Below are 112,090 nucleotides of genomic sequence, written 5' to 3' on the forward strand. Positions count from 1 at the left end.
TCCGAACCTCGAGACTGTCCTGTAACTGCTCTGCTCTACAAACGATTTCCATAATATCGACCGCTTCGTTGCCGAGCACCGTCATGCGCGACATGGGCTGGCCAACCCATAAAACAGTAGGCCAGTCCTCACCTTGATATGTCTGAACAGCACGGGTTATCAGCGTCAGCGCCAACACTGCGACATATTCATAAAACTTTGCGTCTGGGAAGTCTTGGTCATCAAGATCGAATTCTTTTAGCGCATCCTCCAACGCTTCAAGCGGCTCGGTATTCTCCTCCGACGGGAAGTCAAGCTCGTCTGGATCGATTCCGCTACGACGCTCCTCAACCAGCTCTCTTAGGCCGTGTTCGGTTCGATCCTCGGAACGCAGATGGCGCAGGACTGCACCGCCGTTTTCTATTTGACGCCGAATCCAAGCCTCTTGCTGTGTGTAAAAATACTCGTTTACAAGCCACTCGATGGTTGATGACGCCACTCTAATTTCGCTCTCGGATCGGCGATCAAGCATGAGCTTCGCGCGCGCCTGCAGGCCACGCAGACGATATATTTCCAGGTAGGGCACTTCATCCGTTATTGCGTCAAACTCTTTGTCAGCGCTCACAATAAACCTTCTTCCAGAAGCTCCCAAATGTAATAGAACGGCTGACCAGGCGGATGGGAAGTCCGCTTTTCACCCCGTTGGGCTAGGCCAGCCAAAACCGTCGCTTGTTCGAGTACTGGCTATTTGAACAGTAATGGCATCCAGTCTATATCTGTCTATGCAGGCAATGGAAGGCCCGCATCAGGCACGCTTGATCGACACGACATTACCCTTGGCTAAGGTGTCTAGATGGTCGGCATACCATTGCATCATTGTGGCGCGCTGGGCCAGGTACTGAGCTTTGTTGTAAACACCCGCTATGCCTTGCTTGATATGCGACAGCTGCGCCTCGATGTGGTTTTCGTCAAACCCGTGCTCGTTCAGAATTGTCGAGGCGATATGACGGAAACCGTGCCCGGTCTGGCGGCCTTCGTAGCCGAGGCGACGTAGAGCCATCAGAAAGACCGTGTTGCTGCGGGGCTTAGTGGTGTCGCTTCGACCAGGGAACAACATCGGGTAGGCACCAGTGAGCACCTGCAGATTTCGCAGAAGCTCGACTGCCTGGATTGGCAGCGGCACCAGGTGTTCGCGTCGGCGTTTCATGCGCTCGGCCGGGATCGACCACAGAGCTTTATTTAGATTGAATTCCGACCATCGAGCTTCGCGCAGTTCAGAAGGTCGACAGGCGAGCATGGAAAGTAGGTGCAAGCCGATCCGCACGTCAGCGGTTCCGTATGCCCTGATTGCGCGTAAGAGAGCCGGAAGCTCTTCAAGGGATACATGGGCATAGTTCTCGGCCGGCTTGGTTAGCAGGAATTTATGCAGCCCCTCCAAAGGGTTGTGAGTGGCTCGGCCTGTTACTCGGGCCAGGTCGTAAATCTCCCGGCACATGCCGCGTACGCGGCTGGTCTGTTCAATGATGCCCTTTTGTTCCATGGAACGTAGGAACTCCATCCACTCCATGGGCAGGATCTCACGATAGATACGCTTACCGAATACCGGGAAGACGTGAAGTTCGAGCGCGCCAATCATTCGCACGGCGGTACCGGCAGTCCAGCTCAAGCGCTTGGAAGCGTACCATTCCCGCGCCAGCGCTTCGAAGGTCTGGCTAGAGGCTTCAGCCTCTGCGGTCTTTCTGGCTCGCTTGGTGGCAAGGGGGTCTCCGCCCTTGGCGGCGTCCTCTCTCAGCACAGCCGCCTTCTGTCGGGCCTGTGAGCCGGATAACTGGTGGTCGCCCGTGCCATAGCCGCCCAAGCCAAGCCATGACCACTTGCCGTCTGGCTTCTTGTAGCGCAATTGCCAAGACTTGTTACCGTCTGGGCGCACTCGCAGATACAGAGCGTTTCCGTCCAGCTCCCGGTATTCCTTGGCTTCAGGCTCCAGGGTGGCTAGCACGGTGTCGGCTAAAGGGCGGCGTTTTATCTCGCTGCGCTTCATGTTTCTTGTACCCCTCAGTTTCAATTATTTTAAAAGGTACATGAAGGGGTACACGAAGGGAAGATATAGGGAGAGGCAAGGAGAGATAGCCAGAAACAAGAAAGCCCGCACTAGGCGGGCTTCTTGAGGTGATTCGTAGACTGTCTGAGACAGGTCTAAACAGCTATATGGTGCACCCGGCGGGATTCGAACCCACGACCCCTGCCTTCGGAGGGCAGTACTCTATCCAGCTGAGCTACGGATGCTTGTGCGGGCGACATCATACCCATGTCGCCCTGATGCGTCCATTCCAGCGTTTTAGCCGGTAACTGTCGGCCGTTTCCCACCCAAAATGGCTAATCGCCACTCTCATTCACAACTCCCCGCGCCGCACGTCCCTTTGTTTGCTTTGCTCTTGTGGCTTTAAGCCGCTTCCAAGCCGCAATTCCCCAGGTGAACGCATGCATTCCAAAGGAACCGTGATGCTCGATCTCCCGTTGAGACAAACCCTGTTGGCCCGCTCCGATTTGTTTCGAGGTATGCCGGAGCACCTCTTGCGCTACGTTGCCACCCATATGGTGGAGCGCCTGCTGGATGATCGTGAACTGCTGTATTTCAAGGACGACAGCCTCGAATTTATTGCTTTGGTGGTTGAGGGGCGGATTTATTCGGTGGTGCATGGGCCGGACGGCCGGGAGCAGATTATCGGCAGTACCGGGGCCGGGCAGGTGGTGGGGGAGACGGCGTTGATCAAGGATCATGGGCGCGAGTCTTCCACCTTTGCCAGTGGCCCCACGCGGCTGTTGCAACTGGGTAGCCGGCATTTTGGTGTGCTGTTTGAGGAGCCGGTGTTTTTGCGGCGCTTGTTGATGCTGATGATGCTGCGCTTGCTGCAGGCCATCGAGTTGCTGGAGTTGGTGTGCCTGCATCGGTTGGAGTCGCGGTTGGCGCGGTTTCTGTTGGCCAACCTGGGCGATATCGACCTGGCGCTGGCCATGCCGAGTGTCTCTTTGCCCGCCAGCCAGGGGGTGTTGGCGTCGATGCTTAACACCAGCCGTCCCAAGCTCAATGTGCAGCTGCAATTGTGGCGCCGCAGTGGGCTGATCAGCGGCAATCTGGAGCGCATGGTGATCAACGATCTCGAGCATTTGCGGCGCAAGGCCTTTGCCTTGAATTAGTCGTTGCAGTGTTCCGCAGGTAACAGCGCACCCCTGTCCCGCGCTTGCAGACTGGCCCTTCATCAAGGATGCACAGGAGTGCTGGCGATGGGGATGACTGTTCAGTTCAAGGATCAATGGGCCGCCGAGGACCGTTTGTTCGAAGCGAGTTGGCGCGCCGTGCAGGGCGAACTCAAGCGGCGCGCGTTGCGGCGGGCCAAGGGCAATCTGGATCAGGGCCAGGAATGGTTGTCGGCCACGGCGATCAAGGCCCTGCTGTTCTTTCGGCGCTCGCCGGAGCGCATTCGCGACCCTCAGGGGTTTCTGTTTCTGGTACTCGACCACGTGTTTCTCGACAGCTTGCGACGCAGCAAGCGCGAGGAGCGGCTGCTCGATGATTCGGTGGACCTTGAGCACGATCACCTGGCCGCGCTCGCCGCGCCCTGCGCTTCGGTGCTGGAGCGGGTGGAGTGTTACGAGCGCCTGGAGCTGATCGAGGCGCAGGTGGCGCGGTTGCCGGTGTTGCAGCAGCGCTTGTTTGAGATGCGCTTTGTGGATGACCTGCCGTATCCGCAGATCGCTGCCGCGTTGCAGGTCACGCTGCCACTTGTGCGCAAGCGTGTGCAACTGCTGCGCAACGCCTTGCGCTGAATTTGATTCACACACGCCGGCGCGGGGCGTTCTAGTTGTATGAGCGCGTCCTGCCGCCACTACCCACGCCCAACCCTGGGTGAATGCCATCAAGGAGAGATGTATGACAGAGGTCAACAGCCAGATCACCGACGCGGTCACCCAAACCAACGTCAAAGTGGTGGCAGAAGCACCGGCCCAGGCCATCGCGTCGCTGTATCAGGTGGCGAGCAGTGCGGCGGGCCTGTCGTTGCAGAACGCGGTCAACAGCCAACAGGCGATGAACCAGATTTCGAATGCGGTGATCTCCAAGGCCGTGGCGCTGATCATGCAGATTGGCGAGAAGGGCTAAGCCCTCGGGAGATCGATTATGTCGTGGTTCAGTAGAAAGAAACCCGCCGCCCCGCAAGCAACGCCCGCCGCCGACCCACCTGCGCCGGCACCCGCCGCACCGGCCTCGCGCTCGATCATGGCGCGCATGAACGAGCACCTGCTCAACCAGGCGAGCACGCCGTCGCCCGACAGCACCGCGGCCCTCAACAGCCAGATCGTGCAGGCGGTGCAGTTCACCAACTCGCAGAACTTTGCCTATGCGCCGGCGCAGATTGCGGTGCCGGCCGACATGATGATCAGCCAGGCGGCCGGCCTGGTGGCGCAGGCGGCGGCGGGGTATTTCGACGGGGTCAGCAAGATCGCCCTGGCAGCCCAGGCCGTGCTGCTCCAGCAAATGACCGAGAACATCGTCAAGGACAACCTGCCGGCCGCTGCCGAAGACGCCTTGGGTGCCTTGGCCACCGACTTGCTGGTGGGCGCCGCTGCCGCCGTGGCCGCCGCCGCGGGTGCCATGGAAGCCGAAGCCGCCAGCGTGGCCATCGACAAGATCGACCAGAGCATCGCCAAGTACGCCGACACCTTGGCCAACCGGGCTGCGCCAGCGGCCTGAACCGAGCACAACGTTCCAGGGTTCTTCTGGAACGGTGCAACAGCAACTTGAAAGCAACTTTTCTTAAGTGAGGAGCGACATCATGCAGCCTGGAGATATTATTTTTTCGGTGAAGCAAGAAGATGACAGCGCGACGCGCGCGTTCATTCGCGCGGGCCAGTTGGTCAAGGCCAAGGTGTTTTCCCAGGACACGACGTTCCTGAATGTGGTTCATCCGGCGATTGCGGTGAGCGACACCCAGGTGATTGAAAGCGTGGGTGAGGGGCTGTCGCTGACTGACCTCAGCCTTGAAAAGCCCCCGCGTTCGGCGATGGTCTTCTCTTGCGTGAGCAGTGAGTTGGGCGAGGCGGCAGTCGTGGCGGCCAAGCAGTTCTACTTCGACAAGATCAGCGGCGATATCCATGGCCGTTACAGCGTGTGGAACGCGATGATTTCTGCATTCCGGCGCTGGGCCTCCAACACCAGCCTGGTCGAGCGCATCAACGAGTCGGTGGCGATTGGCAGCAGCTCGTTCTGTTCCCAGTTCGCGGCCAACTGCTATGAAGTCGGCAACCTCTATAACTCGGCCAACCTGCTGCCGCCGCCGCCGGCGATTTTCGGCAGCCAACCCAGCGCCATTACCCCTGCGGAGTTGGCGACGTTCTGTGATGCCTCGGCGTATTTCTACTTCTCGGGCTTCTGGCAGGACAACGTCGAGGTGCGGCTTTAGCGGCCCTTCAGCCAGCAACGTAGTACCCAAGGAGGCCGTCATGGCTCACCCAGCCACACCCTCAGTGCTGTCCAGCGATGATCGCCTGCGGCTGGAAGCGATGCTGCGCAACCCGCAGATCTTCGCCGGAACGCCCCAGGCCATCGTCGACGAAACCCTCAAGCGCGCCAGCCAGGTGCTTGAGCAGTCCAAGGCCAATGAGCAAGCGCTCAAGGCTGCCGCCGAGCAGCGTGAGGCGGCGCTACGCCAAGTGTTGGACGGCGCGGCCCCGGACAAGGACGCGCAACGCAAGGAAGTGCAGGCCCTGATCCAGGGTTTGATTACGCAGATTGAAGCGGCGCTGGGCCCAACTGCGAAACCTTGAGCTCGCGCGTTTCACAGCGCCTGTTTGGCAACGTTCATTCATGAACACGGAATGCACCGTGTACCCCTATAAGGAAATTGATCATGGCATTTGTTAACGAGCAAATTACCGACGCGGTCACCCAGACCAACGTCAAAGTGGTGGCCGAATCGCCGGCGATGGCGATGAGCACTATCTATCAATCCATGGCGCAGGCCACGGCGATTCTGTTCCAGAACGCTGTGTCGGCCCAGCAGCAGCAAAACACCCTGGCCCAGGCGGCCACCAACCAGGGCGTCATGCAGATCTACAGCGTCGATACCACCGCCGGTGCGGCGGCCACCGAAAAAGTCGCCCAAGGCGGCGTCTCGGATAACCTCACCAGCCTGTTGACTGTGCTCAAGTCCTTCCAGCCTTAAGCACTCAGCGATAACGGATGTTGTTCTTTCTCACACCAGGAGTTTCAACCATGAGCACAGTCAGCCCGCAAATCACCGATGCCGTCACCCAGACCAACGTCAAGGTCGTTGCCGAATCGCCAGCGATGGCCATGAGCACGATCTATCAATCCATGGGCCAGGCCACGGCGATCCTGTTCCAGAACTCGGTCTCGGCCCAACAGCAACAAAACACCCTGGCCCAGGCCGCCACCAACCAAGGCGTGATGCAGATCTACAGCGTCGACACCACCGCTGGCGCTGCGGCCACCGAAAAAGTCGCCCAAGGTGGCGTGGCCGACAACTTGACCAGCCTGTTGGCCGTGCTCAAGTCGTTCCAACCGTAAGTTGCAAGGCCCAACAGCCCCGGCGCCCACAAGGCACCGGGGCTGTTGTCGTTTGTGCGCTTGATCTGAAAGATGCATCAAATGCGCCGTTTTCGTTCTTTTTTTCGAACAGACTATTGCCCTGTACCCCCATTGATCCTAGGATTCGTTTGAGATTTCAAACGCTCTGTCTCCCGTGCGCTATTTCACTTATCTCGCGTGCTGGGGCTGATTTCCCTGACGGCAGCCCACAAGGCGCCTTTCAACAACTCTAATTCGCTCCGCGTGCGCGCGGTGCTGTTAAGGAAAGCCGACATGCAGCTCAAAGATACCCAGTTGTTCCGCCAACAAGCCTTTATCGATGGCGCTTGGGTCGATGCGGACAACGGTCAAACCATCAAGGTCAACAACCCGGCCACGGGCGAAATTCTCGGCACCGTGCCGAAGATGGGCGCGGCTGAAACCCGCCGCGCCATCGAAGCCGCCGACAAGGCCCTGCCGGCCTGGCGTGCACTCACCGCCAAGGACCGCGCCAACAAGCTGCGTCGCTGGTTTGAGCTGATCATCGAGAACCAGGACGACCTGGCGCGCCTGATGACCCTGGAGCAGGGCAAGCCGCTGGCCGAAGCCAAAGGCGAAATCGTCTACGCCGCTTCGTTTATCGAGTGGTTCGCCGAAGAGGCCAAGCGCATCTACGGTGATGTGATTCCTGGCCACCAGCCGGACAAGCGCCTGATCGTGATCAAACAACCGATCGGCGTTACCGCGGCCATCACGCCGTGGAACTTCCCGGCCGCGATGATCACCCGTAAAGCCGGCCCAGCGCTGGCCGCCGGTTGCACCATGGTGCTCAAGCCGGCCTCGCAAACCCCGTACTCGGCGTTCGCCCTGGCTGAACTGGCCCAGCGCGCGGGCATTCCAAAAGGCGTGTTCAGCGTGGTTTCCGGCAGCGCCGGTGATATCGGCAGCGAGCTGACCAGCAACCCGATCGTGCGTAAATTGTCCTTCACCGGCTCCACCGAAATCGGTCGCCAGCTGATGGCCGAATGCGCCAAGGACATCAAGAAAGTCTCGCTGGAGCTGGGCGGCAACGCGCCGTTTATCGTGTTCGACGACGCCGACCTCGATAAGGCCGTCGAAGGCGCGATCATCTCCAAGTACCGCAACAACGGCCAGACCTGCGTGTGTGCCAACCGCCTGTACATCCAGGATTCGGTGTACGACGCGTTCGCCGAAAAACTCAAAGTGGCCGTGGCCAAACTCAAGATCGGTAACGGTCTGGAAGAAGGCACCACCACTGGCCCGCTGATCGACGAAAAAGCCGTGGCCAAGGTTCAGGAGCACATCGCCGATGCCCTGAGCAAAGGTGCCAAGCTGTTGGCCGGTGGCAAGGTGATGGAAGGCAACTTCTTTGAGCCGACCATTCTGGTCAACGTGCCCAAAGACGCTGCTGTTGCCAAGGAAGAAACCTTCGGCCCACTGGCGCCGCTGTTCCGCTTCAAAGACGAAGCCGAAGTGATCGCGATGTCCAATGACACCGAGTTCGGCCTGGCTTCCTACTTCTACGCGCGCGACCTGGGCCGTGTGTTCCGTGTGGCCGAAGCCCTGGAATACGGCATGGTTGGCGTCAACACCGGGTTGATCTCCAACGAAGTGGCGCCGTTCGGCGGCATCAAGGCTTCGGGCCTGGGCCGTGAAGGCTCCAAGTACGGGATCGAGGATTACCTGGAAATCAAATACCTCTGCCTGGGCATCTAAGCTCGGCACGGGATTGCAGTAAACGCAGAGGGCACGAGAGCGCTGACCCTTTGCGTGTTTGAAGACGTTATTCGTAGTGGCCGGGAAAGCTGTGGCAGTCGATCATCGCATGCTGCCGTAGTTGCCTCCCCGCCACGTATTCCTTGGACCACGCCACCCGATGAGTGGCGAATGAGGACTTTATGAGCAAGACCAACGCATCCCTGATGAAACGCCGCGAAGCCGCTGTACCGCGCGGTGTTGGCCAGATTCACCCGATCTTCGCCGAATCCGCGAAGAACGCCACCGTGACCGACGTTGAAGGTCGCGAGTTCATCGACTTCGCTGGCGGTATCGCCGTGCTGAACACCGGCCACGTGCACCCGAAAATCATCGCCGCCGTGACCGAGCAACTGAACAAGCTGACTCACACCTGCTTCCAGGTGCTGGCTTACGAGCCTTACGTGGAGCTGTGCGAAAAGATCAACGCCAAGGTGCCAGGTGATTTCGCCAAGAAAACCCTGCTGGTCACCACCGGTTCCGAAGCGGTCGAAAACGCCGTGAAAATCGCCCGCGCCGCCACTGGCCGTGCTGGCGTAATCGCGTTTACCGGCGCTTACCACGGCCGCACCATGATGACCTTGGGCCTCACTGGTAAAGTCGTGCCGTACTCGGCCGGCATGGGCCTGATGCCAGGCGGGGTGTTCCGCGCACTGTTCCCGAACGAACTGCACGGCGTGAGCGATGATGACGCTATCGCCAGCATCGAACGCATCTTCAAAAACGATGCCGAGCCGCGTGATATCGCTGCCATCATCATCGAGCCGGTGCAGGGCGAAGGCGGTTTCTACGTCGCGCCTAAATCCTTCATGAAGCGCCTGCGCGAACTGTGCGACAAGCACGGCATCCTGCTGATCGCCGACGAAGTGCAAACCGGTGCCGGGCGTACCGGTACGTTCTTCGCCATGGAACAGATGGGCGTGGCTGCCGACCTGACCACCTTCGCCAAATCCATCGCTGGCGGCTTCCCGCTGGCCGGTGTGTGCGGCAAGGCTGAATACATGGACGCCATTGCGCCAGGCGGCCTGGGCGGCACTTATGCCGGTAGCCCGATTGCTTGCGCTGCTGCGCTGGCGGTGATGGAAGTGTTCGAAGAAGAGCACCTGCTGGACCGCTGCAAGGCGGTTGGCGAGCGCTTGGTGACGGGCCTCAAAGCCATTCAAGCCAAGTACCCGGTGATCGGCGAAGTGCGTGCCCTGGGCGCGATGATCGCGGTTGAGCTGTTCGAAGATGGCGACAGCCACAAGCCAAACGCCGCTGCCGTAGCTTCCGTGGTGGCCAAGGCGCGTGACAAGGGCCTGATCCTGCTGTCTTGCGGCACTTACGGCAACGTGTTGCGCGTACTGGTCCCGCTGACCTCGCCGGACGAGCAGTTGGACAAAGGCTTGGCGATCATCGAAGAGTGCTTCTCCGAGCTGTAAGCGGAGGCTGACTTGATCGACAGAAAAAACCCGCCTCGGCGGGTTTTTTTGTGCCCGCTGCAGCACATTCAGGCCATGTTCATTGTACGCAGGCGGCGTGATTGTCTAAGGTGCAAGTATTGCCGATGGAGCGTGCTGGATGACTGCTGTTGATTTACCCGCTGTACCCCGCGTGTTAATTGCCGAGGCGGACCCTTGGTCGCGGGACCTGCTCAAGCAAGTGTTGTTGAATGTGCGCTGCGACGCGCGGCTGGATGTGTGTGCCGATGGCCAGGAAGCGGCCACGCTGTTGCGAGACAAAACCTATGACCTGATCCTGGCGGATTGGGAGCTGCCGGGCGTCGATGGCCTGAGCCTGCTGCGCAGCGTGCGCCAGAAGCGCCGTTCGCTGCCGTTTATTCTGCTGAGCAGTCGCAATGACAGCGCCAGCGTGCGCGAAGCCTTGCCCCTGGCGCCCACGGCGTATCTGACCAAACCCCTGAACATGGAAGGCCTGACCCAGCGCCTGCAAGACCTGCTGCTCGATGAAGGCGAAAGTGTGTATTGCGAGATACCGCCGCTGGCGCCCGGTATGGCCTTGCCAGTGTTCCTGGAACGCCGCCGCGACGTCTGTGATGGTGCGCCGCTGCGGGTCGATGTGAAAGCCGCCGTGCAACACAGCCTGGCGCCGGACGGCCTGGACCTCAAGCAACTGGAAGATCAGGTAAAAACCGACCCGCAAATCACCGCTGTGCTGATCGCCGCCGCCAACAGCGCCGGCCATCACGGCACGCCGGTACAGACCCTGGCCGCTGCACTGCAAAAGCTCGCCGCCGGGCAGAGCATGAACCTGATCCTGGGCCTGGCGCTCAAGCACAACGTGGTGCTGGGTGACCCGGCGTTGGTGGCCTACGCCGAGCGCCACTGGCAGCTGTCCCAGGACACCGCCGACTACGGCCGCCGCCTGGCGCGCATGCTCGAACTGGACCACGAACGTTGCTACTGCGCGGGCATTCTGCATCGGCTGGGTGACTTGGCGTTGTTACGCTGCCTGGAAGACTGGCGCCTGGGTGGCGGGGCGCTGGATGACGAGGCAATCGGTGAGTCCCTCGACACCTTTGGCGCCGCCTATGGCTCGGCGTTGCGCACGCGCTGGCGCTTGCCGCTGGAGTTGCGGCAGTTGATTGCGGCGACCTATTCACTCGAGGGTGGGGTGTATTCGCGCGACGCGCTGGTGGTGAACCTGGCGGCGCAAATGGCGCGTCTGACCGAGCATGAAGGGTTGGAAGCGCTGGCCAAGAGCAAGACGGCCAGGTTACTCAAGGTGGGCTTGTCGGAGCTGACGCGGGTGCGCAAAACCTAGCGGGCAACGAAGTTCAGGTCTGGGAGCGGGCTTGTGTGGGAGCCGGGCTTGCCCGCGATAGCATCAACTCGGTACCCCTGATAGACCGAGGTGCCGGCATCGCAGGCAAGCCAGCTCCCACACAAGCCAGCTCCCAACCAGGCCGGTTCCCATTGGTTGATCGAGTTCTAGCCCTCTATGACGCGGTTTTTGCCTTGGCGCTTGGCCTCGTACATGGCGGCATCGGCCCGTGCGAAAAGGCTGTCCAGGGTTGAGTCGTCTTCACGCAGGTTGGCCAGGCCTTGGCTGACGGTCACGGTAAACTCCCGGCCTTCATAGCTGAAACTCAGGGCCTGGATTTCCTTGCCGAGCCGTTCGGCTACCTGCAACGCCATGTGCGGCGCACAGCCAGGCAGTACCGCAGCGAACTCTTCGCCGCCAATGCGCCCGAACAGGTCGCCACGGCGCAGCACGCCGCGACCGCTCTCGGCGATACGCCGCAGCACCTGGTCGCCTTCCAGGTGGCCGTAGCTGTCGTTGACGTCTTTGAAGTCATCGATGTCCAGCAGCAGGAACGCCAGCGGGGCGCTTTGGGCGCAGGCGCTGTCGAACGCCTGGTTGGCGCATTCGAAAAAGTGCCTGCGGTTGCTGCTTTGGGTCAGCACATCAGTGGTGGCGAGTCGGTGCAGCTCCAACTCCATGTGCTTTTTTTCGGTGATGTCTTCGGCCATGCCCACCACAATCAACGGCTTGCCGGGTTCGACTTGTTGGTTGATATAGCACTTGTCGCTCAGCCAGCGAATCTGCCCGTCGGCGGTGATGATGCGGTACTCGCGGTCCTCCACGGCGCCGTCTTCCAGCACCCGGGCCAGGCTGTGTTCGGCGTAGTCGAGGTCTTCGGGGTGAATGCTGTTGCGCCATTCGCGGTGGTCGGCGAGCAACAAACCAGCGGATCGGCCGAACACCCGCTCGTAGGCCGGGCTCACGTACAACACACGCCGGGTTTCCCAATCGATGGCCCACAGCACGGCATTCACGCTGACCAACAGTGAACTGAGCAGTTGTTCACGCTCACTCAGCCGTTCGACTTCACCTTGGGCATGCATCAGCGCCAGCAGGGTGGCCGCCGCAGCCGGGCGTGGGTGCTCAGCGACGGGCGCATCGGTTGAATAAGGCTTTTCGGGAACCATCGGCACAACTCTCTCTGGGCTCGCCGCAGGATGGAGCAGCGGTCAGTGCAAGGGCCACCATGATGGCGAAGTGTTCCTTGAGAGAGGGGATTTGCGGTGAAGTTCCGTGAACGGGCTGACTAAGAAATGGCGTCAGAAACCAGTATGCCGAGCGCGGGCTTACTGTGGCGAGCGGGCTTGCCCCGCGTTGGGGCGCGCAGCGGCCCCAATAAAAACACCGCGTTCTGCCAGGCAGGGCGCGGTGTTTGGTTTCAGGGCTGCTTCGCAGCCCAACGCAGGGCAAGCCTGCTCGCCACAGCAAGCCCGCTCACCACTAGACCGTGTCAGACCGCTGCAGGGCGCAGCGAGTAGGTCTTCAGTTGGTGGGCAAAATCGCGCAGGGACTGAATGCCGCTGGCCTCCGCCTCATGCACCCATTCCTTGATCGCGGCCAGCATGTCGTGGCCATTGGTGCTGGTCTTCAGCCAGATCTGCTGCAGCGCCAGGCGCTTCTCGTAGATCACTGTCAGCGCGTGGCTGTGTTCGAGCATGCTCTGGATGCGCACGTGGTGGCGGTCATCCAGCAGGCTGGTTTCACGTGACAACAGGCGCTTGGCGCGGTGGAACTGGTGGCGTACCGAATGATCGACCTTTTCCAGCTCCTGCTTGACCAGTGGGCCAATCACCAACTTGCGGTACTGGGCCATGATCTGGAAGCGGTTGTTGAGGATCGCCATGGCGGTGTCCATGTCCAGGTGGCCTTTGCCTTCCACGCGGTGCGCGATCGGCGCGACGCGCTGCACCTTGGCCAGGCGCAGGAAGCTGAACACTTTGATCCACGCCCAACCCAGGTCGAACTCCCACTTCTTCACCGACAGCTTGGCCGAGTTCGGGTAAGTGTGGTGGTTGTTGTGCAGCTCTTCGCCGCCAACAATGATGCCCCACGGCACCAGGTTGGTGGCGGCGTCACGGCACTCAAAGTTGCGATAACCGACCGCATGGCCAAGGCCGTTGATCACACCGGCGGCCCAGAACGGGATCCACATCATCTGGATCGCCCAGATGGTGATGCCAATGGTGCCGAACAGCAGCAGGTCGATGACCCCCATGATCGCCACGCCCAGCAGCGGGTATGGCGTATAGATTTTGCGTTCGATCCAGTCGTCCGGGCAGTTTTTGCCGTAGATGCGCAGGGTCTCGGGGTTCTCGGCCTCGGCGCGGTACAGCTCGGCGCCTTTGCGCAGCACGGTGGACAAACCCTTGATGACCGGGCTGTGCGGGTCGTCGACGGTTTCGCACTTGGCGTGGTGCTTGCGGTGGATGGCGGTCCACTCGCGGGTGTTCTGCGCCGTGGTCAGCCACAGCCAGAAGCGGAAGAAGTGTTTCAGGCCGGCATTGAGCTCCAGGGAGCGATGGGCTGAATAACGGTGCAGATAGACCGTGACCCCAACAATGGTCACGTGGGTCATCAACAGCGTGACTGCCACCAGTTGCCAGGCTGACAGGTCAAGAAAACCGTTGTACCACATAGGCTGTATGGCCCTCAGATAAAGAAAAAAACAGCTCACGCATTATCACTAAGCCTACAGAGAAAACCAGCCGCCCTTTCAGATAGGAGTGACTGGATGTTTCTTATTCTATAATCCGCAGCGTTTGTAGGGCGATTTTGTTTTTTGGGTAAGGATTACTGACCATATGCTGTTTTCGTACCGAGGTGCCCTGCGGGTGGGGCTGGTATACCTGCTGGTTTCCATTGTGTGGCTCCAGCTCAGCAACCACCTATTGATCAACTTTCTCGATGACCCGAGGCAGTTAGGACGTTGGTTGCAGGCGCGCGGTTATGTGTGGGTGGCCCTCAGCGCGTTGGCCATTTACCTGATCTGTGCCCGTTTTGCCCGCACCCATCGATTGCAGCAACCCTTGAAAGAAAACCATGAACGCCTGCAACAGGCCGCCGCCGTGTTCGATTGCACCCGTGAAGGCGTACTGGTCACCGACGCCCAGGGGCTGATCGTGCATGTGAACCGGGCCTTTATGGAGATCACCGGCTACAGCCGAGAGGACGTGATGGGCGAACGGCCGAGCCTGTTCAAGTCCGGACGCCATTCGTCGAATTTTTATCAACAGATGTTCCAGACCCTCGAACGCACCGGCGAGTGGAGCGGCGAAATCTGGAACCGGCGTAAAAGCGGTGAGATTTATCCACAGTGGCAAACCATCCGAGTTATCCACAATGACCAGGGCCAGGTCAGCCATTACGTCGCGGTGTTTTCCGACATCAGCGCCATCAAGGACTCCGAGCACGAACTGGCGCACCTGGCCCACCACGACCCGCTCACCGACTTGCCCAACCGCCTGCTCTTTACTGACCGCGCCGAGCAGGCGCTGGCCTCGGCGCAAGTGCACAAACGCGGCTGCGCGTTGCTGTTGATGGACCTGGACCACTTCAAGATCATCAACGACAGCCTCGGCCATAATGTCGGTGACCAGCTGCTCAAGGCCGTTGGCGAGCGGTTAAAGGGCCTGTTCGGCCCCGGCGTGACCCTGGCGCGCCTCGGTGGCGATGAGTTCGCCGTGCTGGCCGAAAGTTGTCCACAGGTGGTGCAGGCTGCCGCGCTGGCACAGCGCATGCTCGATGCGATGAAAGAGCCGTTTGTGTTCGACGGCAACCAGTTGTTTATCAGCGCCAGCATCGGCATCAGTCTGTTTCCCAGTGATGCCCTGAGCGCCGAACAACTGCTGCGCAATGCCGACTCCGCGCTGTTCAAAGCCAAGAGCGCCGGCCGCGAAGGTTATGCGCTGTACACCGAAGAACTGACGGCCCACGCCCAGCACCGCGTGGAAATCGCCAGCGAACTGCGCCGCGCCCTCGATCAGCAAGAGCTGCGTGTGTATTACCAGCCCGTGCACGACCTGCAAGACAGTCGTCTGGTCGGCGTCGAAGCCCTGGTGCGCTGGCAACACCCTGAGCGCGGCCTGGTGCCGCCGGGTGAATTTATCCCCATTGCCGAGCGCACCGGGCTGATTGCCGATATCGATGCCTGGGTGATGGACCAGGCCTGCCGCCAGATGGGCCAATGGCTGGCCGATGGCGCGCCGTTGAGCTTTATTGCGGTGAATGTTTCCAGCCGTTTGTTTGCCCGGCGTGAACTGTATGAGCAAGTCGCCCAGGTGCTGCACACCACCGGCCTTGACCCGGCTTATCTGGAGCTTGAGGTCACCGAAAGCGCCGTGATGGAAGACCCCGAAGTCGCCCTTGAGCAATTGCACCGCCTGCGCGAGCTGGGCCTGCGCCTGGCGATCGACGACTTTGGCACCGGTTATTCGTCATTGCTGCGCCTCAAGCGCTTGCCGGTGCAGAAGCTCAAGATCGACCAGGGTTTTGTCGCCGGCTTGCCGTGGGATGAAGACGACGCGGCGATTGTGCGCGTGGTGATCGCTTTGGCAAAAAGCATGGGCATGCAGGTGCATGCTGAAGGCATTGAGCAGGTGGAGCAGGCGAGGTTTTTGTTGGAGCAAGAGTGTGATTTGGCGCAAGGGTATTGGTTTGGCCGGCCGGTGCCGGCGCAAGAAATGGATTGGGCCAGGGCACCCTCTATCCGCATGTGAAATGCAGGCCAATGTGGGAGCCGGGCTTGCCCGCGATGAGGCAGTATCAGTCGAAACATCAGTGCCTGACACACCGCCATCGCGGGCAAGCCCGGCTCCCACAGGGTTTAGCGGTGTTTGGGTAGCAGTATTTTCCAGGCCAAAACCTTCGCAACCCCACGTCCTGTCAGAAAATTCTTTCTGGTTATATAAACATTCTTAAATAGTATTTTTAAGAATATCCGCGCTTATCTACTATCGCCCTCACGCCGCAAGCAGTGCCGCCACTGCCAGGCACTATTCATTTCAGGAGCGAGACCATGAGCGCATCTCTACGTAGCGTCGACGGCCAGGACGAAGCAGCCATTTTGCGTGAGATCCAGAGCGCCTTGCGCGACCTGCGGTTTGGCGCGGTGGAAATCACTGTGCACAACGCCCAAGTGGTACAGATCGAACGCAAGGAAAAATTCCGTTTGCAGAACCCCGGTAACAAACCGAGCTAAGCAACAACGGCGATTCGCATGCTAGACCCGCAACTATAAGAAAAAGCCAACACCCAAGAATTATCAGGAGCTTCTATGTCGTCGATTCGCCGTTACGCCCTGGCCGCACTGGCCAGCGCCGTGTTTGCCGGTTCCGCCGTTGCCAAGGACTACGAGTTGCTCAACGTCTCGTATGACCCGACCCGTGAGCTGTACCAGGACTACAACGCTGAGTTCACCAGCTACTGGAAACAGTCCCACCCTGGCGACAACGTGAAGATCCAGCAATCCCACGGTGGCTCGGGCAAGCAAGGCCGTGCGGTGATCGACGGCTTGCGCGCCGACGTAGTGACCCTGGCCCTGGCTGGCGACATCGATGAAATCGCCAAACTGGGCAAGACCCTGCCGGAAAACTGGCAAACCCGCCTGCCGGATGCGAGCACTCCGTACACCTCGACCATCGTGTTCCTGGTGCGCAAGGGCAACCCTAAAGGCATCAAGGACTGGGGCGACCTGATCAAGAAAGACGTTTCCGTTATCACGCCTAACCCGAAAACCTCCGGCGGTGCGCGCTGGAACTTCCTCGCCGCGTGGGCCTACGGCCTTAAATCCGGCGGCAGCGAAGCCAAGGCGCAGGAATACGTAAAAGAGTTGTTCAAGCACGTGCCGATCCTCGACACCGGCGCTCGCGGTTCGACCATCACCTTCGTCAACAACGGTCAGGGTGACGTGTTGCTGGCGTGGGAAAACGAGGCGTTCCTGGCACTCAAAGAAGACGGCGGCGCCGACAAGTTCGATATCGTCGTGCCGTCCCTGTCGATCCTCGCGGAGCCGCCAGTGGCCGTTGTCGACAAAAACGCCGAGAAAAAGGGCAATACCGAGATCGCCACCGAATACCTCAAGCACCTGTACAGCCCGGCTGGCCAGGAGATTGCGGCGAAGAACTTCTACCGCCCACGCGATGCAAAAGTGGCCGCCAAATACGCCCAGCAGTTCCCGAAACTGGACCTGGTGACTATCGACAAAGACTTCGGCGGCTGGAAAACTGCCCAACCGAAATTCTTTAACGACGGTGGCGTGTTCGACCAGATCTACACGGCGCAGTAAGCCAAATTACCTGTAGGAGCCCGCCTTTCGGCGGGGGCCGGCTTGTGTGGGAGCTGGCTTGCCTGCGATAGCATCACCAAGGTGTGACTGACACACCGAGGTGCCTGCATCGCAGGCAAGCCAGCTCCCACAGAAAGGCAGTGGTGTTTACCCTTTAACCAAGGACTCTTATGTCGCGTCGTATTTCCCCCGTCATACCCGGCTTCGGGCTGACGCTGGGCTACACCGTGGTGTACCTCAGCCTGATCGTACTCATCCCCCTGGCGGCGATGTTTGTACACGCCGCTCAACTCACTTGGGATCAGTTCTGGGCCATCATTACCGCACCGCGTGTGCTGGCGGCGTTAAAACTGAGCTTCGGCACCGCGTTCGTCGCGGCGATCATCAACGGCGTGATCGGCACACTGCTGGCGTGGGTGCTGGTGCGTTACACCTTCCCCGGCCGCAAGATCATCGATGCGATGATCGACTTGCCGTTTGCCCTGCCCACCGCCGTGGCCGGTATTGCCCTTACGGCGCTGTACGCACCGGCAGGCCTGGTCGGGCAATTCGCAACCGACCTGGGCTTTAAAATCGCCTACACCCCAGTCGGCATCACCCTGGCTTTGACCTTCGTCACCTTGCCCTTCGTGGTGCGCACGGTGCAGCCGGTGCTGGCCGATATCCCGCGTGAAATCGAAGAAGCCGCCGCCTGCCTGGGCGCCAAGCCCTTGCAGGTGTTCCGCTACATCCTCGTACCCGCATTGCTGCCCGCCTGGCTGACCGGCTTCGCGCTGGCCTTCGCCCGTGGCGTGGGTGAGTACGGTTCGGTGATCTTCATCGCCGGCAACATGCCGATGAAAACCGAGATTCTGCCGTTGCTGATCATGGTCAAACTCGACCAATACGACTACACCGGCGCCACCGCCATCGGCGTGATGATGCTGGTGGTTTCCTTCGTCCTGCTGCTGCTGATCAACTTGCTGCAGCGGCGCATCGAAACCCCATAAGGAGGCGCGGAACATGTCCCAATCGTCTATTTCCGCCGCGTCCTCGGCCAACGCTGCCCGTCGTGGCAGCGCGGTGTCGCGTCGCATCCTGATCACACTTGGCTGGCTGGTGTTCGCGCTGTTTCTGCTGCTGCCGCTGTTTATCGTGGTGTCCCAGGGTTTGAAGAATGGCCTCGGCGCGTTCTTCACGGCGATCCTTGAGCCGGACGCGCTGTCGGCGCTCAAGCTCACGGTGATCGCCGTGGTGATTTCGGTGCCGCTCAACCTGGTGTTCGGCGTCAGCGCCGCGTGGTGTGTGAGCAAGTACTCGTTCCGTGGCAAGAGCATTCTGGTCACGCTGATCGACCTGCCGTTCTCGGTGTCGCCGGTGATCGCGGGCCTGGTCTACGTGCTGATGTTCGGTGCCCAGGGCTTCTTCGGCCCGTGGCTGCAAGACCATGACATCCAGATCGTGTTCGCCTTGCCGGGCATTGTGCTGGCGACCATCTTCGTGACGGTGCCGTTCGTGGCCCGTGAACTGATCCCGCTGATGCAGGAGCAGGGCACCCAGGAAGAAGAAGCCGCACGCCTGTTGGGCGCCAATGGCTGGCAGATGTTCTGGCATGTGACCGTGCCGAACATCAAGTGGGGCCTGATCTACGGCGTGGTGCTGTGTACCGCGCGGGCGATGGGTGAGTTCGGCGCGGTGTCGGTGGTGTCCGGCCACATTCGCGGCGTGACCAACACCTTGCCGCTGCACGTCGAGATCCTCTACAACGAATACAACCATGTCGCCGCGTTTGCCGTCGCGAGCCTGTTGCTGATCCTGGCGCTCTTCATCCTGCTGCTCAAGCAGTGGAGCGAGAACCGTATCAACCGCCTGCGCAACAGCGCCGGTGAGGAATAAGTCATGTCGATCGAAGTCCGTAATGTCAGCAAGAACTTCAACGCCTTCAAGGCCCTGAACAGCATCAATCTGGACATCCAGAGTGGCGAGCTGGTGGCGTTGCTGGGCCCGTCCGGCTGCGGCAAGACCACCTTGCTGCGCATCATTGCAGGCCTGGAAACCCCGGACGCCGGCAGCATCGTGTTCCACGGCGAAGACGTGTCCGGCCACGACGTGCGTGATCGCAACGTCGGCTTTGTGTTCCAGCACTACGCGCTGTTCCGTCACATGACCGTGTTCGACAACGTTGCCTTCGGCCTGCGCATGAAGCCGAAAAACCAGCGCCCGAGCGAAAGCCAGATTGCGGTCAAAGTGCATGAACTGCTGAATATGGTGCAGCTTGATTGGCTGTCGGATCGCTACCCGGAACAACTCTCCGGTGGCCAGCGCCAGCGTATCGCCCTGGCGCGCGCCCTGGCGGTAGAACCCAAGGTGCTGTTGCTGGACGAACCCTTCGGCGCCCTCGATGCCAAGGTGCGTAAAGAGCTGCGCCGCTGGCTGGCGCGCCTGCACGAAGATATCAACCTCACCTCGGTGTTCGTGACCCACGACCAGGAAGAGGCCATGGAAGTCGCCGACCGTATCGTGGTGATGAACAAGGGCGTGATCGAGCAGATCGGCTCACCGGGCGAAGTCTACGAAAACCCGGCCAGCGATTTTGTGTATCACTTCCTCGGTGATTCCAACCGTCTGCACTTGGGCGAAGACAAGCACGTGCTGTTCCGCCCGCATGAAGTGTCGCTGTCGCGCCATGAGCTGGAAGATCACCACGCCGCGCAAGTGCGCGATATTCGCCCGCTCGGCGCCACCACACGGGTGACGCTCAAGGTCGAAGGCCAAAGCGAGCTGATCGAGGCCGAAGTGGTCAAAGACCACGACAGCCTGACCGGATTGGCGCGTGGCGAGACCTTGTTCTTCAAACCCAAGGTCTGGCAAAAAGCCTGACCCTCAGATCGTTCACTCTGCGTGGGAACGATCATGTGGGAGCTGGCTTGCCTGCGATAGCATCACTACGGTGTGACTGATACACCGAGGTGCCTGTATCGCAGGCAAGCCAGCTCCCATATTCAGACCTTGCTTGGCTTCAGATCGCGGCGTTCTACCGGGCCGGACCGCGCCTCAATCTGCTCTTTAAGTTCCTGCCGCAACCCCAGCAAAAACGCCAGCTCCGCCACCACAAACAATGGCCCCACAATCAATCCCGACACATCATCCACAAACGCCGGCTTCCTGCCTTCGTAATAGTGCCCGACCAACTGAATCACCCAGCCCACCACAAACATACCGATGCCGCTGCTCAGCCATACCAGCGTGCTCTGTGCCGCCAGCGCATGCCCGGCCCATACCGACAAACCCATCAACAGCGTCATCAGCAGGCCCAGCGCCAGTTCCAGGCGCAAGTAGAACCATGCCGAAAACAGCGCGAGTAGCACTGCCGGAGATATCCACAGGCTGCCGATTGCCCATTCAGGGCGCGACAGCAGCACCGCCACGGCGACCACAATCAACGGGATGCCGACAAAGTGGCTGGCGATATTGCGCGGGTCGCGGTGGTAGGCGGCGTATTGGCTGAGTTGGTCGACGAGGCTTTTCATTGTTGTTCCTCCTGTAGGATGCTTGATCATGCCCTGTCCGCCTGTGACTGACTGTCAGCTGGGCGACAATCTTCGGAGTGCTCATGGACACAGAGAAATGGCGTACTCGCTTGGCCTCTGGCCACTGGTTCAGCCACCTGCCTGAGCCTTTTCAGCATAGCCTGCTGGCCCACGCCCGGCAGCGGCAGCTGGCGGCGGGGCAGTACCTGTTCAAGCGTGGCGACCCACCCTGTGGCCTGTACGCGGTGCTCGACGGCGCCTTGCGCGTCAGTGCGGTGAATGAACACGGCAAGGAAGCACTGTTGAGCCTGGTGGAATCACCCTTCTGGCTGGGTGAGATTTGCCTGTTCGACGGCCTGCCACGCACCCACGACGCCTGCGCCGTCGGGCCGTGCACGCTGCTGCAGGTGCCACAGCAGGCGCTGCTCAGTATCCTCAATGAAAGCCCGCAGTACTGGCGCGACCTGGCGTTGTTGATGAGCCAGAAGCTGCGCCTGAGTTTTATCAATATCGAGCAACTGAGCCTGATGCCGGCGTCGGTGCGCCTGGCCCATCGTCTGTTGATGATCGTCGAGGGTTACGGCGAGGCCGAGTCTTCAAAAAGCGTGCTGCAACTGCCCCAGGAAGACCTGGCCGCTATGTTGAGCCTGTCACGCCAGACCACCAACGCCTTGCTCAAAGACCTGCAGGCCCAAGGCATCGTGCGCCTGGGCTACGGCGAGATCGAAATCCTCGACGCCCGGCGACTGCGTGAGGCGGCGCACACCTGAGGGTGTTAGCCTGCAAGCCTGATTAATCGAGGTGTGTTATGCGCGTGCTGTTAGTGGAACATGAATCCGAAGAGGCACAGCGGATGGCCCAGGGCTTGAACGAGGCCAGTTACAGCGTCGAAGTCGCGGCCAATGGCATGGCGGCGTTGCGTTTCGTGGAAAGCACCGAGTACGACCTGGTGATCCTGGATGTGATGCTGCCGGGCCTGAATGCCTGGAAGTTGCAGCAGGCGATTCGGTTAAAGGGTGAGACACCCGTGCTGTTCCTGACCACGCCCGGTGGCATTGAAGACCGCTTGCGTGGGTTGGAACTGCATGAGGATGATTATTTGCTCAAGCCGTTTGATGCCAAGGTGCTGGTGGCGCGGGTGAAAAAACTCTTGCGGCGTGGTCGCTGAGCCACCGCTATCGCAGGCAAGCCAGCTCCCACAGTTGGAATGCATTGCCCTGTGGGAGCCGGGCTTGCCCGCGATGAGGCCCTACCTAACGCAACCCATCGCGAAACTGCCCCGGCGTCATCCCCGTCCAGCGCTTGAACGCTCGGCTGAAACTGCTGGTATCGGCAAACCCAAGCAAATAACTGATCTCGGCCAATGAGCAGTGCGGATCGCGCAGGTGCAGCAGCGCCAGGTTCTCGCGGCACTCATTGAGCAACGCATCAAACCGACAGCCTTCATCCGCCAAATGCCGCTGCAAGCTGCGCAAGCTCAGGTGCAACGCCTGGGCGATGCGCTCGGCACTCGGCTCGCCCTCCGGCAATTGTTCCTCGATCGCCCTGCGCACCTTGCGTTCCCAGGTCAGCGGTTGCAGCTGGGCCAGGGTGCGCTTGAGCACGGTTTCATTGTGCTCGGCCAACTCGGGGTTGGCGTCGTCCAGGTGGCTGTCGAAGTCCTGGGCGGAAAATTCAAGTCGGTCTTCCTCGGCATCGAAAAACACCGGTGCGCGAAACACCGTGTGCCAGGGTTTTGGATCCACCGGTTCCGGCCGCCGCAGGTACACCGCCAACGGCGCGTAATCACGGCCCAGGCGATTACGGCAGGTGCGCACATAGATCGCTGCAAACGCATCAATCGCTTCTGGCGCCGGTGCCGGACTGTCCGCAGGTTGCAGCAGACGAAAGCGGTAACGCTCACCCTCTCGGCTAAGCTCCAGCGTCAGGGCATCGCTGACCACTTGGTGATACCGCACGATGCGCTCGAACACCTCACGCAAGCTGCCGCTGGCCACCAGCGCATAACCCAGCGCATGAAAGGTGGTCGGGCTCACAAACCGCGACACGCGCAAGCCGATCGCCGGGTCGCTACTGGCCTGCACTGCCAGCGCCCACAGGCGTGTGGTGGCCGACAGCGGGTAGCGTGCGTTGGGGTCGTCCATCTGCTGCGGGTCGAGCCCGGCCTCGATGCACAGCGCGGCGCTGTCCAGGTTGAGGGCGTCGAGCTGCTTGCGCAGGGCGCGGGTCCAACTGGCGAGAGACGTGGGTTCAGTCATGGTGATTGGCGCTTGCGGTCAACAGGTTGGCGTCCGGGGCTAGCGTCCCGCCCGATCGCTTGGGGCAGGATGGACGTATCACTTAACAAGAGGATGGGAGCATGGACGGTACTTCTGCAAGTCCCCAACAGATGAATGCGCAACAGCGCTCGGCAAAAATCCGCGAAGTGGTGCTCGCCGAGGGCGTGCGGTTGCGCCAACAGCACCCCTGGCTGCTGCATCAGGACGCGTTGGGCGCGGGCATCCTGGCCTTTGCCTTGCTCGGCATGCTCGGTTCGGCGGCGCTCTATATCACCGGTCATATGGCCTGGTGGGCGTGCCTGCTGCTCAATGCCTTCCTTGCTTCGCTGACCCACGAGCTGGAACACGACCTGATCCACAGCATGTACTTTCGCAAGCAACGTGTGCCACACAACCTGATGATGGGCCTGGTGTGGCTGGCGCGGCCGAGCACCATCAACCCGTGGATACGCCGGCATTTGCACCTTAACCACCACAAGGTGTCCGGCACCGAAACCGATATGGAAGAGCGCGCCATTACCAATGGCGAGCCGTGGGGGTTCGCGCGGTTGCTGATGGTGGGCGATAACGTGATGTCGGCGTTTATCCGCATGCTGCGGGCCAAGACCTGGAGTCACAAACTCAAGATCCTCAAACGCTCGCTGCTGGTGTACGCACCGCTGGCGCTGCTGCATTGGGGCGCGTGGTATGTGTTCCTGGGCTTTCATGCCGCCAATGGCATCGCCAGCCTGATGGGCGCGCCAATCCAGTGGTCTGCCGGTACCTTGCAGATGATGCAGGTGATTGATATCGCCGCCGTGGTGATCATCGGTCCTAACGTGCTGCGCACCTTTTGCCTGCACTTTGTCAGCTCCAACATGCACTATTACGGCGATGTGGAACTGGGCAACGTGATCCAGCAAACCCAGGTGCTCAACCCGTGGTGGATGTGGCCGTTGCAGGCGTTTTGCTTCAACTTCGGCAGCACTCACGGCATCCACCATTTTGTGGTGAAGGAGCCGTTCTACATCCGCCAGATGACCGCCAAGGTGGCCCACAAGGTGATGCGCGAGATGGGCGTGCGCTTCAATGATATCGGCACGTTTACCCGCGCCAATCGGCTTGAGCGCCAGGAGGGACGGCTGAGCGAACTCAACCCGATGGAAACGACCACGCGCTGAGCAAGCGTCCCGGTCACCCTGGGGTGACCGGGTACGGTTTACTGAATGGCCTGGTAGAAGTTCACCTGTGCTTCATCGAGGTACGCGAGGATTTTCGCCGGCAGGCGCTCGGTGGGTTTCGCCGGGCCGAAGGCTTTGTAGAGCGTTTCGAAATGCGCGTGCAGGTCCGCGACGCTTTCCCACTGTTCGTTGAGAAAGAACCGGTTGGGGTTCTCTTCATCCTTATGCCATTGATAGACCACGGCCTTGTCGTGCTGATGGGTGAGTTTCTGTGAGACGGCCGCTACATCACGATAGAACTCGGCCTGCTTGCCTTCTTTGATGGTGCCGCTGAAAACCAGGTAGAGCATGTTGGAGTCCTCGGTTTGGGGAGATTGCAGAACATCTGCATCGCCAAACTAGCCTCAGTGAGCAGGCCCTTGTAGCCAGTCCGCCGCGAATTCAGAATTCGTAAAAGGCCTCGTTGCCCAGTCAGGCCAGGGGGGCGAGCCAGGCGCGCAAGGTGTCGGGATGCCTTGCCAGCCAATCGCTCGCGGCGGCATCTGCGGATTGCCCGCCACGGTTGAGCGCATCATCGAGTTCGGCAACGATGAGGTTGGAGAGGCGAATATTGTCCAGCACCTGGATTTCGGCAGCCGTGAGTAACACCAAGCGATCCTCGCGGGCCAGCAGCACTGCTCTGTCGACACTGCCGAGTAATCCCTTGGGGTCTTTCAGGTCGCGAATTCGATAACGGTGGTGCAGGAACTGAGGGTGCCACAGTGGCACGATGCCCCAGCGCCGCTGCTGATACAGCGCCTCGAACGCCTTAATACAATCGTCCTGGCTGCCCGTGCGGAACTGATATCCGGCGTTGTTCAACCCGTATTCGTCCATGATTTTCAGCGAGAAACGAGTAATGCCTGCACCCGGGCCGATCCCCTGGATCAGCGGGTTCATCCGGGCCCGGACGTCGGGCTTGAGCAGGTCCTCGATGGATTCCACGTCCTGCTCGCTGACGTAGTCCGGCACTCCCCACAAGGCATAAGGCTGGTAGTGCAAGCCCAGTTCGCGAGTGGGCGTCACTGCCTCCACCGCTTGCTTGTACAGCCCGTGGCTGAACGGAATCCAGGCGGAGACCAGCATGTCGACCGAGCCTTTGCGCAACTGCTCGAAGTTTTCCTCGTGCAGGGCATAGTGGCGCTCGACGGTCAGGCCCATGCGTTGCAAAACCAGCGCTACCACCGCAGCGGTAACCCGATGGAAAGACAGGTCCGTCACCCCTAGTCGAACGACGCGTGGGCCGCTCGCGAGATTTGTTTTGCCTGCAGCCTGGTGAGTCACCGTCATGATTTATTCCTATGCTAAAAATCGCCCTGGAACTCGGCGATCATGAACTCGACGAACGCCCGAGCCTTGGATGAGATCAACCGCGCGCTGGGATAGATCGCCCAGATATCCCGGGTTTGCTCCAACACACACCCCGGCATGATTTCCACCAACGCGCCGCTTTCCAGTGAGGCCCTGACGTTCCACTGTGAAACAGAGACAATGCCGAGCCCACCCTCGGCGGCAAGCCGCGCGCTTTCGCCGCAATTGACTCTGAGCGAACCACTGATTGCCGTTACTTCGTGTGACTGGGCGCCCACGAAACGCCAATGGTCCTCGTCGCCCAGCAGGATGCAGGAATGGTTGACCAGCTCCGCCGGTGAAGTCGGTTCGCCATGCGCCTGGAGGTAGGCGGGTGCCGCACACAGGATGCGCCGGTCGCAGCCGAGCTTGCGCGCCACCAGAGATGAGTCCTTCAGGGAGGCGATGCGGATTGCCACATCAATCCCGATCTCGGTCAGGTCCTGCATTTGATCCGACAGTATCAGGTCGATCTTCAGCTTCGGGTTGGCGTGCAAGAACCGGGTAATGGCCGGCATCAGGCACATCCGCGCGAAGGATCCGGGGGCGGACACTCTTAACACCCGCTTGGCCACGTCCTTGCCTTTCACCGCGACCAGATAGGCCTCATCCACGGCTGCCAGCACCCTGATTGCATGGGGCAGAAACAGCGCACCGTCTTCGGTCAGGCTGACCTGGCGGGTAGTGCGATGCAGCAGGCGCATGCCCAGGTATTCTTCAAGCTTCGCCAGCTTGTGGCTGGCCACCGAGGGCGCGAGTCCCAGCTCCCTGCCGGCTGCGGTGATATTGCCCAGTTCCGTTGATCGCATGAAAAGGTTCAACGCATCGATATTCATGCTTGTGCGCCGCTAGTGGGTGGGCGCCGGTGCGGCATCGATCTTCACTCGCAGCAGGCTGTAGGGTTTCTGGCGCAAGTCTTTGCCTGCGTGAAAGATGCCTTGGCGGTGCAACTGATTGGCGATGAAGTACAGGTAGCCGTCAGGACCGATTGACAGTGTGTCGGGCCAGAGCACGCGAGGATCATGGACGATGGTCTGCCATTGCCCGTTCGCCAGCCGTTTGCGCACGCTGTTGTTTTCGTAGTCACCGGCATAGACGGCCCCCGAGGCGTCGGCTTCAAGCCCGTCCGAGGCGCCTTTTTCCCCGAGGTCTTTGACCGCCATCTCTAGGCGCGCTTCGCTGACTGTCGTGTCTCGCAGCAGCGCCGTGGGGATGGAATACAGGTGCCGGCTCGACAGCGGGCAGAAGTACAAGGTCTGCCCATCCGCCGACAGGGCGATGCCGTCCGAAGCCACGGCAAACGGTTGGGTGCCGCCTTTGGCATCCCGCACTTTCAGGACCTGGCCTTCGACCGTGGGCACGAAGTTCGGGTCGACCGAGGTCGAGGGTGCACCACTGAGCCGGCGTATGGCCGTGCCACTGGCGATGTCCATGACGATGATCGCGCCCGGGCCGGTAAGGGAGGAGTCGGTGATATAGATCACGCCTTGGTCACCTACGCGAAAATCAAAGCGCATGTCGTTGACGTAGGTGCCGGGCAGCATGACGTTTTTCGGGAATACGAGGGTCTTGACCACTTTGTTGGTGGCGAGATCAACCGCGACGAGCTTGGCACCCCCCGGCTGTGGAGACGAGAAGCCAGGCGCTGCGGTGTCCAGTATCCAGAGGTGCCCGCGCCCGTCGGCCACCACGCTTTGTACGCTGATAAATCCTTTGGCCGGGTCTTTGGGGTTGGCCTGATTTATCGCCTGGTCAGGGTAGGGTACGACGTTGCCATCGCGCAGTTCTGCGACGGTAAACGGCACCTCGTCGCCCCAGCGAGGAAAGTTGACAAAGATGCGTCCGGTCTCGGTAACGCTCACGCCGGTGGGCATGGCATCGTGGAAGGCGTGCACCTGCTCGATGGCGCCAACGCTCTGATCGGCGGGCAGGTTCGCCGGCATGGAAGCCTGGGCGGCAGTGCCGGTGAGGGCCACTGCCAAGGCGAGGGCAGTCCAGCTGAGTGGGTATTTCAAGTACATGGCGGGGCTCCAGGTTTTTCTGTTCTGGAGCCAATGGTGTCGGTTCCCTGCAGACGAAAAAACCCGCTGATTGCCGATAACAGTTTCATTGAAATCAAGAGAATGGGTTGCCGCGCACGCCCGGTTTTTTAGCTGCGGGCGAGCAAGCTTGCTTCAGCAGAGGGGCTGTCCACGGTGACCAGGGTTTCGATCATCACCTTCGCCGCCGGCGACAAGCGAAACCCGGTACGGCTGATGATCCCGCAGCGGTTGTTCAAACTGTCGAGGCTGTGAGGCACATTGCGCCAGTGCAGTACCGTCAGTGCGCCACGGGCAACGTCTTCGGCAAACGCATCCTCGGCGCCCAGGCCAATCGCATTGGACTGGTGCACGATGGCTGCCAGCGCCGCAAACTGCTCCAGCTCGATTGCGGGAGAAAAGTCGATACGCCCGCTCAGGTTGGCCAGCAGCTTGCGTACTCCGGGAGCGATCAGCGGTGTGGCCAGTGGGTAGTCAAACAAATCGTTGGTTGAGAGGCTGTCCTTGGCCAGTAACGGGTGCCCGGCGCGGCAGAAAAACACATTGCGCCTGGGTGTCAGGGCCTGGGTCTGAAAGTTCGGATCGGCCTCGAAGTGGCGCACATCGGCGATGAAGAATTCGATCTCCTCGCGGCTCAAGCTACGCCCGAGTTTTTCCCAGTTATCCACCTGCAAACCGCTGCGTACTCGGGGATGGGCGCCGACAAACCGCGCGATCGCCTCGGGCACCAGGTTCACTGCCGCCACGGCATCGCAGCCGAAGCGCAATTCGCCGGCGTCGAGCTTGGTCATGCGGGTGACTTCGTGGCTCAGCCGCGCCGCCCCCTGAACCAGCGACAAGGCATGTTGCAACACCACCTGGCCCTCGGGGGTGGGGCGCAGGTCTTTGTGGGCGCGGTCCACCAGCACACAGCCGAACTCCTGTTCCAGGCTCTGGATACTGCGGCTGAACGCCGGCTGGGTAATGCCCATGGCGTCGGCGGCGCGCACAAAACTGCGGTACTCGTTCAGAGCGATGAAGTAGCGCAGTTGGCGAAGGTCCATGGAGTTTTCCGGCGTCCTGAAGGAAGCCGGGATTTTAATCGCCTCGCTTATTCCTCCAAAGAAGCTTTATTTTTTTATCTAGACTCAAATTGCATATTCATAGAGCCGGCGCGGTAGGTGGCCGGGCTGAACACGCGGGTCACGATCAGCATCGCCACCACCGTCACCGTCAGCACCATCCAGGCGCTGACGAAACTACCGGTCAGTTCCCGCAGCCAGCCGGTCAGCCACGGCGAAATGGCGTTGATCAAAAAACCTACGCCTTGTACGAAAGCCGCCAGTTGCCCGGCTTGGCGCGGGTCGCGGTGGTGGTCGAGGGTCAGCAGCAGGCTGAGGGCGAAACACGCGCCCAGGCCAAACCCGCACAAGGCGACCCACAGGTGCGGGTACTCCAGCGGTGCGAGGATCAGGCCGAGGTAGCCGACTGTCTGTGCCAACAGGCTGATGCCGAGCAGCGGGCGACGGTCGATACCGCGCTGAGCCAGCACCGGCATCAACAGTGCAGCGATCACCTGGAAGATGGTCATGAACGCCAGCAACGAACCGCTCGGCAACACGCCCCAGCCCAGTTGCTGATAGTAGGCCGGCAGCCACGCCACCATGCTCATGTAGCCGCAATTCACCAGCCCGAAATACAGCGCCAGCAGCCAGGCCCGACGATTGCGCAGCCCCTTGAATGCCGGCGCGATTTGCAGGTTTCTCGCCGCGCCCAACGGCAGCCAGGCCCACAGCAGCAACGCCCCCAGCGCCGGCAACAGCCACACACCCAACCCCGCCTGCCATTGCTGAAAATGCGTGGCCACCAGCGGGCTGAGCAACGCTGCCAGCCCGCCGCCAGCCATCAACGAGGCTGAGTACACACCCATCGCCACCGGCACGCGGTGATGAAATTCGCGCTTGATCATTGCCGGCACCAATGCCTGGATCAGCGCCACACCGGCGCCGCCCAGCAACGCCGTAACGAGCAGCGCCGACGCCTGGCCCATCAACCAACGTGCCAGGCAGGCCAGCAGAATCATCATTAAGCCGAGCGCGATGCCGCGCCGCTCGCCCAGGCGCGCTTCCACGCGCACACCGACCAGCGCCACCAGGCCCATGCACACCACTGGCAGGCTGGTGAGCAGGGCGCTGCTTTGGAAGCTCAGCCCGGTGGCCTGACGAATCTCGCCGAGCAAGGGGCTGATGGAGCTGAGAATGGGGCGCAGGTTCAGGCCCAGTACGACCAAAAGGCCCCAGCCGGCCAATTTTCCTGCGAATGAATGGTTGAGCGTCATGCACGGCCTATCGTCTGCGCAAAAGAGGCGTGAAGTATGGCGAGCCGCCAGAGTATTCTGAAATTAAATATAACCATGCCAACCAGTGGCAAACGCAATGGTGAAAAACATGTTCGATCCCATGTTGCTGCGTAGTTTTATCGCCGTGGTGGATTGCGGCAATTTCACTCGCGCTGCCGAGCGCTTGCACCTGACCCAATCCACCGTGAGCCAGCAGATTCGTCGCCTGGAAGACGCCGTGGCATGCCAGTTGCTCGACCGCGATCAACGCCACGTGGTGCCCACCGCCGAGGGCGAGCGTTTGCTGGCCTACGCGCGGCGCATCCTCGCGCTGCATGAGGAGGCCGCCGATGTGTTGATCAACCAGCAAAGCGACGGCGTGTTGCGCCTCGGCGTGCCGGAGGACTTTGCCGCCGAGCGCCTGATGCCGTTGCTGTCGGCTTTTGTGGTGGCCTATCCGCGAGTGCGGCTGGAAGTCACCAGCGGTCTCGGTCCGGAACTGCAGCGGCAATACCGCGCCGGTGAGTTCGACGTGTTGCTGGTCAAGCAGATGGGCGACAGCGATGACTGCGTGGCCTCGTGGCCGGAACCGCTGTGTTGGGTAGACAGCCGCAGCATGCCGTCGATTGGGCGCGACCCGCTGCCCTTGGTAGCGTTTCCGGTAGGCGGTTTGTACCGCAATGAAATGCTCCACCACCTGGAAGTTGGCGGTTGGCGTTGGCGCATCGGCTATTCCAGCGCCAGCCTGGCCAGTGTGTGCTCGGCGGTGGCGGCGGGGTTGGGTATCAGCCTGTTGCCGCGACGGGTGGTGCAGCCAGGGCATGTGGTACTGGGTGACGACAGTGGTTTACCCATGGTCCAGGGCGTGCGCCTGGCGCTGTATGGCCGCAGTGGGTTGGGCGCGGCCGGGCAGACTTTGCAGCAGCAATTGTTCGCTCTATGCGCCAATAACCCATCTTGAAGCGTTCGACGAGCGTTTTTTTGTGGCGAGCGGGCTTGCCCCGCGTTGGGCTGCGCAGCGGCCCCTCTAAGGCAAGACGCGGCGCGCCAGGCATAGCGTGTTGGCAGGTTTTGGGTCTGCTACGCAGCCCAACGCGGGGCAAGCCCGCTCGCCACAATCCATGCGTTTACTGAATATTTTTTATGCCTTTAAAGCATTCAAAAACAACCCCTTCGCCACAGGCCACGGCCAACGTGGCTTTGGCGTTTCAGGATGTTTCGTTTATTCAATTTAGATCTATGTATAACTTTAAAGATTACTTTAAGAGATAAGCGTCTAGCCCCGATGATTCAGCCCTCGACGGCCGCTTTGGCAGGCCTGTCGGTTTTTTGGTGTGAAAACCGTAGGGAGTGAATCAATGGGCAATGTCCAGACCGCCGCCAGTGTCCCCGAGGCGCAGTGGCGCCAGGCACCGGGTGGTGAGTTGGTCGACCTTGGCCGGCCGCACCGCGCGCCGTTGGGGCAATTGCGTTTGCAGAAAACCCCGAAGCGTTTTTCGAGTCGTCGTGAAGGGATTCTGCTGGGGTTGCTGGTGTTGGCCTTGCACGGTGCGGTGATTTATTGGGTGAGCCAGAAGCCCACGCCGGTGTTGCCGATTGTGCCGCCGGAAATCCCGCCGATGACGATCGAATTTTCCCAACCCGCGCCGCCGGTGGTGGAGCCGCCTGTGCCTGTACCGCCGCCACCGCCTGTGGTCGAGCCACCACCGCCGGTAGTCGATGAGTTGGCCGCCAAACCAGCGCCGCCCAAACCTGTTCCAAAACCCAAGCCGAAGCCGGTGCCAAAACCTGAACCCAAACCTGTGCCAAAAGCGGTCGAGCAACCGCCTGTGCCACCGAAGCCTGCGCCTCCAGCGCCAGCAGCGCCACCGGCACCTTCACCTGCGCCGGTGACACCTGCTTCGGCCAACGCCGCGTACTTGAAGAACCCGGCGCCGGAGTACCCGTCACTGGCCCAGCGCCGTGGCTGGGAAGGCACGGTGTTGTTGCGCGTGCATGTGTTGGCCAGCGGCAAGCCGGGTGAGGTCCAGGTCCAGAAAAGCAGCGGTCGCCAGCAACTCGACGACGCCGCATTGACCGCCGTGAAGCGTTGGAGCTTCGTGCCGGCCAAGCAGGGCGATGTGGCCCAGGACGGCTGGGTCAGCGTTCCGATCGATTTCAAGATTCACTAACTATTCGGCAGCGGTGTGTTGGACACGCCGCCACCTGCACAGAGGGAAAACATCATGGCATTAGCATCTCCACTTGAATCCATCGAAAGCGCGGTAATCTGGCTGCTGGTGGTCTTTTCGGTCGCCACCTGGGGCCTGGCGTTGTTGAAGGGCGTGCAGTTCGGGCGCCTCAAGGCGCAGGATCGCAAGTTTCACAAACAGTTCTGGGCGGCGTCGAGTCTCGATTCCGCCGCTGAGCTGACCGAGACCCAGCCCGGCGCCGCAGCCCGTGTAGCCCAGGCCGGTTATGCAGCGATCCAGGTCGGTGATGCCCCGCACGCAGCAGACTTGAGCCAGGCCATCAATCACCAGGACCGCCTTGAACGTGCCCTGCGCCAGCAGATCGTGCGTGAGCGCCGCTCTTTGGAAACCGGCCTGGCCGTGGTCGCCAGTATTGGCAGCACCTCGCCGTTTATCGGCCTGTTCGGCACCGTGTGGGGCATCATGGAAGCCCTCAAAGGCATCAGCGCTGCCGGCTCGGCCAGCCTGGAAACCGTGGCCGGCCCGATTGGTGCGGCATTGGTCGCCACCGGTGTGGGTATCGCGGTCGCGGTGCCGGCGGTGCTGGTCTACAACTACTTCCTGCGTCGCCTGAAGCTCACGGCGGCGGACCTGGATGACTTCGCTCACGACTTCTACAGCCTGGCGCAGAAGAATTCCTTCCGCGTGCTGCTGCACCCTACGCTGACCAAAAGCGCGGCAGGCACCGCGCAAAAAGTGAAGGAGGCGTCCTGAAATGGCCTTCTCCACGCAAGACAGTGATGAGGTGCTGAGCGAGATCAACGTCACACCGCTGGTGGACGTGATGCTGGTGCTGCTGGTGGTGTTTATCGTCACCGCGCCGTTGTTGACCAACTCGATCCCGATCAACCTGCCCAAGACCCAGGCCGTAGCCCCGGTGGAGCAGAAAGACCCGCTGGTGGTAAGCATCGACGGCGCCGGCAAATTGTTTATCAACAAGGACGAAATCCAGCCCGACCTGCTCGAGTTCAACCTGCAGGCGGCCAAGGCCAAGGACCCGCAAGTGCGGGTGCAACTGCAGGCCGATGATGGTGTGAATTACGGCGAAGTGGCGCGAGCCATGGCGTCTATCGAGCGCGCAGGCATCACCAAGCTGTCGGTGATTACTGCACGTTAAGTTTCAAAAGCCTCGACAATTTTTTGGCCGTCTCCTTGGCAGGGTGCGGCCTTTTTTTTGCCTGGTATTTACCTGATTTCCACTGTGCAACCCGGTCCATGTGGGAGCTGGCTTGCCTGCGATAGCGGTCTCTCAGTTACAGATGTATCGACTGACCCACCGCTATCGCAGGCAAGCCAGCTCCCACATTTTTAAGTATCCGTGTGATTGAGATTTTGGTTATTAATAAATAGCTTCTTATTCCTTAACGAATATAACCCTCGTCCCTATACTGACCAGCAACGTTAAACGCTGCAGGAGGGCACACCCATGCACAGCGAGTCGATTCGTTATCTGATCGTGCCGGGCTGGCAAGGATCGCCAGAAGATCATTGGCAAAGTCATTGGCAGAACAGCCTGCCCAACAGTGCGCGTGTGGAGCAGGCCGATTGGCTTACCCCGCGTCGCGAAGACTGGGTGGCGGCACTGGCGGAGGCCATCGCCGCCGACAGCACGCCGGTGATTCTCATTGCACATAGCCTGGGTTGCATCACGGTCGCCCATTGGGCGGCCACGGCGCCGGTGCATTTTCTACGCCAGGTGCGCGGCGCCTTGCTGGTGGCGCCGGCGGATGTCGAACGCCCCGCCTGTGCCCCCGCCCTGCGTAACTTTGCACCGATTCCCACGCACCTGTTGCCGTTTCCCAGCCAAGTGGTCAGCTCCGACAACGACAGTGCCGTCAGCGCCACCCGCGCCTTGGAGCTGGCCCGCAACTGGGGCGCCGAGGCCGGCATTTTGTCCGGAGCCGGCCATATCAATGTGAAGTCCGGCCACCAACGCTGGGAACAGGGTTTTGCCTACCTCTATCGCCTGCAAAACCGCCTTGAGCATCACGCCCGGCGCAGTGCATAAATTTTTTTCAACGCCCCGTCCCTGAGCGGATTTGGGGCGGGAGCCTGCCATGAGTCATGACACCTTTGGCCAGCCGTTGCTGACCTTTCCCGATGCTGAAAAAAGCCCGCTGAGCATCCGCGCCAAGGCGCTGGTGTTTGTCGACCCGCGTTCCCGCCAGCTGCGTGAAGAGCTGGAAAGCCTCGCACCGCGTGCATTGCCGGTGTTGATTCGCGGTGAGACCGGCAGCGGTAAAGAGCTGCTCGCGCGACATATTCACCGGGGCAGCGACCGCACGGGTTTGTTTGTGTCGGTCAATTGCGGCGCCATCAGCCCTACCTACGCGGATGCCGAATTGTTCGGCTACGCCGCCGGCAGCCATAGCGGAGCAGCCAGCAGCCGCGCCGGCTGGTTTGGCTCGGCCAATGGCGGCACCTTGTACCTGGACGAGATCGGCGACTTGCCGCTGCCGATCCAGGTGAAACTGCTCGCCGCCCTGGAAAACCACGAAGTCACCCGTGTCGGCGCTCATCAGCCAAGCCCGGTGGATGTGCGCCTGGTCGCGGCCACCAGTATCGACCTGGCCCAGGCCGTGGCCGCCGGAAAGTTTCATGAACGCCTGTTCCATTACCTGAGCGAAGGCCAGTTGGACCTGCCGGCTCTGCGTGAGCGGGTGGGCGACATTTTGTCCCTGGCTGAATATTTCCTCGGCATCTACAGCCAGCGCCTCGACCTGCCGGTGCCACTGATCAGTGACGCCGCCCAGCGTGTGCTGGAGCATCACAGCTGGCCGGGCAATACCCGCGAGCTGGAAAACGTTATTCACTTTGCGCTGTTGGTAAGCAGTGGCGATGAGATTTTGCCCGAGCATTTGAACCTGCCCGCCGCCGGTTCGCCGTTGGAACAACTGCAGCGCATCTTCGCGAGTGCCAGCGCCGCCGAACAGCAAAGCTTGCTCAGCTTTCTAAATGAACAGCCGCTACATGAACAAAATGGAATATCAACGTGAATAAAAGATATTGTTCGGGAATAAAAAATCTAGGTATTGTCCATCCCACGCCGCGATAGCACTTCGCTGGCACACCATAAAAAACGGTCGTCAGAGACGCCCCGGAATTTCGATAAGGACACTGCATGAAAAAGGTTCTGTTGTTTACCGCACTGGCGGCTGCCCTGACTGCAAGCTTCGCCCAGGCCAACGAGAAACTGGTGGTAGCGGCTACCCCGATCCCGCACGCGGAGATCCTTGAGCTGGTCAAGCCGACCCTGGCTAAAGAAGGCGTGGACCTGGAAATCAAAGTCTTCACTGACTATGTGCAACCCAATACCCAGGTTGCCGAGAAGCGTCTGGATGCCAACTACTTCCAGACCCTGCCGTACCTGGAAAACTTCAACAAGGGCAAGGGCACCAACCTGGTCACCGTGATTGGTGTGCACGTTGAGCCCATCGGCGGTTACTCGAAAAAGATCAAGAACATTTCTGAACTCAAAGATGGCGCCACCGTGGCCATCCCTAACGAAGGCTCCAACGCTGGCCGCGCCCTGTTGCTGCTGCAAAAGAACGGTCTGATTACGCTAAAAGACCCGACCAATGCACTGGCTACGCCGAAAGACATCGCCAGCAACCCGAAAAACCTGAAATTCAAAGAGCTGGAATCGGCGCTGCTGCCACGCGTGCTGGACCAGGTTGACCTGGATGTGATCAACACCAACTACGCCCTGGAAGCTGGCCTGAACCCAGCCAAAGACGCGCTGATCATCGAAGACGCCAAGTCGCCGTACGTGAACTTCCTGGTGGCGCGCCCGGACAACAAGGACAGCGACGCCATCCAGAAACTGGCCAAGGCCCTGACCAGCCCGCAAGTCAAAGCCTTCATCGAGAAGAAGTACAACGGCGCGGTAGTGCCTGCGTTCTGATGTAAACCAAACCCCCTTCAAGGTTTGAACGCCGACGGCTACTGCAGCGTCGGCGTTTTTTTTATGCCTGAAACACAATCAAACCCTGTGGGAGCTGGCTTGCCTGCGATTGATCGTTCCCACGCTCCGCGTGGGAATGCCTCCTGTGACGCTCCGCGTCACGAGCGGACGCAGAGCGTCCTGTGCTGCATTCCCACGCAGAGCGTGGGAACGATCAGCGTTTCAGATATCGCGGCTATTGATCGCCCGACGCAGCGCCACCAGCCACTTCACCAGTTCCTGCGGATCAATCGGTTTCGCTTCGTTCATTATTCATTCCCTCGAAACACAGACCCATCAACCATAGCCGCAGCCCGCCAAACCCGCGAATCCGCGGGTTATCTTTTTGGGTGATATCAATATGCTATTTGGGTATTTAAATTTTGCTTTTTATGCCTTTAAAGTTCGCGCTACCCGGCGTTACCCATGCCGGAACGGACAGCGCCCGCCGCATTACCCCTGCGGCGTCATGGACTCAAGATGACCTTCGATTTTGCTTTTATCCTCAGCACCTTGCCGGCGTTTCTCAAAGCCGTGGGGGTCACGCTGCAAGTGGGTTTGATCGCCATTGCCACCTCCCTGCTGGTGGCGCTGATCAACGCCGCACTGCTGGTGTTTCGCACGCCCTACCTGTCACGCCTGGTGGCGCTGTATGTGGAGCTGGCGCGTAATACACCGCTGCTGATCCAACTGTTTTTCGTGTACTTCGCACTGCCGGCCCTGGGCTTCAATATCTCCGGGTTCTGGGCGGCGATCATCACCATGACCTTCCTCGGCGGCGCCTACCTCACCGAAGTGCTGCGCGCCGGAGTGGAAGCGGTGCCGCTGGCGCAGATCGAGTCGGGCAAGTCCATCGGCCTGTCGGACTGGCAATTGCTGCGTCATGTGATCCTGCCCCAGGCCGGTATCCTCAGCCTGCCGGCGCTGTTTGCCAATTTCATCTTTTTGCTCAAAGAGACCACCGTGGTGTCCGCCGTGGCGGTGCCGGAGATTCTCTACACCACCAAGAGCTACATCGCGCTCTACTACAAGACCTACGAAATGCTCGCCGTGCTGACGCTGATTTGCGTGTTGCTGTTCTTGCCGCTGTCGCTGCTGCTCAGCCGTCTGGAAAGGAGGCTCCAGCATGGCCAGTTCGGGTCTTGAGTTGTTGTGGGTGTCGTTGCCGCAATTGGGCAAGGGCGCGGCGCAAACCCTGTCGATTTCATTTTTGAGCATCGCCTTCAGCACTGTCGGCGGCGTGTTGTATGGCGTATTGCGCACCTTGAATAACAAGGTGATTAACGTGGTGCTGCGGGTTTACCTCGAGCTGTTTCGCGCGATCCCGGTGCTGGTGTGGTTGTACCTGCTGTTTTTCGGGCTGCCGATTTTCTTTGGCCTGAGCATTCCAAGCTTCTGGTGCGCGGTGCTGGTGCTGTCGCTATGGGGCGCCAGTGAGGTGGGCGAAGTGGTGCGTGGCGCGCTGCATTCGCTGCCACGTGGCCAGCGCGAGGCGGGGTTGTCGATTGGTTTATCCGACCCGCAACTGTACGGCTACGTACTGCTGCCCCAAGCCCTCAAACGCATGACGCCGCCGACCATCAACGTCTATACGCGCATCATCAAGACCAGCTCGCTGGCGGTGCTGATTGGCGTTGTGGATGTGATCAAGGTCGGCCAGCAAATCATCGAGCGCACCTACGAGTCGGTATTGATCTACGGCGTGCTGTTCCTGTTTTTCTTGTTTATCTGCTACCCGTTGTCGGCCGCCTCCAAGGTGCTGGAACGGCGCTGGGGCCAGGCATGAGCGCATTGATCGAGTTCCAGGGTTTCAACAAATTCTTCGGCGAGGCGCAGGTGCTCAAGGGCATCGACCTGAGCGTGCAGAGTGGCGAAGTGGTGGTGATCCTCGGCCCCAGCGGCTGCGGCAAAAGCACGTTGCTGCGCTGCCTTAACGGCTTGGAAGTCGCCCACAGCGGCAGCCTGCGTTTTGCCGGCAAGGAGTTACTGGACAAACACACCGACTGGCGCCAGGTGCGTCAGGACGTGGGCATGGTGTTCCAGAGCTACCACCTGTTCCCGCACATGAGCGTGCTCGACAATATCCTGCTCGGCCCGCTGAAGGTGCAAAAGCGCGACCCGCGTGAAGCCCGTGAGCAAGCAGAGAACCTGCTGGAGCGTGTGGGACTTGCCGACAAGCGCGACGCCTTCCCGCGACAGCTCTCCGGCGGCCAGCAGCAACGCATCGCCATCGTCCGTTCGCTGTGCATGAACCCGCAGGTCATGCTGTTTGATGAAGTCACCGCCGCCCTCGACCCGGAGATGGTCAAGGAAGTGCTGGAAGTGATTCAAGGCCTGGCCCGCGATGGCATGACCCTGTTGATTGTCACCCATGAAATGGCCTTCGCCCGCGCCGTCGCCGACCGCGTGGTGTTCATGGAGGCCGGTCGCATCCTCGAGCACAACACCCCCGAGGCATTCTTTACGAACCCGCAAACCGCACGCGCGCAGCAGTTCCTGGAGAAGTTCTCCTTTGTTTCAACACTGCCCAAAAAGACCAAGGAATTGGAGCTGATATGAAAAAACTACTGCTGCCACTGTTTGCCGTCGCCTTACTGGCCGGCTGCGATAAAAAGGCCGAAGAGCCTGCCAAACCCGTCGCTGCTGCCAGTTACATCGACAAGATCAAAGCACGCGACAAGCTGATCGTCGGCGTGTTTACCGACAAACCACCGTTTGGTTTCGTCAACGAAGCGGGCCGCTATGTGGGGTTTGATACCGACATTGGCCGCCAATTCGCCAAGGACCTGTTGGGCGATGAAAACAAGGTTGAGTTCGTAGCCGTCGAGCCGGCCAGCCGTATTCCGTTCCTGCAAAGCGACAAGGTCGACCTGATCCTCGCCAACATGACCGTGACGCCGGAGCGCAAGGAAGCGGTGGACTTTACCAACCCCAACTTGAAGGTCGCTGTGCAGGCGCTGGTGCCGAATGACAGCGCGGTGAAAAGCCTGGATGACCTGGCGACCCGCACCATCATCGTCACCACCGGCACCACCGCCGATATCTGGCTGACCAAGAACCACCCGGACTGGAAACTGCTCAAGTTCGAGAAAAACTCCGAGTCACTGCAAGCCCTGTCGGCCGGGCGTGGCGATGCCTACGCGCAAGACAACCTGGTGCTGTTCAGCTGGGCCAAGCAGAACCCTGGCTACCGCGTGCTGGAAGAGAAACTCGGCGATGAAGCGCCGATTGCACCGGCGGTGAAGAAGGGCAATATCGAACTGCGCGACTGGGTGAACGCGGAGCTGGCGAAGTTGGGTGAGGAGAAGTTTTTGCTCAAGCTGTATGACCAGTATGTGCGTAAAGAACTGAGCGATGACACCAAGCCTGAGAGTGTGATTGTTGAAGGCGGTAAGTGGCAGGGCTGATTATGTGCTGACTGCTCTACCGCTATCGCAGGCAAGCCAGCTCCCACCTTTGAATGTGTTCGCAAATCAAAATGTGGGAGCGGGCTTGCCCGCGATGAGGCCGGCCCAGTCATCTCTTATTCCGGCCAATGCCAGGCCGGTGCATCCAGAATTCCCTGGCCGACAATCTGGGTCTGCCCCAGCACCTTCTCCAGCACGATCGAATTGCATTCTTCATCTTGCTGCAACGCCGCGATCAAGCGGCTGGCATGCGACACCACCCACACCTGGCACTGCTTCGAGGCCTGGATAATCAAACGTGCCAACGCCGGTAATAAATCCGGGTGCAGGCTGGTTTCCGGTTCGTTCAGTACCATCATGGTCGGCGGCCGTGGTGTCAGCAGTGCCGCGATCAGCAGCAGGTAGCGCAAGGTGCCGTCTGACAATTCCGCTGCCGACAATGGCCGCAGCAAACCTTCCTGATAAAACTCAATTGCAAAACGCCCACCTTGCAACGGCTCGATATTCAGCCGTGCGCCGGGGAAGGCATCACTGACTGCGCGCTGCAACGCCTCGGGGTCGCCGATTTCGCGGATGGTCTGCAATGCCGCAGCCAAGTCGCGCCCATCGTGATGCAGTACCGGTGTGCGCGTGCCCAGTTGCGGCTGGCGCACGGGGGCATCCACATCACTGCGAAAATGATCATAAAAGCGCCAGCCACGAATGCTTTCGCGCAGCAGCAACACTTCCGGCGAGCCGCGCAGGCTGCCGACCTGATCGAACAGGCTGTGGTAGTTGGGTGTGTGCTGGGCCAATACGTCCCAGGCGCGGCCATCGCGTGCGCGCACCATCGGCCCGGACCGCTGCACCAGCAGGCTGGCCGGGCGGTAGATGTGACCGGCCCAGATGCATTCTTTCTTTACCTCCGGGTCCAGTTGGAACGCGGACAGGGTCTTTTCCGGCAACCCAAGGGAGATTGCGTAGCTGAAGTCCTCAGCGGCAAACCCCAGGCGCAGGCGTTTGACGCCCTGGCGCACGGTCGGCTCAACCGCCACCTCGCCATTGCGCATGCGTCGGCTGACGTTCTCAGGCCCGGCCCAGAAGGTCGAATCCAGCCCACCCTCACGCGCCAGTGCATTGATCACTCCGCCCTGGGCCGTCTCCGCCAGCAAGCGCAGGGCACGGTACAGGTTGGACTTGCCGCTGCCATTGGGGCCGGTGACCAGGTTCAACCGGTCCAGCGGCACCACCAATTTATTGATCGAGCGGTAGTTGGCCACCGCGAGGGTTTTGAGCATGTGTATTTAGCCGGCGTGGGAACCCTTGGAGTATGGGATGCTCAATGCAGATAAGGAACCCTGATCTAAGCTCACAGTCGCATACTCACTGTCACATCGCGTCACGCAAAAGGAGCCTGCATGGGCGGTCGTATTTACACCTGTATTTTCGGATTTGGCCTGCTGACGCTGCTGAGCGGTTGCGGCCAGGAAAAGTCCGAACCCAAGGAACATTCGCGGGTGTTTGTGCAGGCCGTGCAACCCGCGGATTTTGCCGCCGCCGTGACCCTGACCGGCGATATCCAGGCCCGCGTGCAAACCGATTTGTCCTTTCGCGTGGGCGGCAAGATTATCCAGCGCATGGTCGACGTGGGCGACCGCGTGACCGCCAAGCAAGTGCTGGCCAAACTTGACCCCAAAGACTTGCAGACCAACGTCGATTCCGCCCAGGCCCAGGTCGTGGCCGAGCAGGCGCGGGTCAAGCAAACCGCCGCCGCCTTCGTACGCCAGGAAAAGCTCCTGCCCAAGGGCTACACCAGCCGCAGCGAATACGACGCTGCCCAAGCCGCGCTGCGTAGCAGCCAAAGCGCTCTGGCTGCCGCCCAAGCCCAATTGGCCAATGCCCGCGAACAACTCGGCTATACCGCGCTGGTCGCCGATGCACCTGGCGTGATCACTGCACGCCAGGCCGAAGTCGGCCAGGTGGTGCAGGCCACCGTGCCGATTTTCAGCCTGGCCACCGATGGCGAGCGCGATGCGGTGTTCAATGTCTATGAATCCTTGCTGGTGGAGCCGCCGCCCGATGCGCCGATCACCGTGAGCCTGCTGGATAACCCGAGCATCAATGCCGTGGGTAAAGTGCGCGAAGTCACGCCCGCCGTGGCGGCCAATACCGGCACCGTGCAAGTGAAAATCGCCCTGCAATCGCTGCCTAAAGGCATGCAACTGGGCTCAGTGGTCAGTGCCACGGCCAATGGCCCGGCCAAGGCCAGTGTGGAGTTGCCGTGGTCGGCGCTGACCAAAGACCTCAACGAACCCGCCGTGTGGCTGATTGACGGCGACGGCAAGGCGCAACTGCACAAAGTCACGGTAGCGCGCTATCTGACCGGCAAAGTGATCATTGGCGACGGCCTTAAAGGCGGCGAAAAAGTCGTGGTGGCCGGTGGGCAATTGCTGCACCCGGGCATGATCGTCGAGATCGCCCAGCAAGGAGTCCAGCCATGAAGCGCCTGACGGCATTGCTTGCCGCCAGCCTGTTGCTGGTCGCTTGTTCCAAAGAGGAAACGCCGCCCGAGCCCGTGCGCCCGGTGCTGTCCATGCAAGTGAAGTCCGAAGATCAGGAAAACCTCGGCCGCTTCGCCGGCACCATCCAGGCCCGCTACGAAAGCAACCTGGGTTTCCGCGTGCCTGGCCGTATCGCCCGCCGCGCCGTGGATGTCGGCGCCGAAGTGGAGAAGGGCGCCTTGCTCGCGGTGCTCGACCCCACCGACCAGCAAAACCAGTTGCGCGCCGCCCAAGGCGACCTGGCCCGCGTGCAGGCGCAGTTCATCAATGCCCAGGCCAACGCCCGGCGCCAGCAGGAACTGTTCAATCGCGGCGTCGGTGCCCAGGCCCAGCTGGATGTGGCGCAGACCGACTTGAAAACCACCCAGGCGACCCTTGATCAAGCCAAAGCCTCGGTCAACCAGGCTAAAGACCAACTCAACTACGCCGAACTGCGCACCGACCACGCCGGGATCGTCACCGCCTGGAATGCCGAGGCCGGACAAGTGGTCAGCGCCGGCCAGCAAGTGGTGACCCTGGCGCGCCCGGACATCAAGGAAGCGGTGATCGACCTGCCCGCCGGGCTTGCCGAGCGCCTGCCACCGGACGTGGTATTCCTGGTCGCCGGGCAGCTCGACCCCAGCGTCAACACCACCGCCATTGTGCGCGAGATCGAACCCCTGGCCCAAAGCGCCACGCGCACCCGCCGCGCGCGCCTGACCCTGGCCGAGACGCCACCTGCGTTCCGCCTCGGCACCGCCATCAGCGTGACCCTGAGCACGGCCATTGCACCGCGTATCGAAGTACCGCTGACCGCCTTGCAGGAAGCCGACGGCAAAACCCGTATCTGGTTGCTCGACACCCAGAGCCAGACCGTGCTGCCGCGTGACGTCACGGTGATCAGCCGTGATGCCAACAGCGCCTTGCTCAACGGCGGCGTCAAACCCGGCGAACGCATCGTCACCGCTGGCGTGAACAGCCTGAAACCCGGGCAAAAAGTCAAAATCGACGAGGACAGCCCGCGATGAAAGGGAGCTTCAACTTATCCGACTGGGCCCTTAAGCATCAGTCCTTCGTCTGGTACTTGATGTTCGTCGCGCTGCTGATGGGCGTGTTCTCCTACATGAACCTGGGCCGCGAGGAAGACCCGTCGTTCACCATCAAGACCATGGTGATCCAGACCCGCTGGCCGGGCGCGACCCAGGAAGAAACCCTCAAGCAGGTCACCGACCGCATCGAGAAAAAACTCGAAGAACTCGACTCCCTTGACTACGTGAAGAGCTACACGCGGCCGGGTGAATCCACGGTATTCGTCTTCCTCAAGGACACCACCAGCGCCAAGGCCATCCCGGAGATCTGGTACCAGGTGCGCAAGAAGATCGACGATATTCGCGGCACCTTCCCCCAGGGTTTGCAGGGGCCGTCGTTCAACGATGAGTTCGGTGATGTGTTCGGCTCGGTCTACGCCTTTACCGGCGACGGCCTGTCGATGCGCCAACTGCGTGACTATGTGGAGCAGGTGCGTGCCGAAATTCGTTCGGTGCCGGGGCTGGGCAAGGTCGAGATGATCGGCCAGCAGGACGAAGTGATTTACCTGAACTTCTCCACGCGCAAACTCGCCGCGTTGGGCATTGATCAACGCCAAGTGGTGCAAAGCCTGCAATCACAGAACGCCGTGACGCCTGCCGGGGTGATCGAGGCCGGGCCGGAACGGATTTCGGTGCGCACGTCCGGGCAATTCGCCTCGGAGAAAGACCTGGCCAACGTCAACCTGCGGCTCAATGACCGTTTCTACCGGTTGGCGGACATTGCCGATATCAGCCGTGGCTACGTCGACCCGGCGCGGCCGATGTTTCGTTTCAACGGCAAACAGGCGATTGGCTTGGCCATCGCCATGCAGAAGGGCGGCAATATCCAATCCTTCGGCAAGGCGCTGCACACGCGCATGGACGAACTGACCGCCGACCTGCCAGTGGGCGTCGGCGTGCATAAGGTTTCCGACCAGGCCGAAGTGGTGGAAGAAGCCGTCGGCGGCTTTACCAGCGCCTTGTTTGAAGCGGTGATCATCGTGTTGGTGGTGAGCTTTATCAGCCTTGGCATGCGTGCCGGCCTGGTGGTGGCGTGCTCGATTCCACTGGTGCTGGCGCTGGTGTTCGTGTTCATGGAATACAGCGGCATCACCATGCAGCGGGTGTCGCTGGGCGCGTTGATCATCGCCCTCGGCCTGTTGGTGGACGACGCGATGATCACCGTCGAGATGATGATCACGCGCCTGGAAAAAGGCGAAACCAAGGAGCAGGCGGCGACCTACGCCTACACCTCGACGGCTTTCCCGATGCTCACCGGTACGCTGGTGACCGTCGCCGGCTTTGTGCCGATTGGCCTCAACGCCAGTTCGGCGGGTGAGTACACCTTCACCCTGTTTGCGGTGATTGCCGTGGCCATGCTGGTGTCATGGGTGGTGGCGGTGCTGTTCGCGCCGGTGATCGGCGTGCATATCCTCAGCGCCAAGGTAAAACCGCATGACGCTGAGCCGGGGCGCATCGGCCGCGCCTTCAATGGCGGCATGCTCTGGGCCATGCGCAACCGCTGGTGGGCCATCGGCATCACCGTGGGCCTGTTTGTAGCCTCGGTGTTTTCGATGCAATTTGTGCAGAACCAGTTCTTCCCGTCCTCGGACCGCCCGGAAATCCTGGTCGACCTCAACCTGCCGCAAAACGCCTCGATCAATGAGACGCGCAAGGCCGTCGACCGCCTTGAAGCAATCATCAAGGACGACCCGGACATTGCGCGCTGGAGCACTTACATTGGCCAGGGTGCGATTCGTTTCTACCTGCCCCTGGACCAGCAACTGGAAAACCCTTACTACGCGCAGCTGGTCATCGTGAGCAAAGGCCTGGAAGAGCGCGGTGCGTTAATTGCACGCCTGCAAAAGCGCCTGCGCGATGATTTTGTCGGCATCGGCAGTTATGTGCAGCCGCTGGAAATGGGCCCGCCGGTGGGGCGGCCGATCCAGTATCGGGTGTCGGGCAAAGACATTGATCAGGTGCGCAAACACGCCATCGAACTGGCGACCTTGCTGGATAAAAACAGCCACCTGGGCGAGATCATCTACGACTGGAACGAGCCCGGCAAAGTGCTGCGCGTGGACATTGCCCAGGACAAGGCGCGCCAACTCGGGCTGTCGTCGGAAGACGTGGCGCAGTTGATGAACAGCGTGGTCAGCGGCGCTTCGGTGACCCAGGTACACGACGATATCTACCTGATCAACGTGGTTGGCCGCGCCGAAGATGCCGAGCGCGGTACGCCGGAAACCTTGCAGAACCTGCAGATCGTCACACCCAACGGCACCTCGATTCCGCTGCTGGCCTTCGCCACCGTGCGTTATGAGCTGGAGCAGCCGCTGGTATGGCGTCGCGACCGCAAGCCGACGATCACCATCAAGGCCTCGGTGCGCGATGAGATGCAGCCCACGGACCTGGTCAAACAGTTGGCGCCGACCATCGAGAAATTCAGCGCCGGGCTGCCGGTGGGTTACAAGGTGGCCACCGGCGGCACCGTCGAAGAAAGCGGCAAGGCCCAAGGCCCGATTGCCAAGGTGGTGCCGCTGATGCTGTTCCTGATGGCGACGTTCCTGATGATCCAGCTGCACAGCGTGCAGAAGATGTTCCTGGTGGCCAGTGTCGCGCCACTGGGCCTTATTGGCGTGGTGCTGGCGCTGATCCCCACCGGCACGCCCATGGGCTTTGTGGCGATCCTCGGCATTCTGGCGCTGATCGGCATCATCATCCGTAACTCGGTGATTCTGGTGACGCAGATCCACGAATATGAAGTGGCCGGCTACACACCATGGGACGCGGTGGTGGAAGCCACCGAGCACCGGCGCCGACCGATCCTGCTCACCGCAGCGGCGGCCAGCCTGGGCATGATCCCGATTGCGCGGGAAGTGTTCTGGGGGCCGATGGCCTACGCGATGATTGGCGGGATCATCATTGCGACCTTGCTGACGCTGCTGTTTTTGCCGGCGTTGTATGTGGCTTGGTACAAGATTCGCGAGCCGAAAAAAGAACAGGCCTGACCATCGGAGCCTTCTTGAATGGATGTGGGAAGGTTCTTTGAAACACTTTTCGAACACTTGCTGAGGCTTATGTGCATTACCCTCCGGGCCTGATCTTGTCTGGAAGGCCCGTGCCATGCGTCATTTTTTGCTGGTTGTCAGCCTGTTGTTATCTCCACTGGCATTAGCCGGTACCGTGTTGGAAAACGCCCTGTGGCGTGTCGAACTCGACCCCGCCACGCTCGCGCTGCGCGTTACGCCCGCAGGCGAGACCTCGGTGCAGGCGTCCAGCGGTGTGGCTGCCCATGCTGTCAGTGATATGCAAGCGGGTGCCGAGCAGGCTGCCTGGCAGTGGGACAACGGCGCTTATCGCCTGACGGCCCGCCTTGAGCAGCGCGACCTGTCCCTGACCCTCAGCGCCCGCGAGCCGGGTGAACTGCCGCTGCTGCGCCAACCCGCTGCGGCCATGGGTAAGGGGTTGATCTGGCCCTTGGCCGAAGGGCATTACGTACCGGCCGGTAACGCCGTGTGGAAAGCGTTTTTGCTGGAGCAGGGCGAACTCAATACTACCCAGGACCTCAGCCTGCCGTTATGGGGCATGGATCACGGCCGCTTCACGTTGAGCTGGTTGCTGACCAACCCCTACAACAACCACTTGCAATGGCAGGCCGACGGCAAGGGCCTGGCACTTTCGGTGGCTCACGAATTTACCCGTCTTGACCCCACGACGCCGATGACCTTGCGCTTGCACCTCGGTGACGCCGACCCATTGGCCGGTGCCAAGCGCTATCGCCAATGGCTGGTAGAGCAGGGCCGCTACGAGCCGCTGGCGGACAAGCTGCAACAAACCCCCGAGGCCAAAAAACTGCTGGGCGCCAGCCATGTCTACCTGTGGGGCAACAGCCTGCTGGCCCCCGCTGATGTGCGTGATTGGCCGCTGCTGGTCAAACGCTTGCGCGGCCATGCACTCAAGGGGTTGATGGACAAAGAGGCGACTCAGGTTCTGGCGCAGGCCAAGGCTTTGAACCGTTATGAGCAAGGCGTTTTGTTGCGGGGCCTGAATGCGGCGATCAATCAGCAAGCGCGGCAGGCTTGGCAAGTCGAAGACCCGGACATGACCCGACTCGCCGCCCGCTATGGTGAACTGCGTAGCGAGCTGGCCAAGGACTTTGCCGGGGCCTTGACCGGCACCCCCGAGACCTGGGGCAGCCAGACGATTCAATCCCTGCGCGACGCCGGGCTGCCGCGCCTGTTGCTGACCCTGGGCGAAGGCTGGGAAGGTGGCCTGTGGCATCCCGAAGCAATTCGCGCCGGTGTCGCAGCCGGTTACCTGGTGGCGCCCTACGACTCCTATGAAACCGCCTTGTCCGCCAGCGAAAACCCGGACTGGACCACCGCGCACCTGGGCGCCAAGGCCTACCGTGACTGCGCGATTGTGCTCAAGGACGGCAAGCTGAAAACCGGCTTCCAGCAATCGGGCCACTACATCGACCCGCGCTGTATACGGCCTTTGCTGGAAGCACGGGTGAAGGCGGTGCAGGCCAAGGCCGGTTTTAACGCCTGGTTCCTGGATGCCTACGCCACCGGCATGGTGTTCGACAGCTACCGTGACAGTGCGCCCATGACTCAGGCGCAGAACGCCGAAGGCAATATCGACGCCTCCCGTTGGATCAACACGGTACTCAAGCTGCCGGCGGGTTCCGAAGATGGCAATGCCAGCACCGCCCAAGGCACTCTGTTCGCCCACGGCATGCAGACGCCGGTGATCGGCTGGGGCGATCGACAGATGACCCAGGACAAGCAATCGCCCTATTACGTCGGCAACTGGTACCCGCCGGAGCAGCCGGCAGTGTTCTTCAAGCCTGTGCCGTTAAAAGAGCCGTTTCGCACGCTGTACTTCGACCCGACCATGCGCCTGCCGCTGTATCAGGCGGTGTTCCACGGCTCGGTGATTACCACCCACCATTGGCTGTTCGACAGCCTGAAGCTGAGCAATGTGCGGGCCGAGAACGAGCTGACCCAGTTGCTCTACAACGTGCCGCCGCTGTATCACCTCACGGATGCGACGCTTAAGCAGCGGCTGCCGATGATTCAGCATCAGGATCGGTTTTTCAGGCCGTTGCATCAGCGTTTGGCGGCTCAGGCGATGACCGATTTTCGTTGGCTGACGGCGGACAAACAGGTGCAGCAGACTACCTTTGCCGATGGCACAAGGTTGGTGGCGAATTTTTCTGTGCAGGAGCAAGAGGGGTATGTGGGGCGCAGTGTGACGGCGTTGGTGGTGGGTGAAAAACCGGTGGTGTATCAGGTGGATCCGTAGCGCCGGTTAAATCGCTATCGCAGGCAAGCCAGCTCCCACATTTTGATGTGTGAATACCTTCGAATGTGGGAGCTGGCTTGCCTGCGATAGCGTCAGATCAAACAACAAATCTCTAGGCCTTGCGCCACACACTCGCCAACCAAGGCTGCTGCTCGCGCGGCAACCCGGCCGGTCGGTAGTAATGCTCCAACTCCACAAACCCTGCCGCCGTCAGCAAACCCCGCCACGCCTCCAGGTCGTGATAAGACCCGTACCGAGGCCCGTTCCAGCCTTCCTGATTCTCACCCCGAGGGTTGGAACTGAACAACACACCACCCGGCTTCAGCGCCCCATGCAGCTGCTTGAGCACCCGAGGCAGTTCCTGTTTGGGAATATGAAACAGCACCGCATTGGCAAATACCCCATCAAAGCGCGCGGCGGGTAAAGCCAGCTTCAGGAAGTCCTGCTGCAACACTTCACAACCACTGTCTTCACGCGCCATCTGCGCGAAGCGCTCAGAGCCATCCAGCCCGACGGCGATATGCCCCATGCGCGTAAACGTCTGCAAATCCCGCCCAGGGCCGCAGCCGAAATCCAGCACGGTGAACGGGGGCGTGCCCTGGATATGCCGCAGCAGGGCGTCGATGTTCTGGCTCACATCGTGATCGCGGGTGCCTTCGCGGAAGTCTTCGGCGACTTTGTTGTAGTGGCCGAGGGTGGTGGTGGTGATCTGGTTGAGGTCGTCGGGCTTTAGGGTCATGACGGGTAATACCGGGCGCTGAGATTGCCCGACTATACCTCACCTCTCCCTCACCTCTTATTAAGCACCCGCGCCAACCGATCCCCACCCAACTGAATCACCGCCACCAACGCCACCAGCAGCACAATTACCGTGAGCATGATCTGCGAATCAAAGCGCTGATAACCATAGCGGTAGGCAATATCTCCGAGGCCACCCGCCCCAATCGCCCCGGCCATGGCCGACGAGTTGATCATCGTCACCAGGGTAATCGTAAACCCGCCGACAATCCCCGGCAGCGCCTCGGGAAGCAGCACATGCCAGATAATGTGCCAGCGCCGGCAGCCCATGGCCTGTGCGGCCTCGATCAAACCATGATCGACCTCGCGTAAGCTCACCTCGGCGATCCGTGCAAAGAACGGCGTGGCGGCGATGGTCAGTGGTACAACGGCGGCCCACACGCCATAGGTGGTGCCGACGATCAGCCGGGTGAACGGGATCAGCGCCACCATCAGGATCAAAAACGGAATGGAGCGGAACAAATTGACGAACGCCCCCAGCACGCGGTTCAGCGCCGGTGCCTGATAGATGCCGCCCTTGTCGCTGGTGACGAGGAACACCGCCAGCGGAATACCTGCCAGCAACGCGATCAGTGATGACACGCCAACCATCAACAAGGTGTCGATGGCGCCCTGCAATAAACGATCAAACCACATAGCCCAGCACCTCTACCTGTTGCGCCCAATTCCCCGCGCGGCTGCGCAACTCTTCGGCGTTGTGGGGCGAGCCATTTACCGCCAACAGCAATTGCCCCAGGGCATGCCCCTGAATCCGTTCCACACCGCCTTGCAATAAGCGCACGCGCCCGCCGAGGGCGCTGAACAGTGCGGCCAGGTCGGGTTCGTCCGCGGCGCTGCCGGTGAACTGCAACCGCAACACCACCGCCGCCGTCGACGCAGGTTCAGCCTGCAAGCGACTTTGCAGGTCTTCCGGCAACCCGTGTTGCAACGGTGCCAGCAGGGTTTGGCTGACCTCGTGCTGCGGGTTGCCGAACACTTGCCACACCGGGCCTTGCTCGACGATGCGCCCGTGTTCCAATACCACCACGCGGTCGCAGATATCGCGAATCACCGCCATCTCGTGGGTGATCAACACGATGGTCAGGCCCAGGCGCTGGTTGATCTCGCGCAACAGGCCGAGGATCGATTGGGTAGTTTCCGGGTCGAGGGCCGAAGTGGCTTCGTCGCACAGCAAAATCTGCGGGTCATGCACCAGCGAGCGGGCGATGCCCACGCGCTGCTTCTGCCCGCCGGAGAGTTGCGCCGGATAGGCTTTGTGCTTGTCTTTGAGGCCGACCAACTCCAGCAACTCGCGCACTTTTTGCTCACGCTGCAGCTTGGGCACACCGGCGACTTTCAGCGGCAGTTCGACGTTCTGCCACACGGTCTTGGCCGACATCAGGTTGAAGTGCTGGAAGATCATGCCGATGCGCCGCCGCAGCGCCACCAGGCGGTCTTCGTCGAACTCACCGATGTCCACCTGATCAATCAATACGCGCCCGCTGCTGGGTTGCTCCAGGCGGTTGATGGTGCGGATCAGCGACGACTTGCCGGCGCCGCTGCGGCCGATGATGCCGAACACTTCACCGTGCTGGATCGCCAGATCAATGCCTTGCAGGGCATGCACGGCGCCGTCATAGGTTTTGCCCAGGTTGATAAAACGCACATGGGCGCGGTTCAGGTCCGGGTGCAGCTCTGTCTGCTCGGCGTCCCGGGGCGGCGTGCCCAGGTCGCGCAGTTGGGCGTTGGCGGCGGTCATTTTTTATCTTCCCAGCCGACCTGGTAGAGCTTGCCGAGGGATTTATCCAGCGCCGCACGTACCACTGGTGAGTGCTGGTAAATGTCGACGAACTTGATCACGCGCGGGTCGGTTTTGCTCTTGGGCTGGATCACAAACTGAATCACGTATTCCGGGTGGTCGAGGCCGTCGAACAGCAGCGCCGACTCGGCATCGAAGGTCTTGGACAGGCGGATATACGCCGGGTAGCCCTGCACCAGATCGGCGTCGTCATAGGCGCGCACCAGTTGCACGGCCTCGACTTGCAGGATCTTGAGCTTTTTCGGGTTGGCGATGATGTCTTCTTCGGTGGCCTTGTAGCCCACGCCCGGCTTGAGGCTGATCAGCCCGGCCTTGGCCAGCAATTGCAGGCCGCGACCGCTGTTGATCGGGTCGTTGGCAATCGCCACGCTGGCGCCTTGGGGCAGGTCGTTGATGGTTGTGTACTTCTTGGAATACAGCCCGACGTTGTTGATGATGCCGGGCGCGTAGGGCACCAGGTCAAAACCGGCGGCAGCCTTGGCGTTTTCCAGGAACGGAATGTGCTGGAAGTAGTTCACGTCGATATCGCCGGCGGCCAGGCTGACGTTGGGCGCGATCCAGTCGGTGAACTCCACCAGCTCGACCTTCAGGCCTTGCTTGTCGGCTTCGGCCACGGCGGCTTCGAGGGGCATCGCGAAGGCGGCGGTGGTACCGATTTTCAGCGGTGCGTCAGCGGCAAATACGGCCGAGCTGAACAAGCCGAAGGCCAGGGCCAGTGCTTTGACTGGGTGGGAGAGCCGTGTTTTTTTCATAATCGATTTCCAGTCATAAGGTAATGGATAAGAACAATGCGGTTCTAAATGTGGGAGCTGGCTTGCCTGCGATGGCGGTGGGTCAGCAAAAAAAATGTGGCTGACAGACCGCTATCGCAGCGGTGCGACGGTTCGACAAGCCAGCTCCCACAGTTTTGGTTCAGTGTCGGTAAGTGGAACCGGTGTGTTGCTCGGGTAGGCGAGCGCCGGCGTGGAAGACCTTTTCGCGCAGTGTTCCCTGCTCATAGGCCGTCTTGTACGACCCACGCTTCTGCAACTCCGGCACCACCAGGTCGATAAAGTCGACATAGCTTTCCGGCGTCACAATCCGCGTCAAATTGAAGCCGTCCAGGCCGGTCTCGCTGATCCAGGATTCCAGCTCATCAGCCACTTGCTCGGGCGAGCCAACCAAAGTGATGTAGCGCCCACCCAAGGCGTGCTGTTCGAGCAATTTGCGCCGGGTCCAGTCGTTGTTCTGCAGGTTCTTGGTGGCCGACTGAATCGCGTTGCTCTTCACGTACTGGATCGGTTCGTCGATCTCGTATTGAGAAAAATCAATCGCCGTGGACGCCGAAAAATGCGCCACGCCGGCTTCCGGGCTGGCGTAGCTCAAGTACTCGGCGTGCTTGGCCCAGGCCAGCGCTTCGGTGGCGCCAACGATCACGTTAAGCCCCATGAATACCTTGATGTCCTCCGGGTTGCGCCCGGCCTCGACGGCACTGGCGCGCACCTTGTCCACCTGGGTTTTGGTCGCGGCCTTGTTCTGGCCGCTGATGAACACGCACTCGGCATGTTGCCCGGCGAACAGCAGGCCACGGTCCGAACTGCCGGCCTGGAACAATACCGGCGTGCGCTGCGGCGACGGTTCGCACAGGTGATAACCCTCGACCTGATAGAACTCGCCGTGATGCTCGACCTTGTGCACCTTGCCCGGCTGCGCGTAGACCCGCTGCTTGGGGTCGTTGAGCACCGCGTCGTCTTCCCAGCTGCCTTCCCAGAGTTTGTACAGCACCTGCAGGTACTCATCGGCTTGGTCATAGCGGCGGTCATGCTCAACCTGCTCGGTCAGGCCCATGGCCTTGGCGGCGCTGTCGAGGTAGCCGGTGACGATGTTCCAGCCGACCCGGCCACGGCTCAGGTGATCGAGCGTGGACATGCGTCGGGCGAACAGGTACGGCGGCTCGTAGGTGAGGTTGGCGGTGAGGCCGAAACCGAGGTTTTTGGTCACGGCGGCCATGGCCGAGACCAACAGCAGCGGGTCATTGACCGGCAGTTGGATCGACTCTTTGAGCGGCACGTCGATAGCGTTCTGGTACACGTCGTACACGCCGACGATATCCGCGATGAACAAACCGTCGAACAGCCCGCGCTCCAGGGTTTGCGCCAGTTCCGTCCAGTATTCGACGGTTTTGTATTGCGTGGAGGTATCCCGTGGGTGGGTCCACAGGCCGTGGTTGATATGCCCGATGCAGTTCATGTTGAAGGCATTGAGCAGGATTTTTTTCTTGGCCATTCAGATGGTCCCCCGCAGTGGTGGGTTTTCATCGTTGAGGTAGTAATTGCCCACCGCGTGGTATTTCCAGCGCACCGGGTCGTGCAGGGTGTGCACGCGGGCGTTGCGCCAGTGGCGGTCGAGGCCATGTTCGGCCAGGGTCGCCTGGCTGCCGGCCAGTTCGAACAAGGTGCTGCCGGCAGCCAGGGAGATTTCCGTACTCAAGGCGCGCGCTTCAGCGACAGCAATAGAGGTTGCTGCGACGGTCTGGGCATTGCTATCGGCCTGGGCGCGGTCGAGGTATTCGCCCGCGCGCTCCAGCAAGGCCTCGGTGGCGTGCAGGCGGATGCTCAAGTGGCCGAAGCTCTTGAGTGTCAGCGGGTCTTCGCTGGCCTTTTCGTTGCCGGCGTCGATCCATGGGCGGGTTTTGGTGCGCACAAAGTGCAGCGCATCCTCAAAGGCGGCACGGGCGATGCCGGTGTCGATGGCGGCGTGAAGGATCTGCGCCAGCGGGCCGACGGTGGTCGGGCGCTCGAAGGCGCTCTGGAACGGGATCACGTCCTGGGCGGCCACCCACACGTTGTCGAACACCACTGAACCGCTGCCAGTGGTGCGCTGGCCGAAACCACTCCAGTCGTCGATCACGCTCAAGCCCTCGCTGTCGCGGGGCACAAACGCCAGTTGCTGCACGCCGTGTTCATCCACCACCGAGGTGGGGATGCGCTGGGCGTAGATCGCACCGGTGGAGTAGAACTTGCGGCCTGTGATGCGAAAACCATCGCCATCGCGGGTGATGGAGGTAACACGGTCGTGGGCGGTCTTGGTGCCGAGTTCCGCCAAGGCATTGCCGAAACGTTTCCCGGCGAGTACTTCGGCGTACAGGCGTTGTTGTTGGGCCGGGCTGCCGTTTACGCGCAGGACTTCCAGCGCATAAAAGTGGTTTTGCGGGATCTGGCCCAGGGAGGCATCGGCCTGGGCAATCAGGGCGATGACCTTGGCCAGGGTGACGTTGGAAACGCCAGCGCCGCCATACTCCTTGGGTACGCTGATGCCCCACAGGCCGGAGCGCGAAAACACGTCCAGTTCAGGCAAGGGCAGGCGGCGTTCGCGGTCGCGCTGGGCGCTGTCACGGCGGAAGTCTTCGGCCAGGTCGCTGGCGACAACAAGGGCGTGTTCGTCGCTGGTGATGACCGCGACGTTAGGGGAAAAAGTCATGGGTTTCTCCAGATGTCTGGTCGGTCAGATCCAGGAATGTCGAGCAGGCAAAGTGCCGTTCAGCCGATACGCGCCGATGGCGTGATACTTCCAGCGCACCGGGTCGTGCAGGGTGTGCACGCGGGCGTTGCGCCAGTGGCGGTCGAGGTTGAATTCGGCGAGGGTGGCGCGGCTGCCGGCCAGTTCGAAGAGCTTTTCGCTGACCAGCAACGACACTTCGGTGGTCAGCACCTTGGCCTCGGCCACGGCAATCGAGGCGCGGGCGGCCGAGTGCGCGGTGATCGGCGCGGCGCTGACCTCGTCCAGCACCTTGCCGGCCTTGCGCAGCAGGGCTTCGGCGGCGTGCAGTTCGATTTTCAGTTTGCCGATATCGGCGATCACGTACAGGTCATCGCTGGCGCGTTCGACCTTGGCGTCGATCCACGGGCGCGAACGTTCGCGCACGAAGGCGATGGTGTCATCCAGCGCCCCACGGGCGATGCCGGCATCGATGGCGGCCTGGATCAGTTGCGAAACGGCGCCCTGGATATTCGGGCTTTCGCCGAGGCGCCAGTTGTCGACGACCAACTCTGCGTCCACCGGCACCTGGTCGAGCAATACCGTGCCGCTGGCGGTGGTGCGTTGGCCAAAGCCCGACCAATCGTCAACGATGCGTAGCCCCGGCGTGCCACGGCGCACAAACGCCATGACTTGCTTGCCGTCATCGTTGAGTGCTTTTACTGCGACCCAATGGGCGAACAAGGCGCCGGTGGAGTAGAACTTCTGGCCGCTGATCACATAGCCGTCATCCTTGGCCGTGAGGCGCGCCTTGAGTTCCAGGGTGTTTTTGGTGCCGCGCTCGGGGCCGCCATTGCCGATGCGCCAACCGTCGAGCACGCTCTGGAACAGCTGCTTTTTCTGGCGCTCGGTGGCGGTGCTGTGCAGCAGGTGCAGAATGCCGAAATGGTTCTGCGGGATTTGCCCGAGGGCCGGGTCCGCTGCGCTGATGATCGCGAACACTTCGGCCAGGGTCACGAATGACACTTGGGGGCCGCCGTATTCACGGGGAATGGAAATACTGCCCAGCCCGCTGCGGGTGAACTGCTCAAGCTGCGCCCAAGGCAGTTTGCGCTGCTGGTCGCGTTTGGCTGCTTGCAGGCGCGCGGCCTGAGCCAGCTCATGGGCCGCGCTCAACGCCTGGGCGTCGTTGCGCAGCACCGTGGCCGGCAACAGCAGTGGGGCTACGTCCAGATCACTCTGGGGGGGTGTTAGAGCCAAGTTAGACATCAGCGCCGCTCCTTGGCTGCACGTAATGCCCTGGCGTTATGCACCGGGGTAATTCTGACCATACCGACCTCGCATTCAATGAAATAAAAACAGAAAAATCAGAGAAGTCCGGTGGTCCGGTGCATATACCCTAAGCGTGTTAAATTTATAAATAAACTAACTTATAGGAATATGCATAGAAGGGCTGTTACCCAGGTTCGCAGGGTGACCCGGGCTGGCGCGGTTGATAGGTCGTCGCGGCCCTGGCGGAGCGGGCTGGCGGCTGTGGCGCGCAGGTGGCGATGTTCAAGGTGCGTACCGGTGCCCAGCGCGAATTATTGCCGACCCGATCGAGAATGCAGTACGTCACGTCCAGGCGGCTGTCGTCGCCCGCTTCGATAATCATTGTGGACGGCACCCACACCTGCACCGGCAGGCCGACGCCTTTGGCCTGGATTCTTGGCAGGTCCAGGCGCACGTCGCCCCAGCGCAAGGTGATTGAATCGCCCGTGGCCATGTTCAGGTAGGGCTGGATGGTCAGCGGAATGCCGCGCCGCACCTGGCTGCCGTTGACACCGTAGCGGCGGATAGTTTCGGGCAGGCACACCGGGGCGAGGTTCTGGTTTTCATCGTCCAGCAGTGCAGAAGGGTGGCCACCGGGATAGCAGGTCTTCACAGGCACCTGAGTGAGGTCTGAACGTGCCGGGCCGTGGCCGACTTGCATGACCTGGTAGTGAACCCGTGCGGTGCCATCCTGAATAAAACTTTCGGGTACACGCAGGCGGGTCAGCGTGCCGACCTTGCACGCGGTAATCCGACGTGAGTCGGCAAAGCAGTTGTTCCAGAACAGTTCGATCAGGTCGCCCTCGTCCATGCCAGGGTAAGGCGCGATATCCACCTGCAATTGGGTGGCGGCGAGGGCATTGATGCCGTGTCGATTCGCCTGGGGCAGGGTCGGGGCGGTGAGCGTGGCCTGGGGTGCGGTGCGCGTCATAAGTAATCTCCTTGATGCAGCCAGCAGCAATCGTTCCGGCGCCCGTGGCGCGATTGCGCGCAGGGTGCCGAAAGGAACGATTCAGTGAGTAGCCGGGATAGGATCCAATCCTCTGAGCGCTAGATAAGAGGGTTGACCAGCGGGCGTCAATGGCGGCAAAAGGCTAAACGGCGAGTTGGAGCAGATTCAGAAAAGGCTGACGCGGCTGGGGATTTTAAGGCGCGGTTGGAGGGGCCTTTTACCCATAGTTGCGAGGGTTTTGCGTAGGACTGTGGCGAGGGAGCTTGCTCCCGCTGGAGTGCGAAGCGCTCCCAGGATTTTGGGGCCGCTGCGCAGCCCAGCGGGAGCAAGCTCCCTCGCCACGCTGCAAGCCAGTCAGTGGGCCAAAAACTTGCTCAAAAACTGCTTGGTCCGTTCTTCCTTGGGGTTGGCGAACAGTGCCTTGGCTTCGCCTTGCTCCACGATCACGCCTTTGTCGAAGAAGATCACCCGGTTGGCAACATCGCGGGCGAAGCTCATTTCGTGGGTGACGATGACCATGGTGCGGTTTTCTTCGGCCAGGCTGCGGATGGTCGCCAGCACTTCGCCGACCAGCTCCGGGTCGAGCGCCGAGGTGGGCTCGTCAAACAGAATCACCTCCGGTTCCATGGCCAAGGCACGGGCAATCGCCACGCGCTGTTGCTGGCCGCCGGACAAACGCCGTGGGTAGGCGTCTTCCTTGCCGGCCAGGCCGACCCTGGCCAAGAGCTTGCGACCGAGCGCGGTCGCCGCCTCGCGCGGCATCTTCTTGACCACGATCGGGCCTTCGATGACGTTTTCCAGCGCGGTGCGGTGCGGGAACAGGTTGAAATTCTGGAACACAAAACCCACATGCTGGCGCAAGCGCCGCACCAGGCCTTGCTGCTGGCTGAGCGGTTTGCTGCTGTCGATCTCGATATCACCGACCTTGATGCGACCGCTGGTGGGTTCTTCGAGGAAGTTCAGGCAGCGCAGCAATGTGGTCTTGCCGGAACCGCTGGGGCCAATGATGGCGACCACTTCGCCTTCCTTGACCTCCAGGTCGATGCCGTTGAGTACCACCTGACCTTTGAATTGTTTGGTCAGTTTTTCAACCACGATCATGCTCAGGACTCCAGGTCATGCCGGTTGACCCGGTCTTCCAGGCGATTTTGAAAGTGCGCCAGGATGCTTGCCAGGATCCAGTAGATCAGGGCGGCGGACAGGTACATGGTGAAGATTTCGAAAGTACGCGCCGACACCAGCTGTGCCTGGCGGAACAACTCCGGCACCTGGATTGTGGCGGCCAGTGCCGTGTCCTTGACCAGCGAAATAAAGCTGTTGCCCAGCGGCGGCAAGGCCGTGCGCATGGCCTGCGGCAGAATGGCCCGGCGCAGGGTCTGCGCGCGTGTCATGCCGATGCTGGCGGCAGCTTCCCATTGGCCGCGCTCGATGGAGCTGATCGCGGCGCGCAGGATTTCACAGGCGTAAGCGGCCATGTTCAGCGAAAAGCCGATCATGGCCGCCGGAATCGGATCCAGCTCGATGCCCACTTGCGGCAAGCCGTAGTAGATCAAGAACAGCTGCACCAGCAAGGGCGTGCCGCGAAAGAACGACACGTAGACTCGGGCGGTCCAGCTTAGAAGCTTGAAGCGCGACAAACGCATCAAGGCCAGGCCGAAGCCCAGCAGCAAGCCGAAAAACATCCCGCCGAGGCTAAGAATCACCGTGTAGTACGCGCCCTTGAGCAGAAAGGGCGCGGAGTCCAGCGCGAGTTGGAAACCTGCTTCCATTATTTAGTGACGTCAGCGTTGAAGTACTTCTCGGACAGCTTCTTCAAGGTGCCATCGGCGCGCAGCTTGTCGAGGGCCTTGTTCACTGCGTCGAGCAGCTCTGGCTCACCTTTGCGCAGGGCAATACCGGCTTCCTGACGGGAGAAGGCATCACCGGCAGCGGCGGTGTCCGGGGCTTTCTTGGCGTATTCCAGGGCGGCCAAGCGGTCGATCAGGATGGCGTCGATACGGCCAATGCGCAGGTCCTGGAACTTGGTTGGGTCATCGTTGTAAGTCTTGATGATGGCTTTGGGTTGGTTGTCCTTGAGCCATTGCTCATAGTTGGTGCCCAGGCCCACACCGACTTTCTTGCCGGCCAGGTCGTCGGCGGTCTTGATGCTGTCGGCGTTTTTCTTCAGCACCAGCGCCTGGATACCGGACACGGTGTAAGGCTTGGAGAAGTCATACTTCTTTTTGCGCTCCTCGGAGATGGTCACTTGGTTGACCACTGCATCCAGGCGCTTGGATTCCAGGGCGGCGAGGATGCCGTCCCATGGCGTGGCCTGCAGCTTGACCTTGACGCCCAGCTCTTTGGCCAGCGCTTCGGACAGCTCGACTTCAAAGCCGCTGAGCTTGCCGCTTTCATCGACAAAGCTGAACGGCGGGTAGGTGCCTTCCAGGCCGATCTTGATCTCGCCCGCTTTCTTGATGGTGCTCAGCTGCTCGCCGGCAATCGCCTGGCCCATCAGACCAGCCCCGAGTGCCAAGCCCAAAGTGCCAACCAGCAACGTGCGACGCAATACAGAAATAGTCATGAACAGCCCCTGTGTTTTTTATGTTGAGCGAAGCAGGTGACGCAGTAGTCGTATCCTGCCTTAAAGCGCGGTGCGCGTCTTCGCCTTCGGCGCGACTATAAAGCGAGTTTTTAAGACTTGAAAATAATATAAAATTAATTTGATATTTCTTTTTGGAATATTAGGTTGATCTAATGTGGGAGCCGGCTTGCCTGCGATAACGGTGTATCAGCCAACACATTTGTAGCTGACGAACCGCTATCGCAGGCAAGCCAGCTCCCACATTTTGATCGGTGTTTATTCAGTTAAGCACCGAGTCATACGCAAACAGCGCCGGCGCCCCACCGGTGTGCAGGAAAATGATCGGGCCGTCCTCAAACCGCTGACGCCCGATGCCATCGAGCAAACCGGCCATGGCCTTGCCGGTGTAGACCGGGTCCAGCAGCAAGCCTTCCTGGCTGGCTAATAGCTTGACCGCCGCCAGGGTGCCGGCGTTCGGTTCGCCGTAGCGCGGGCCGAAATATTCGTCCCACAGGATCACTTTGAAGGCTTCGGGAATGTCCACGCCCAGCAACTCGGCGGTGCGTTCGGCCAGGCCCTGTACTTTCGGGAACTGGGCTTCTTCGGTGCGCGACACGGTAATGCCCACCACCGGCAGGTCCGGCAGCACTTCACTCAACGCCAAGGCGAGGCCGCTATGGGTGCCCGCGCTGCCCGAGGCCAGCACCACGGCGGCGAACTCGATGCCGCTTTCTTCGATCTGCCCGGCCAGCTCCAGCCCGGCGCGCACGTAACCCAAGGCACCCAAGGCATTGGAGCCGCCAATAGGGACGAGGTAGGGCTTCTTGCCGTTGCTGCGCAGGCGGTCGGCGAGGGCGTTGAGTTGGTCGTCGACGTTATCGAGGTTCTCGACCAATTCGACTTTGGCGTCGAACAACTCCAGCAGCAGGCGGTTGCCGTTGCCGAGGTAGTTGGGGTCTTCGGTGCCGGTGGGGTTTTCCAGCAGCGCCACGCAGCCCAGGCCAAGCTTGGCGGCCAGCGCGGCGGTCTGGCGCACATGGTTGGATTGGATGGCGCCGGCGGTCACCAGGGTGTCGGCGCCCTGGGCGATGGCATCGGCGGCCAGGTATTCAAGCTTGCGCAGCTTGTTGCCGCCCATGGCCAGCGGCGTGGTGTCGTCGCGCTTGACGTAAATGTCCCTGCCCAGCCAGGCCGACAGCCGCTCGAGTTTTTCCAGGGCGGTGGCGCCGCCCAGCAGTTCCAGGCGGTTAAAACGGTCGAGCTGTTGTTTGATCATGGCGACATACAGTGGCTAAGTGATGGGGCGACTATAGGCAGGCACTTTTCAACCGGCAACCGCCAATCGCTTATGCCGGATAGTTCTTAGCATCACACCATTGGTTCTTAAGGGTGGCCAGGGTGCATACCGTAAAGTGATGGCCATATCGTCAGGAGTGAATACCGTGAGTGAGCGTTCCAGTCATTGGCAATTACAGACCATCGTCAGCCAGCTGCGCAGCGCCCGGGACCAGTGGCGAACGCGCAATGGCCGCCTGAGTGGCGAACACGGTGGCCGCGAGTTGCCGTCCCGCGAGGCGGTGGCGCAGATTCTTGAAGCGCTGTGCGGCGCGCTGTTCCCGATGCGCCTGGGCCCGGTGGACCTGCGTGAAGAAAGTGAAGATTTTTACGTCGGGCATACCCTCGACGTCGCCCTGAATGCCTTGCTCGCTCAGGCCCGCCTGGAGCTGCGCTACGCCGCGCGCCAGGGTGCAAGGGATGACAGCGAGGTCGATGCCCTGGCCATCCGCCTGATCCAGGATTTCGCCCTGGCCTTGCCCTCACTGCGCAGCCTGTTGGACACCGATGTGCTCGCCGCCTACCACGGCGACCCGGCTGCGCGCAGTGTGGATGAAGTGCTGCTGTGCTATCCGGGGATTCTGGCGGTGATTCACCATCGCCTGGCGCACCATCTGTACCGCGCCGGGCTGCCGTTGCTGGCGCGGATCAGTGCAGAGATTGCTCACTCGGCCACCGGCATCGATATTCACCCCGGCGCGCAGATCGGCCCGAGTTTCTTTATCGACCACGGGACAGGTGTGGTGATCGGCGAGACCGCGATCATCGGCGAGCGCGTGCGCATCTACCAGGCCGTGACGTTGGGCGCCAAGCGTTTCCCGGCGGATGAGGACGGGCAGTTGCAGAAAGGCCACCCGCGCCATCCGATCGTTGAGGACGATGTGGTGATTTATGCCGGGGCGACGATCCTGGGGCGCATCACCATCGGCAAGGGCTCGACCATTGGCGGCAATGTGTGGCTGACCCGCAGCGTGCCGGCGGGGGCGAACATCACGCAGGCGAATTTGCAACATGACGACGGCGCGCAGAAATAGTATTTGAGCCAAACACCGATCAACTGTGGGAGCTGGCTTGCCTGCGATAGCGGAGGACCAGTTGGCACATTTGTAGCTGACAGACCGCTATCGCAGGCAAGCCAGCTCCCACAGTAGTGTCCGCATTTCAATTCCGAGCCACTGAACGATTTGCCATCCCCGCCCGTCATACCAATCCTTGAGCTAGTGTAGGAATTGTCTACCACTCAGCCCTGCGATTAGTCCCAAACCGCCTACCTATGTTTAACTTGAATGCTCGTTCAAGTTAAACCCGGTGGTTCGCTGCCCGCTCACAACAGGAGGCTTACCTTTGCTGAGTCCGTTATTTACAGCCACATCACACACCTTCGGGGTGCATCGTTCATGAGTGCATCGTCCACCCCATCCAGCGGCCTGGTGCGCATGAATGCGCCGGTTTTCTACTTTGCCGCAACCTTCATTTTGCTGTTTGGCATCACTGTCATCGCTATTCCGCAACAGGCCGGTGCCTGGCTGCTGGCAGCGCAAAACTGGGCGGCCAACACGGTCGGCTGGTACTACATGCTCGCGATGACGCTGTATCTGGTCTTCGTGGTGGTCACCGCGCTATCGGGCTACGGCAAGATAAAACTCGGTGCCGACCACGACGAGCCCGAATTCAGTTACCTGTCCTGGGCCGGCATGCTGTTCGCCGCCGGGATCAGCATCACGCTGTTTTTCTTCTGCGTCTCCGAGCCGCTGACACACCTGGTGCAGCCGCCTCAGGGCGCGCCGATGAATGCCGATGCGGCTCGCCAGGCCATGCAGATCCTGTTTCTGCACTGGGGTCTGCATGGCTGGGGCGTGTTTGCCTTTGTCGGCATGGCCCTGGCGTACTTCGCCTACCGGCATAACCTGCCGCTGGCGCTGCGTTCGGCGCTGTACCCATTGATCGGCAAGCGCATCAACGGCCCCATCGGTTATGCGGTGGACGGCTTCGGCATCATCGCCACGGTGTTCGGCCTGGGCGCCGATATGGGTTTTGGCGTGTTGCACCTCAACTCCGGTCTCGACTACCTGTTTGGCATCGCGCATACGCAGTGGATCCAGGTTGGCCTGATCACCTTGATGATGGGCGCCGCGATCCTGGTTGCCGTCGCCGGCGTCGACAAGGGCGTGCGAGTGATGTCCGACATCAACATGCTGCTGGCCTGTGCGCTGCTGCTGTTTGTGTTGTTCGCAGGCCCCACCCAGCACTTGCTCAACACCTTGATCCAGAACATCGGTGACTACCTCGGCGCCTTGCCGACCAAGAGCTTCGATGTGTACGCCTACGACAAACCCAGCGACTGGCTGGGCGGTTGGACGGTGTTCTACTGGGCCTGGTGGATCGCATGGTCGCCGTTCGTGGGCCTGTTCATCGCGCGTATTTCCCGTGGCCGTACCATCCGCGAGTTCGTCTTCGGTGTGTTGCTGATCCCGCTGGGTTTCACCCTGGCCTGGATGTCGATCTTCGGCAACAGCGCCATCGACCAGGTACTCAACCACGGCATGACCGCGTTGGGCCAGTCGGCCATCGATGACCCTTCGATGAGCCTCTACTTGCTGCTGGAAACCTACCCGTGGAGCAAGACGGTGATCGCCGTCACGGTGTTTATCAGCTTCGTGTTCTTCGTCACTTCGGCGGATTCCGGCACTGTAGTGCTGTCGACGCTTTCGTCCAAAGGCGGCAACGCCGATGAAGACGGGCCGAAATGGCTGCGGGTGTTCTGGGGCGCGATGACGGCGCTGGTCACCAGTGCCCTGCTGTTTGCCGGCAGTATTGATTCGCTCAAGTCTGCGGTGGTGCTGACTTCGTTGCCGTTCTCGCTGATTTTGCTGCTGATGATGTGGGGGCTGCACAAGGCCTTCTACCTCGAATCGCAGAAGCAGATTGCCCAGCTGCATTCGCTGGCACCGGTGTCGGCGGCGCGCAAAGGCCGAGGCGGTTGGCGCCAGCGTTTGAGCCAGGCTGTGCACTTCCCGTCACGTGATGAGGTGTACCGTTTCCTCGAATCGACGGTGCGCCCGGCGATCGAAGAAGTGACGGCGGTGTTTGTCGAGAAAGGCCTGAATGTGGTGACTCAGCCGGACCCGTCCAACGACAGCGTCAGCCTGGAAATCGGGCATGGCGAGGAGCATCCATTCGTTTACCAGGTGCAGATGCGCGGCTATTTCACGCCGTCGTTCGCCCGTGGTGGCATGGGTTCCAAAGAGATCAACAACCGCCGCTATTACCGCGCGGAAGTGCACTTGAGTGAGGGCAGCCAGGACTACGATCTGGTCGGCTACACCAAGGAGCAGATCATCAACGACATCCTCGACCAGTACGAGCGCCACCTGCAGTTCCTGCACCTGGTGCGCTGACCCACCGATCGTTCCCACGCTCCGCGTGGGAACGATCAAATGCCCGCAAACCCGTGTAATTAAAGGCTTTCTTAAACTTAATTTCATTCGTGAACTAAGCGTTTTGACTCCGAACTGTCATCTGGCCACTGCGTAATTGTGTGAAGCGTTTGACGCTTTCATTTCAGAACAGTGACGGAGACCGGTAACAATGAAGACGTTAATAAGCCCCATGGTAGGTGCCGCCATGGCGAGCTTTATGCTGTCCGCCCATGCCGATTTTATCGACGACAGCCACGCCGACGTGACCCTGCTCAACCGCTATCTCAACCAGCAAGGTCGTGATGTGGTGGGCAGCAACGCCAAGGCGCATAGCGTGCGGGATTGGGGCCAGGGTTTCGAGTTCAACTTCAAGTCCGGCTACACCGAAGGCCCGGTAGGTTTTGGCCTGGACTTGCAGGCGTTTTACGGCTTGAAACTCGACTCCGGCGGCGACCTCAACGACAAGGATCACCAGGGCCGCTACCCAGGCAGCATGTTCCCGTTGGACAACGGCAAATCCGCCGACCAGTTCGGTGTACTCAGCCCGACCTTCAAGATGCGTTTCGCCAAAGATGAACTGCGGGTTGGCACGCTGTATGGCAACAACCCGGTACTGGCCAACACCGACGGCCGCCTGTACCAGCAGACCAATACCGGCGTGCAACTGGTCTCCAAAGACCTCAGCGACTTCACCTTCACCGGAGGCGATATCTTCAAGACCAAGATCCGCAACGAAACCGGCGACCAAGGCATGATCACCGCCGGCGGCACCCGAGAAAGCGATCGCTTCCTGTTCGGCGGTGCGGATTACACCGGCATCCAGAACACCACCGTGAGCCTGTGGTACTCCAACCTTGAGGATTACTACCAGCAGTTCTTCCTTGGTGCCAAGCGCCATGACGCGTTGTCCGTGGGCGCCATCGACACCGACGTGCGCGTGTTCCGCAGCCTTGGTGTAGGCGCCAACGCCGACGGCGATAAAGACTTTACCGGCGCCGGTCTGTATGGCGACGGCACCAGCAAGGGCCGCATCAACCAAACCACCGCCAGTTTGCTGGAGAGCTACAGCCTGGACGGTCACACCGTCGGCTTGGGCATCCAGAAAAACAGCGGTGACAGCGACTTCCCGTACCTCGATTCCGGCCTCAACAGCGGCGACAACCGCCAAGGGCCGGGCTCAGGCGCAGACACCCCGGCGCTCACCAACATGCAGTTGAATAAATTTCAACACGCCGGTGAGCGCACTTGGCTTGCGCAGTACAAGTATGACTTCGGTAAGCTGGGCCTTACCGGCCTGACGTTCTCGGCGGCCTATGCCCACGGTGATGACATCCGCACCGTGCAAGGCACCACCAGCGAGTGGGAACGCAACATTGCCGTGGCTTACCAAGTACCGACCGGCACCCTCAAGGGCCTGGGCGTGACCTGGAAAAATGCCCACGCCAGCCCGGATATTACCGGTGCCACCGTTCAAGATGAAAATCGCTTTTATGTCAGCTACGTCGTTCCACTCTGGTAGGAAATTGCTGTAGAACGGAACGGCAGGCTTAAGCGATTCAGCTGGTTAAAAGGCCTGGGAATAACCTTATTCCCAGGCCTTATTTGCCTACGTCCAAGAGAGGATTCGATGACTTACATTGCTGCCGAAAACCGCTATGAATCTATCCCGTACCGCCGCGTAGGTCGCAGTGGGTTGGTGCTGCCGGCACTGTCCCTGGGGCTGTGGCACAACTTTGGCGACAGCACCCCGATTGACACCCAGCGCGCCCTGCTGCGCACTGCGTTTGACCTGGGGATCAACCACTTCGACCTGGCCAACAACTACGGCCCACCGTATGGCAGCGCCGAGATCAACTTCGGCCGTTTGCTGCGTGAAGACTTCAAGCACTACCGCGACGAGCTGATCATTTCCAGCAAAGCCGGCTGGGACATGTGGCCCGGCCCTTACGGCCAGGGTGGCGGTTCGCGCAAATACGTACTGGCGAGCCTGGACCAGAGCCTGCAACGCCTGGGCGTCGACTACGTGGATATTTTCTACTCTCACCGTTTTGACGCCGACACCCCGTTGGAAGAAACCGCCAGCGCCCTTGCCACTGCCGTGCAGCAGGGCAAAGCGTTGTACATCGGTATCTCGTCTTATTCGGGGGTGAAAACCCGCGAAATGGCGGCGCTGCTCAAAGAGTGGAAAGTGCCGTTGCTGATCCACCAGCCGGCCTACAACCTGCTCAACCGCTGGATTGAAAAAGACCTGCTGGATACCACCGACGAACTTGGCGCAGGGGTGATTGCTTTCACACCACTGGCCCAGGGTTTGCTCACCGACAAGTACCTCAACGGCGTGCCGGCCGATGCACGGGTCAACCGCCCAGGTGGCGGCTCGTTGCAGGCCAAGCACTTGTCTGAAGCCAACATTGCCCATGTGCGTGGGTTGAATGAAATCGCCAAGCGCCGTGGCCAGAGCCTCGCGCAACTGGCCCTGGCCTGGACCCTGCGTGACCCACGGGTGACCAGTGCCTTGATTGGTGCGAGCCGACCGGAGCAGATCATTGAAAACGTTGGCGCGTTGAAGAACTTGAGCTTCAGCGCGGAAGAACTGGCGGAGATTGATCGGTTTGCGCAGGAAGGCGGGATTAACCTGTGGGAAAAACCGTCCACTGCTGAATAAGCCGGCACAACCCGCTCCCACATTTTGATCTTCAGTATGGCAAATTCACTCGGCAGTACGCGGTCAATGTGGGAGCCGGGCTTGCCCGCGAAGGCGGTGTGTCAGTCGATGAATGCATGGGCTGGTACGCCGCTATCGCAGGCAAGCCAGCTCCCACATTTTGATCTTCAGTGTGGCAAATTCACTCGGCAGTACGCGGTCAATGTGGGAGCCGGGCTTGCCCGCGATGGCGGTGTGTCAGTCGATGAAGTAGTGGCTGGTCCACCGCTATCGCAGGCAAGCCAGCTCCCACATTTTGATCTTCAGTGTGGCAAATTCATTCGGCAGTACGCGGTCAATGTGGGAGCCGGGCTTGCCCGCGATGGCGGTGCATCAGTCGATGAAGTAGTGGCTGGTCCACCGCTATCGCAGGCAAGCCAGCTCCCACATTTTGATCTTCAGTGTGGCAAATTCATTCGGCAGTACGCGGTCAATGTGGGAGCCGGGCTTGCCCGCGAAGGCGGTGTGTCAGTCGATTAAGTTGTGGCTGGTCCACCGCTATCGCAGGCAAGCCAGCTCCCATATTTTGATCTTCAGTGTGGCAAATTCATTCGTCAGTACGCGGTCAATGTGGGAGCCGGGCTTGCCCGCGAAGGCGGTGTGTCAGTCGATTAAGTTGTGGCTGGTCCACCGCTATCGCAGGCAAGCCAGCTCCCACATTTTGATCTTCATTGATTCAGAGGTTGTGCCTGGTTTAGAAGGGGACGTCGCCCAGGATTGTGGCGCGATGCATCACGCGCCGTTGCGGACGGTAGTCATCCACGGCGTAGTGCTGGGTCACGCGGTTGTCCCAGAACGCCACGTCGTTCTCCTGCCAGCGCCAGCGAATGGTGAATTCCGGCCGTGTTGCGTGGGCAAACAGCAGCTTGAGTATGGCCTCGCTTTCCGCCGGCTCCAGCTCGTTGATTTTGGTGGTGAACCCATCACTCACAAACAATGACTTACGCCCGCTGACCGGATGCGTGCGCACCACCGGGTGTGACAGGGGGGGATTCTTCTTGCGGGTCTCTTCCCAGCGCGCCAGGTCTTCGGCGGTGTTGCCAAAGCGCTCCAGCGGGAAGGATTTGGTGAAATCATGAGTCGCCGTGAGGCCGTCGAGCAGGCGCTTGAAGGGTTCCGACAGGGCTTCATACGCCGCAATGCCACTGGCCCACAACGTGTCGCCACCAAAGGCCGGCAGCAGCTTGGCGCTGAGCACCGCGCCGAGCGCCGGCGTCGGCAGGAAGGTCACGTCGGTGTGCCATACGGCGTTGTCGCGCACGTCAGTCACGGCAGTGTCGAGGATCAGCACTTCGGGCTGCTCCGGCACGTTGGGGTAGATCGGGTGAATGTGCAGGTCGCCAAAATTTGCCGCAAACCGCGCCTGTTGCTGCGGGGTGACGGCTTGGCCACGGAAGAACAGCACCGAGTGGCTGAGCAGCGCCTGCTCAATGCCGTCACGTTCTTCAAAGCTCAACGGTTGGGTGATATCGACGCCACTGATCAGGGCGCCCAGGGCGGTGCTTATTGGCGTAACGGTCAGGCTGCTCATGCGGTTCTCACTCAATGTGCCTGGCCATGCCAAGGCACTAATTTGCGCTGCAGGGCACGCAGGCCCATTTCCATGGCGAAGGCAATCAGGGCGATCACCAGAATCCCCAGCACCACCACGTCGGTGACCAGGAACTGCGCCGCCGACTGCACCATAAAGCCCAGGCCGCTGGTGGCGGCGATCAGCTCGGCGGCAACCAGGGTCGACCAACCCACACCCAGGCCGATGCGCACGCCGGTAAGGATGTCGGGCAGCGCGCTCGGCAGGATCACATGGCGAATCAACTGGGCGCGGGTGGCGCCCAACGACTGCGCGGCACGCAGTTTGGCCGGGTCGACCGTGCGCACGCCGGTCGCGGTGGCGATGGCGATAGGCGCAAAGATCGCCAGGTAAATCAGCAATACCTTGGACAGCTCACCGATGCCGCACCAGATCACGATCAGCGGCAGGTAAGCCAGGGGCGGAATCGGCCGGTAGAACTCGATCAGCGGGTCGAGGATGCCACGGGCAATGCGGTTGGCACCGATGGCAATCCCCACCGGCACGGCGGTCAGTACCGCAAAGCCCAGGCCCAGGCCGATGCGCGTGAGGCTCGCGCCCAGGTGCTGCCACAAAGTGGAATCCATATAGCCGGTGGTCGCCAGCAGCCAGCCTTTTTGCAGCACGGCGGATGGTGGCGGCAGGAATAGCGGTTCGATCAGGCCAGTGGCGGTAACCGCCCACCAGATTGCCAGCAAGGCGACCAGGGTGAGTACGCTGATCCAGCGTGTGCTCAGGCGACGACGTACCGGAATAACCTTGTGCGCTACCGGCTTGGCGGCCGTGGCGGGAAGTTCGTAGCTGCTCATGCAGGCACCTGCCGTTGCGAGAACACTTTGCCCAGCACGTGTTCACGGGTTTCGATAAAGCGCGGGTCGGACTTGATCGCCCGCGCCGATTCACCGGCGGCGTAGCGTTGACCGAAGTCCAGGTGCAGGCGCTCGACGATCTGGCCTGGGTTGGGCGCCAGCAGGATCAGGTCGGTGGCGAGAAATACCGCTTCTTCGATGTCATGGGTAATCAGGAACACCGGCTTGGCCGTGCGCCGCCAGACTTGCAGGAGCAACTCCTGCATCTGTTCGCGGGTGAAGGCATCGAGGGCGCCGAAAGGCTCGTCCATCAGCAGCACGCGAGGGTCAGCCGCCAGCGCGCGGGCCAGGCCGACACGCTGTTTCTGGCCACCGGAAAGCTGCCAGATACGGCGGCTGTCGAAACCGGCCAGGTCGACCAGTGCGAGCATTTCCCGGGCGCGCACTTCGCGTTGTGCCTTGGGCACACCGGCCAGTTCCAGGCCGAAGCCGACGTTGGCCAGCACGTCCTGCCAGGGCAGCAGAGCGTCGTCCTGGAACACCACGCCGCGTTCGGCGCTCGGGCCTTTGACCGGCACGCCATCGAGGGTGATGCGCCCGGCAGAGGGTTCGACGAAACCGGCAATCAGGTTCAACAGCGAAGTCTTGCCACTGCCGGACGGGCCGAGGGCCACCAGCAATTGCTGAGGCCCAAGGTCGAGTGAGATATCGGACAGTACCGGTTCTGTGGCGCCTGGGTACTGTGCGCTGATGCGCTCCAGTTGTAGCAAGGCCATCGCGATGAGCTCCTTGAATCAGTTAGTGATGAACTTGGCGCTGACGTAAGGGGCGTAGTCCGGCAGCACGGCGTCGACTTTGCCTTGTTCCTTGAGGAACGCGGCGGTGTCGGTTACAGCCTTGGTAGTCGGTGCGCCCAGCAGGGTTACTTGGTCAGCGGCCAGTGGGTAGACGTTGCCTTGCAGCAGCAGTGGGATATCACTGGCCTTGGCGCCGGAGAGCTTCACCAGCTTGTCGACGTTGCCTTTGTCGGCCAGCCAGGCCTGTGGGTCTTTGCGGTAGGCGGCGTAGGCGTCCAGGGTGACTTTGGCGAAGGCGGTGATGATTTCCGGGTGTTTCTCGGCGAAGTCTTTGCGCACGATCCAGGCATCGAAGGTGGGCGCGCCAAACTTGGCCAGCTCGCCGGAGGTGATCAGCACTTTGCCGTTTTCCTTGGCGACGCCCAGGGCCGGGTCCCACACGTATGTCGCGTCGATATCACCGCGCTTCCACGCCGCAATGATTGCCGGTGGTGCGAGGTTGAGGATGGTCACTTTGGAAGGGTCGATGTTCCAGTGTTTCAGCGCGGCCAACAGGCTGTAGTGGCCGGTAGACACGAAAGGCACGGCAATCTTTTTGCCGACCAGGTCCTGTGGGCTGTTGATTCCCGAACCATTGCGCGCTACCAGCGCTTCGGCGCCGCCGATCTGGGTGGCGACCAGGAAGGTTTCAACGGGTACTTTGCGCGTTACCGCAGCGGTCAGCGGGCTGGAACCGAGGTAGCCAATCTGGACGTCGCCGGAAGCAATGGCGGCGATGATGTCGGCGCCATTGTCGAATTTGCGCCAGTCGATCCTGGCGTTGGTAGCTTTTTCATACGCACCGTCGGCCTGGGCGACTTTCGCCGGGTCTACGGTGGTCTGGTAGGCGATGGTCACATCTGCCGCCTGGGCAAACAGGCTGGCACCGGCCAGGGACAATGCGGCCAAGAGGCGCAATGGGGTAAGCAGTTTCAAGGGGAAGCTCCTCAATCAGGCGGCCGAGGGTCGGCGTGTGAGGAGACTAAATGATCTAAGAACTCGAAAATAAATAACATTTTCGAATTAGCTTATGAGGAGAAGAGTGAGCGCAATCTTCAACCCAATGAAGGCAAATGTGGGAGCTGGCTTGCCTGCGATAGCATCACCTGGGTATCACTGATACACCGAGGTGTTTGCATCGCAGGCAAGCCAGCTCCCACACAAACCAGGTCCCACAGGAGATGGCGTGATGCTTTAGTTACTGATCGCCAGAATGCTTGCCTGGTACGAGCCGACAAACACGTCAAAGTCGCCCACTTCGTTTTGCTCAAGCTCCACCTGCTGAGCCAGCGACTTACGTGCCAACTCTTCAAAGCGTGCCTGCTCCTCGGCCGGTAAAGGCTCCTGGCGGAAGTGCGCGGCGTGCACCTCGCTCTGATGCAGGGAGAATTGCGCAAAGCTCTCTTTGCGCTCGGCCATCGCTGCCAGCACTTGGGCCGACGGCGTCAGGGACGAGTCCTTGACCTTCGCCAACTGAGCGTCCAGCGCCTGGCTGTGCTCGGTGATGCCGTGGCTCTCATCCAGCAAGGCCGCCAGCGGGGCGATCTTCTCCAGCAGCTCGGTGGCCCATTCCTTCATGTCCACCGCCTGGCCTTCACGCTGCAATTGCAGGCCTGGGCGACGGCCTTCCTTGACCACACTGAGGAAGTTGGAGGTGGCATTGCCACACTCGTTGTTGGCGAACAGCGGGCTGTCGTTCAACGCGCAGTACAGCAGGAACGCATCAAGGAAACGCGACTCCGGCAGGTCGATGCCCATCGGCAGGAACGGGTTGATGTCCAGGCAGCGCACTTCGATGTACTGGATGCCACGGGCCATCAGCGCCTGGATCGGCCGCTCGCCGGTGTAGGTCACGCGCTTGGGGCGGATGTTGGAGTAGTACTCGTTTTCGATCTGCAGGATGTTGGTGTTGAGCTGCACCCATTCACCATCCTTATGGGTGCCGATTTCGACGTAAGGCGCGTAGGGCGTTGCCACCGCTTCGCGCAGGCTGTCGGTGTAGCTGTTCAAGTCGTTGTAGCACGGCGTCAGCCCAGCCTGAGCGTTGCTCTGGTAACCCAGGTCGCTCATGCGCAGGCTGGTGGCGTACGGCAAGTACAGCGTGTCGGCGTCCAGCACTTCAAGTTGGTGCGAACGACCGCGCAGGAAACCGGCGTCCAGGGCCGGTGAAGCACCAAACAGGTACATCAGCAGCCAGCTGTAGCGGCGGAAGTTACGGATCAGCGCGATGTAGGCGGTGGACTGGTAGTCGCGGTCGGTGCCGACGAAGCCTTCAGTCTCCTTGAGCAACGGCCACAGCTGTTCCGGCAGGGAAAAGTTGTAGTGGATGCCGGCGATGCACTGCATGGTCTTGCCGTAACGCAGGGCCAGGCCCTTGCGGTACACGTACTTGAGCTGGCCGATATTGGAGGTGCCGTAGTAGGCGATCGGAATATCTTCCTCGGCCGGCAACGGGCACGGCATCGAAGGGCTCCACAGGTACTCGCTGCCGAGCTTGCTGTAGGCAAACCGATGGATCTTGTCCAGGCTGCTCAGGGTGTCGGCCGGGTTGGGCAGGGCGGGAGTGATGAACTCCAGCAGCGATTCCGAGTAGTCGGTGGTGATCAATTCATTGGTCAACGCGGCGCCCAGGGCTTCTGGATGCGGCGTTTGTGCCAGGCGACCCTCACCGGTGACGCGTAGGCATTCACGCTCGATGCCGTGCAAGCATTGCTCTAGCAGGGAGAGGTGTTCGCGCTTGCCGAGCAGGGCCAGGCGGCGGTTGAGAAGTTCGCTCAAGTTGGATTCCTTCACGCGTCAGTCGCCCCAATATGGGGGTGGGCAGGACGGTCTACAAGGGTGAAGTTGAAACTGGCGTTATCGCCTGGTTTAGAGTCGATTTGGCTCACATTGAAAAAGCCTACTTCACTCCATGAATTGGGCTATAGCGCAGCAAGAAAATTCCGACGCTGTTGTCGCAGCGCCGAAATTAACTCAAATCGAGGGCGGGGAGCTAGAGGACAGCGAAGGTGCCTTGTGCTTTTGCGACAAGTCTTTCGCCTTGATACACATCGGCTTCGACCACCAACGTGCGTCTGCCGGCGTGAATCACCCGGCTGGTGCACAGCACATCACCGTCTTCGACGGCGCGGATATAGTTGATCTTGCACTCGATGGTCGCGCTCTGCTGGTCAAACCCATGGGCGCTGGAACAGGCCAGCCCCATGGTGATGTCGACCAGGCTGAAAATCGCCCCGCCATGGAGCTTGCCCGCGCGGTTGCGCAGTTGCGGCTCCAGGGTCAGGGCCACCTCGGCAACGCCCTCGTCCAGGCGTTGCAGGCGGCAGCCGATCAGTTCGCTGAACGCGCTCTGGGTCAAACCGGCCGGGATTTCCATCAGCGTTTCTTCAACTGCTTGGCGTTGGCGAACAACGACGCCATGGCGTTGTTGCTCGGTGCGGCCGTCGCGGTAGGCTCTTTACGCGGCGCGTTACCCTGGGATTGGCGCGGGGTCGAGCCTGGGCGTGCACCACGGGCGCCGTCGATTTTCTCGCCTGGGGTGTCGCTCATGCGCATCGACAGACCCACGCGTTTGCGCGGGATATCGACTTCCATGACCTTGACCTTGACCACGTCACCGGCTTTTACCGCTTCGCGTGGATCCTTGATGAACTTCTCCGAAAGTGCAGAGATGTGCACCAAACCGTCCTGATGCACGCCGATATCCACAAAGGCCCCAAAGTTGGTCACGTTGGTGACCACGCCTTCGAGGATCATGCCCGGCTGCAGGTCCTTGAGGTCTTCAACACCGTCCTGGAACTCGGCAGTCTTGAACTCGGGACGCGGGTCGCGGCCAGGTTTTTCCAGCTCTTGCAGGATGTCGGTGATGGTCGGCACACCGAAGGTTTCGTCGGTGTACTTCTTCGGGTCCAGGCGCTTGAGGAACGCGGCGTCACCGATCAGCGAACGGATATCGCGGTCGGTCTCGGCGGCAATACGCTGCACCAGCGGGTAGGCTTCCGGGTGAACCGCAGACGAGTCCAGCGGGTTATCGCCGTTCATGACCCGTAGGAAGCCGGCGGCCTGTTCAAAGGTTTTTTCGCCCAGGCGTGCGACTTTCTTCAGCGCGGCGCGGGTTTTGAACGCACCGTTTTCGTCGCGGTGGGTGACGATGTTCTGCGCCAGGGTGGTGTTAAGCCCGGAAATACGCGCCAGCAGCGCGACCGAGGCGGTGTTTACATCCACACCCACCTTGTTCACGCAGTCTTCCACCACCGCATCCAGGCCGCGCGCCAGTTTCAGCTGCGACACGTCGTGCTGGTACTGGCCGACACCAATGGATTTAGGGTCGATCTTCACCAGCTCTGCCAGCGGGTCCTGCAGGCGGCGAGCAATGGAGACGGCGCCACGGATCGACACGTCGAGGTCCGGGAATTCCTTGGAAGCCAGTTCCGACGCCGAGTACACCGAAGCGCCGGCCTCGGAAACCATGACCTTGGTCATCTTCATGGCGGGGTATTTTTTGATCAGCTCGGCGGCCAGCTTGTCGGTTTCACGGCTGGCGGTGCCGTTGCCGATGGCAATCAGGTCCACGGCGTGCTTGGCGCACAGGGCGGCCAGGATGGCGAGGGTCTGGTCCCACTTGTTGTGCGGCACGTGCGGGTACACGGTGGCGTGGTCCAGCAGCTTGCCGGTGGAGTCGACCACCGCAACCTTGCAGCCGGTACGCAAGCCCGGGTCGAGGCCCAACGTGGCGCGCGGGCCGGCCGGTGCGGCCAGCAGCAGGTCGTGCAGGTTGTGGGCGAACACGTTGATCGCCTCGGTTTCGGCGCCGTCGCGCAGCTCGCCGAGCAGGTCGGTTTCCAGGTGGGTGTAGAGCTTGACCTTCCAGGTCCAGCGCACGACTTCACCGAGCCACTTGTCCGCAGGACGGTTCTGATTCTGGATGCCGAATTGTTGCCCGATCATGCCTTCGCACGGGTGCATGGTGCCCGGCAATTCGTCGCCGACTTTCAGCGCCGAGCTGAGAATGCCCTCGTTGCGACCCCGGAAAATCGCCAGTGCCCGGTGCGACGGCATGCTCTTGAGCGGCTCGTCGTGCTCGAAATAATCGCGGAATTTGGCGCCTTCTTCCTCTTTGCCGGCGATAACGCGAGCACTGAGAATGGCTTCCTGCTTGAGGTAGGTGCGCAGTTTTTCCAGCAGGCCGGCGTTTTCAGCGAAACGCTCCATGAGGATGTACTTGGCACCTTCGAGGGCGGCCTTGACGTCGGCGACGCCTTTTTCGGCGTCGATAAAGCGCGCTGCTTCGGTTTCCGGGGCCAGCGACGGGTCGTTGAACAGGCCGTCGGCCAGCTCGCCCAAACCGGCTTCCAGGGCGATCTGGCCCTTGGTGCGGCGCTTCTGTTTGTACGGCAGGTAAAGGTCTTCGAGGCGGGTCTTGGTGTCGGCGAGCTTGATGTCGCGTTCCAGTTGCGGGGTCAACTTGCCCTGTTCCTCGATGCTGGCGAGGATGCTGATGCGCCGTTCGTCGAGTTCTCGCAGGTAGCGCAGGCGCTCTTCCAGGTGACGCAATTGGGTGTCGTCGAGGCTGCCGGTCACTTCTTTACGGTAACGGGCGATGAAAGGCACCGTGGAGCCTTCATCCAGTAGCGCGACGGCCGCTTCGACCTGTTGTGGGCGTACACCGAGTTCCTCGGCAATGCGGCTGTTGATGCTGTCCATAAAACCACCTGAAATTCTTGAAAGCAGCTCGCAGGCCCGGAAAACAAGGCGTTGCGAGGCTGGTTGAGCGGCGCCAGCGGCACCGCTGCCTGGGTCAAAAGGCTGCCTATTGACCCTCGAAATCGGGAAATTGCTGCCCCGCGCTGAAAAAACGGCTGAGGCTGCAAACAGTAAAGTCTGACAGTGCCCTGCGTGAAGGCGCCGCATTATAACCAGCGTTCTGCCCTTGGGGGGTACTGCGCCGGTGGTTGTAGGACGCGGGTTCGCTGGCGGTGGAGGAAAAATCTGCTAACAATGCACACGGTGCGTATAACGGCAGCTACGCCATAATGCGCGCCGAGATAAGAGGAGCATCTAATGAGCAGCACTGCACAAACTGCTGAAGGCGAAAAAATTCTCATCGTTGACGACGATCCGGGGCTGAGCAGCCTGCTGGAACGTTTTTTCAACTCCAAGGGCTACCGTGCCCGCGCGGTGCCGAACACCGAGCAGATGGACCGCCTGTTGGGGCGCGAAGTGTTCAACCTGGTCGTACTCGACCTGATGCTGCCCGGCGAAGACGGCCTTACCGCCTGCAAGCGCCTGCGCGGTGCGAACAACCAGATCCCCATCATCATGCTGACCGCCAAGGGCGATGAGCTGAGCCGCATCAAGGGCCTGGAACTGGGCGCTGATGACTACCTGGCCAAGCCGTTCAACCCTGACGAGTTGATGGCTCGGGTCAAGGCCGTATTGCGTCGCCAGGCACCGCCGGTACCGGGCGCGCCAGGCAGCGAAGACGAGAGCGTCACCTTTGGCGAATACGAGCTGTCACTGGCGACCCGCGAACTCAAGCGTGGCGAAGAAGTGCACATGCTGACCACCGGCGAGTTCGCCGTGCTCAAGGCATTGGTGATGAATGCTCGCCAGCCGTTGACCCGCGACAAGTTGATGAACCTGGCCCGTGGCCGCGAATGGGACGCCCTGGAGCGCTCCATCGACGTGCAGATCTCGCGTCTGCGCCGGATGATCGAGCCGGACCCGGCCAAGCCGCGGTACATCCAGACGGTGTGGGGCGTGGGTTATGTGTTTGTGCCGGATGGCACTGCAACCAAGTGACCGATGACTTGCAGGGGCGGGCATCCCGGCGTTTGACTCCATGAGGGTCGACGGGATGCCCGGCGTCTGCAATTCTGCGAGCGCCGCTCGTTCCTGCAAGGTGTTTAGCTGTCTCCTATGAAAACCCCGTTGTGGTTCCCGCAAAGTTTCTTCTCTCGCACCCTTTGGCTGGTGCTGATCGTCGTTCTGTTTTCCAAGGCGCTCACGCTGGTTTATCTATTGATGAACGAAGACGTGCTGGTAGACAGGCAGTACAGCCACGGTGTCGCCCTGACACTGCGTGCCTACTGGGCCGTTGACCCTGAAAACCGCGAAAAGGTAGCAAAGGCTTCGACGCTGATTCGAGTCGACGGCGCTGGTGTGCCCGAAGGTGAGCAGCATTGGCCTTACAGCGAGATTTATCAGCGTCAGATGCAGGCTGAGCTGGGAGAGGACACCGAGGTGCGCCTGCGCATGCATGTTTCACCTGCACTCTGGGTCAGGGCTCCGAGTCTGGGAGATGCCTGGATCAAGGTGCCCCTTTACCCCCATCCGCTGCGCGGGCAAAAAATCTGGAACGTGTTGGGCTGGTTCCTGGCCATCGGTTTACTTTCAACCGCGTCCGCGTGGATTTTCGTCCGACAGCTCAACCAACCGCTTAAACGCCTGGTGTTTGCCGCCCGCCAACTCGGGCAGGGGCGCAGTGTGCGCCTGCCGATCAGCGATACGCCCAGTGAGATGACCGAGGTGTACGGTGCCTTCAACCAGATGGCGGAGGATGTCGAACAGGCCGGGCGCGAACGCGAGCTGATGCTGGCGGGCGTGTCCCATGACTTGCGCACGCCGCTCACGCGTTTGCGGCTGTCCCTGGAGTTGATGGGCAACCATAACGACCTGACCGACGACATGGTGCGCGACATCGAGGACATGGACGCGATTCTCGATCAGTTCCTGGCGTTTATCCGCGATGGCCGTGATGAGGTGGTGGAGGAAGTCGACCTCACGGACCTGGTGCGTGAGGTGGTGGCGCCCTACAACCAGAATGGCGAACAGGTGCGCATGCGCCTGGAGCCGATCCAGCCGTTTGCATTGCGTCGGGTGTCGATGAAGCGCCTGTTGAACAACCTGATCGGCAACGCCTTGCATCACGCGGGTTCAGATGTGGAAGTGGCCGCCTATGTGTCCGGCGACAGCACGGCGCCCTATGTGGTGTTGAGCGTGATGGACCGTGGTACGGGCATCGACCCGGCGGAGCTGGAAGGTATTTTCAACCCATTCACCCGTGGCGACCGTGCGCGGGGCGGCAAGGGTACGGGGCTGGGGCTGGCGATTGTGCGGCGAATTGCTTCGATGCATGGCGGCAATGTTGAGCTGCGCAACCGCGAAGAAGGCGGCCTGGAAGCGCGGGTGCGCTTGCCGCTGGGCTTGATGCTGCCAAGGGATGCGGTCTAAAAAACAACAGCAACCCAATGTGGGAGCTGGCTTGCCTGCGATAACGGTGTATCAGTTAACAAATGGGTTGCTGACCCACCGCTATCGCAGCGATGCGGCGACCCGACAAGCCAGCTCCCACAGGTTTTTTCGGTGGGTGGAAGGCCGGGTTGTATCAGCCCTTGCCCTTGGTCCGGGTCATATTCGGCCCACCATTCTTCTCCAAATGCTGAATGATGATCCCCGCCACATCCTTGCCGGTGGTGGTCTCGATCCCTTCCAGGCCCGGTGATGAGTTTACCTCCATCACCAGCGGGCCGTGGTTGGAGCGCAGGATATCCACGCCCGCCACTGCCAGGCCCATCACTTTGGCGGCCCGCAGCGCGGTCATGCGCTCTTCCGGGGTGATCTTGATCAGGCTGGCACTGCCGCCACGGTGCAGGTTGGAGCGGAACTCCCCCGGCTTGGCCTGGCGCTTCATGGCTGCGATCACCTTGTCGCCGACCACGAAGCAGCGGATATCCGCACCGCCGGCTTCCTTGATGTATTCCTGCACCATGATGTTCTGCTTGAGGCCCATGAACGCCTCGATCACCGACTCGGCGGCAGTCGCCGTCTCACACAGCACCACGCCGATACCCTGGGTACCTTCGAGCACTTTGATCACCAGCGGTGCGCCGTTGACCATCTCGATCAGGTCGGGGATGTCATCGGGGGAGTGGGCAAAGCCGGTCACCGGCAGGCCGATACCCCGGCGCGACAGCAATTGCAGGGAGCGCAGCTTGTCCCGCGAACGGGCGATGGCTACCGATTCGTTGAGCGGGAACACGCCCATCATTTCAAACTGGCGCAACACCGCGCAGCCGTAGAACGTCACCGAAGCGCCGATCCGCGGGATCACCGCATCAAAGCCTTCCAGCGGTTTGCCCCGGTAGTGGATCTGCGGCTTGTGGCTGGCAATGTTCATATAGGCACGCAACGTGTCGATCACCACCATTTCATGGCCACGTTCGGTGCCGGCCTCGACCAGGCGGCGGGTGGAATACAGACGCGGGTTTCGCGACAGCACAGCAATCTTCATGCAGCACCTGGGGCAGAAATAGTAGAGACCGGGAACACCGGCTTGTCTTGAACGTACTTGACGCCGGGGTTGACCACCAACTGGCCGTCAATCAGCGCCTTGGAGCCCAGCAACAGGCGGTAACGCATGGCCTTGCGACAGGCCAGGGTGAATTCCACCCGCCATACTCGGTCACCCAGTGCCAGGGTGGTGCTGATTACATACCGCACCTGCGCATGGCCGTTGGAGCTCTTGATAGTTTTCATCGTCACCAGGGGCGCTTCGCAGCGACGATGGCGCAATTGCACCACGCTGCCCAGATGCGCAGTGAAGCGCACCCACTTCTCACCGTCGCGCTCAAAGGGCTCGATATCGGTGGCATGCAGGCTCGAGGTACTGGCACCGGTGTCGATCTTCGCGCGCAGGCCAGCCACTCCCAGGTCGGGAAGGGCCACCCACTCGCGCAGACCCACAACGGTCAAATGGTCAAATGTCTTCAATATGGGTAACCGGTCATTCAGAAATACTTCGTAGTCGTCGAGGACAGTAACGTCCAACTGCGCATGGATTGTGACAATCCCCAAACCTTCATCAAGGGCCAGGCGCCGAATTCGCGGTATTCACGCAGAATATCCGGCAAATGGCGACAGATATCGCTCCGGCGTTGGTAATCAGTGGGTGGAATGCAAAGTCCCGCAGAAAACCGGGTGTCTGGCGTATCTTAGGTGAGGCTTGGGATTTATGCGTTGAAGGGGTTCAACGGTAAAGTTGCGACATTTTTCAGAGCGAGGAATTCAAGTGGCTCAAAAGCAGGAAGAGGAAGAAAAGGTCCGTTTGGACAAGTGGTTGTGGGCGGCGCGTTTTTATAAAACCCGTGCCCTGGCCAAGGCGGCCATCGAGAGCGGCAAGGTGCACCATCGCGGCGAGCGCTGCAAGCCGGGCAAGGAACCGCGCGTCGGAGACGAGCTGCAGATTCGTACAGGTTTTGACGAAAAGACTGTGGTGGTGCAGGCACTGTCTGTAGTGCGTCGTGGCGCGCCTGAGGCGCAGGCGCTGTATGCCGAAACCGAAGCCAGCATCGCAAAACGCGAAAATGCGGCGGCTATGCGTAAGGCTGGCGCAACCGGCATGACCACCGACGGCAAGCCGAGCAAGAAGCAGCGGCGTGATCTGTTCAAGTTTCGCGGCAGCGGCAATGATGATTGATGACACGGATCTTCCTTCAAAAGGAGATCAAAAATGTGGGAGCTGGCAAGCCAGCTCCCACATTAGGGCTGCGGTGTTACGCGGCTATGCGCATGACACTCAACCGCCCGATGACTGGCAGCTTCCCGAGCAACCCGAAAACCGGCGCCGTCACCCGTATCAGCAACCCCGACACCTTTGCCGCAAACGGCGTGTAATACCCCCACCCCAGTGCCAGCAACGCCAGCAGCACTCCGCCGATGTAGTCGTCCTGGCCCCAATGTGCGCCCGCCACCAGCCGCGGCATCATGAACAACAATGCCAAGCCCCAGATCACCACTACTTGGGTGAAACGCTGGGCAAACACCGTCATGAACATGCCCCAGATCAGCAGCACCGACGCATGATCGCCCGGGAAGCTCTGGCTGGAACGATCCTTCAGCTCCCAGGTTTTCTCCAGGCCCGGGAAATAATCGCTCATATGAATCGCGCCGCTGATCACCATCGACGGGCTGTTGTGCTGCCAGCCCATTTGCGCCGTGAGCTTGGAAAACAGCATGCGGATAAACAGCAACAGCAGCAGAATGCTGAGGAAGCCGAAGAATGCCTGTCGCACCTGGATGGCCTTGAACACCCAGTCGCCGCGAATCAGCAGTGCCAGCAAAATCACCCCAACCACGGCATCAAACGGTCGCAAACTGGCCACCGCCCACACATGCAACCATGTCGAATTGCTTGCCAATGGGTCATTAAGCAGATGAAACAGCCATTCGTCGAAAACCACACACAGCATCTGTCCCGTGGGCCACAGCCAAAAACACAGCAGCCCGATAGCGACTAGATTGCAAAAGGCCCACCCCCGGAGGTTCCACCTGGCTTGGAACAAACCCGGATTGTTCATAAACTGTCCCTCTTCGCTCTGTAAAAACGCACCAAAAAGGTGCCAAAGCGTTTAATTCTATAAACCTTGTAACCAATTTGTCATCAATTCAGATACCCAGACCTATGACTGATCTACCGGATACCGACTTCACCCAACGCTTCATCTTCGATGAGAACGACGCCCGCGGCGAACTGGTCTCGCTGGAGCGCAGCTATGCCGAAGTCCTTGCCAAGCACCCCTATCCGGAGCCGGTTGCGCAGCTGCTCGGTGAGCTGATGGCGGCGGCCTCGCTGCTGGTAGGCACCATGAAGTTCGATGGTTTGCTGATCTTGCAGGCCCGTTCCGAAGGCCCGGTGCCGATGTTGATGATCGAGTGCTCGAGCGAGCGCGAAATCCGTGGCCTGGCCCGTTACGAAGCGGACCAGATCGCCCCGGACGCGACCTTGTCAGACCTGATGGCCAATGGCGTGCTGGCGATCACCGTCGACCCGACCGAAGGCCAGCGTTACCAGGGCATCGTCGACCTCGACGGCGAAACCCTATCGGACTGCTTTACCAACTATTTCGTGATGTCCCAGCAGGTCGGCACCAAATTCTGGCTCAACGCTGACGGCAAGCGCGCCCGTGGCCTGCTGCTTCAGCAATTGCCGGCTGACCGCATCAAGGACGACGATGAGCGTACCGACAGCTGGCGCAAACTGACCGCCCTGGCCGGCACCCTGACGGCTGAAGAACTGCTGGGCCTGGATAACGAAACCATCCTGCATCGCCTTTACCACGAAGAGGCCGTGCGCCTGTTCGACGCCCAGGGCCTGCGCTTCCGTTGCAGTTGTTCACGTGAGCGCTCGGCCAACGCCTTGGTTAGCCTGGGCCTTGAAGATGCGCAGCAATTGGTGGTGGAACATGGCGGCAATATCGAGATCGACTGCCAATTCTGCAACCAGCGCTACCTGTTCGATGCGGCCGATGTAGCCCAATTATTCGCCGGCGCAGGCATCGACACCCCCTCCGACACCCGCCACTAAAACGTTTAAGCACAGGTAAATCACCTGACAAACGCCGGATTAGCGCAGTTCTGACGGGAGGACCCTACTCTTTTTGGGCTTTTCTGGCATAATCCGGCCCACTTTTTTCGCGGTAGTAGTGCGCAACTTTCTACTACAAAACGTTTGGAGCACTCGGCCATAGGCCGACGGGGAACCTCATGACGCAAGCCAATAACGCCGTATACACCGATCTGAGTGTTGACGATCTGGTCAAAGAAGCCCTGCAGCGCGGTGAAGGCGTGCTTGCCGATACTGGCGCGCTGGTCGTAGAAACCGGTCACCGCACCGGTCGTTCGCCGGTTGACCGTTTCATCGTTGAAGAGCCTTCCACCCAGGACGCAATTGCCTGGGGCCCGATCAACCGCAAGTTCCCGGCCGACAAGTTCGATGCCCTGTGGGCTCGCGTCGAGGCATTCAACAACGCGCAAGAGCATTTCGTTTCCCATGTTCACGTAGGGGCTGCAGAAGACCACTACCTGGCCGTGAAAATGACCACCCAGACTGCCTGGCAGAACCTGTTCGGTCGTTGCCTGTTCATCAACCCGGCCCAGTACAACCCAGCCGGCCGTGATGAGTGGCAAGTGCTTAACGTCGCCAACTTCGAATGCGTGCCAGAGCGTGACGGCACCAACTCCGATGGTTGCGTGATCCTCAATTTCGCACAGAAAAAAGTGCTGATCGCCGGCATGCGTTACGCCGGTGAAATGAAAAAAGCCATGTTCTCGGTGCAGAACTTCCTGCTGCCGGCCGCCGACGTGCTGCCAATGCACTGCGCCGCCAACATCGGCGAAGCCGGCGACGTGACTCTGTTCTTCGGTCTGTCGGGCACCGGTAAAACCACCCTGTCGGCTGACGAAAGCCGTTACCTGATCGGTGACGATGAACACGGCTGGGGCGAAGGCGTGGTGTTCAACATCGAAGGCGGTTGCTATGCCAAGTGCATCGACCTCTCCGAGAAGAACGAGCCGGTAATCTGGAAAGCCATCAAGCACGGCACCGTGCTTGAAAACGTGGTGATCGACGATGCCAAGCACGCCGACTACACCAACGTCAGCCTGACCCAGAACAGCCGCGCCGCCTACCCGCTGGAGCACGTTGCCAAGCGTTCCGAGAAGAACCTGGGCGGCGAGCCAAACGCTGTGATCTTCCTGACCTGCGACCTGACCGGCGTACTGCCGCCCGTCTCGATCCTCAGCGAAGAACAAGCGGCCTACCACTTCCTGTCCGGCTACACCGCTTTGGTGGGCTCGACCGAAATGGGTTCGGGCAGCGGCATCAAGTCGACCTTCTCCACCTGCTTCGGCGCGCCGTTCTTCCCACGCCCAGCCGGTGAGTATGCAGAACTGCTGATCAAGCGTGTGCGCGGCTTCGGCTCCAAGGTTTACCTGGTCAACACCGGCTGGACCGGCGGCGGCTACGGCGTCGGCAAGCGCTTCAACATCCCGACCACTCGCGGCGTGATCGCAGCGATCCAGAGCGGCGCGTTGATCGGTGCACAAACCGAACACCTCGACACCATCAACCTCGACGTGCCTTTGGCCGTACCGGGCGTTGATACCGGCCTGTTGAACCCGCGTAACACCTGGGCTGACAAGGCTGCCTACGACGAAGCGGCGAAAGCGCTGGCTGGTCTGTTCATCGAGAACTTCAAGAAGTTTGAAGTGAGCGATGCGATCAAGGCGGCCGGGCCTAAGTTGTAAGGTTCGGTTGTTGTGAAAAAGCCGCCCTCCGGGGCGGCTTTTTTGTGGGCGACAGGTTAGATGGCGATATGCAAAACCACGGCGCCGACCAGCACTAATGCAACGCCCAGCACCTGCACCGCCGACAACCGCTCCTTGAAAAACACATACCCCAGAATCGCCGCAATCCCGCCGGACAATGTACTGATCACCGTCACCACCGAAACCGAGCCCGCCATCGCGCCCCAGGAAAACGCCGAGAACCCGCCGAGGTTCATCAGGCTCGCACCGGTCAAGGTTGCGCAGTTTTTCAACGGCGGGATCTTCAGGCCGTCCTTGATCTTCAGCACCATCACCACCAGCACGCACAGGCCCACCAGGTAACCCAGCCACAACATGGTGATCGGCCCCAGCGCCGGCAGCGTGTAGCGACCTTGCAACCAGAAGCTGGTGCCGTACAGCAAGGCGGCGAGCATGGCGTAGGCGATGGACTGGCGCGGGTTGTTGTGGGGCGTGCCGTTGTCCTTGTGGATGCTGGACAGGATCACGCCGATTACGCACAGGCCGATGCAGCCGAGTTGGATCAGGTTGATGTGTTCGCCACTGGCCCAGGACAGCAGGGTGGTCACTACGCCGTAAGACGTTACCAAAGGCGCAACGATGGCGGCTTTGCCCAGGGCGAAGGCCTTGGACAGCGCCAGCGCGCCGGAGACGGTGAGCAGGGCGGCGGTGATGCCCAGGAGCCAGACGCTCAATGGGGCATTCAGAGATTTGAACAGGAAGGCCGGGAAGATCACCAGCAACAGCGTCATGATCAAAAAGCCAAGGGCTTGGCCGAAATACACCGCGCGTTTAACGCCCACGGCTCGGGCGTTGAGGCCCACGAGAAAGTCCGTGCCGCCCCAGAGCAGGGCGGCCAGCAGGCCCATTATTACGTCCATGTAAGGTCCTTGTTGTTGTGTCAGCAACTTCAGTGTGGGAGCCGGGCTTGTCGAATCGTCGCACCGCCGCGATGCAGGCGACTCGGTCTGTCAGTAATACCGAGGTGATGCCATCGCAGGCAAGCCAGCTCCCACACCGGTATTCGGTGGTCTTGGGATCAGCTCAAGTTTTCCAGGGTTTGCGTATCCCAACTATGGGTCTTGATCGCCAGGTAGAGCATGCCGATGGTCAGCGGCACCTTATCGCCCCGGCCCTTGGCGCGGCGCTTGAGGAACACATCGAACACCGGCGGTTTGAAGTAACGATAAGCATCGTAGTCGCCCAAGTCGAGGGCAAACTCTTGCTCCATCGCTTCCATCAATTGCTTGGCCTCGGCGCCGTCGCAGCCGAGCTCGAGGTTGATCGAGGTTTCGAGGCGCAGGGTCTTGTGCTTCGGCAGGCCGATTTCTTCGTGCAACAGTTGCAGAAGCTGCTGCATCACGGGGTCTTCGGGGAAGTTGGGGGCCAGGTTCATGGTGGGGGCACGCAGGAGTGGGTGAGGGGGAGGGTTGCGTTGGCGGCGGAATTTGTTTCGGGTGAAAAAGAGACGGATGCCAATGATAAAGGCGAATGTCGGAAGACTGTCGAATTGTAATTCGCTCAGCCAGGAAGTGGCGACGATTAGAAGCATTGGTCCGGTGAGGATGAGGGCCAGTCCGAACCATTTTCTGAGCTCGGGATGCTTCAACTTACTATCGAGCAGGACAGTAAGGGCAATAAGAATGAGGAGCGAGCCCCAAGAGCTGTAGTCGACCATCGTTGAGTCCTTTCGATGTTCACGGTTTTTGCCGGGACAGTTGAGAGGTCACTAGTTTCGGTCATGTGAAGGGAGGTTATGTAGAGGGCTTGGCAGGTGTTTTGATCAGTTTGGGAAGAGGACTACACGGTGTTTGTCTGCTTCCCACAAAGCTTTCCGGAATTTTCGGTTTGACAGTGATTTTTTGGCAACACCCAGCCAATGTGGGAGCCGGGCTTGCCCGCGATGGCGGTGTGTCAGGCAATATTTCCCTGCCTGACACACCGCCATCGCGGGCAAGCCCGACTCCCACAGGTTTCCTGATCGTTCCCCCGCTCCTGCGTGGGAACGCCTCCCGTGACGCTCTGCGTCACCAATGCCCAAGCTTAAAGCCGTGCGCGGAGGTGGGACGCGGAGCGTCCCGGGCGGCATTCCCACGCAGAGCGTGCGGAACGATCAGTCAGGACGGGGTCATATTGATAGCGACGGAGCGAACCTTAGAAGTCAGCGTAATTTCGAGCAATAAACGTATGGTTTAACCACTTAGATCGTTCCCACGCTCCTGCGTGGGAATGCCGCCCGTGACGCTCTGCGTCACCAATGCCCAAGCTTAAAGCCGTGCGCGGAGGTGGGACGCGGAGCGTCCCAGGCGGCATTCCCACGCAGAGCGTGAGGAACGATCAGTCAGGACGGGGTCATGGGACGGTCGTCGACAGACTGCATGGGGATCAACTGGGCATAGAGGGTGGATGCCTTGACGATAGGCAGTGCATTTGCGGAGAAGTATTCGGGCGTTTCAAAGGCATGCACGGCCAGTTGCTCGGAGGTGGGTTTCGGCGGCGTTGCACAGCCCATCAGCAGCAAGGGCATTGCGAGGAGCAAAGAAAACGGTGGCATGCGAGACATTCACGACTCCTTGTCGGGGCTTGTAATCAAGCGTGCTACTGTCTGCATTTTTGCGCGGTCTTGCTGGTTTTCTCTGTATCAGTTTGTAGCGTTTATCCCCGACCTTTTACTGATCGCTGGTCTATGTTTTTGACTCGTTCAGCGGTCAATGGAGTGACAGCTTATGCACAACACCCTCCAACAGGTCTTTGGTTACCCACAGTTTCGTTTGGGCCAGGAGGCCGCGATCAGCGCGGTGCTGGCCGGTCGTTCGGCTGCCGCTATTTTCCCCACTGGTTCCGGCAAGTCTTTGTGTTATCAGCTGTCGGCGGTGCTGTTGCCGCACCTGACGCTGGTGGTGTCGCCGCTGTTGGCGCTGATGCAGGACCAGTTGGGTTTCCTGCAACGCCATGGCATTTGTGCTGGCAGTATCGATTCGGCGCAGAGCCGTGAAGATGCCAATGAGGTGATGGCCCGCGCGCGTTCGGGTGAGTTGAAGATTTTGATGATTTCCGTGGAGCGCTTAAAGAACGAGCGCTTCCGTAACTTCCTGCAAAGCGTACAGATTTCCTTGTTGGTGGTGGATGAGGCGCACTGTATTTCCGAATGGGGCCACAACTTCCGCCCGGACTATCTGAAGCTGCCGGACTACCAGCGCCAGTTCAATATCCCACAAGCGCTGCTGCTGACGGCTACAGCCACGCCCAAGGTGATTGCCGACATGCAGGCCAAGTTCGCCATTGCGCCGGATGATGTGATCACCACGGGCTTCTACCGGCCCAATCTCAACTTGTTGGTAGAGCCGGTGAGCGGCCACGACAAACGCCGGCGCTTGGTCGAGTGGATGAGCGCGCGGGCCAATCAGCCGAGCATCGTTTACGTCACGTTGCAAAAAACCGCCGAGCAGATTGCCGAACACCTGAACCGCAATGGCATCCAGGCCGAGGCGTATCACGCCGGGTTGCCCCACGATAAACGCGAAGGTATCCAACAGCGTTTCATGGGCGGGCGCTCCAATTGCATTGTTGCCACCATCGCGTTCGGCATGGGCATCGACAAGAGTGATATTCGCAACGTGGTGCACTTCGACCTGCCCAAGTCTATCGAGAACTACAGCCAGGAAATCGGCCGCGCCGGGCGTGATGGACAGCCGTCCGATTGCCTGGTGCTGGCCAACCGCGACAGCCTCAATGTGCTGGAAAACTTTGTGTATGGCGATACGCCGGAGCAGGAGGGCATTCGCCGTGTACTGGAGGAGTTGCAGGCGGCGCGAAGCGAGGGCCAGTGGGAGTTCCTGCTGAGGTCGCTGTCGGACCACAGCAACATCCGCGAGCTGCCGCTCAAGACGCTGCTGGTGCAGTTGGAGCTCAAGGGTGTGATCGCACCGCGTTATGCGTTTTACGCCGAATACCGCTTCAAATACCTGATCGAGCCCGAGGCGTTGCTGGCGCGGTTTTCCGGCGAGCGGCAGCAGTTTGTCGCGGCGATCATCCAGGTATGTAAACGCGCCAAAACCTGGGCGACGGTGGATTTCGATGCGCTGTACCAACAGCACAATGCCGAGCGCAGCCGGGTGGTGAAGGCGCTGGACTACTTCCAGGAACAGGGCCTGATTGAGCTGGAAAGCAAGCAGATGACCGAGGTCTACAGCCTGCTCGATACCGACTTTGATCCACGGGTGCTGAGCGCCGAGTTATACACAGGCTTCAAGCACCATGAAGTGACGGAAGTGGCGCGGATCCACGCCATGCTCGAGCTTTTTGCTACCGAGCATTGCCTGGGGCAGCGTCTGGCCAAGTACTTTGGTGATGAAAATGCCCCTCAACGCTGCGGGCATTGTTCGGTATGCCACGGCCACGTCGCACATTTGCCGCCGCCGCCGAGTTTGCCGCCACTTGTGGATAAAAACTTCATGGGGCTGTGCGGTGATTTTATCCACAGGCATCATGAACACACCACGAACCTGCCAGAAGCGGAACGGCTGGCGCGGTTTCTCGGCGGTATCAGCGTGCCGCTGTTTACCAAGCTGAAGGCGCGGGGCATACCGGGTTTTGCTGCGCTGGAGGACTACCCATACGCCGAGGTGCGTGAGTGGGCGCAAGCCCACCTGAATGATCTGTAAACCCACTTTCCAGAGAACCGCCCATGCCTGACTCAATGCCGCAACGCGCCGACTACCGTCACTTCCAGCCGATCATCACGCGTTGGCACGACAACGATGTGTATGGCCATGTGAACAACGTCACTTATTACAGCTTTTTCGACACGGCGGTGAATACCTACCTGATTGAAGAAGGTGGGCTGGATATTCATGACGGTGAGGTGGTGGGGTTTGTGGTGAGTTCGGCGTGCGATTATTTCGCCTCGATCGCGTTTCCGGATCGCCTGGATATCGGCCTGCGGGTTGGAAAGCTTGGTAACAGCTCGGTGCAATATGAGTTGGCGGTGTTCAAGGCCGGCGAGGACGAAGCCAGTGCGGCGGGGCGCTTTGTGCATGTGTTTGTGGATCGGGCATCGAACCAGCCGGTGGCAATTGCGGGGAAGTTGCGCGAGGCGTTGGAGCGGTTGGTGGTATGAGACCCTTTTTCATGCAATGAAAATCAAATGTGGGAGCTGGCTTGCCTGCGATAGCGGTGGGTCAGGACGCACATCTAACCCTGACCCACCGCTATCGCAGCGATGCGGCGACCCGACAAGCCAGCTCCCACAGGGGGCCAGCTGTGTTCTTTAGAACTTACCGATGACGGTAGTGATGCTTGTTCTTGCGATGCCCATAGGCATGCCCGCGTCCACGGTGGTCATCTCGATCGTAACGACGGTTGTCACGCCCGCGGTAGCGGCGGTCGTCGTCATCGCTCTTGTTGCCCATGTAGTTGCCCAGCGCGCCACCTGCACCACCGCCGGCTGCTGAGCCGACCAGTGCGCCGGTGCTGCCGCCCATGCTGCGGCCCACGACGTTGCCGCCGGCTGCGCCCAGTGCGCCACCAATGGCGGCTTCGCCACGGCTGCGTCTATCGGCACCCACCGCACTGCCGCCTGCGCCACCCAAGGCTGCGCCGATGGTGGAACCTGTGTTGCCGCCCAACTGCTGGCCGACAACCGAACCTAGAACCCCGCCCAATGCGCCGCCCACACCGGCTTCGGTGGTGCCACCGGCCATGGCTGCGCCACTGACCAGGCCAAGGGACAACAAGAGAATCGAGGAGAACTTCATAGAGAGACCTCAAGAGGATGACGGCGCGATCCTGAGGTTGTATCGAGGCGCTGACAATCGAAAACCGACCGGCGGTAGAGGTTGTATACAATTCGCTAAGTTGCTGTTTTGTATAGGGAACTTAAGTCGATTTTGTGAGTCTTTAGCTACTTCGGAAGGGCCGCTTTTATGCAAAAGCGGCCTTTTTTTGTGCCTGAGTAAAACTGCCGGCATTGTTCTCTTGTGGCGAGGGAGCAAGCTCGCGCTGGGTTGCGCAGCGACCCCAACATTATTACGGTCGCTACGCACCCGAGCGGGAGCAAGCTCCCTCGCCACGATGGGCTCTGCTTAGGCTGAACGGGCCATGATCAAGCCACTGTCGCTCGCCGCTTCCAGGCAAATCGCGACGAACTTCGACGTCGGCGTATGGCTGCCATCCCCGGTGCTTTCCAGCGGCACCAGCGGGTTCACTTCCGGGTAGTACGCCGCCGCCTGGCCCGCCGGAATATCAAACGCCAGCAAGGTAAAGCCCTTCACGCGGCGCTCGCGGCCATCTTCCCACAGCGACACAATGTCAGCCTTCTGACCCGGCTTGAAGCCCAGGCGGATGATGTCCGCTTCGTTGACGAACAGCACGTCACGCTGGCCTTTGACCCCACGGTAGCGGTCGTCCAGGCCATAAATGGTGGTGTTGTACTGATCGTGGGAACGCATCGATTGCATGATCAGGTCCGGCACCCGCCCTGTGGCGTGGGTGCGTTCGTGGATCAGGTCTTTGGGCAGCACGTTCGGGCGGAAATTAGCGCGGCCCGACGGCGTGTTCCAGCGGCGTGCACCGGCGGAGTTGCCCAGGTAGAAACCGCCTGGGTGTTTGATGCGTTCGTTGAAGTCCTTGAAGCCTGGGATGGTATCGGCGATCAAGTCGCGGATGCGCCCGTAGTCGGCCACCAGCCAGTTCCAGTCCACCGGCTTGCTGCCCAACGTGGCGGCGGCGATCCCGGCCAGAATCGCCGGCTCGGACTTCATCAGCTTCGACAGCGGCTGCAACTGGCCATTGGAGCCGTGCACCATGCTGAACGAGTCTTCCACTGTCACGGCTTGCGGGCCGTCGGCCTGGATATCGATGTCGGTACGGCCCAGGCACGGCAGGATCAGCGCGTCTTTGCCGTGCATCAGGTGGCTGCGGTTGAGTTTGGTGCTGATCTGCACGGTCAGGTCGCAACTGCGCAGGGCTTCAAAGGTGCGCGGGCTGTCTGGCGTGGCTTGGGCGAAGTTGCCGCCCAGGCCGATAAACACCTTGGAACGGCCTTCGAGCATGGCGTGGATCGCTTCGACCACGTTGTGGCCATTGGTACGCGGCACCTGGAACTGGAAGCGGCGCTCCAGCGAATCCAAAAACGCCACCGGCGGGCGTTCGTTGATGCCCATGGTGCGGTCGCCCTGCACGTTACTGTGGCCGCGCACCGGGCACAGCCCAGCGCCTGGGCGGCCGATGTTGCCGCGCAGCAGCATCAGGTTGGCGATTTCCTGGATGGTCGGCACCGAATGGCGATGCTGGGTAATGCCCATCGCCCAGCACATGATCACGTTTTTGCCTTTGGCGTACATGCGCGCCGCTTGCTCGATCTCGACCAGGGTGAGGCCGGACTGCGCGACGATTTCATCCCATGGGGTGTCGTCGATCTGGCCCAGGTACTCCAGCACGTTGACGCTGTGTTCATTGAGGAAGTCGTGGTCGAACACCGCCTCTTTGCCTTCGGCCTGGGCCTGGCGTTCCCACAGCAGCAGGAACTTGGCCATGCCGCGCAGGATGGCCATGTCGCCACCCAGTGCCGGGCGGAAGTACGCGGTGTTGGTCGGTTTGTCGCCGTTGGTGAGCATTTCCAGCGGGTGTTGCGGGTGCTGGAAGCGTTCCAGGCCACGCTCTTTGAGCGGGTTGATGCACACCACCTGGGCGCCACGTTTTACCGCTTCGCGCAGCGGCTCAAGCATGCGCGGGTGGTTGGTGCCGGGGTTCTGGCCCCAGACGAAAATCGCATCGGCATGTTCGAAGTCATCAAAGGTCACGGTGCCTTTGCCTACGCCCACGCTTTGCGCCAGGGCGACGCCGCTGGCTTCGTGGCACATGTTCGAGCAGTCCGGGAAATTGTTGGTGCCGTAGGCACGCACAAACAGCTGGTACAGGTACGCCGCTTCGTTGCTGGCTCGGCCCGAGGTGTAGAACTCGGCCATGTCCGGGCTTGGCAGGGCGTTGAGGTGCTTGCCGATCAGGTCAAAGGCGGCGTCCCAGCTGATGGCTTTATAGCGATCGGTCTCGGCGTCGTAGCGCATCGGCTCGGTCAGGCGGCCCTGGTATTCCAGCCAGTAGTCACTCTGCTCCAGCAGTGCAGTCACGCTGTGCTTGGCGAAGAAGGCCGCGTCCACACGGCGCTTGGTGGCTTCCCAGTTGACCGCCTTGGCGCCGTTCTCGCAGAACTTGACCATGCCGCTTTCCGGCGAGTCGCCCCAGGCGCAGCCAGGGCAGTCGAAACCGCCGTTCTGGTTGGTCTTGAGCATCATGCGCAGGTTTTTCATGGCGTTGTCGCTGGTCAGCCAGGCCTGCGCCACGCTGATCAGTGCGCCCCAGCCGCCGGCCGGGCCTTTGTAAGGCTTGTAGCGCGGAGTCGGGGTTTGGTCGGCTTGGTGATGCAGGCTCATGGCTGGTTCTCCATCGCAGGGCTGTAGACCCGCGGCGCACTTTTCTGCGGCAGGTGGATGAGATTGAGGTTGTGCCGGCGCGCCCATTGCAGGGCCAGGCCGGTGGGCGACGACAGGCTGACCAGGGTCTGGATGCCTGCGCGCAAGACTTTCTGGATCAATTCGAGGCTGCAGCGGCTGGTGACAATGGCCAGGCCGCCGTCGGTCGGAATTTTTTGGCGGATCAGCGCGCCGATCAATTTATCCAGGGCGTTATGTCGGCCGATGTCTTCGCGGCCCATCAGCAACTCGCCCTGGTTATTCATAAAGATCGCCGCATGCACCGCGCCGCTGTACTGGCCCAGGGGCTGAAATGCGCTGATGCGTTGGCGCAGGCCGTCGAGCCATTCGGCGGGCGGCAAGGGCGCACCGGGCAGCACTTGCAGGTCCGGCAAGGCTTGTTCTACGGCCTCTACGCCGCACAGGCCGCAGCCGCTGGTGCCGGCCAACTGGCGGCGTTGCTGCTTGAGGTTCCAGAAGGCGCGGCTGGAAATCTGTACGTGAGCGTATTGGGCAGATCCCGTGCCGCTGAGTTTTAGATCATAAATATCGCTAACGTCGGCGATAATGCCGCTGCCGATGCTGAAGCCGACGATAAAGTCTTCCAAGTCGGTGGGCGTCACCAGCATCACCGCCTGGCTGATGTCGTTGTAGGCAATCGCCAACGCCACTTCTTCGGCCAATGCAGTGCTGGCAATTTCAGTGTGTTCCAGATTGCAAAACTGGTAGCTCTGGCTGGCGGCCGGCGCGGGCGTTTCGAGGGCAGGCGCCGCGCAGACTGGGCGCTTGGCGTTCATGGGGCAGTACCACCGAGGGAATGATCAATGTTTAGACTAGGCGCGACAAAGGGTCGCGTCTAATCGGCTGTACTGATCTATTGATAGATGGCGTCGATCAAGGCGCGTGTTGCGGGCTTATTCCTGCCAGCGCGCAGGCTAGCGTGTTTGGGTCTTTGGCGTGCCTGGAACCCAAGGCTGCAGGACTGGTCTAGTCTTGGGCATCTGGAACTTAAACCCCAAGGAGAGCGCACCATGAGTATTTTTAGCTTTGTTAAGGAAGCAGGCGAGAAGTTGATTGACCTGTTGACGCCGGGTAATGCCAATGCTGGCGAAGAGTTGAAAAAGCATATCGAAGCGGTAGGGCTGGGTAACCCGAACGTTCACGCCACCGTAGACGGTGACAAGGTGACGATCACCGGTGAAGTTGCCAGTCAGGAAGAGAAAGAAAAAATCCTTCTGGCGGCGGGTAATATCGCCGGTGTTGCCAGCGTGGATGACCAGATTACTGTGTCCGGCCCCGCGGTCACGGCCGCTCGTTTTGTTGTGGTGAAGAAAGGCGACACCCTCAGCGCGATTTCCCTGGCGGTGTACGGCAATGCCAACCAGTACAACAAAATCTTCGAGGCCAACAAGCCGCTGCTTAAAGATGTAAACAAAATTTACCCAGGCCAGACACTGCGTATTCCTGAGTAATACACAGGCATAACTGTGGGAGCAGGTATATGTGGGAGCTGGCTTGCCTGCGATAGCATCACCTCGGTATCACTGATACACCGAGGTGCCTGCATCGCGGGCAAGCCCAGCTCCCACACTGGCCAGCTCCCACATTCACATTCCCACATTTACATTAGAGCCCGGCAATCAGATCTCGGTAATCATCGACTGCCGCAAACTCCCCTGTGTCCTTTGGCCCTTTCTTACTGTCCGGCTCTTTGACCGCCAGCAAATGCCCCACGCCAAACTCGCGCGCACTGCGCAGGATCGGCAAGGTGTCATCAATAAACAGGCTGCGGGCCGGGTCGAACTGGATGTCGGCTTGCAACGCATCCCAGAATTGCCGGTGTTCCTTGGCGAAACCGTAGTCGTGGGAACTGATCAACCGCTCGAAATACGGCGCCAGTTCAATGCGCTCCAACTTCAATGACAGCGAATCACGATGGGCGTTGGTGATCAAAATCACACGCTTGCCGGCCTGTTTGATCGCCGCCAGAAAGGTGTCCGCGTCCGGGCGCAGGGCGATCAGGTGGGCGGTTTCCAGTTTGAGTTCGCGCACCGGAATGTTCAGCTCGGCACTCCAGAAATCCAGGCAATACCATTGCAACCGTCCGGCGTTACGCTCGAACAGCGGCTGCAACTCCATGTCGGCCATGGCCCGGCTCACCCCGTGCAAATCGGCGTAACGCTGGGGCAGGTGCTCCATCCAGAAGTGGTTGTCGAAGTGCAGGTCGAGCAAGGTGCCGTCCATGTCCAGCAGGACGGTGTCGATGGCGTGCCAGGGCAAAGAGGGCATGGGGCGTTCTCATGTAAGTAAAGATATCCGACACAGACAATCGGAAAAGCCACGGTATAGTAACCCGATCACGCCAAGGAGCCGCTTATGCGCCAGAAACCCACCGTCCTCGCCCGCGAAATAGTCGCCAGTAGCCGTTTGTTCCGCGTGGAGGAAGTGCAATTGCGCTTTTCCAATGGCGTTGAACGGACCTACGAGCGCCTGGTAGGCCGCGGTGCCGGTTACGGCGCGGTGATGATCGTGGCGATGATCGATGCCGACCACGCGTTGCTGGTGGAAGAGTACTGCGGCGGTACCGACGAATATGAATTGTCGTTGCCCAAGGGCCTGATCGAACCTGGCGAGGACGTACTGGCGGCGGCCAACCGCGAGCTCAAGGAGGAGGCCGGTTATGGCGCGCGCCAGTTGGAGCACATTACCGAACTGTCCTTGTCGCCTGGCTATATGAGCCAGAAAATCCAGGTGGTGCTGGCCACCGAGCTGTATGAAGAGCGCCTGGAAGGCGATGAACCTGAGCCCATGCGTGTGGAGCGCGTCAACCTGCGCGAGCTGTCGATGCTGGCGCAAAACGAGCAGTTCAGTGAAGGCCGTGCATTGGCGGCCCTGTATTTGGTACGAGACCTGTTGACCCAGCGTGGAGCTTTTGTCGCATGAGCGAACTGTTTTTAGGCCATCCGTTTATTGCCCCTGTGATCGAGCTGGCACGCCAGGCAGGTGAAGTCATCCTGCCGTATTGGCGTGCGGACGTAGCGGTCACCGCCAAGGCGGATGATTCACCGGTGACGGCGGCCGACCTGGCGGCTCACCATCTGATCCTGGCGGGCCTTACCGCTCTGGACCCGAGCATCCCGGTGCTGTCCGAAGAAGACGCCGATATCGACCAGAACGTGCGCGCCGGCTGGCAGCGCTGGTGGTTGGTGGACCCGCTGGATGGCACCAAGGAGTTTATTTCCGGCAGCGAAGAATTTACCGTCAACATTGCGTTGATCGAGCAAGGCCGCGTGGTGTTTGGCGTGGTGTCGATGCCCACCAGTGGCCGTTGCTACTTCGGTGGCGCGGGCCTGGGCGCGTGGCGCTCGGACGTGAGTGAGGCGCCCAAGCAGATCCAGGTACGCCAGACCCCGGCGGCCGGCGAGGCGTTTACCGTGGTAGCCAGCCGCCGCCATAGCAGCCCGGAACAGGAACGCCTGCTCAGTGGCTTGAGCGAAGGTTTGGGTGAGCTGAAATTGGCGAATATTGGCAGCTCGCTGAAGTTCTGCCTGTTGGCCGAAGGCAGTGCCGATTGCTATCCGCGTCTGGCGCCGACGTCGCAGTGGGACACGGCCGCAGCCCAGGGTGTGCTGGAAGGGGCGGGTGGTGAAGTGTTGGAGTTGAGTGGCGCGCCGTTCAGCTATCCGGCGCGGGCTTCGTTGTTAAACCCGTTCTTTCTGGCGTTGCCGGCCAAGGCAGCGTGGCGCGAGCGCCTGCTGACCCTGGCCCGTTCTTAAGGCCACAACAGGTCAAAATGTGGGAGCTGGCTTGCCTGCGATAGCGGTGTATCAGTCGATAGTTGATTCGACTGACACTGCCTCATCGCAGGCAAGCCAGCTCCCACAGTTGGTTTTGTGTTGTGACGGTTAGCGGTGCAGGACGTATTGGCCAGTGAAGGCTACAGCCCGCTCCTCACTGCCCTCATTCACAATCCACGTCTCCAACGCCAACCGCGCCCGGCCATAGCGTTTGTATGTCGCCACAAAGCGCTTCCACACCTTGTCTTCCGGCGCCGCGCAAATAGCGATCGCATCCTGAGTCACTGGCAGTGGATAACTGATCTGCCCTTCCTGAATCACGATATGCCCGTCTTCGACACCTTCTTCGCGCAGTTTCAGGTGCAGCCAACCCCAACCCGCCAATACGGCGCCGCAATAGAGGCTGCCGCCAAACATGGTGCTCTTGTGGTTGATATTGGCCTGTAAGGGCAGGTGCAGCTGCAATTGGCTGTGTTGCCAGCCGAGCACCTTGAGGCCCATTTCCCGGGTGAGGGGGATGTCGTGGTGAAGGATCGATTCCAGGTAGCGGCTGTCGCGGTTCATGGCGGTCTCTTGGCGGGTCATTCGTCGTCGGCGCTGTGGCTGGCGCTGTCGGCGAAGTTCAGGCCGTGCTTGCGCAGTTTGTCGTGCAGGGTTTTGCGCGGGATGCCCAGGGCTTCGGCGAGGCTGCGCACCGAGCTGTGGGGGCGGGTCAGCTCGGCGGCGATCAGGCTTTTTTCGAACTGCTCGACCTGATCGCTCAAACCGCCAGAGGTTGACGTCAGCACGCCCGCGGCGGGGTTGTCCGCCGTGGCGTCCAGTGCCAGTTCGAGCCCAAGGGCAAAGCGCTCGGCTGCATTTTGCAGTTCGCGCACATTGCCCGGCCAGCTGTGGCGCAACAGCAGGGCACGTTGGCCCGGTTGCAGCTCGTGCAACGGCAGGCCGTGGCGACTGCTGGCTTCGTCGGCAAAATGCTGGAACAACATCAGTGCGTCTTCACCGCGCTCGCGCAGTGGCGGAATGCGCAGCGGCGCGACGTTGAGACGGTAGTACAAGTCGGCCCTGAAGCGTCCCTGGTCGGCGGACTGGCGCAGGTCTTCCTTGGTGGCGGCGATGATGCGGATATCCAGCGGGATCAGCTGATTGCCACCCAAACGCTCGACCACTCGCTCCTGCAACAAACGCAGCAATTTGACCTGCACATCCAGGCTCATGCTTTCGATTTCATCGAGGAACAGCGTGCCGCCATTGGCGAACTCGAACTTGCCGATGCGGCGTTTCTGCGCGCCGGTAAAGGCGCCCGGCTCATGGCCGAACAGTTCGCTTTCGACCACCGATTCTGCCAGGGCGCCGGCGTTGATCGCCACAAAAGGCCCACTGCGGCGGCTCGACAGGTCATGGAGGGCGCGGGCCACCACTTCTTTGCCGGCGCCGGTTTCGCCGAGGATCAACACATCGGCGCGGGTTGCCGCCAGGGCGCCGATCTGCTCGCGCAAGCGCAGCATCTGCGGCGAATGCCCGACCAGGCGCGTGCTCAGTTGCTGGCGATCACTGAGGGCCAGGCGCAGGCTGCGGTTATCCAGCACCAGGCGGCGCAGGGCCAACGCGCGGCGCACACTGTCGAGCAGGGCATCACTGGCGAACGGTTTTTCGAGGAAGTCATAGGCCCCGGCGCGCATGGCTTGCACCGCCAGCGGCACATCGCCGTGGCCGGTTATCAGCAGCACCGGCAAGTCCGGGTCCTGGCCGTGCAGTTCAGCCAGCAGCTCCAGGCCGTCCATGCCGGGCATGCGGATATCGCTGACCACCACGCCCGGCCAATCGCGGGACAGGCGCGCCGTGAGGCCCGTGGCTTCGCCCAGAGTCAGGACTTTCAGCCCGGCCAGGTCCAGGGTCTGGCACAGAGCCTGACGCAAGTGTGGATCGTCGTCGATCAACACCACCTGGATCTGGTTATCGATACTCATACACTGCGGTCCTCGGACGGTTGCAGACTCACGCCCGGCGAGCCGGCACGCAATTTCAGGGTTAACAGTGCGCCACCTTCCTTGTGGTTGGCGAACAACAATTCGCCGCCAAAGGCACGCATCAAGGTGTCACAGATCGCCAGGCCCAACCCCAAACCCTGGGTGCGGGTCTTGGTGGTGTAGAACGGCTCGCTGGCGCGGCCCAGGGCTTCCATGCAAAAACCTGGGCCGTTGTCGCGAATGTACAGGTTGACGCCCTGTTCGGTGGTTTGGGCACTCAGCCACAGTTTGCGCGGCGGGCCTTTTTCGGTGAGGGCGTCGAGGGCGTTGGCCAGCAGGTTGCCGAGCACCTGGCGCAGGCGGGTTTCGCCGGCTTGCACCCACAAGGTCGCCTCGGGCAAGTCGCGGATCAACTCGACTTCCATCGAGCGCCGCCGTTTGGCCAGCAACGCCAGGGCATCGTCGAGTGCCGGTTGCAGGGCTACGCTTTCCGGGGCGTGGCGGTCGCGGCGGGCGAAGGCGCGCAAGTGCGCGATGATCGAGGCCATGCGCCCGGTCAGTTCGCTGATCAGCTTGAGATTGCCACGGGCGTCGTTGGTACGTTCGTGGTCGAGCAGGATCTCGGCGTTTTCCGCGTAGCTACGGATCGCCGCCAGCGGCTGGTTGAGTTCGTGGCTGATACTCGCCGACATGGTGCCCAGCGCCGACAGCTTGCCGGCCTGCACCAGGTCATCCTGGGCGCGCACCAGTTCCTGCTGGGCGTGCTCACGCTCCAGCACCTCCTGTTTGAGGCGGCGGTTAAGGCCTTCGAGGTCGCTGGTGCGCTCGATCACACGCGCTTCCAGTTCGCGGCGGGCCTTGGCTTCGAAGGCGATGCGCTCCAGGTAGTGGCGACGGCGCTGCATCATCAAACCCAGCAGCAACATCAGCACCAACAGCGTCGCGCCGCCAACGGCCACTACGGTGCGCACCGGGCGATTGATCAGCGAGCGCGGTGCAAGAATTTCCACGGTCCAGCCGGTCTCGGCGATGGCCGTGGATTGGCGCAGCCATGCCGTGGTGCTCAACGCCAGCGGTTGCGGGTCGCGGGTCGGGTAGGGCTGGATGGCGATGATTGCCTGGCGCTCTTGCGCCGTGAGCGGCCGGGTCGCCCGGAAGCGCCATTGCGGGCGTGAGGTGAGGATGACCACGCCGTTGTGGTCGGTCACCAGCAGTTGCTCGGGGGTTTTGCCCCATAGGCTTTCGGTGTGGTCCAGGTCAACCTTGACCACCAGCACGCCAATTATTTTGGCGCCATCGCGTACAGCGGCGGCGAAGAAGTAGCCGCGTTTGGCCGAGGTGGTGCCCAGGCCGAAAAACCGTCCCAGGCGCCCGGCCATGGCTTCGCTGAAATAGGGCCGGAACGAGAAGTTACGGTCGACAAAACTGTCCTGCTTGTCCCAGTTGGAGGCGGCGAGGGTCTTGCCGGTGGTGTCCATCAGGTACATCACTTCCACCCCGGCCTGGGCGGCAACGTCCTTGAGCAGCAGGTTGGCGTTGGTCAGGTTGGCGCTGACCTGAGGCGCATCCAGCGCGGTGCGCAGGGCCGGCAAGTCACCGAGGATCTGCGGCAGCACTTCATAGCGGTGCAGGGTGCCGAGGAGGTTGGCGACGTACAGGTCGAGGGTCTGACGGTTTTGCCCGGCGAGTTCGCTGCGGTAATAGCGCTCGGCCAGATGCTCCAGCGGCCACAGCAGCGGTGCCAGGCACAACGCCAATAAGGCGAGGCTGCGCCAGCGAGGTCTACGCGGGAGGGGTGGAGTCATGGGAGTCATGCGCCTGTGGGAACAGGCGCATTATGCCTAGGGCCGGCGTGCAAGGCACTCGCCGGTCATGCAAACAGATCGGCGTCTGCCAATGCCTTGCCGTTCTGATCCTTGGCGGACAAGGTCGGTGCGCCCTCAAACTGCCAGTCAATATTGAGTTCCGGGTCGTCCCAGCGAATACAACGCTCTGCCGAAGGCGTGTAGTAATCGGTGGTTTTGTAAAGGAACTCGGCAGAGTCGCTGAGCACCACAAAACCATGGGGTCGAGGATCAATACTTCGGGCAACTCCGTAGCGATCACACTCATCGGTTGCACTCGCCGGGTGGACAGGTCGTGTGATCAAAACCTTATGCGATCAGGTCTTTTGGGTCGGTATTGCCCAGGCGCTCGCCTTGATAGCTGCCGTCCTGGACCCTGCGGCACCAGTCCAGGTTATCGAGGTACCACTGCACGGTTTTGCGCAGGCCGGTTTCAAAGGTTTCTTCCGGAACCCAGCCCAGCTCGTTTTCGATCTTGCTCGCGTCGATCGCGTAGCGCTGGTCGTGGCCTGGGCGGTCTTTGACGAAGGTGATCAGGTCGGTGAACTTCTCCACACCGGCCGGGCGTTGTGGCGCCAGTTCTTCGAGCAGGCCGCAGATGCCGCGTACCACGTCGATGTTCTTTTGCTCGTTGTGACCGCCGATGTTGTAGGTCTCGCCGACCACACCTTCGGTGACCACTTTCAACAAGGCGCGGGCGTGGTCTTCGACGAACAGCCAGTCGCGGACCTGCAGGCCGTCGCCGTAGACCGGCAGTGGCTTGCCGGCGAGGGCGTTGAGGATGACCAGCGGGATCAGTTTCTCGGGGAAGTGGAACGGCCCGTAGTTGTTTGAGCAGTTGGTCAGCAGCACCGGCAAGCCATAGGTGCGCTGCCAGGCGCGGACCAGGTGGTCGGAGGCGGCTTTACTGGCCGAATACGGCGAGCTGGGTGCGTAAGGCGTGGTTTCGGTGAACAAGTCATCCACGCCGTGGAGGTCGCCGTACACTTCGTCGGTGGAAATATGGTGGAAACGGAACGCGCTCTTGGCCGGTTCTTCCAGGGTCTGCCAATAGGCGCGGGTGGCTTCCAGCAGGCTGTAGGTGCCGACGATGTTGGTCTGGATAAAGTCCGAGGGGCCATCAATGGAACGGTCGACGTGCGACTCGGCGGCCAGGTGCATGATGGCCTGCGGCTCAAAGCGCGCCAGCACGGAGCTGACGGCGGCCTGGTCGATGATGTCGGCCTGCACGAACTCATAGCGGCTGTTGGCGGCGATGCTGGTGAGTGACTCCAGGTTGCCGGCGTAGGTGAGTTTGTCCAGGTTGAGCACTTCGTGCTCGGTGTGTTGAATCAAGTGACGAACCAGGGCAGAACCGATGAAGCCGGCGCCGCCGGTGATGAGAATGCGCATTCAGAGAGCCTTTTTTCCAAGACAGACATTAAGCCAGAGCATAGCTTGAGTTACGCGGCGGGGCGGCGCAAGCATACTCGGGTGAAGAAGGGTTGCCTTGATCGCCTGCGCGAGTTGGGTTTCCATGCTGCGGACCGGCGACTACCTCAAAATCCTCAAGATCAAGCCGCCGATGGTGGCGTCTAAACGCAGCGTGGATTTCTTTGTCGACATGTTGTCGAAGGTGCTCGATGAGCAACTATAGGTAGTCGATTGTTATCGACTAAGGCTTGTCATACTTGTCGGCTATGATCTTTTATCACTTCTAAAGCCGATTTTTATCCGTTATAAAGTCGACCTTCACCCCATTCGGAGTCCTGAACGCCATGACCACCCTGCACAGCACACCTCGCGCCGATGGCTTCTACATGCCTGCCGAATGGGCGCCACAAACCCAAACCTGGATGATCTGGCCCGAGCGCCCGGACAACTGGCGCCTGGGCGGCAAGCCGGCGCAGGCGGCCCATGTGGCGGTGGCCAAGGCCATTGCGCGCTTTGAACCGGTGACCGTCGTAGTGTCTGCCGGCCAGTACGAGAACGCCCGTGCGCGCCTGGATGTGCCCAATATCCGCGTGGTGGAAATGTCCAACGACGACGCCTGGGTGCGCGACACCGGCCCGACCTTTGTGATCAATAACAGCGGCGAAGTGCGCGGCGTGAACTGGGATTTCAACGCCTGGGGCGGCTTTGACGGCGGCCTGTATGCGCCGTGGAGCCGCGATTCGCAGGTGGGCGGAAAGATCCTCGAGATCGAACGTGCGCCGCGCTACCGCACCGAAGGCTTCGTGCTGGAAGGCGGTTCGATCCATGTCGACGGCGAAGGCACCGTGATCACCACCGAAGAATGCCTGTTGAACCGCAACCGCAACCCGCATCTGGACCGCGCGGCGATCGAAGCGGTGCTGCGTGACAATTTGGCGGTGGATAAAGTCATCTGGTTGCCGGACGGCCTGTTCAACGACGAAACCGACGGCCATGTGGATAACTTCTGCTGCTACGTGCGCCCCGGCGAAGTGTTGCTGGCCTGGAACGATGACCCGCAAGACCCTAACTACGCGCGCTGCCACGCCGCCATGGCGGTGCTGCAAAGCAGCACGGACGCTAAAGGCCGCCCGTTCACAGTGCATAAAATGCCGATCCCAGGCCCGTTGTACGCCACCGAAGAAGAATGCGCCGGTGTCGATCCGGTAGACGGCTCGCAGGAGCGTAATCCTACTGTGCGCCTGGCGGGTTCCTACGTGAACTTCCTGATCGTTAACGGCGGTATCATCGCGCCAAGCTTCGACGACCCGCTGGACAGCCAGGCCAAAGAGATCCTGCAGAACCTGTTCCCGCAGCACGAAGTGGTGATGGTGCCGGGCCGTGAACTGTTACTGGGCGGCGGCAATATCCATTGCCTGACCCAACAACAGCCTGCACCGCACAAAAACTGAGTGCGGTTGTAACAGCGTTTGAGTGAACGCCGAGCGCTACTTGTTTATAGCGCTTGCAGCAAGCCCGCAGCCTGGCTAGGTTGCGGGCTTTTTTGTGTCCGAATGCCTATAAACACGGGACATTGGCATAGCTCTTGTATCGGTGTTGCCACAGTGTCCCAAGGTGATGACTGCACAGTTCTGTCACAAACCTTGAGTAAGTTAGCCGCTCACGCAGTAGGAGAGAGCGCTGAAATGAATGCCGATATCAACCCGATCTACACGCGCCCGTTCCACCCGACGCGGGTTAGTGGTGATGCGATCCATGCGCTGGCGCTTTGGTTGAAGGCAAACGGCTCGCGACAGGTGAGGCAGCAACAGCCTGATGTGCGCAGTGTCATGAGTGAGCGCTACCCGGCGGGGTTGTTCAGTGAGGATGAGTTGCTGGCGTTGTGCGAACTACTGAAAACCTGAAGAACACCTGAAGAACACCAAGATCAACTGTGGGAGCTGGCTTGCCTGCGATGGCGTTCTGTCAGTCAGCGGCTTTCCAGCAGACACACCGCTTTCGCAGGCAAGCCAGCTCCCACACTGACCGAGTGAAATTTAGAAGTTGTAGGTGCCTGTTGCCCGCAGGCTCGGTGAGCTAGTGCAAAAACTGAAGACCACTGAGATCAATAGTGGGAGCTGGCTTGCCTGCGAAGGCATTCTGTCAGCCAGCGACTTTCCAGCATATACACCGCTTTCGCAGGCAAGCCAGCTCCCACATTGACCGAGTGAAACTTAGAAATTGTAGGTGCCTGTCACTACCAGGCTACGTGGCTCGCCCGGTTGGATCTGCGCTGCGCTGGTGGCCGAGGCGTAGTAGTTTTTGTCCGCGATGTTGTTCAGCGCCGCACGCACGTCCCATTCTTTCTGGCGGAACCCGGCCAGTGCGTCCCAGCGACCATAACCAGGCAGCACCACAGTGTTGAGGTTGTCGGCATAACGGTCGCCCACCAGGGTCAGGCCGGTTTCTGCGTACCAACCCATCTCCGGTTTCCAGGTAATAAACAGGCTGGCGTTACGCTTGGCGACGTCGCTGATGCGTTTGCCTTCAAAGCCGTTGTTGTCCTTCACCACCTTGGCATCCTGCAGGCCAATGCCGCCGCGTACATACCAGTTGCCGACGACTTTGCCGGTGGCGGTCAGCTCCACGCCGCGTGAGCGTTGTTCGCCGGTGAGCAGGGTGATGGTGCGGTCCAGTGGGTCGCTGGTGCGGCGGTTGTAGAGCTCCAGCTCGTACACGGCCAGGGTGGTGCTCAGGCGGTCGTCGAGCCAGTCGCTTTTAACCCCGATTTCCTTTTGCTTGGTCAACTCGGGGCTCAGGTCGTTGACGGCGCCTGCAGCATTGGGGGTGATGCCGATCAAGCCGCCGCCGGCTGGCGAGAAGGTCTTGCTCCATGAGGCATAGAACGAGTGGTGTTCCAGCGGCGTCCAGACCAGGCCGATGCGCGGGCTGGTGCTGTGGCTGTCGACCGCCTGCTGGGTGTTGAGCAGCTTGCTGGTGGTGTCCACTTCAAAGTGGTCGTAACGCAGGCCGGCCAGCACTTGCCATTGATCGTTGAGGCGCAATTGGTCCTGCACGTAAAGGGCGCGGCTTTCGACTTCGGTGTGGTTGTTGCTGGAAACACTCATGCGCCCGGTGTGGCTCAAGTGGCGGTCGGGCTGGTTGAGGTCCAGGCTCGGCACGGCCTGGCCGCCACGGTTGGTGGCGGTGGCGCTGTACAACTTTGGATCACGGCGCTGGCTGCCCAGCTCCAGGCCGGTGAGCAGACGGTGCTCCAGGCCGAAAGTGTCGAACCCGCCTTCCAGCTCAAGGTTGTTGAACACGTTGCGGGTGTTCAGGTCTTGTTGCCAGCGCTGGCGCGAGACTTTGTTGGTTTTTGGGTCGTAGCCGACCTGGTAGGTGTTGTCGAAATCGCTGTCGAGCTTGAACACGCCGAGGGTGTGGCGCAGCTGCCAGTTGGCGTTGAGTTCATAAGCCAGCTTGGAGCGCAGGGACTGGGATTTATCGTCGATGTAATCGCGACTATCGAAGTAGGTCGTGATGCGGCTCACATCGGCCGGGCGGCCGTTGACCCCGGGAATGCCACGGTCCGGCGTGCGGTTGTAACGGCTGTATTCGTATTGCACCAGCCAGTTCAGGTCCGGCGTCAGTTGCCAGCTCATCGACGGCGCGAACAACTGGCGATTGCCGCTCACACCGTCGCGAAAGCTGTTGTTGTCCTGGTTGCCCATGTTCAGGCGCAGGCTGATGTTATCCGTTGGGTCGGTGCTGAGGTCGGCATACAGGCTGCGCAGATCCTGGCTGCCACCTTGGGCTTCGATGCTGGAGGTGTGGCCCGCCTGGGGCAGTTTGCTTACGCGGTTGACGATCCCGCCCTGGCCGCCGCGCCCGTACAGCACGGCGGCCGGGCCTTTGAGCACTTCGATGCGCTCGATGTTATGCAGGTCGCGCACGTACTGGCTGTCGTCGCGGATGCCGTCCAGGTAGAAGTCATTGCTCGCGTCAAAACCCCGGATACGCAGGCTGTCGAAGCGTGTATCGGCGCCGCTGCTGACGTTGGGAATGCCGCTTAACGCCTGCCCCAGGTCGTTGGTGCCGTAGGAACGCAGGCTTTCGGTTTTAACCGAGTCGATGGCCTGGGGCACGTAACGCACCGAGGTGGCTGTGCGGGTGGCGGTGTTGGTCTCCTTGACGCGCGGGTCGTCTTCGTCGGCTTCGGCGCTCACCGACGTTTCGGGCAAGACCGTGGCGGCACAGGCGAAACCGGCAGACAGCAAAACAGAAAGCCCAAAAGTGATGGGCGTCAGGCGAGAGGCAGGCATGGGGAATAAATCCAAAAGTGTTGGAAAAAGGAAAGTGCGCGAATGGTAATGCTTTGCATTTGCGCAGGTTATCTATTCCCAAACATACCCTCGTCAAAAATGTTACATAATGTGTTTTCTTGACGAATCAGACGATTTTTCAGGCTCGAGCGAGGGCCTTGGAATGCACCGCTTAGAATTATTTCGCCTAAATACAGACGATTCACGAAATTGACACATAGTTCAACGCGCGCATAGGATTGCGCCCAACGCCTGTGGCTCACCGCCATGACTCATCCAATAAAAAAAGGCCCGCGGCAGTTCAGTCGTCCGCGGGCCTTGTTTTTTCTGGAGGAAGTCGACACCAGAAAAGCGACACGGAGCCTGGTGTCACAGCGCGTACTCAACCAGTAATAAGGAATATAAGAAATGTTGAAGCAACGGATGAGTCTGATCGCTCTGGGGATTTTGAGCGCATCGACAGCAATGGCTAACGACCAGGAGCAATCCAAGGGTTTCGTGGACGACAGCCACCTGAACATCGCAGCACGTAACGCCTACATCAGCCGTGACTACAAAAACGGCAAGCAAGACAAAGCCGAATGGGGCCAGGGCTTCATCGGCAAGTTCGAATCCGGCTTCACCCAAGGCACCGTCGGTGTGGGTGTGGACGTGATCGGCCAATACGCCATTCGCCTGGACGGTGGTAAAGGTCGCAGCGGCGCTGGCGGTATCGACTTCTTCAAGCAAGGCGACAGCGGCGAAGCCGCCAACGACCTGGCCAAGGGCGGCGCTGCCGTGAAGTTCCGTGTCTCCAACACTGTACTCAAGTACGGTGACCAGATGCCGGCTGTGCCTGTGCTGCAGTACGACAACTCCCGTCTGTTGTCGGAAACCTACACCGGTACTTCGATCGTTTCCAAAGAGATCGCCGGCCTGCAACTGGACGCCGGTCACTTCACCAAGGAAGCTCGCAAGAGCGCCGAAGGTTCTGACAGTGGCGCGCTGAAAAGCATCGACTACATCGGTGGTAGCTACAAATTCACCGAAAGCCTGTCGGCCGCGTTGTACGCCTCCAACATGCAGGACGTGCTGAAGAAGCAATACGTCAACGTCAACTACGTGCTGGCCCTGCCAGAAAAGCAATCGTTGACCTTTGACTTCAACGGCTACAAAACCAAGCTGGACCGCAGCTTCGCCCTGGAAAACCAAGGTGATGCGGACGCCCGCGACAACAAAATCTGGAGCCTGGGCGCTACCTGGGCTGTTGGCCCGCACAGCTTCACCCTCGCTCACCAGCGCAGCACCGGTGACACCGGCTACCTGTACGGCGGCTACCGCAACGCTGGCGGTATCGGCGACGGCGGCAATACCATCCTGCTGGCCAACTCCTACTGGTCCGACTTCAACGGCAAGGACGAGCGCTCCTGGCAAGCAGGCTACGGCCTGGACTTCAGCGCCTTCGGCGTGCCTGGCCTGACCTACAACATCGCTTACGTGCGCGGCACCAACATTGACGACGGTTCCAACCGTGGCAGTGGCACCGAGCGTGAAATCTTCAACCAGTTCAAATATGTCGTTCAAAGCGGCCCAGCCAAAGACCTGAGCCTGCGCGCTCGTGCGTCGTGGTTGCGCGTCTCCAACAACGCCAGCAACTACAACGTAGGCGGTAACGAAATCCGTCTGTTCGCCGACTACCCGATCAACGTTTTCTAATTGATCGCACGTCGCGCCTGATGCCAGGCGATAAAAAACCCCGACTGGTTCGGGGTTTTTTTATGCCTTTGGATCAGCGACGGTGATCGTTCCCATGCTCTGCGTGGGAACGCCTCTAGGGACGCTCCGCGTCCCGCCGTCAACGATCAAGGGTGGTTTTTTATCAGTTTTGCGGACGCCAGCGGGAGGCGTCCAATCGTGTAGAAGTACCGCGGGAACTTGTTACACCACATCACTAATGTAGTACTCAAACCCCCATTTATCTCGACTCAGCGCACGCCTAAATTGACCCCACTGCCGGCCCATCACCCCGATGCCCGCCCATTGGAGCCATCACTATGCCCTTCGTCAGCCTGCGCATCACCCGTGACGGCGTGACCCCTGAGCAAAAAGCCCAGGTCATCGCCGAGTTCACCGAAACCCTCGAACGCGTGCTCAACAAGCGCCCGGACCTGACCCACATCGTCATCGAAGAAATCGACACCGATAACTGGGGCTACGCCGGCATCACCACCACCGAATACCGCAAATCCCAAACCCTTACCGGAGAAACAAAATGAGCAAAGTCGTGATCATCACCGGTGCCTCCCAAGGCATCGGCGCCGCTGTGGTTCAAGCCTACCGCGCCCTCGATTACCGCGTGGTGGCCACCTCGCGTTCGATCCAGCCATCCACCGACCCGAACATCCTCACGGTGCCCGGCGACATCGCCGACCCGGCCACCGCCCAGCGCGTCATCCGCGAAGCCCTGGCCACCTTCGGGCGCGTCGACAGCCTGATCAACAACGCCGGCATCTTCATCGCCAAACCCTTCACCGCCTACACCCAGGACGACTACGCCAACGTGCTGGCGGTGAACCTCAACGGCTTTTTCTACATCACCCAACTGGCCATTGCCGAGATGGAAAAACACGGCGCCGGCCACGTCGTCAATGTGACCACCAGCCTGGTCGATCACGCCATCGACGGCGTGCCTTCGGTACTCGCCAGCCTCACCAAAGGCGGGCTGAACGCCGCGACCAAATCCCTGGCGATTGAATACGCCAAACGCGGCATTCGAGTGAACGCGGTAAGCCCGGGCATCATCAAGACGCCGATGCATGGCGAAGACTCCCACGCTGCATTGGGGCAACTGCACCCGGTGGGGCGCATGGGCGAAGTGAGTGATATCGCCCAGGCGATCACCTACCTGGAGAGCGCGGGGTTTGTCACCGGTGAGATCCTGCATGTGGACGGCGGGCAAAGCGCCGGGCACTGATACGCTGACGCGCCTGGCCTAACCCGGCCGGGCGTGGTCATCCCGTCGCGAGCGCCGGAAAAAGGCTTTATAGGCTCGGCTGAACGCGGCCTCGGACTCATAGCCAATCGCAAAATCCACCTCGCCGATGCGACCTTCCTGCTTGGTCGGCGTTGCATGAATAGCCCTTAGCGCCTGCGCGATACGCGCATCCGACAACCAAGCGCTTCTATGTGGGAGCCGGGCTGAACTGCGATAGCGCCCGCCCGGCGAGCCCATTTACCGCTTACTGCTCAGCATTACAGGGCGACGCCAACACCTTCACCACATCATCAATCACCGCCTTGCTCATCTCCTGCAAATAATGCGACGCCCAGGCATAACGGTCCGTCTCCTTCGTCATCGCCGCATCTTCTGCGAGCAACTTGGCGACGTGAAGCAAATCGGAAACGTGGTGCAAGGCTTCATGCAGGGAAACACCGCTGTTGACGCGGAACAGAGGTTGGTCGGAGTGAAAGGAGAAAGGGGGGACGCCGAGGGTGGTGAGTGCGGGTGGGTTTGTTGCGGTCATTGGTGGAACTCCCATATTGAGTGAGAGCAACACGTTCGTTGTGACAACGAATGCGTGGCGCTAGTGGCGCCTGCATCAAATCGGGTTCTCAGGCCCGGTCGCTGGGTGGTAGCGACGGGGGGAGGTTAGCGTGGTGAGGGGTGGGGAGCAATCGGGAAAATTGATGGGTTGTTTTTTCGGTCAGTTGAGGCGGTTCGAATAGGTGGCTGGTGAAATTATTGGTTTTATGAGGGCGGCATAATTATTGGCTAGCCATAATTATGAATAAAACTTGGGAGGCGGGGTGAGGGTGGCTTTTGGTGGTCCGGTGGGTTTGGAGAATACGTCTCCCGGGACTGACGTTGAGCTGAGCAAGGCGTCATAGAAATCGAGATTTGGACTGAGGCAAGCAGCCCGAGATGTTAAGTGTGGACACTTTTTGGGCATTTCGGCCAAAACGGTGATCTGACTTTTTGTGGTTTCCCAAACCTCAGAAACCACAAAGCCCCGCATTTCGGGGCTTCGAGATATGGTGCCGGCACCAGGAGTCGAACCCGGGACCTACTGATTACAAGTCAGTTGCTCTACCAACTGAGCTATACCGGCGTGTTAGGGCGACGATTATAGCGATTGCCAAGCTTCTGTAAACCCCTGAATTCTGACTATTTTTGCAGATACCAAGGTTTTTTTACGCTCGCTGCTTTTTCTTACCCTCGAGAGCCTCAAATCCGACTCAATTGCCGTCGCCACACCGGTCGGTAAATTTCATGTACGCCAACACCTGCGTCTCGCCTTTAGAGTCCAGGTAGGTCATGCGCGCGTTCACCACGCCGCATCCCGAGCGGGTGTCTTCGGTGGTCGACAGCACCCGTTGGATATCCGGCTTATGACTTGCCTCGGCATGGGCGGTGAAGGTCAAGCCAAGCAGGCTGGCGGCGATTAGGGTTTTCCAGTTGTTGGTGTTCATGGTGATGGCCTCTGAGGAGCAATGGTGGGGTGAGGCCATTGAATGCCGGGGAGGTATCCGGGCTGTGTCGCCCAGGGCAGGTTTTGTTTCGTTGTGTATGGTGTGGGGGTCTATGTACTTGTTGATACGAACGGCGAGCTTGTATTGGTTGAAAAACACACAGTGATCGCGTCGTGCGTTGTTTTATAGATGTATATCTCCTGGCAAAAGAACAGCCATAAAAATGGCGTAATGCCGCTCATCTTCAAACCTGGCAGGCGTTGCCCAGGCGCGGGTTTGCCGGCTGGCGACCTTTGGTGAAACCGATGCTGTGCAGCAGCAAAGCCTTAATCGCTGGCTCGGCCAGGACCAGGCATTTCTCGCCAAGCGCCTGGCCGCTTCGTTTCGCCGTTTGGCCAAGATGGACGAGGTGCTCGCGCCGTACCTTGCGGGGCGGCGCAGGCCTATGGGCGCGACCCGTTTGACCCAGCGTTGAATAGCGGCGGCTGCCAGGATGTAACTGCGTTATGCCGTGCGTTGAGCTTTCGGATGCATCAGCCTGGAAATAGCCATTAAATTGACTATTTACCGTTTGTCTAAAAAATGATCAGTTAAAACACCAGAATAATGACACCTGCCTGCGTGTGACACAGAATGCCTCACTAAGACGCCCATAATAAGACCTGCGGTAAGTGCCTGCTTGCCGACCTTCACGTCTTTAGCTGCGTCGTGAGGAGCTGCCCATGAGCCTTAGCGAAGAGCTGTTGACGTTGTTCGGCAAGAACGTCAGCCGTGATGCCGAAGGCATCAATGCACGCATGCACGTTTTTGGCAGTGTGCCCGCTAACGAAAACACCCATTCCCAATCGACTCATCCAGCAGCGCTGCGCCCCAAAGTGGTGGCGTTGGTGTCGATCAATGGTGGTGTCGGCCGCAGCACTCTGGCCACGGCGTTGAGCAGCGGTTTGCAGCGCCATGGCGAATCGGTGGTGGCGCTGGACCTGGACCCACAGAATGCCTTGCACCATCACTTTGGCTTCAGTGCGACATTGCCGGGTATCGGCCGTACCAGCCTGGAGCATGGGCAGTGGAGCCCGTTGCAGCAGCTTGGCTTTGCCGGTTGCCAGGTCATAACCTTTGGCGATATCGACATTGAGCAGCAGGAAAGCCTCGAGCGCTGGCTCAAACATGAACCCAGCTGGTTGGCGCAGCGCCTGGCGGCCCTGGGCTTGAGCGAGCGGCAGACGGTGATCATCGATACGCCCGCCGGTAACAACGTTTACTCCCATCAAGCGCTGAGCGTGGCCGATGTGGTGCTGGTTATCACCCAGGCCGACGCCGCCTGCCTGGGTACCCTTGATCATTTGGATGGATTGCTCGCGCCGCACCTCGAGGGTGAACGCCCGCCGGTGGTGCATGTGGTGGTCAACCAAGTGGATGAGAGCAACGCCTTTAGCCTGGACATGCTGGAGGCGTTCAAACAGCGGCTGGGCAAAGCGCCGCTGGAGATGCACCGCGATATGGCGATCAATGAAGCGTTGGCGTTTGCGGCCGACCCGTTGGATAACGCGACAAAGCGGCTGGCTGGCGACGAC

General features: G+C 60.5%; 106 protein-coding genes, 2 tRNA genes and 1 pseudogene (2 of these 109 cut by a window edge). 57 read left to right on the forward strand and 52 right to left on the reverse strand.

Annotation, left to right across the window (positions count from 1 at the left end):
* From HBO23_RS20545 to HBO23_RS20555, 3 genes are all read right to left on the reverse strand, one after another.
* A protein-coding gene (locus HBO23_RS20545) for a hypothetical protein (protein ID WP_105161461.1) crosses the window boundary here: on the reverse strand, window positions 1–604 show its 5' portion. The gene continues 278 nt to the left of window position 1, outside the view; the window shows 604 of its 882 coding nt (coding positions 1–604); it begins with the start codon at window positions 602–604; the stop codon falls past the left edge of the window.
* 180 nt (window positions 605–784) lie between these two features.
* On the reverse strand, window positions 785–2,020 hold the full coding sequence (locus HBO23_RS20550; protein ID WP_170039438.1) for a tyrosine-type recombinase/integrase: 1,236 nt from the start codon (window positions 2,018–2,020) through the stop codon (window positions 785–787).
* Between the two features lie 168 nt (window positions 2,021–2,188).
* Window positions 2,189–2,265, reverse strand: a tRNA-Arg gene (locus tag HBO23_RS20555).
* Window positions 2,266–2,460: 195 nt separating this feature from the next.
* On the opposite strand from HBO23_RS20555, the gene HBO23_RS20560 reads away from it, so the two are divergent.
* The 11 genes from HBO23_RS20560 (at window position 2,461) to HBO23_RS20610 (ending at window position 11,104) form a co-directional block, all read left to right on the forward strand.
* On the forward strand, window positions 2,461–3,177 hold the full coding sequence (locus HBO23_RS20560; protein ID WP_099549558.1) for a Crp/Fnr family transcriptional regulator: 717 nt from the start codon (window positions 2,461–2,463) through the stop codon (window positions 3,175–3,177).
* Window positions 3,178–3,264: 87 nt separating this feature from the next.
* Complete coding sequence (locus tag HBO23_RS20565; RefSeq protein WP_170039439.1) at window positions 3,265–3,807, forward strand: sigma factor-like helix-turn-helix DNA-binding protein; 543 nt, start codon at window positions 3,265–3,267, stop codon at window positions 3,805–3,807.
* Between the two features lie 103 nt (window positions 3,808–3,910).
* On the forward strand, window positions 3,911–4,138 hold the full coding sequence (locus tag HBO23_RS20570) for a RebB family R body protein (RefSeq protein ID WP_003187543.1): 228 nt from the start codon (window positions 3,911–3,913) through the stop codon (window positions 4,136–4,138).
* A gap of 18 nt (window positions 4,139–4,156) precedes the next feature.
* Window positions 4,157–4,729, forward strand: a complete 573-nt coding sequence (locus HBO23_RS20575; protein ID WP_099549556.1) for a hypothetical protein — start codon at window positions 4,157–4,159, stop codon at window positions 4,727–4,729.
* 82 nt (window positions 4,730–4,811) lie between these two features.
* A complete protein-coding gene (locus tag HBO23_RS20580; RefSeq protein ID WP_170039440.1) occupies window positions 4,812–5,438 on the forward strand; it encodes a hypothetical protein in 627 nt (208 codons plus the stop codon).
* A 40-nt stretch (window positions 5,439–5,478) separates the two neighbouring features.
* Entirely contained in the window at window positions 5,479–5,802 is a 324-nt protein-coding gene (locus HBO23_RS20585) for a hypothetical protein (RefSeq protein WP_138451229.1), read from the forward strand.
* 83 nt (window positions 5,803–5,885) lie between these two features.
* Entirely contained in the window at window positions 5,886–6,200 is a 315-nt protein-coding gene (locus HBO23_RS20590; RefSeq protein WP_005783676.1) for a RebB family R body protein, read from the forward strand.
* A gap of 50 nt (window positions 6,201–6,250) precedes the next feature.
* Window positions 6,251–6,565 (forward strand): RebB family R body protein, encoded by a 315-nt coding sequence (locus HBO23_RS20595; protein WP_003187551.1) that lies wholly within the window; start codon window positions 6,251–6,253, stop codon window positions 6,563–6,565.
* 294 nt (window positions 6,566–6,859) lie between these two features.
* Window positions 6,860–8,302 carry an NADP-dependent succinate-semialdehyde dehydrogenase gene (gene gabD, locus HBO23_RS20600; protein ID WP_169986709.1) on the forward strand — a complete coding sequence of 481 codons (1,443 nt, stop codon included), beginning with the start codon at window positions 6,860–6,862 and terminating at the stop codon, window positions 8,300–8,302.
* 182 nt (window positions 8,303–8,484) lie between these two features.
* Window positions 8,485–9,762 carry a 4-aminobutyrate--2-oxoglutarate transaminase gene (gene gabT, locus HBO23_RS20605; RefSeq protein ID WP_012721619.1) on the forward strand — a complete coding sequence of 426 codons (1,278 nt, stop codon included), beginning with the start codon at window positions 8,485–8,487 and terminating at the stop codon, window positions 9,760–9,762.
* A gap of 139 nt (window positions 9,763–9,901) precedes the next feature.
* Window positions 9,902–11,104 (forward strand): HDOD domain-containing protein, encoded by a 1,203-nt coding sequence (locus tag HBO23_RS20610; RefSeq protein ID WP_099549553.1) that lies wholly within the window; start codon window positions 9,902–9,904, stop codon window positions 11,102–11,104.
* 167 nt (window positions 11,105–11,271) lie between these two features.
* Here the strand turns inward: HBO23_RS20610 and HBO23_RS20615 are convergent, their stop codons facing one another.
* On the reverse strand, window positions 11,272–12,273 hold the full coding sequence (locus tag HBO23_RS20615) for a sensor domain-containing diguanylate cyclase (RefSeq protein ID WP_020372691.1): 1,002 nt from the start codon (window positions 12,271–12,273) through the stop codon (window positions 11,272–11,274).
* Window positions 12,274–12,596: 323 nt separating this feature from the next.
* Window positions 12,597–13,781, reverse strand: coding sequence for a delta-9 fatty acid desaturase DesA (desA, locus tag HBO23_RS20620; RefSeq protein WP_017136693.1), 1,185 nt, complete (start codon window positions 13,779–13,781; stop codon window positions 12,597–12,599).
* A gap of 166 nt (window positions 13,782–13,947) precedes the next feature.
* Between desA and dibA the strand changes: the two genes are divergently transcribed.
* From dibA to HBO23_RS20650, 6 genes are all read left to right on the forward strand, one after another.
* Complete coding sequence (gene dibA / locus HBO23_RS20625; protein WP_170039441.1) at window positions 13,948–15,861, forward strand: phosphodiesterase DibA; 1,914 nt, start codon at window positions 13,948–13,950, stop codon at window positions 15,859–15,861.
* Window positions 15,862–16,160: 299 nt separating this feature from the next.
* On the forward strand, window positions 16,161–16,343 hold the full coding sequence (gene oscA / locus HBO23_RS20630; protein WP_003170956.1) for a sulfur starvation response protein OscA: 183 nt from the start codon (window positions 16,161–16,163) through the stop codon (window positions 16,341–16,343).
* A gap of 75 nt (window positions 16,344–16,418) precedes the next feature.
* Complete coding sequence (locus tag HBO23_RS20635; protein ID WP_003170959.1) at window positions 16,419–17,429, forward strand: sulfate ABC transporter substrate-binding protein; 1,011 nt, start codon at window positions 16,419–16,421, stop codon at window positions 17,427–17,429.
* A 170-nt stretch (window positions 17,430–17,599) separates the two neighbouring features.
* The gene (gene cysT, locus HBO23_RS20640; protein WP_170039442.1) at window positions 17,600–18,418 is read left to right on the forward strand and encodes a sulfate ABC transporter permease subunit CysT; all 819 of its coding nucleotides are present in this window, start codon (window positions 17,600–17,602) and stop codon (window positions 18,416–18,418) included.
* Between the two features lie 13 nt (window positions 18,419–18,431).
* On the forward strand, window positions 18,432–19,304 hold the full coding sequence (gene cysW / locus HBO23_RS20645) for a sulfate ABC transporter permease subunit CysW (RefSeq protein WP_017136696.1): 873 nt from the start codon (window positions 18,432–18,434) through the stop codon (window positions 19,302–19,304).
* A 3-nt stretch (window positions 19,305–19,307) separates the two neighbouring features.
* Entirely contained in the window at window positions 19,308–20,288 is a 981-nt protein-coding gene (locus HBO23_RS20650; protein ID WP_017136697.1) for a sulfate ABC transporter ATP-binding protein, read from the forward strand.
* Window positions 20,289–20,410: 122 nt separating this feature from the next.
* Here the strand turns inward: HBO23_RS20650 and HBO23_RS20655 are convergent, their stop codons facing one another.
* Complete coding sequence (locus HBO23_RS20655) at window positions 20,411–20,938, reverse strand: Mpo1-like protein (RefSeq protein ID WP_170039443.1); 528 nt, start codon at window positions 20,936–20,938, stop codon at window positions 20,411–20,413.
* An 83-nt stretch (window positions 20,939–21,021) separates the two neighbouring features.
* On the opposite strand from HBO23_RS20655, the gene HBO23_RS20660 reads away from it, so the two are divergent.
* Entirely contained in the window at window positions 21,022–21,708 is a 687-nt protein-coding gene (locus HBO23_RS20660) for a Crp/Fnr family transcriptional regulator (protein ID WP_170039445.1), read from the forward strand.
* A gap of 38 nt (window positions 21,709–21,746) precedes the next feature.
* Window positions 21,747–22,106, forward strand: coding sequence for a response regulator (locus tag HBO23_RS20665; protein WP_017136700.1), 360 nt, complete (start codon window positions 21,747–21,749; stop codon window positions 22,104–22,106).
* An 85-nt stretch (window positions 22,107–22,191) separates the two neighbouring features.
* Here HBO23_RS20665 and HBO23_RS20670 read toward each other — a convergent pair whose 3' ends face one another.
* Window positions 22,192–23,196 carry an AraC family transcriptional regulator gene (locus HBO23_RS20670; RefSeq protein WP_170039447.1) on the reverse strand — a complete coding sequence of 335 codons (1,005 nt, stop codon included), beginning with the start codon at window positions 23,194–23,196 and terminating at the stop codon, window positions 22,192–22,194.
* 101 nt (window positions 23,197–23,297) lie between these two features.
* On the opposite strand from HBO23_RS20670, the gene HBO23_RS20675 reads away from it, so the two are divergent.
* Window positions 23,298–24,377, forward strand: coding sequence for a fatty acid desaturase (locus HBO23_RS20675; protein ID WP_170039449.1), 1,080 nt, complete (start codon window positions 23,298–23,300; stop codon window positions 24,375–24,377).
* A gap of 38 nt (window positions 24,378–24,415) precedes the next feature.
* On the opposite strand, the gene HBO23_RS20680 is transcribed toward HBO23_RS20675, so the two are convergent.
* From HBO23_RS20680 to HBO23_RS20705, 6 genes are all read right to left on the reverse strand, one after another.
* Window positions 24,416–24,727: an antibiotic biosynthesis monooxygenase family protein gene (locus HBO23_RS20680; protein ID WP_003218128.1), complete on the reverse strand. Its 312-nt coding sequence runs from the start codon at window positions 24,725–24,727 to the stop codon at window positions 24,416–24,418.
* Window positions 24,728–24,848: 121 nt separating this feature from the next.
* On the reverse strand, window positions 24,849–25,706 hold the full coding sequence (locus HBO23_RS20685) for a glycine betaine ABC transporter substrate-binding protein (protein ID WP_170039451.1): 858 nt from the start codon (window positions 25,704–25,706) through the stop codon (window positions 24,849–24,851).
* Between the two features lie 14 nt (window positions 25,707–25,720).
* Window positions 25,721–26,602: a LysR family transcriptional regulator gene (locus HBO23_RS20690; RefSeq protein WP_170039453.1), complete on the reverse strand. Its 882-nt coding sequence runs from the start codon at window positions 26,600–26,602 to the stop codon at window positions 25,721–25,723.
* Window positions 26,603–26,614: 12 nt separating this feature from the next.
* Complete coding sequence (locus tag HBO23_RS20695; RefSeq protein WP_170039455.1) at window positions 26,615–27,787, reverse strand: L-dopachrome tautomerase-related protein; 1,173 nt, start codon at window positions 27,785–27,787, stop codon at window positions 26,615–26,617.
* A gap of 128 nt (window positions 27,788–27,915) precedes the next feature.
* A complete protein-coding gene (locus HBO23_RS20700) occupies window positions 27,916–28,848 on the reverse strand; it encodes a LysR family transcriptional regulator (RefSeq protein ID WP_170039457.1) in 933 nt (310 codons plus the stop codon).
* 74 nt (window positions 28,849–28,922) lie between these two features.
* Window positions 28,923–30,122 carry a CynX/NimT family MFS transporter gene (locus tag HBO23_RS20705; protein ID WP_170039460.1) on the reverse strand — a complete coding sequence of 400 codons (1,200 nt, stop codon included), beginning with the start codon at window positions 30,120–30,122 and terminating at the stop codon, window positions 28,923–28,925.
* Window positions 30,123–30,231: 109 nt separating this feature from the next.
* Here HBO23_RS20705 and HBO23_RS20710 point away from each other — a divergent pair, with 109 nt between their 5' ends.
* From HBO23_RS20710 to HBO23_RS20760, 11 genes are all read left to right on the forward strand, one after another.
* A complete protein-coding gene (locus tag HBO23_RS20710; RefSeq protein WP_170039463.1) occupies window positions 30,232–31,083 on the forward strand; it encodes a LysR family transcriptional regulator in 852 nt (283 codons plus the stop codon).
* Window positions 31,084–31,480: 397 nt separating this feature from the next.
* Window positions 31,481–32,293 (forward strand): energy transducer TonB, encoded by an 813-nt coding sequence (locus HBO23_RS20715; protein WP_170039466.1) that lies wholly within the window; start codon window positions 31,481–31,483, stop codon window positions 32,291–32,293.
* Between the two features lie 51 nt (window positions 32,294–32,344).
* Window positions 32,345–33,067 (forward strand): MotA/TolQ/ExbB proton channel family protein, encoded by a 723-nt coding sequence (locus HBO23_RS20720; protein ID WP_085985974.1) that lies wholly within the window; start codon window positions 32,345–32,347, stop codon window positions 33,065–33,067.
* Between the two features lies 1 nt (window position 33,068).
* Entirely contained in the window at window positions 33,069–33,470 is a 402-nt protein-coding gene (locus tag HBO23_RS20725; protein WP_169986689.1) for a biopolymer transporter ExbD, read from the forward strand.
* 309 nt (window positions 33,471–33,779) lie between these two features.
* A complete protein-coding gene (locus tag HBO23_RS20730) occupies window positions 33,780–34,361 on the forward strand; it encodes an alpha/beta hydrolase (protein ID WP_170039469.1) in 582 nt (193 codons plus the stop codon).
* Between the two features lie 49 nt (window positions 34,362–34,410).
* Window positions 34,411–35,349, forward strand: coding sequence for a sigma 54-interacting transcriptional regulator (locus HBO23_RS20735; RefSeq protein WP_017135751.1), 939 nt, complete (start codon window positions 34,411–34,413; stop codon window positions 35,347–35,349).
* 125 nt (window positions 35,350–35,474) lie between these two features.
* Window positions 35,475–36,257 carry a MetQ/NlpA family ABC transporter substrate-binding protein gene (locus tag HBO23_RS20740; RefSeq protein ID WP_017135750.1) on the forward strand — a complete coding sequence of 261 codons (783 nt, stop codon included), beginning with the start codon at window positions 35,475–35,477 and terminating at the stop codon, window positions 36,255–36,257.
* Window positions 36,258–36,776: 519 nt separating this feature from the next.
* On the forward strand, window positions 36,777–37,442 hold the full coding sequence (locus HBO23_RS20745; RefSeq protein WP_003187615.1) for an amino acid ABC transporter permease: 666 nt from the start codon (window positions 36,777–36,779) through the stop codon (window positions 37,440–37,442).
* Complete coding sequence (locus tag HBO23_RS20750) at window positions 37,423–38,082, forward strand: amino acid ABC transporter permease (RefSeq protein WP_017135748.1); 660 nt, start codon at window positions 37,423–37,425, stop codon at window positions 38,080–38,082. The genes HBO23_RS20745 and HBO23_RS20750 overlap by 20 nt, the downstream gene beginning before the upstream one ends.
* Window positions 38,079–38,855 carry an amino acid ABC transporter ATP-binding protein gene (locus HBO23_RS20755; protein ID WP_017135747.1) on the forward strand — a complete coding sequence of 259 codons (777 nt, stop codon included), beginning with the start codon at window positions 38,079–38,081 and terminating at the stop codon, window positions 38,853–38,855. Before HBO23_RS20750 ends, HBO23_RS20755 begins: the two co-directional genes overlap by 4 nt.
* The gene (locus HBO23_RS20760; protein WP_138452525.1) at window positions 38,852–39,703 is read left to right on the forward strand and encodes a transporter substrate-binding domain-containing protein; all 852 of its coding nucleotides are present in this window, start codon (window positions 38,852–38,854) and stop codon (window positions 39,701–39,703) included. Before HBO23_RS20755 ends, HBO23_RS20760 begins: the two co-directional genes overlap by 4 nt.
* 116 nt (window positions 39,704–39,819) lie before the next feature.
* On the opposite strand, the gene HBO23_RS20765 is transcribed toward HBO23_RS20760, so the two are convergent.
* Complete coding sequence (locus HBO23_RS20765; protein WP_017135745.1) at window positions 39,820–40,980, reverse strand: AAA family ATPase; 1,161 nt, start codon at window positions 40,978–40,980, stop codon at window positions 39,820–39,822.
* A 120-nt stretch (window positions 40,981–41,100) separates the two neighbouring features.
* Between HBO23_RS20765 and HBO23_RS20770 the strand changes: the two genes are divergently transcribed.
* The 4 genes from HBO23_RS20770 (at window position 41,101) to HBO23_RS20785 (ending at window position 48,599) form a co-directional block, all read left to right on the forward strand.
* Window positions 41,101–42,183 (forward strand): efflux RND transporter periplasmic adaptor subunit, encoded by a 1,083-nt coding sequence (locus HBO23_RS20770; protein ID WP_170039472.1) that lies wholly within the window; start codon window positions 41,101–41,103, stop codon window positions 42,181–42,183.
* The gene (locus tag HBO23_RS20775) at window positions 42,180–43,250 is read left to right on the forward strand and encodes an efflux RND transporter periplasmic adaptor subunit (protein WP_170039475.1); all 1,071 of its coding nucleotides are present in this window, start codon (window positions 42,180–42,182) and stop codon (window positions 43,248–43,250) included. The genes HBO23_RS20770 and HBO23_RS20775 overlap by 4 nt, the downstream gene beginning before the upstream one ends.
* On the forward strand, window positions 43,247–46,300 hold the full coding sequence (locus HBO23_RS20780; protein WP_017135742.1) for an efflux RND transporter permease subunit: 3,054 nt from the start codon (window positions 43,247–43,249) through the stop codon (window positions 46,298–46,300). Before HBO23_RS20775 ends, HBO23_RS20780 begins: the two co-directional genes overlap by 4 nt.
* Before the next feature lie 115 nt (window positions 46,301–46,415).
* Window positions 46,416–48,599, forward strand: a complete 2,184-nt coding sequence (locus HBO23_RS20785) for a glycoside hydrolase (protein WP_170039478.1) — start codon at window positions 46,416–46,418, stop codon at window positions 48,597–48,599.
* Window positions 48,600–48,711: 112 nt separating this feature from the next.
* Here the strand turns inward: HBO23_RS20785 and HBO23_RS20790 are convergent, their stop codons facing one another.
* From HBO23_RS20790 to HBO23_RS20845, 12 genes are all read right to left on the reverse strand, one after another.
* Window positions 48,712–49,338, reverse strand: a complete 627-nt coding sequence (locus tag HBO23_RS20790; RefSeq protein WP_170039480.1) for a class I SAM-dependent methyltransferase — start codon at window positions 49,336–49,338, stop codon at window positions 48,712–48,714.
* A 50-nt stretch (window positions 49,339–49,388) separates the two neighbouring features.
* Entirely contained in the window at window positions 49,389–50,033 is a 645-nt protein-coding gene (locus tag HBO23_RS20795) for a methionine ABC transporter permease (RefSeq protein ID WP_170039483.1), read from the reverse strand.
* A complete protein-coding gene (locus HBO23_RS20800; protein WP_170039488.1) occupies window positions 50,023–51,135 on the reverse strand; it encodes an ATP-binding cassette domain-containing protein in 1,113 nt (370 codons plus the stop codon). The genes HBO23_RS20795 and HBO23_RS20800 overlap by 11 nt, the downstream gene beginning before the upstream one ends.
* Entirely contained in the window at window positions 51,132–51,947 is an 816-nt protein-coding gene (locus tag HBO23_RS20805) for a MetQ/NlpA family ABC transporter substrate-binding protein (RefSeq protein WP_170039493.1), read from the reverse strand. The genes HBO23_RS20800 and HBO23_RS20805 overlap by 4 nt, the downstream gene beginning before the upstream one ends.
* 160 nt (window positions 51,948–52,107) lie before the next feature.
* Complete coding sequence (locus tag HBO23_RS20810) at window positions 52,108–53,460, reverse strand: LLM class flavin-dependent oxidoreductase (protein ID WP_170039496.1); 1,353 nt, start codon at window positions 53,458–53,460, stop codon at window positions 52,108–52,110.
* Window positions 53,461–54,654, reverse strand: coding sequence for an SfnB family sulfur acquisition oxidoreductase (locus HBO23_RS20815; RefSeq protein WP_170039512.1), 1,194 nt, complete (start codon window positions 54,652–54,654; stop codon window positions 53,461–53,463). It abuts the gene before it with no gap.
* A gap of 24 nt (window positions 54,655–54,678) precedes the next feature.
* Window positions 54,679–55,920, reverse strand: coding sequence for an SfnB family sulfur acquisition oxidoreductase (locus HBO23_RS20820; protein WP_170039515.1), 1,242 nt, complete (start codon window positions 55,918–55,920; stop codon window positions 54,679–54,681).
* Between the two features lie 187 nt (window positions 55,921–56,107).
* Complete coding sequence (locus HBO23_RS20825) at window positions 56,108–56,893, reverse strand: hypothetical protein (RefSeq protein WP_170039518.1); 786 nt, start codon at window positions 56,891–56,893, stop codon at window positions 56,108–56,110.
* Window positions 56,894–57,268: 375 nt separating this feature from the next.
* Complete coding sequence (gene tcyN / locus HBO23_RS20830) at window positions 57,269–58,015, reverse strand: L-cystine ABC transporter ATP-binding protein TcyN (protein WP_170039521.1); 747 nt, start codon at window positions 58,013–58,015, stop codon at window positions 57,269–57,271.
* A gap of 2 nt (window positions 58,016–58,017) precedes the next feature.
* Window positions 58,018–58,683, reverse strand: a complete 666-nt coding sequence (gene tcyL, locus HBO23_RS20835; RefSeq protein ID WP_017135731.1) for a cystine ABC transporter permease — start codon at window positions 58,681–58,683, stop codon at window positions 58,018–58,020.
* Window positions 58,683–59,477 carry a cystine ABC transporter substrate-binding protein gene (gene tcyJ / locus HBO23_RS20840; protein WP_170039524.1) on the reverse strand — a complete coding sequence of 265 codons (795 nt, stop codon included), beginning with the start codon at window positions 59,475–59,477 and terminating at the stop codon, window positions 58,683–58,685. Before tcyJ ends, tcyL begins: the two co-directional genes overlap by 1 nt.
* Before the next feature lie 280 nt (window positions 59,478–59,757).
* Window positions 59,758–60,753 (reverse strand): D-cysteine desulfhydrase, encoded by a 996-nt coding sequence (locus HBO23_RS20845; RefSeq protein ID WP_017135729.1) that lies wholly within the window; start codon window positions 60,751–60,753, stop codon window positions 59,758–59,760.
* 166 nt (window positions 60,754–60,919) lie between these two features.
* Here HBO23_RS20845 and epsC point away from each other — a divergent pair, with 166 nt between their 5' ends.
* The 5 genes from epsC (at window position 60,920) to HBO23_RS20870 (ending at window position 67,415) form a co-directional block, all read left to right on the forward strand.
* Window positions 60,920–61,846 (forward strand): serine O-acetyltransferase EpsC, encoded by a 927-nt coding sequence (gene epsC, locus HBO23_RS20850; protein WP_017135728.1) that lies wholly within the window; start codon window positions 60,920–60,922, stop codon window positions 61,844–61,846.
* A gap of 402 nt (window positions 61,847–62,248) precedes the next feature.
* Window positions 62,249–64,210, forward strand: a complete 1,962-nt coding sequence (betT, locus tag HBO23_RS20855; protein ID WP_169986756.1) for a choline transporter BetT — start codon at window positions 62,249–62,251, stop codon at window positions 64,208–64,210.
* 211 nt (window positions 64,211–64,421) lie between these two features.
* The gene (locus tag HBO23_RS20860; RefSeq protein ID WP_017135726.1) at window positions 64,422–65,750 is read left to right on the forward strand and encodes an OprD family outer membrane porin; all 1,329 of its coding nucleotides are present in this window, start codon (window positions 64,422–64,424) and stop codon (window positions 65,748–65,750) included.
* A gap of 108 nt (window positions 65,751–65,858) precedes the next feature.
* Window positions 65,859–66,896, forward strand: coding sequence for an L-glyceraldehyde 3-phosphate reductase (gene mgrA, locus HBO23_RS20865; protein WP_017135725.1), 1,038 nt, complete (start codon window positions 65,859–65,861; stop codon window positions 66,894–66,896).
* A gap of 108 nt (window positions 66,897–67,004) precedes the next feature.
* The gene (locus HBO23_RS20870; protein WP_170039527.1) at window positions 67,005–67,415 is read left to right on the forward strand and encodes a hypothetical protein; all 411 of its coding nucleotides are present in this window, start codon (window positions 67,005–67,007) and stop codon (window positions 67,413–67,415) included.
* A 214-nt stretch (window positions 67,416–67,629) separates the two neighbouring features.
* On the opposite strand, the gene tauD is transcribed toward HBO23_RS20870, so the two are convergent.
* From tauD to HBO23_RS20905, 7 genes are all read right to left on the reverse strand, one after another.
* Entirely contained in the window at window positions 67,630–68,466 is an 837-nt protein-coding gene (tauD, locus tag HBO23_RS20875) for a taurine dioxygenase (RefSeq protein ID WP_170039530.1), read from the reverse strand.
* 11 nt (window positions 68,467–68,477) lie between these two features.
* On the reverse strand, window positions 68,478–69,314 hold the full coding sequence (gene tauC / locus HBO23_RS20880) for a taurine ABC transporter permease TauC (RefSeq protein WP_099549521.1): 837 nt from the start codon (window positions 69,312–69,314) through the stop codon (window positions 68,478–68,480).
* Entirely contained in the window at window positions 69,311–70,090 is a 780-nt protein-coding gene (gene tauB, locus HBO23_RS20885; protein ID WP_017135361.1) for a taurine ABC transporter ATP-binding subunit, read from the reverse strand. Before tauB ends, tauC begins: the two co-directional genes overlap by 4 nt.
* Window positions 70,091–70,108: 18 nt before the next feature.
* Complete coding sequence (gene tauA / locus HBO23_RS20890; protein ID WP_169986664.1) at window positions 70,109–71,086, reverse strand: taurine ABC transporter substrate-binding protein; 978 nt, start codon at window positions 71,084–71,086, stop codon at window positions 70,109–70,111.
* A 258-nt stretch (window positions 71,087–71,344) separates the two neighbouring features.
* Window positions 71,345–72,928 carry a glutamate--cysteine ligase gene (gene gshA / locus HBO23_RS20895; RefSeq protein WP_017135363.1) on the reverse strand — a complete coding sequence of 528 codons (1,584 nt, stop codon included), beginning with the start codon at window positions 72,926–72,928 and terminating at the stop codon, window positions 71,345–71,347.
* A gap of 214 nt (window positions 72,929–73,142) precedes the next feature.
* Window positions 73,143–73,526 carry a PaaI family thioesterase gene (locus tag HBO23_RS20900; protein ID WP_017135364.1) on the reverse strand — a complete coding sequence of 128 codons (384 nt, stop codon included), beginning with the start codon at window positions 73,524–73,526 and terminating at the stop codon, window positions 73,143–73,145.
* Window positions 73,526–75,853 carry a Tex family protein gene (locus HBO23_RS20905; protein WP_170039533.1) on the reverse strand — a complete coding sequence of 776 codons (2,328 nt, stop codon included), beginning with the start codon at window positions 75,851–75,853 and terminating at the stop codon, window positions 73,526–73,528. Before HBO23_RS20905 ends, HBO23_RS20900 begins: the two co-directional genes overlap by 1 nt.
* Before the next feature lie 357 nt (window positions 75,854–76,210).
* On the opposite strand from HBO23_RS20905, the gene ompR reads away from it, so the two are divergent.
* Together ompR and HBO23_RS20915 are read left to right on the forward strand one after the other, a co-directional pair.
* Complete coding sequence (gene ompR / locus HBO23_RS20910) at window positions 76,211–76,951, forward strand: two-component system response regulator OmpR (RefSeq protein ID WP_017135366.1); 741 nt, start codon at window positions 76,211–76,213, stop codon at window positions 76,949–76,951.
* A 117-nt stretch (window positions 76,952–77,068) separates the two neighbouring features.
* Window positions 77,069–78,382 (forward strand): ATP-binding protein, encoded by a 1,314-nt coding sequence (locus HBO23_RS20915; RefSeq protein WP_017135367.1) that lies wholly within the window; start codon window positions 77,069–77,071, stop codon window positions 78,380–78,382.
* Window positions 78,383–78,536: 154 nt separating this feature from the next.
* Here HBO23_RS20915 and rimK read toward each other — a convergent pair whose 3' ends face one another.
* Together rimK and HBO23_RS20925 are read right to left on the reverse strand one after the other, a co-directional pair.
* The gene (gene rimK / locus HBO23_RS20920; RefSeq protein ID WP_003171022.1) at window positions 78,537–79,442 is read right to left on the reverse strand and encodes a 30S ribosomal protein S6--L-glutamate ligase; all 906 of its coding nucleotides are present in this window, start codon (window positions 79,440–79,442) and stop codon (window positions 78,537–78,539) included.
* On the reverse strand, window positions 79,439–79,903 hold the full coding sequence (locus HBO23_RS20925) for an ATP-dependent zinc protease (RefSeq protein ID WP_169986753.1): 465 nt from the start codon (window positions 79,901–79,903) through the stop codon (window positions 79,439–79,441). The genes rimK and HBO23_RS20925 overlap by 4 nt, the downstream gene beginning before the upstream one ends.
* A 316-nt stretch (window positions 79,904–80,219) precedes the next feature.
* Between HBO23_RS20925 and HBO23_RS20930 the strand changes: the two genes are divergently transcribed.
* Complete coding sequence (locus HBO23_RS20930; protein ID WP_017135369.1) at window positions 80,220–80,627, forward strand: S4 domain-containing protein; 408 nt, start codon at window positions 80,220–80,222, stop codon at window positions 80,625–80,627.
* Between the two features lie 76 nt (window positions 80,628–80,703).
* Here the strand turns inward: HBO23_RS20930 and HBO23_RS20935 are convergent, their stop codons facing one another.
* Entirely contained in the window at window positions 80,704–81,507 is an 804-nt protein-coding gene (locus HBO23_RS20935) for a phosphatase PAP2 family protein (protein ID WP_017135370.1), read from the reverse strand.
* Window positions 81,508–81,611: 104 nt separating this feature from the next.
* On the opposite strand from HBO23_RS20935, the gene hslO reads away from it, so the two are divergent.
* Window positions 81,612–82,514 carry an Hsp33 family molecular chaperone HslO gene (gene hslO, locus HBO23_RS20940; RefSeq protein ID WP_017135371.1) on the forward strand — a complete coding sequence of 301 codons (903 nt, stop codon included), beginning with the start codon at window positions 81,612–81,614 and terminating at the stop codon, window positions 82,512–82,514.
* A gap of 179 nt (window positions 82,515–82,693) precedes the next feature.
* Window positions 82,694–84,235, forward strand: a complete 1,542-nt coding sequence (locus HBO23_RS20945) for a phosphoenolpyruvate carboxykinase (RefSeq protein WP_017135372.1) — start codon at window positions 82,694–82,696, stop codon at window positions 84,233–84,235.
* A gap of 56 nt (window positions 84,236–84,291) precedes the next feature.
* Here the strand turns inward: HBO23_RS20945 and HBO23_RS20950 are convergent, their stop codons facing one another.
* The 3 genes from HBO23_RS20950 to HBO23_RS20970 all read right to left on the reverse strand — a co-directional run bounded on the left by HBO23_RS20950 (window position 84,292) and on the right by HBO23_RS20970 (window position 86,837).
* Window positions 84,292–85,155, reverse strand: coding sequence for a DMT family transporter (locus HBO23_RS20950; RefSeq protein ID WP_236460972.1), 864 nt, complete (start codon window positions 85,153–85,155; stop codon window positions 84,292–84,294).
* Between the two features lie 158 nt (window positions 85,156–85,313).
* Window positions 85,314–85,670 carry a DUF1493 family protein gene (locus HBO23_RS20955; RefSeq protein WP_017135374.1) on the reverse strand — a complete coding sequence of 119 codons (357 nt, stop codon included), beginning with the start codon at window positions 85,668–85,670 and terminating at the stop codon, window positions 85,314–85,316.
* Window positions 85,671–86,615: 945 nt separating this feature from the next.
* The gene (locus HBO23_RS20970; RefSeq protein WP_138453849.1) at window positions 86,616–86,837 is read right to left on the reverse strand and encodes a hypothetical protein; all 222 of its coding nucleotides are present in this window, start codon (window positions 86,835–86,837) and stop codon (window positions 86,616–86,618) included.
* A 163-nt stretch (window positions 86,838–87,000) separates the two neighbouring features.
* Between HBO23_RS20970 and HBO23_RS20975 the strand changes: the two genes are divergently transcribed.
* Complete coding sequence (locus HBO23_RS20975; RefSeq protein ID WP_170039539.1) at window positions 87,001–88,938, forward strand: RecQ family ATP-dependent DNA helicase; 1,938 nt, start codon at window positions 87,001–87,003, stop codon at window positions 88,936–88,938.
* A 23-nt stretch (window positions 88,939–88,961) separates the two neighbouring features.
* Window positions 88,962–89,393, forward strand: a complete 432-nt coding sequence (locus HBO23_RS20980) for a thioesterase family protein (RefSeq protein WP_017135378.1) — start codon at window positions 88,962–88,964, stop codon at window positions 89,391–89,393.
* A 157-nt stretch (window positions 89,394–89,550) separates the two neighbouring features.
* Here HBO23_RS20980 and HBO23_RS20985 read toward each other — a convergent pair whose 3' ends face one another.
* The 3 genes from HBO23_RS20985 to fdhD form a co-directional block, all read right to left on the reverse strand.
* Window positions 89,551–90,030: a YMGG-like glycine zipper-containing protein gene (locus tag HBO23_RS20985; RefSeq protein WP_017135379.1), complete on the reverse strand. Its 480-nt coding sequence runs from the start codon at window positions 90,028–90,030 to the stop codon at window positions 89,551–89,553.
* A gap of 327 nt (window positions 90,031–90,357) precedes the next feature.
* Window positions 90,358–92,706, reverse strand: a complete 2,349-nt coding sequence (locus HBO23_RS20990) for an FdhF/YdeP family oxidoreductase (protein WP_170039542.1) — start codon at window positions 92,704–92,706, stop codon at window positions 90,358–90,360.
* Window positions 92,703–93,542: a formate dehydrogenase accessory sulfurtransferase FdhD gene (fdhD, locus tag HBO23_RS20995; protein WP_017135381.1), complete on the reverse strand. Its 840-nt coding sequence runs from the start codon at window positions 93,540–93,542 to the stop codon at window positions 92,703–92,705. Before fdhD ends, HBO23_RS20990 begins: the two co-directional genes overlap by 4 nt.
* 234 nt (window positions 93,543–93,776) lie before the next feature.
* Here fdhD and lysM point away from each other — a divergent pair, with 234 nt between their 5' ends.
* Window positions 93,777–94,217: a peptidoglycan-binding protein LysM gene (gene lysM / locus HBO23_RS21000; protein WP_017135382.1), complete on the forward strand. Its 441-nt coding sequence runs from the start codon at window positions 93,777–93,779 to the stop codon at window positions 94,215–94,217.
* A gap of 154 nt (window positions 94,218–94,371) precedes the next feature.
* Here the strand turns inward: lysM and yrfG are convergent, their stop codons facing one another.
* Window positions 94,372–95,034, reverse strand: a complete 663-nt coding sequence (gene yrfG, locus HBO23_RS21005) for a GMP/IMP nucleotidase (RefSeq protein ID WP_170039544.1) — start codon at window positions 95,032–95,034, stop codon at window positions 94,372–94,374.
* An 87-nt stretch (window positions 95,035–95,121) separates the two neighbouring features.
* Between yrfG and nudE the strand changes: the two genes are divergently transcribed.
* The gene (gene nudE / locus HBO23_RS21010) at window positions 95,122–95,688 is read left to right on the forward strand and encodes an ADP compounds hydrolase NudE (RefSeq protein WP_017135384.1); all 567 of its coding nucleotides are present in this window, start codon (window positions 95,122–95,124) and stop codon (window positions 95,686–95,688) included.
* A complete protein-coding gene (gene cysQ / locus HBO23_RS21015) occupies window positions 95,685–96,521 on the forward strand; it encodes a 3'(2'),5'-bisphosphate nucleotidase CysQ (RefSeq protein WP_017135385.1) in 837 nt (278 codons plus the stop codon). Before nudE ends, cysQ begins: the two co-directional genes overlap by 4 nt.
* Before the next feature lie 129 nt (window positions 96,522–96,650).
* Here cysQ and HBO23_RS21020 read toward each other — a convergent pair whose 3' ends face one another.
* The 5 genes and pseudogenes from HBO23_RS21020 to rfbB form a co-directional block, all read right to left on the reverse strand.
* Window positions 96,651–97,106 (reverse strand): thioesterase domain-containing protein, encoded by a 456-nt coding sequence (locus HBO23_RS21020; RefSeq protein ID WP_017135386.1) that lies wholly within the window; start codon window positions 97,104–97,106, stop codon window positions 96,651–96,653.
* A gap of 17 nt (window positions 97,107–97,123) precedes the next feature.
* Window positions 97,124–98,509: a sigma-54 dependent transcriptional regulator gene (locus HBO23_RS21025; protein WP_017135387.1), complete on the reverse strand. Its 1,386-nt coding sequence runs from the start codon at window positions 98,507–98,509 to the stop codon at window positions 97,124–97,126.
* Window positions 98,506–100,314, reverse strand: a complete 1,809-nt coding sequence (locus tag HBO23_RS21030; protein ID WP_017135388.1) for an ATP-binding protein — start codon at window positions 100,312–100,314, stop codon at window positions 98,506–98,508. Before HBO23_RS21030 ends, HBO23_RS21025 begins: the two co-directional genes overlap by 4 nt.
* A gap of 65 nt (window positions 100,315–100,379) precedes the next feature.
* A pseudogene (locus tag HBO23_RS21035) lies at window positions 100,380–100,574 on the reverse strand (dTDP-4-dehydrorhamnose 3,5-epimerase family protein); the annotation flags it as partial.
* An 88-nt stretch (window positions 100,575–100,662) separates the two neighbouring features.
* A complete protein-coding gene (rfbB, locus tag HBO23_RS21040; RefSeq protein ID WP_017135390.1) occupies window positions 100,663–101,745 on the reverse strand; it encodes a dTDP-glucose 4,6-dehydratase in 1,083 nt (360 codons plus the stop codon).
* A 365-nt stretch (window positions 101,746–102,110) separates the two neighbouring features.
* Here rfbB and aguA point away from each other — a divergent pair, with 365 nt between their 5' ends.
* The gene (gene aguA, locus HBO23_RS21045) at window positions 102,111–103,217 is read left to right on the forward strand and encodes an agmatine deiminase (protein ID WP_170039546.1); all 1,107 of its coding nucleotides are present in this window, start codon (window positions 102,111–102,113) and stop codon (window positions 103,215–103,217) included.
* Window positions 103,218–103,451: 234 nt separating this feature from the next.
* Entirely contained in the window at window positions 103,452–103,670 is a 219-nt protein-coding gene (locus HBO23_RS21050) for a hypothetical protein (protein ID WP_017135392.1), read from the forward strand.
* Window positions 103,671–103,979: 309 nt separating this feature from the next.
* Here HBO23_RS21050 and HBO23_RS21055 read toward each other — a convergent pair whose 3' ends face one another.
* Complete coding sequence (locus HBO23_RS21055) at window positions 103,980–106,067, reverse strand: TonB-dependent siderophore receptor (protein ID WP_170039548.1); 2,088 nt, start codon at window positions 106,065–106,067, stop codon at window positions 103,980–103,982.
* 408 nt (window positions 106,068–106,475) lie between these two features.
* On the opposite strand from HBO23_RS21055, the gene HBO23_RS21060 reads away from it, so the two are divergent.
* The 3 genes from HBO23_RS21060 to HBO23_RS21070 all read left to right on the forward strand — a co-directional run bounded on the left by HBO23_RS21060 (window position 106,476) and on the right by HBO23_RS21070 (window position 109,020).
* Window positions 106,476–107,762, forward strand: a complete 1,287-nt coding sequence (locus tag HBO23_RS21060; protein WP_017135394.1) for an OprD family porin — start codon at window positions 106,476–106,478, stop codon at window positions 107,760–107,762.
* A 338-nt stretch (window positions 107,763–108,100) separates the two neighbouring features.
* Window positions 108,101–108,322: a 4-oxalocrotonate tautomerase family protein gene (locus HBO23_RS21065; protein WP_170039550.1), complete on the forward strand. Its 222-nt coding sequence runs from the start codon at window positions 108,101–108,103 to the stop codon at window positions 108,320–108,322.
* Window positions 108,319–109,020 carry an SDR family NAD(P)-dependent oxidoreductase gene (locus HBO23_RS21070; RefSeq protein WP_169986650.1) on the forward strand — a complete coding sequence of 234 codons (702 nt, stop codon included), beginning with the start codon at window positions 108,319–108,321 and terminating at the stop codon, window positions 109,018–109,020. The genes HBO23_RS21065 and HBO23_RS21070 overlap by 4 nt, the downstream gene beginning before the upstream one ends.
* Before the next feature lie 265 nt (window positions 109,021–109,285).
* Here the strand turns inward: HBO23_RS21070 and HBO23_RS21075 are convergent, their stop codons facing one another.
* The 3 genes from HBO23_RS21075 to HBO23_RS21085 form a co-directional block, all read right to left on the reverse strand.
* On the reverse strand, window positions 109,286–109,570 hold the full coding sequence (locus HBO23_RS21075; RefSeq protein ID WP_170039552.1) for a DUF3077 domain-containing protein: 285 nt from the start codon (window positions 109,568–109,570) through the stop codon (window positions 109,286–109,288).
* A 509-nt stretch (window positions 109,571–110,079) separates the two neighbouring features.
* Window positions 110,080–110,155 (reverse strand) — tRNA-Thr (locus tag HBO23_RS21080).
* Between the two features lie 127 nt (window positions 110,156–110,282).
* The gene (locus HBO23_RS21085) at window positions 110,283–110,516 is read right to left on the reverse strand and encodes a DUF2790 domain-containing protein (protein WP_170039554.1); all 234 of its coding nucleotides are present in this window, start codon (window positions 110,514–110,516) and stop codon (window positions 110,283–110,285) included.
* A 310-nt stretch (window positions 110,517–110,826) separates the two neighbouring features.
* Between HBO23_RS21085 and HBO23_RS33950 the strand changes: the two genes are divergently transcribed.
* Together HBO23_RS33950 and bcsQ are read left to right on the forward strand one after the other, a co-directional pair.
* Window positions 110,827–110,991 carry a hypothetical protein gene (locus HBO23_RS33950; protein WP_240792791.1) on the forward strand — a complete coding sequence of 55 codons (165 nt, stop codon included), beginning with the start codon at window positions 110,827–110,829 and terminating at the stop codon, window positions 110,989–110,991.
* A gap of 247 nt (window positions 110,992–111,238) precedes the next feature.
* On the forward strand, window positions 111,239–112,090 hold the 5' portion of the coding sequence (bcsQ, locus tag HBO23_RS21095) for a cellulose biosynthesis protein BcsQ (protein ID WP_170039556.1). The gene runs 48 nt beyond the window's last position; 852 of the gene's 900 nt are visible here — the first part of the coding sequence; its start codon is at window positions 111,239–111,241; its stop codon lies beyond the right edge, outside the window.

The sequence above is a fragment of the Pseudomonas sp. WS 5532 genome, assembly GCF_012985445.1.
Classification (GTDB): domain Bacteria; phylum Pseudomonadota; class Gammaproteobacteria; order Pseudomonadales; family Pseudomonadaceae; genus Aquipseudomonas; species Aquipseudomonas edaphica.

Excerpts from the sequence above, each read along its gene's own strand:
- HBO23_RS20770 (WP_170039472.1), top strand. The coding sequence starts at position 41,101 with ATGGGCGGTCGTATTTACACCTGTATTTTCGGATTTGGCCTGCTGACG.
- HBO23_RS20570 (WP_003187543.1), top strand. The coding sequence starts at position 3,911 with ATGACAGAGGTCAACAGCCAGATCACCGACGCGGTCACCCAAACCAAC.
- HBO23_RS20785 (WP_170039478.1), top strand. The coding sequence starts at position 46,416 with ATGCGTCATTTTTTGCTGGTTGTCAGCCTGTTGTTATCTCCACTGGCA.
- HBO23_RS20905 (WP_170039533.1), bottom strand. The coding sequence starts at position 75,853 with ATGGACAGCATCAACAGCCGCATTGCCGAGGAACTCGGTGTACGCCCA.
- HBO23_RS20935 (WP_017135370.1), bottom strand. The coding sequence starts at position 81,507 with ATGAACAATCCGGGTTTGTTCCAAGCCAGGTGGAACCTCCGGGGGTGG.
- HBO23_RS20615 (WP_020372691.1), bottom strand. The coding sequence starts at position 12,273 with ATGGTTCCCGAAAAGCCTTATTCAACCGATGCGCCCGTCGCTGAGCAC.
- HBO23_RS20590 (WP_005783676.1), top strand. The coding sequence starts at position 5,886 with ATGGCATTTGTTAACGAGCAAATTACCGACGCGGTCACCCAGACCAAC.
- HBO23_RS20700 (WP_170039457.1), bottom strand. The coding sequence starts at position 28,848 with ATGGACCTTCGCCAACTGCGCTACTTCATCGCTCTGAACGAGTACCGC.
- HBO23_RS20560 (WP_099549558.1), top strand. The coding sequence starts at position 2,461 with ATGCATTCCAAAGGAACCGTGATGCTCGATCTCCCGTTGAGACAAACC.
- tcyL (WP_017135731.1), bottom strand. The coding sequence starts at position 58,683 with ATGGAAGCAGGTTTCCAACTCGCGCTGGACTCCGCGCCCTTTCTGCTC.
- HBO23_RS21070 (WP_169986650.1), top strand. The coding sequence starts at position 108,319 with ATGAGCAAAGTCGTGATCATCACCGGTGCCTCCCAAGGCATCGGCGCC.
- HBO23_RS21050 (WP_017135392.1), top strand. The coding sequence starts at position 103,452 with ATGAATGCCGATATCAACCCGATCTACACGCGCCCGTTCCACCCGACG.
- HBO23_RS20975 (WP_170039539.1), top strand. The coding sequence starts at position 87,001 with ATGCACAACACCCTCCAACAGGTCTTTGGTTACCCACAGTTTCGTTTG.
- HBO23_RS20730 (WP_170039469.1), top strand. The coding sequence starts at position 33,780 with ATGCACAGCGAGTCGATTCGTTATCTGATCGTGCCGGGCTGGCAAGGA.
- HBO23_RS20565 (WP_170039439.1), top strand. The coding sequence starts at position 3,265 with ATGGGGATGACTGTTCAGTTCAAGGATCAATGGGCCGCCGAGGACCGT.
- mgrA (WP_017135725.1), top strand. The coding sequence starts at position 65,859 with ATGACTTACATTGCTGCCGAAAACCGCTATGAATCTATCCCGTACCGC.
- HBO23_RS20735 (WP_017135751.1), top strand. The coding sequence starts at position 34,411 with ATGAGTCATGACACCTTTGGCCAGCCGTTGCTGACCTTTCCCGATGCT.
- gabD (WP_169986709.1), top strand. The coding sequence starts at position 6,860 with ATGCAGCTCAAAGATACCCAGTTGTTCCGCCAACAAGCCTTTATCGAT.
- HBO23_RS20595 (WP_003187551.1), top strand. The coding sequence starts at position 6,251 with ATGAGCACAGTCAGCCCGCAAATCACCGATGCCGTCACCCAGACCAAC.
- HBO23_RS20755 (WP_017135747.1), top strand. The coding sequence starts at position 38,079 with ATGAGCGCATTGATCGAGTTCCAGGGTTTCAACAAATTCTTCGGCGAG.
- gabT (WP_012721619.1), top strand. The coding sequence starts at position 8,485 with ATGAGCAAGACCAACGCATCCCTGATGAAACGCCGCGAAGCCGCTGTA.
- aguA (WP_170039546.1), top strand. The coding sequence starts at position 102,111 with ATGACCACCCTGCACAGCACACCTCGCGCCGATGGCTTCTACATGCCT.
- ompR (WP_017135366.1), top strand. The coding sequence starts at position 76,211 with ATGAGCAGCACTGCACAAACTGCTGAAGGCGAAAAAATTCTCATCGTT.
- HBO23_RS20985 (WP_017135379.1), bottom strand. The coding sequence starts at position 90,030 with ATGAAGTTCTCCTCGATTCTCTTGTTGTCCCTTGGCCTGGTCAGTGGC.
- nudE (WP_017135384.1), top strand. The coding sequence starts at position 95,122 with ATGCGCCAGAAACCCACCGTCCTCGCCCGCGAAATAGTCGCCAGTAGC.
- hslO (WP_017135371.1), top strand. The coding sequence starts at position 81,612 with ATGACTGATCTACCGGATACCGACTTCACCCAACGCTTCATCTTCGAT.
- tcyJ (WP_170039524.1), bottom strand. The coding sequence starts at position 59,477 with ATGACTATTTCTGTATTGCGTCGCACGTTGCTGGTTGGCACTTTGGGC.
- HBO23_RS20955 (WP_017135374.1), bottom strand. The coding sequence starts at position 85,670 with ATGAACCTGGCCCCCAACTTCCCCGAAGACCCCGTGATGCAGCAGCTT.
- HBO23_RS20705 (WP_170039460.1), bottom strand. The coding sequence starts at position 30,122 with ATGACGCTCAACCATTCATTCGCAGGAAAATTGGCCGGCTGGGGCCTT.
- HBO23_RS20775 (WP_170039475.1), top strand. The coding sequence starts at position 42,180 with ATGAAGCGCCTGACGGCATTGCTTGCCGCCAGCCTGTTGCTGGTCGCT.
- HBO23_RS20715 (WP_170039466.1), top strand. The coding sequence starts at position 31,481 with ATGGGCAATGTCCAGACCGCCGCCAGTGTCCCCGAGGCGCAGTGGCGC.
- HBO23_RS20815 (WP_170039512.1), bottom strand. The coding sequence starts at position 54,654 with ATGACTTTTTCCCCTAACGTCGCGGTCATCACCAGCGACGAACACGCC.
- HBO23_RS20915 (WP_017135367.1), top strand. The coding sequence starts at position 77,069 with ATGAAAACCCCGTTGTGGTTCCCGCAAAGTTTCTTCTCTCGCACCCTT.
- HBO23_RS20680 (WP_003218128.1), bottom strand. The coding sequence starts at position 24,727 with ATGCTCTACCTGGTTTTCAGCGGCACCATCAAAGAAGGCAAGCAGGCC.
- HBO23_RS20725 (WP_169986689.1), top strand. The coding sequence starts at position 33,069 with ATGGCCTTCTCCACGCAAGACAGTGATGAGGTGCTGAGCGAGATCAAC.
- HBO23_RS20790 (WP_170039480.1), bottom strand. The coding sequence starts at position 49,338 with ATGACCCTAAAGCCCGACGACCTCAACCAGATCACCACCACCACCCTC.
- HBO23_RS20550 (WP_170039438.1), bottom strand. The coding sequence starts at position 2,020 with ATGAAGCGCAGCGAGATAAAACGCCGCCCTTTAGCCGACACCGTGCTA.
- HBO23_RS20670 (WP_170039447.1), bottom strand. The coding sequence starts at position 23,196 with ATGACTGAACCCACGTCTCTCGCCAGTTGGACCCGCGCCCTGCGCAAG.
- HBO23_RS20675 (WP_170039449.1), top strand. The coding sequence starts at position 23,298 with ATGGACGGTACTTCTGCAAGTCCCCAACAGATGAATGCGCAACAGCGC.
- HBO23_RS20710 (WP_170039463.1), top strand. The coding sequence starts at position 30,232 with ATGTTCGATCCCATGTTGCTGCGTAGTTTTATCGCCGTGGTGGATTGC.
- tauD (WP_170039530.1), bottom strand. The coding sequence starts at position 68,466 with ATGAGCAGCCTGACCGTTACGCCAATAAGCACCGCCCTGGGCGCCCTG.
- HBO23_RS20950 (WP_236460972.1), bottom strand. The coding sequence starts at position 85,155 with ATGGACGTAATAATGGGCCTGCTGGCCGCCCTGCTCTGGGGCGGCACG.
- HBO23_RS21030 (WP_017135388.1), bottom strand. The coding sequence starts at position 100,314 with ATGACTCCACCCCTCCCGCGTAGACCTCGCTGGCGCAGCCTCGCCTTA.
- HBO23_RS20800 (WP_170039488.1), bottom strand. The coding sequence starts at position 51,135 with ATGACCGCCGCCAACGCCCAACTGCGCGACCTGGGCACGCCGCCCCGG.
- HBO23_RS20750 (WP_017135748.1), top strand. The coding sequence starts at position 37,423 with ATGGCCAGTTCGGGTCTTGAGTTGTTGTGGGTGTCGTTGCCGCAATTG.
- rimK (WP_003171022.1), bottom strand. The coding sequence starts at position 79,442 with ATGAAGATTGCTGTGCTGTCGCGAAACCCGCGTCTGTATTCCACCCGC.
- HBO23_RS20665 (WP_017136700.1), top strand. The coding sequence starts at position 21,747 with ATGCGCGTGCTGTTAGTGGAACATGAATCCGAAGAGGCACAGCGGATG.
- HBO23_RS20580 (WP_170039440.1), top strand. The coding sequence starts at position 4,812 with ATGCAGCCTGGAGATATTATTTTTTCGGTGAAGCAAGAAGATGACAGC.
- HBO23_RS20740 (WP_017135750.1), top strand. The coding sequence starts at position 35,475 with ATGAAAAAGGTTCTGTTGTTTACCGCACTGGCGGCTGCCCTGACTGCA.
- HBO23_RS21025 (WP_017135387.1), bottom strand. The coding sequence starts at position 98,509 with ATGAGTATCGATAACCAGATCCAGGTGGTGTTGATCGACGACGATCCA.
- HBO23_RS20825 (WP_170039518.1), bottom strand. The coding sequence starts at position 56,893 with ATGACGCGCACCGCACCCCAGGCCACGCTCACCGCCCCGACCCTGCCC.
- HBO23_RS21055 (WP_170039548.1), bottom strand. The coding sequence starts at position 106,067 with ATGCCTGCCTCTCGCCTGACGCCCATCACTTTTGGGCTTTCTGTTTTG.
- HBO23_RS20810 (WP_170039496.1), bottom strand. The coding sequence starts at position 53,460 with ATGGCCAAGAAAAAAATCCTGCTCAATGCCTTCAACATGAACTGCATC.
- HBO23_RS20945 (WP_017135372.1), top strand. The coding sequence starts at position 82,694 with ATGACGCAAGCCAATAACGCCGTATACACCGATCTGAGTGTTGACGAT.
- HBO23_RS20845 (WP_017135729.1), bottom strand. The coding sequence starts at position 60,753 with ATGATCAAACAACAGCTCGACCGTTTTAACCGCCTGGAACTGCTGGGC.
- HBO23_RS20655 (WP_170039443.1), bottom strand. The coding sequence starts at position 20,938 with ATGAAAAGCCTCGTCGACCAACTCAGCCAATACGCCGCCTACCACCGC.
- tauC (WP_099549521.1), bottom strand. The coding sequence starts at position 69,314 with ATGAGCAGCTACGAACTTCCCGCCACGGCCGCCAAGCCGGTAGCGCAC.
- HBO23_RS20900 (WP_017135364.1), bottom strand. The coding sequence starts at position 73,526 with ATGGAAATCCCGGCCGGTTTGACCCAGAGCGCGTTCAGCGAACTGATC.
- HBO23_RS21075 (WP_170039552.1), bottom strand. The coding sequence starts at position 109,570 with ATGACCGCAACAAACCCACCCGCACTCACCACCCTCGGCGTCCCCCCT.
- cysT (WP_170039442.1), top strand. The coding sequence starts at position 17,600 with ATGTCGCGTCGTATTTCCCCCGTCATACCCGGCTTCGGGCTGACGCTG.
- HBO23_RS21060 (WP_017135394.1), top strand. The coding sequence starts at position 106,476 with ATGTTGAAGCAACGGATGAGTCTGATCGCTCTGGGGATTTTGAGCGCA.
- HBO23_RS20780 (WP_017135742.1), top strand. The coding sequence starts at position 43,247 with ATGAAAGGGAGCTTCAACTTATCCGACTGGGCCCTTAAGCATCAGTCC.
- HBO23_RS21085 (WP_170039554.1), bottom strand. The coding sequence starts at position 110,516 with ATGAACACCAACAACTGGAAAACCCTAATCGCCGCCAGCCTGCTTGGC.
- HBO23_RS20795 (WP_170039483.1), bottom strand. The coding sequence starts at position 50,033 with ATGTGGTTTGATCGTTTATTGCAGGGCGCCATCGACACCTTGTTGATG.
- HBO23_RS20970 (WP_138453849.1), bottom strand. The coding sequence starts at position 86,837 with ATGTCTCGCATGCCACCGTTTTCTTTGCTCCTCGCAATGCCCTTGCTG.
- betT (WP_169986756.1), top strand. The coding sequence starts at position 62,249 with ATGAATGCGCCGGTTTTCTACTTTGCCGCAACCTTCATTTTGCTGTTT.
- HBO23_RS20660 (WP_170039445.1), top strand. The coding sequence starts at position 21,022 with ATGGACACAGAGAAATGGCGTACTCGCTTGGCCTCTGGCCACTGGTTC.
- HBO23_RS20980 (WP_017135378.1), top strand. The coding sequence starts at position 88,962 with ATGCCTGACTCAATGCCGCAACGCGCCGACTACCGTCACTTCCAGCCG.
- HBO23_RS20610 (WP_099549553.1), top strand. The coding sequence starts at position 9,902 with ATGACTGCTGTTGATTTACCCGCTGTACCCCGCGTGTTAATTGCCGAG.
- HBO23_RS20650 (WP_017136697.1), top strand. The coding sequence starts at position 19,308 with ATGTCGATCGAAGTCCGTAATGTCAGCAAGAACTTCAACGCCTTCAAG.
- cysW (WP_017136696.1), top strand. The coding sequence starts at position 18,432 with ATGTCCCAATCGTCTATTTCCGCCGCGTCCTCGGCCAACGCTGCCCGT.
- rfbB (WP_017135390.1), bottom strand. The coding sequence starts at position 101,745 with ATGCGCATTCTCATCACCGGCGGCGCCGGCTTCATCGGTTCTGCCCTG.
- HBO23_RS20635 (WP_003170959.1), top strand. The coding sequence starts at position 16,419 with ATGTCGTCGATTCGCCGTTACGCCCTGGCCGCACTGGCCAGCGCCGTG.
- dibA (WP_170039441.1), top strand. The coding sequence starts at position 13,948 with ATGCTGTTTTCGTACCGAGGTGCCCTGCGGGTGGGGCTGGTATACCTG.
- HBO23_RS20860 (WP_017135726.1), top strand. The coding sequence starts at position 64,422 with ATGGTAGGTGCCGCCATGGCGAGCTTTATGCTGTCCGCCCATGCCGAT.
- desA (WP_017136693.1), bottom strand. The coding sequence starts at position 13,781 with ATGTGGTACAACGGTTTTCTTGACCTGTCAGCCTGGCAACTGGTGGCA.
- HBO23_RS21065 (WP_170039550.1), top strand. The coding sequence starts at position 108,101 with ATGCCCTTCGTCAGCCTGCGCATCACCCGTGACGGCGTGACCCCTGAG.
- tauB (WP_017135361.1), bottom strand. The coding sequence starts at position 70,090 with ATGGCCTTGCTACAACTGGAGCGCATCAGCGCACAGTACCCAGGCGCC.
- HBO23_RS20760 (WP_138452525.1), top strand. The coding sequence starts at position 38,852 with ATGAAAAAACTACTGCTGCCACTGTTTGCCGTCGCCTTACTGGCCGGC.
- HBO23_RS20990 (WP_170039542.1), bottom strand. The coding sequence starts at position 92,706 with ATGAGCCTGCATCACCAAGCCGACCAAACCCCGACTCCGCGCTACAAG.
- HBO23_RS21020 (WP_017135386.1), bottom strand. The coding sequence starts at position 97,106 with ATGAACCGCGACAGCCGCTACCTGGAATCGATCCTTCACCACGACATC.
- HBO23_RS20745 (WP_003187615.1), top strand. The coding sequence starts at position 36,777 with ATGACCTTCGATTTTGCTTTTATCCTCAGCACCTTGCCGGCGTTTCTC.
- HBO23_RS20690 (WP_170039453.1), bottom strand. The coding sequence starts at position 26,602 with ATGAATATCGATGCGTTGAACCTTTTCATGCGATCAACGGAACTGGGC.
- HBO23_RS20805 (WP_170039493.1), bottom strand. The coding sequence starts at position 51,947 with ATGAAAAAAACACGGCTCTCCCACCCAGTCAAAGCACTGGCCCTGGCC.
- lysM (WP_017135382.1), top strand. The coding sequence starts at position 93,777 with ATGAGTATTTTTAGCTTTGTTAAGGAAGCAGGCGAGAAGTTGATTGAC.
- HBO23_RS20575 (WP_099549556.1), top strand. The coding sequence starts at position 4,157 with ATGTCGTGGTTCAGTAGAAAGAAACCCGCCGCCCCGCAAGCAACGCCC.
- cysQ (WP_017135385.1), top strand. The coding sequence starts at position 95,685 with ATGAGCGAACTGTTTTTAGGCCATCCGTTTATTGCCCCTGTGATCGAG.
- yrfG (WP_170039544.1), bottom strand. The coding sequence starts at position 95,034 with ATGCCCTCTTTGCCCTGGCACGCCATCGACACCGTCCTGCTGGACATG.
- tcyN (WP_170039521.1), bottom strand. The coding sequence starts at position 58,015 with ATGATCGTGGTTGAAAAACTGACCAAACAATTCAAAGGTCAGGTGGTA.
- HBO23_RS20695 (WP_170039455.1), bottom strand. The coding sequence starts at position 27,787 with ATGTACTTGAAATACCCACTCAGCTGGACTGCCCTCGCCTTGGCAGTG.
- HBO23_RS20765 (WP_017135745.1), bottom strand. The coding sequence starts at position 40,980 with ATGCTCAAAACCCTCGCGGTGGCCAACTACCGCTCGATCAATAAATTG.
- oscA (WP_003170956.1), top strand. The coding sequence starts at position 16,161 with ATGAGCGCATCTCTACGTAGCGTCGACGGCCAGGACGAAGCAGCCATT.
- HBO23_RS20685 (WP_170039451.1), bottom strand. The coding sequence starts at position 25,706 with ATGACGGTGACTCACCAGGCTGCAGGCAAAACAAATCTCGCGAGCGGC.
- HBO23_RS20585 (WP_138451229.1), top strand. The coding sequence starts at position 5,479 with ATGGCTCACCCAGCCACACCCTCAGTGCTGTCCAGCGATGATCGCCTG.
- fdhD (WP_017135381.1), bottom strand. The coding sequence starts at position 93,542 with ATGAACGCCAAGCGCCCAGTCTGCGCGGCGCCTGCCCTCGAAACGCCC.
- HBO23_RS20870 (WP_170039527.1), top strand. The coding sequence starts at position 67,005 with ATGAATGCATGGGCTGGTACGCCGCTATCGCAGGCAAGCCAGCTCCCA.
- HBO23_RS20820 (WP_170039515.1), bottom strand. The coding sequence starts at position 55,920 with ATGTCTAACTTGGCTCTAACACCCCCCCAGAGTGATCTGGACGTAGCC.